Source organism: Vibrio sp. 1731 (genome assembly GCF_033339955.1).
GTDB classification, from domain to species: Bacteria; Pseudomonadota; Gammaproteobacteria; order Enterobacterales; family Vibrionaceae; genus Vibrio; species Vibrio alginolyticus.
In genome coordinates this window covers 1-102,868 of the sequence record NZ_JAWOVO010000018.1, presented here as the reverse complement: position 1 = coordinate 102,868, position 102,868 = coordinate 1, and the positions used below count along the sequence as shown (strand labels likewise).

General features: G+C 43.6%; 89 protein-coding genes and 2 pseudogenes. 56 read left to right on the top strand and 35 right to left on the bottom strand.

The window, feature by feature from the left end; translation table 11 throughout:
• Positions 1–180 precede the first annotated feature (180 nt).
• The gene (locus R7035_RS18810) at positions 181–4,749 is read left to right on the top strand and encodes a tandem-95 repeat protein (protein WP_318146229.1); all 4,569 of its coding nucleotides are present in this window, start codon (positions 181–183) and stop codon (positions 4,747–4,749) included.
• Between the two features lie 183 nt (positions 4,750–4,932).
• Here the strand turns inward: R7035_RS18810 and R7035_RS18805 are convergent, their stop codons facing one another.
• The 3 genes from R7035_RS18805 to yccS form a co-directional block, all read right to left on the bottom strand.
• A complete protein-coding gene (locus R7035_RS18805; protein ID WP_047101396.1) occupies positions 4,933–5,235 on the bottom strand; it encodes a hypothetical protein in 303 nt (100 codons plus the stop codon).
• 80 nt (positions 5,236–5,315) lie between these two features.
• Complete coding sequence (locus R7035_RS18800) at positions 5,316–5,546, bottom strand: hypothetical protein (protein WP_005376575.1); 231 nt, start codon at positions 5,544–5,546, stop codon at positions 5,316–5,318.
• A 189-nt stretch (positions 5,547–5,735) separates the two neighbouring features.
• On the bottom strand, positions 5,736–7,889 hold the full coding sequence (gene yccS, locus R7035_RS18795) for a YccS family putative transporter (protein WP_005376573.1): 2,154 nt from the start codon (positions 7,887–7,889) through the stop codon (positions 5,736–5,738).
• A gap of 324 nt (positions 7,890–8,213) precedes the next feature.
• Here yccS and helD point away from each other — a divergent pair, with 324 nt between their 5' ends.
• Entirely contained in the window at positions 8,214–10,283 is a 2,070-nt protein-coding gene (gene helD, locus R7035_RS18790; RefSeq protein ID WP_005376572.1) for a DNA helicase IV, read from the top strand.
• A 77-nt stretch (positions 10,284–10,360) separates the two neighbouring features.
• Here helD and R7035_RS18785 read toward each other — a convergent pair whose 3' ends face one another.
• Complete coding sequence (locus R7035_RS18785; protein WP_005376571.1) at positions 10,361–10,816, bottom strand: methylglyoxal synthase; 456 nt, start codon at positions 10,814–10,816, stop codon at positions 10,361–10,363.
• 64 nt (positions 10,817–10,880) lie between these two features.
• Entirely contained in the window at positions 10,881–11,930 is a 1,050-nt protein-coding gene (gene torT / locus R7035_RS18780) for a TMAO reductase system periplasmic protein TorT (protein WP_258514560.1), read from the bottom strand.
• Between the two features lie 43 nt (positions 11,931–11,973).
• Between torT and torS the strand changes: the two genes are divergently transcribed.
• Positions 11,974–14,937: a TMAO reductase system sensor histidine kinase/response regulator TorS gene (gene torS, locus R7035_RS18775; protein ID WP_136977175.1), complete on the top strand. Its 2,964-nt coding sequence runs from the start codon at positions 11,974–11,976 to the stop codon at positions 14,935–14,937.
• Positions 14,938–14,987: 50 nt separating this feature from the next.
• On the opposite strand, the gene R7035_RS18770 is transcribed toward torS, so the two are convergent.
• The 3 genes from R7035_RS18770 to R7035_RS18760 form a co-directional block, all read right to left on the bottom strand.
• Positions 14,988–15,179: a hypothetical protein gene (locus tag R7035_RS18770; RefSeq protein ID WP_005376565.1), complete on the bottom strand. Its 192-nt coding sequence runs from the start codon at positions 15,177–15,179 to the stop codon at positions 14,988–14,990.
• 18 nt (positions 15,180–15,197) lie between these two features.
• Positions 15,198–17,552, bottom strand: coding sequence for a fatty acid cis/trans isomerase (locus tag R7035_RS18765; protein WP_318146228.1), 2,355 nt, complete (start codon positions 17,550–17,552; stop codon positions 15,198–15,200).
• Positions 17,553–17,632: 80 nt separating this feature from the next.
• Positions 17,633–18,019 (bottom strand): winged helix-turn-helix domain-containing protein, encoded by a 387-nt coding sequence (locus tag R7035_RS18760; RefSeq protein WP_005376561.1) that lies wholly within the window; start codon positions 18,017–18,019, stop codon positions 17,633–17,635.
• Between the two features lie 306 nt (positions 18,020–18,325).
• On the opposite strand from R7035_RS18760, the gene R7035_RS18755 reads away from it, so the two are divergent.
• Positions 18,326–19,873, top strand: a complete 1,548-nt coding sequence (locus R7035_RS18755) for an arylsulfatase (RefSeq protein ID WP_005376560.1) — start codon at positions 18,326–18,328, stop codon at positions 19,871–19,873.
• 134 nt (positions 19,874–20,007) lie between these two features.
• On the opposite strand, the gene R7035_RS18750 is transcribed toward R7035_RS18755, so the two are convergent.
• Positions 20,008–20,865 (bottom strand): LysR family transcriptional regulator, encoded by an 858-nt coding sequence (locus tag R7035_RS18750; protein ID WP_318146227.1) that lies wholly within the window; start codon positions 20,863–20,865, stop codon positions 20,008–20,010.
• A gap of 141 nt (positions 20,866–21,006) precedes the next feature.
• Between R7035_RS18750 and R7035_RS18745 the strand changes: the two genes are divergently transcribed.
• The 11 genes from R7035_RS18745 (at position 21,007) to yegS (ending at position 33,135) form a co-directional block, all read left to right on the top strand.
• Positions 21,007–22,533 (top strand): arylsulfatase, encoded by a 1,527-nt coding sequence (locus tag R7035_RS18745; RefSeq protein ID WP_029792693.1) that lies wholly within the window; start codon positions 21,007–21,009, stop codon positions 22,531–22,533.
• 114 nt (positions 22,534–22,647) lie between these two features.
• Positions 22,648–23,949 (top strand): anaerobic sulfatase maturase, encoded by a 1,302-nt coding sequence (locus R7035_RS18740; protein ID WP_318146226.1) that lies wholly within the window; start codon positions 22,648–22,650, stop codon positions 23,947–23,949.
• Between the two features lie 85 nt (positions 23,950–24,034).
• Positions 24,035–25,018, top strand: a complete 984-nt coding sequence (locus tag R7035_RS18735; RefSeq protein ID WP_262651227.1) for an AAA family ATPase — start codon at positions 24,035–24,037, stop codon at positions 25,016–25,018.
• 12 nt (positions 25,019–25,030) lie between these two features.
• Positions 25,031–25,993 (top strand): DUF58 domain-containing protein, encoded by a 963-nt coding sequence (locus R7035_RS18730; RefSeq protein WP_318146225.1) that lies wholly within the window; start codon positions 25,031–25,033, stop codon positions 25,991–25,993.
• Entirely contained in the window at positions 25,994–26,572 is a 579-nt protein-coding gene (locus R7035_RS18725) for a DUF4381 domain-containing protein (RefSeq protein ID WP_262651230.1), read from the top strand.
• Positions 26,565–27,635, top strand: a complete 1,071-nt coding sequence (locus tag R7035_RS18720) for a vWA domain-containing protein (protein WP_250654660.1) — start codon at positions 26,565–26,567, stop codon at positions 27,633–27,635. The genes R7035_RS18725 and R7035_RS18720 overlap by 8 nt, the downstream gene beginning before the upstream one ends.
• Positions 27,628–29,358, top strand: a complete 1,731-nt coding sequence (locus tag R7035_RS18715) for a VWA domain-containing protein (RefSeq protein ID WP_250654659.1) — start codon at positions 27,628–27,630, stop codon at positions 29,356–29,358. Before R7035_RS18720 ends, R7035_RS18715 begins: the two co-directional genes overlap by 8 nt.
• Positions 29,355–30,671, top strand: a complete 1,317-nt coding sequence (locus tag R7035_RS18710) for a BatD family protein (protein ID WP_262651234.1) — start codon at positions 29,355–29,357, stop codon at positions 30,669–30,671. The genes R7035_RS18715 and R7035_RS18710 overlap by 4 nt, the downstream gene beginning before the upstream one ends.
• Before the next feature lie 49 nt (positions 30,672–30,720).
• Positions 30,721–31,146 (top strand): bifunctional diaminohydroxyphosphoribosylaminopyrimidine deaminase/5-amino-6-(5-phosphoribosylamino)uracil reductase RibD, encoded by a 426-nt coding sequence (locus R7035_RS18705; RefSeq protein ID WP_132937209.1) that lies wholly within the window; start codon positions 30,721–30,723, stop codon positions 31,144–31,146.
• A 172-nt stretch (positions 31,147–31,318) separates the two neighbouring features.
• Positions 31,319–32,224 (top strand): LysR family transcriptional regulator, encoded by a 906-nt coding sequence (locus R7035_RS18700; RefSeq protein WP_318146224.1) that lies wholly within the window; start codon positions 31,319–31,321, stop codon positions 32,222–32,224.
• A gap of 8 nt (positions 32,225–32,232) precedes the next feature.
• Positions 32,233–33,135 carry a lipid kinase YegS gene (gene yegS / locus R7035_RS18695; protein WP_250654656.1) on the top strand — a complete coding sequence of 301 codons (903 nt, stop codon included), beginning with the start codon at positions 32,233–32,235 and terminating at the stop codon, positions 33,133–33,135.
• Positions 33,136–33,216: 81 nt separating this feature from the next.
• Here the strand turns inward: yegS and R7035_RS18690 are convergent, their stop codons facing one another.
• The 4 genes from R7035_RS18690 to R7035_RS18675 all read right to left on the bottom strand — a co-directional run bounded on the left by R7035_RS18690 (position 33,217) and on the right by R7035_RS18675 (position 37,292).
• Positions 33,217–33,552, bottom strand: coding sequence for a YgiW/YdeI family stress tolerance OB fold protein (locus tag R7035_RS18690; RefSeq protein WP_203345389.1), 336 nt, complete (start codon positions 33,550–33,552; stop codon positions 33,217–33,219).
• A gap of 15 nt (positions 33,553–33,567) precedes the next feature.
• Complete coding sequence (locus R7035_RS18685; protein WP_250654655.1) at positions 33,568–34,215, bottom strand: AcfA family outer membrane beta-barrel protein; 648 nt, start codon at positions 34,213–34,215, stop codon at positions 33,568–33,570.
• Positions 34,216–34,378: 163 nt separating this feature from the next.
• Positions 34,379–35,992: a VRR-NUC domain-containing protein gene (locus R7035_RS18680; RefSeq protein WP_318146223.1), complete on the bottom strand. Its 1,614-nt coding sequence runs from the start codon at positions 35,990–35,992 to the stop codon at positions 34,379–34,381.
• A 67-nt stretch (positions 35,993–36,059) separates the two neighbouring features.
• Positions 36,060–37,292, bottom strand: a complete 1,233-nt coding sequence (locus R7035_RS18675) for an OFA family MFS transporter (protein ID WP_005388232.1) — start codon at positions 37,290–37,292, stop codon at positions 36,060–36,062.
• Positions 37,293–37,868: 576 nt separating this feature from the next.
• Here R7035_RS18675 and R7035_RS18670 point away from each other — a divergent pair.
• Positions 37,869–38,225, top strand: coding sequence for an NADH:ubiquinone oxidoreductase (locus R7035_RS18670; protein WP_171342908.1), 357 nt, complete (start codon positions 37,869–37,871; stop codon positions 38,223–38,225).
• A gap of 103 nt (positions 38,226–38,328) precedes the next feature.
• Here R7035_RS18670 and dcuC read toward each other — a convergent pair whose 3' ends face one another.
• Entirely contained in the window at positions 38,329–39,696 is a 1,368-nt protein-coding gene (dcuC, locus tag R7035_RS18665; protein ID WP_005376528.1) for an anaerobic C4-dicarboxylate transporter DcuC, read from the bottom strand.
• Between the two features lie 359 nt (positions 39,697–40,055).
• Positions 40,056–41,180: an acyl-CoA desaturase gene (locus tag R7035_RS18660; protein WP_005376527.1), complete on the bottom strand. Its 1,125-nt coding sequence runs from the start codon at positions 41,178–41,180 to the stop codon at positions 40,056–40,058.
• A gap of 271 nt (positions 41,181–41,451) precedes the next feature.
• Here R7035_RS18660 and R7035_RS18655 point away from each other — a divergent pair, with 271 nt between their 5' ends.
• Positions 41,452–42,000, top strand: coding sequence for a GNAT family N-acetyltransferase (locus R7035_RS18655; protein WP_005376525.1), 549 nt, complete (start codon positions 41,452–41,454; stop codon positions 41,998–42,000).
• A gap of 89 nt (positions 42,001–42,089) precedes the next feature.
• Here the strand turns inward: R7035_RS18655 and R7035_RS18650 are convergent, their stop codons facing one another.
• Positions 42,090–42,707 (bottom strand): HAD family hydrolase, encoded by a 618-nt coding sequence (locus tag R7035_RS18650; RefSeq protein ID WP_017635351.1) that lies wholly within the window; start codon positions 42,705–42,707, stop codon positions 42,090–42,092.
• Between the two features lie 363 nt (positions 42,708–43,070).
• On the opposite strand from R7035_RS18650, the gene R7035_RS18645 reads away from it, so the two are divergent.
• Positions 43,071–45,116 carry a response regulator gene (locus tag R7035_RS18645; RefSeq protein WP_137282685.1) on the top strand — a complete coding sequence of 682 codons (2,046 nt, stop codon included), beginning with the start codon at positions 43,071–43,073 and terminating at the stop codon, positions 45,114–45,116.
• A gap of 103 nt (positions 45,117–45,219) precedes the next feature.
• Here the strand turns inward: R7035_RS18645 and cqsA are convergent, their stop codons facing one another.
• Together cqsA and ylqF are read right to left on the bottom strand one after the other, a co-directional pair.
• Complete coding sequence (cqsA, locus tag R7035_RS18640) at positions 45,220–46,401, bottom strand: alpha-hydroxyketone-type quorum-sensing autoinducer synthase (RefSeq protein WP_017635350.1); 1,182 nt, start codon at positions 46,399–46,401, stop codon at positions 45,220–45,222.
• 336 nt (positions 46,402–46,737) lie between these two features.
• On the bottom strand, positions 46,738–47,682 hold the full coding sequence (gene ylqF, locus R7035_RS18635; protein WP_005376521.1) for a ribosome biogenesis GTPase YlqF: 945 nt from the start codon (positions 47,680–47,682) through the stop codon (positions 46,738–46,740).
• 447 nt (positions 47,683–48,129) lie between these two features.
• Here ylqF and R7035_RS18630 point away from each other — a divergent pair.
• The 5 genes and pseudogenes from R7035_RS18630 (at position 48,130) to R7035_RS18610 (ending at position 55,958) form a co-directional block, all read left to right on the top strand.
• Positions 48,130–51,794 (top strand): annotated as a pseudogene (locus R7035_RS18630) (ATP-binding protein).
• The gene (locus R7035_RS18625; protein ID WP_054577835.1) at positions 51,778–52,944 is read left to right on the top strand and encodes an EAL domain-containing protein; all 1,167 of its coding nucleotides are present in this window, start codon (positions 51,778–51,780) and stop codon (positions 52,942–52,944) included. The pseudogene R7035_RS18630 and the gene R7035_RS18625 overlap by 17 nt, the downstream one beginning before the upstream one ends.
• Complete coding sequence (locus tag R7035_RS18620; RefSeq protein ID WP_017635347.1) at positions 52,937–53,533, top strand: response regulator transcription factor; 597 nt, start codon at positions 52,937–52,939, stop codon at positions 53,531–53,533. The genes R7035_RS18625 and R7035_RS18620 overlap by 8 nt, the downstream gene beginning before the upstream one ends.
• A 9-nt stretch (positions 53,534–53,542) precedes the next feature.
• Entirely contained in the window at positions 53,543–54,913 is a 1,371-nt protein-coding gene (locus R7035_RS18615) for a GGDEF domain-containing protein (RefSeq protein WP_053307630.1), read from the top strand.
• A 157-nt stretch (positions 54,914–55,070) separates the two neighbouring features.
• The gene (locus R7035_RS18610) at positions 55,071–55,958 is read left to right on the top strand and encodes a LysR family transcriptional regulator (RefSeq protein ID WP_033906494.1); all 888 of its coding nucleotides are present in this window, start codon (positions 55,071–55,073) and stop codon (positions 55,956–55,958) included.
• Here R7035_RS18610 and R7035_RS18605 read toward each other — a convergent pair.
• Positions 55,955–56,563 (bottom strand): response regulator transcription factor, encoded by a 609-nt coding sequence (locus R7035_RS18605; protein WP_017821556.1) that lies wholly within the window; start codon positions 56,561–56,563, stop codon positions 55,955–55,957. The genes R7035_RS18610 and R7035_RS18605 overlap by 4 nt on opposite strands.
• Positions 56,564–57,247: 684 nt before the next feature.
• Here R7035_RS18605 and R7035_RS18600 point away from each other — a divergent pair.
• Positions 57,248–58,228 carry a chemotaxis protein gene (locus R7035_RS18600; protein WP_025998672.1) on the top strand — a complete coding sequence of 327 codons (981 nt, stop codon included), beginning with the start codon at positions 57,248–57,250 and terminating at the stop codon, positions 58,226–58,228.
• A 49-nt stretch (positions 58,229–58,277) separates the two neighbouring features.
• Here the strand turns inward: R7035_RS18600 and R7035_RS18595 are convergent, their stop codons facing one another.
• Positions 58,278–58,808: a prepilin-type N-terminal cleavage/methylation domain-containing protein gene (locus tag R7035_RS18595; RefSeq protein ID WP_005376513.1), complete on the bottom strand. Its 531-nt coding sequence runs from the start codon at positions 58,806–58,808 to the stop codon at positions 58,278–58,280.
• A 444-nt stretch (positions 58,809–59,252) separates the two neighbouring features.
• Here R7035_RS18595 and R7035_RS18590 point away from each other — a divergent pair, with 444 nt between their 5' ends.
• The 4 genes from R7035_RS18590 (at position 59,253) to R7035_RS18575 (ending at position 62,106) form a co-directional block, all read left to right on the top strand.
• Positions 59,253–59,975 (top strand): sulfite exporter TauE/SafE family protein, encoded by a 723-nt coding sequence (locus tag R7035_RS18590; protein ID WP_005390054.1) that lies wholly within the window; start codon positions 59,253–59,255, stop codon positions 59,973–59,975.
• 102 nt (positions 59,976–60,077) lie between these two features.
• Positions 60,078–60,983 carry an EamA family transporter RarD gene (gene rarD, locus R7035_RS18585; RefSeq protein ID WP_250654653.1) on the top strand — a complete coding sequence of 302 codons (906 nt, stop codon included), beginning with the start codon at positions 60,078–60,080 and terminating at the stop codon, positions 60,981–60,983.
• 209 nt (positions 60,984–61,192) lie between these two features.
• Positions 61,193–61,579 (top strand): MAPEG family protein, encoded by a 387-nt coding sequence (locus R7035_RS18580; protein WP_047101434.1) that lies wholly within the window; start codon positions 61,193–61,195, stop codon positions 61,577–61,579.
• A complete protein-coding gene (locus tag R7035_RS18575; protein ID WP_047101435.1) occupies positions 61,573–62,106 on the top strand; it encodes a hypothetical protein in 534 nt (177 codons plus the stop codon). The genes R7035_RS18580 and R7035_RS18575 overlap by 7 nt, the downstream gene beginning before the upstream one ends.
• Positions 62,107–62,390: 284 nt before the next feature.
• Here R7035_RS18575 and R7035_RS18570 read toward each other — a convergent pair whose 3' ends face one another.
• Complete coding sequence (locus R7035_RS18570) at positions 62,391–63,755, bottom strand: endonuclease/exonuclease/phosphatase family protein (protein WP_047101437.1); 1,365 nt, start codon at positions 63,753–63,755, stop codon at positions 62,391–62,393.
• A 394-nt stretch (positions 63,756–64,149) separates the two neighbouring features.
• On the opposite strand from R7035_RS18570, the gene R7035_RS18565 reads away from it, so the two are divergent.
• Positions 64,150–64,464, top strand: coding sequence for a DMT family transporter (locus R7035_RS18565; protein WP_005376506.1), 315 nt, complete (start codon positions 64,150–64,152; stop codon positions 64,462–64,464).
• Positions 64,465–64,543: 79 nt separating this feature from the next.
• Here R7035_RS18565 and R7035_RS18560 read toward each other — a convergent pair whose 3' ends face one another.
• Positions 64,544–65,449 (bottom strand): DMT family transporter, encoded by a 906-nt coding sequence (locus R7035_RS18560; protein ID WP_005376505.1) that lies wholly within the window; start codon positions 65,447–65,449, stop codon positions 64,544–64,546.
• A 168-nt stretch (positions 65,450–65,617) separates the two neighbouring features.
• On the opposite strand from R7035_RS18560, the gene R7035_RS18555 reads away from it, so the two are divergent.
• From R7035_RS18555 to R7035_RS18545, 3 genes are all read left to right on the top strand, one after another.
• A complete protein-coding gene (locus R7035_RS18555) occupies positions 65,618–66,076 on the top strand; it encodes an NUDIX hydrolase (protein ID WP_047101439.1) in 459 nt (152 codons plus the stop codon).
• Positions 66,077–66,180: 104 nt separating this feature from the next.
• Positions 66,181–66,753, top strand: coding sequence for a GNAT family N-acetyltransferase (locus tag R7035_RS18550; protein WP_047101443.1), 573 nt, complete (start codon positions 66,181–66,183; stop codon positions 66,751–66,753).
• A gap of 125 nt (positions 66,754–66,878) precedes the next feature.
• Complete coding sequence (locus tag R7035_RS18545) at positions 66,879–68,291, top strand: coniferyl aldehyde dehydrogenase (protein WP_132937213.1); 1,413 nt, start codon at positions 66,879–66,881, stop codon at positions 68,289–68,291.
• A gap of 175 nt (positions 68,292–68,466) precedes the next feature.
• Here R7035_RS18545 and R7035_RS18540 read toward each other — a convergent pair whose 3' ends face one another.
• Complete coding sequence (locus R7035_RS18540) at positions 68,467–68,946, bottom strand: aminoacyl-tRNA deacylase (RefSeq protein WP_206954160.1); 480 nt, start codon at positions 68,944–68,946, stop codon at positions 68,467–68,469.
• A 156-nt stretch (positions 68,947–69,102) separates the two neighbouring features.
• Between R7035_RS18540 and R7035_RS18535 the strand changes: the two genes are divergently transcribed.
• The 4 genes from R7035_RS18535 (at position 69,103) to R7035_RS18520 (ending at position 74,095) form a co-directional block, all read left to right on the top strand.
• Positions 69,103–70,644 (top strand): glutamate synthase-related protein, encoded by a 1,542-nt coding sequence (locus tag R7035_RS18535; RefSeq protein WP_206954159.1) that lies wholly within the window; start codon positions 69,103–69,105, stop codon positions 70,642–70,644.
• 186 nt (positions 70,645–70,830) lie between these two features.
• Complete coding sequence (gene katG, locus R7035_RS18530) at positions 70,831–73,005, top strand: catalase/peroxidase HPI (protein WP_318146222.1); 2,175 nt, start codon at positions 70,831–70,833, stop codon at positions 73,003–73,005.
• Between the two features lie 165 nt (positions 73,006–73,170).
• Entirely contained in the window at positions 73,171–73,623 is a 453-nt protein-coding gene (locus tag R7035_RS18525) for an antitoxin Xre/MbcA/ParS toxin-binding domain-containing protein (RefSeq protein ID WP_005376498.1), read from the top strand.
• A gap of 1 nt (position 73,624) precedes the next feature.
• Positions 73,625–74,095 carry an RES family NAD+ phosphorylase gene (locus R7035_RS18520; RefSeq protein ID WP_005376497.1) on the top strand — a complete coding sequence of 157 codons (471 nt, stop codon included), beginning with the start codon at positions 73,625–73,627 and terminating at the stop codon, positions 74,093–74,095.
• 79 nt (positions 74,096–74,174) lie between these two features.
• Here the strand turns inward: R7035_RS18520 and R7035_RS18515 are convergent, their stop codons facing one another.
• Positions 74,175–76,025, bottom strand: a complete 1,851-nt coding sequence (locus R7035_RS18515; RefSeq protein ID WP_318146221.1) for an acyltransferase family protein — start codon at positions 76,023–76,025, stop codon at positions 74,175–74,177.
• Positions 76,026–76,266: 241 nt separating this feature from the next.
• Between R7035_RS18515 and R7035_RS18510 the strand changes: the two genes are divergently transcribed.
• Positions 76,267–76,542 (top strand): nitrogenase-stabilizing/protective protein NifW, encoded by a 276-nt coding sequence (locus R7035_RS18510; RefSeq protein WP_053349151.1) that lies wholly within the window; start codon positions 76,267–76,269, stop codon positions 76,540–76,542.
• Positions 76,543–76,659: 117 nt separating this feature from the next.
• Here the strand turns inward: R7035_RS18510 and R7035_RS18505 are convergent, their stop codons facing one another.
• Complete coding sequence (locus R7035_RS18505) at positions 76,660–77,760, bottom strand: alkene reductase (RefSeq protein ID WP_318146220.1); 1,101 nt, start codon at positions 77,758–77,760, stop codon at positions 76,660–76,662.
• 11 nt (positions 77,761–77,771) lie between these two features.
• Positions 77,772–78,158 (bottom strand): lactoylglutathione lyase, encoded by a 387-nt coding sequence (gene gloA / locus R7035_RS18500; RefSeq protein ID WP_033906507.1) that lies wholly within the window; start codon positions 78,156–78,158, stop codon positions 77,772–77,774.
• 211 nt (positions 78,159–78,369) lie between these two features.
• Between gloA and R7035_RS18495 the strand changes: the two genes are divergently transcribed.
• A complete protein-coding gene (locus R7035_RS18495; RefSeq protein WP_031781242.1) occupies positions 78,370–78,798 on the top strand; it encodes a PaaI family thioesterase in 429 nt (142 codons plus the stop codon).
• A 26-nt stretch (positions 78,799–78,824) separates the two neighbouring features.
• A complete protein-coding gene (locus tag R7035_RS18490) occupies positions 78,825–79,214 on the top strand; it encodes a MazG nucleotide pyrophosphohydrolase domain-containing protein (protein WP_005376487.1) in 390 nt (129 codons plus the stop codon).
• Between the two features lie 43 nt (positions 79,215–79,257).
• Here R7035_RS18490 and R7035_RS18485 read toward each other — a convergent pair whose 3' ends face one another.
• A complete protein-coding gene (locus R7035_RS18485; protein ID WP_025767825.1) occupies positions 79,258–80,133 on the bottom strand; it encodes a universal stress protein in 876 nt (291 codons plus the stop codon).
• A gap of 215 nt (positions 80,134–80,348) precedes the next feature.
• Here R7035_RS18485 and R7035_RS18480 point away from each other — a divergent pair, with 215 nt between their 5' ends.
• The 7 genes and pseudogenes from R7035_RS18480 (at position 80,349) to def (ending at position 86,257) form a co-directional block, all read left to right on the top strand.
• Positions 80,349–81,692 (top strand): magnesium transporter, encoded by a 1,344-nt coding sequence (locus R7035_RS18480; protein ID WP_017635328.1) that lies wholly within the window; start codon positions 80,349–80,351, stop codon positions 81,690–81,692.
• Between the two features lie 295 nt (positions 81,693–81,987).
• Positions 81,988–82,530: an AAA family ATPase gene (locus R7035_RS18475; protein WP_206954152.1), complete on the top strand. Its 543-nt coding sequence runs from the start codon at positions 81,988–81,990 to the stop codon at positions 82,528–82,530.
• Between the two features lie 107 nt (positions 82,531–82,637).
• A pseudogene (locus R7035_RS18470) lies at positions 82,638–83,648 on the top strand (AGE family epimerase/isomerase); the annotation flags it as partial.
• 1 nt (position 83,649) lies between these two features.
• Complete coding sequence (locus tag R7035_RS18465) at positions 83,650–83,997, top strand: hypothetical protein (protein WP_064354737.1); 348 nt, start codon at positions 83,650–83,652, stop codon at positions 83,995–83,997.
• 1 nt (position 83,998) lies between these two features.
• On the top strand, positions 83,999–84,538 hold the full coding sequence (locus R7035_RS18460; protein WP_318146219.1) for a hypothetical protein: 540 nt from the start codon (positions 83,999–84,001) through the stop codon (positions 84,536–84,538).
• A 513-nt stretch (positions 84,539–85,051) separates the two neighbouring features.
• Positions 85,052–85,516, top strand: a complete 465-nt coding sequence (locus R7035_RS18455) for an ABZJ_00895 family protein (protein ID WP_206954150.1) — start codon at positions 85,052–85,054, stop codon at positions 85,514–85,516.
• Between the two features lie 234 nt (positions 85,517–85,750).
• A complete protein-coding gene (gene def, locus R7035_RS18450) occupies positions 85,751–86,257 on the top strand; it encodes a peptide deformylase (protein WP_017635324.1) in 507 nt (168 codons plus the stop codon).
• A gap of 72 nt (positions 86,258–86,329) precedes the next feature.
• Here def and R7035_RS18445 read toward each other — a convergent pair whose 3' ends face one another.
• Positions 86,330–86,737 carry a helix-turn-helix domain-containing protein gene (locus tag R7035_RS18445; protein ID WP_169644070.1) on the bottom strand — a complete coding sequence of 136 codons (408 nt, stop codon included), beginning with the start codon at positions 86,735–86,737 and terminating at the stop codon, positions 86,330–86,332.
• Between the two features lie 84 nt (positions 86,738–86,821).
• Between R7035_RS18445 and R7035_RS18440 the strand changes: the two genes are divergently transcribed.
• From R7035_RS18440 to R7035_RS18425, 4 genes are all read left to right on the top strand, one after another.
• A complete protein-coding gene (locus R7035_RS18440; protein WP_025767821.1) occupies positions 86,822–87,325 on the top strand; it encodes a DUF2938 domain-containing protein in 504 nt (167 codons plus the stop codon).
• A gap of 226 nt (positions 87,326–87,551) precedes the next feature.
• Positions 87,552–88,580, top strand: a complete 1,029-nt coding sequence (locus R7035_RS18435; protein ID WP_064354739.1) for a phospholipase A — start codon at positions 87,552–87,554, stop codon at positions 88,578–88,580.
• Between the two features lie 93 nt (positions 88,581–88,673).
• On the top strand, positions 88,674–89,132 hold the full coding sequence (locus R7035_RS18430) for a hypothetical protein (protein WP_005388759.1): 459 nt from the start codon (positions 88,674–88,676) through the stop codon (positions 89,130–89,132).
• 328 nt (positions 89,133–89,460) lie between these two features.
• Complete coding sequence (locus tag R7035_RS18425) at positions 89,461–90,465, top strand: metal-dependent hydrolase (RefSeq protein ID WP_154204330.1); 1,005 nt, start codon at positions 89,461–89,463, stop codon at positions 90,463–90,465.
• A 40-nt stretch (positions 90,466–90,505) separates the two neighbouring features.
• Here the strand turns inward: R7035_RS18425 and R7035_RS18420 are convergent, their stop codons facing one another.
• From R7035_RS18420 to R7035_RS18405, 4 genes are all read right to left on the bottom strand, one after another.
• Complete coding sequence (locus R7035_RS18420) at positions 90,506–90,898, bottom strand: hypothetical protein (RefSeq protein WP_064354741.1); 393 nt, start codon at positions 90,896–90,898, stop codon at positions 90,506–90,508.
• Positions 90,899–91,390: 492 nt separating this feature from the next.
• Positions 91,391–93,151 (bottom strand): ABC transporter ATP-binding protein/permease, encoded by a 1,761-nt coding sequence (locus R7035_RS18415; protein WP_115386621.1) that lies wholly within the window; start codon positions 93,149–93,151, stop codon positions 91,391–91,393.
• Positions 93,152–93,268: 117 nt separating this feature from the next.
• Positions 93,269–93,796: a DUF6795 domain-containing protein gene (locus R7035_RS18410; protein WP_104976122.1), complete on the bottom strand. Its 528-nt coding sequence runs from the start codon at positions 93,794–93,796 to the stop codon at positions 93,269–93,271.
• A 251-nt stretch (positions 93,797–94,047) separates the two neighbouring features.
• A complete protein-coding gene (locus tag R7035_RS18405) occupies positions 94,048–94,662 on the bottom strand; it encodes a PolC-type DNA polymerase III (RefSeq protein WP_169644072.1) in 615 nt (204 codons plus the stop codon).
• Positions 94,663–95,117: 455 nt separating this feature from the next.
• Between R7035_RS18405 and R7035_RS18400 the strand changes: the two genes are divergently transcribed.
• From R7035_RS18400 to R7035_RS18385, 4 genes are all read left to right on the top strand, one after another.
• Positions 95,118–95,879: an immunity 49 family protein gene (locus R7035_RS18400; protein ID WP_318146218.1), complete on the top strand. Its 762-nt coding sequence runs from the start codon at positions 95,118–95,120 to the stop codon at positions 95,877–95,879.
• 137 nt (positions 95,880–96,016) lie between these two features.
• Positions 96,017–97,093, top strand: coding sequence for a threonine aldolase family protein (locus tag R7035_RS18395; RefSeq protein WP_318146217.1), 1,077 nt, complete (start codon positions 96,017–96,019; stop codon positions 97,091–97,093).
• A gap of 82 nt (positions 97,094–97,175) precedes the next feature.
• Positions 97,176–97,436, top strand: coding sequence for a DUF5062 family protein (locus tag R7035_RS18390; protein ID WP_064354747.1), 261 nt, complete (start codon positions 97,176–97,178; stop codon positions 97,434–97,436).
• A gap of 223 nt (positions 97,437–97,659) precedes the next feature.
• Positions 97,660–98,154, top strand: a complete 495-nt coding sequence (locus R7035_RS18385) for a YcxB family protein (protein WP_186585346.1) — start codon at positions 97,660–97,662, stop codon at positions 98,152–98,154.
• A 119-nt stretch (positions 98,155–98,273) separates the two neighbouring features.
• On the opposite strand, the gene R7035_RS18380 is transcribed toward R7035_RS18385, so the two are convergent.
• The 3 genes from R7035_RS18380 to R7035_RS18370 form a co-directional block, all read right to left on the bottom strand.
• Entirely contained in the window at positions 98,274–99,014 is a 741-nt protein-coding gene (locus R7035_RS18380; RefSeq protein ID WP_172563782.1) for a helix-turn-helix domain-containing protein, read from the bottom strand.
• Positions 99,015–99,118: 104 nt separating this feature from the next.
• On the bottom strand, positions 99,119–99,580 hold the full coding sequence (locus tag R7035_RS18375; RefSeq protein WP_005376442.1) for a carboxymuconolactone decarboxylase family protein: 462 nt from the start codon (positions 99,578–99,580) through the stop codon (positions 99,119–99,121).
• Positions 99,581–99,777: 197 nt separating this feature from the next.
• The gene (locus R7035_RS18370; protein ID WP_025767810.1) at positions 99,778–100,689 is read right to left on the bottom strand and encodes a DMT family transporter; all 912 of its coding nucleotides are present in this window, start codon (positions 100,687–100,689) and stop codon (positions 99,778–99,780) included.
• Positions 100,690–100,782: 93 nt separating this feature from the next.
• Here R7035_RS18370 and R7035_RS18365 point away from each other — a divergent pair, with 93 nt between their 5' ends.
• Entirely contained in the window at positions 100,783–101,688 is a 906-nt protein-coding gene (locus R7035_RS18365; protein ID WP_025767809.1) for a LysR family transcriptional regulator, read from the top strand.
• A gap of 266 nt (positions 101,689–101,954) precedes the next feature.
• On the top strand, positions 101,955–102,782 hold the full coding sequence (locus R7035_RS18360; RefSeq protein ID WP_025767808.1) for an MBL fold metallo-hydrolase: 828 nt from the start codon (positions 101,955–101,957) through the stop codon (positions 102,780–102,782).
• Positions 102,783–102,868 lie beyond the last annotated feature (86 nt).

The window sequence follows — 102,868 nt, the reverse complement described above, 5'->3', positions numbered from 1 at the left end:
GTTACATGGAAGTTACTGAAGAACTTAATGAAAACAGGATGTTAAGTCTTCAGCAACAATTAAAGGGAACATAGCCTCTCAATTAAAGCGCCGTCTGGACTTGATTTAACACCAAACGATGACAGTGACGATGGCGATAACGGTGGTCTCTCTCAAATTGGCTTAACCATTTACGCAGAAGTGAATGATTTGGGCGAAGATTTGGGCAACGAAAAAGATGCGACGGTCGTGCGTCAAACGGATGTGACACTAGAGTTTCCAACCGTCCTCACACCGAAAATGAGTGTAGCGGCAGAGATTCAGGTGGCTGATGATGTCCAAATTCAAGCGTTGGAAGACAATTCTATTAACCTTGGTGCTCAGTTGACGTCGAAAGTCGATGCGATTAATGCAGATGGTGTGGAAGATGTCTTAACTATTATCGTCGACCCGACAGCTCCTGGCATTCCTCCTGGTTTGGTGATCACGGGGACGGATGTTGATTTTGTCAATGGTAAATACGTGTTCCAAGCCCATATCGATGCGAGTGGAAATATTACTGGCCTTGATGGCTTGACGATGCACTTGGCAGAAGATTACGCAGGTGATTTCGAATTACCAATTCGGTTTGTCACTAAAGACACTGAGTCCGGTGATGAAAAAGAAAATAATGTCCAGTTTCCAGTTCAGGTTTTACCGGTTGCAGACGTTCCGAGTTCAGCCGGGGATCAGCCGTTGGATAGCGATGTCACACCGAATGTAAAAGTAGATATCGTTGGTACTTTCGGCTTGGATGCAAACAAACAACCTGTAACTGATCTAAATAACGACGTTCCCACGGCGGATGGTGTTGGTTACGAAGATGGCTTAATCCAACTTAACTTGAGTGTTGATTTTGCCGATCAATTTAACAACACTCAAGGTGGTCGAGAAACACTAACGAACATCAAGTTAGAGCTTGATGACACAACATTAGGTGAGTTTGTTGATGCCAATGGTAACAGCTTAGGAACCAGTATTGAGTTTAATGAAGCTGAGATTTTAGCTGGTGCGCTTGACAATGTTCTGTTTAAGCCAAAAGAAAATTACCCCGTAGGTGGTGGCCAAAATACCGTCAAGATTAATATCGAGGGAGAAATTACTGATGAAGCTGTGTTTGATCAGTCTATCTTGAATAACTCTGGCGATAATATAGATGTGAGAACCTTCACTGACGATGTCACATTTGAAGTTACGCCAGTCGTTGATGACATTACCATTACAGGTGCCGATCCGACGCAGCCAATCACGGTGATTGGTGACGAAGATACTTTAATTTCGCTGAATCAATCGGGCTCTGGTGTTTCGATCAGCCTGAACGATAATGACGGTTCTGAGAGTTTCGTTTCACTCAAGTTAACGGGGCTTCCTGATGACTTTATCGTTAAATCCAATTCCTCTGATTATGTTGTTAAGAACAACGGTGGGGGCGAATGGAGTATTCAACTAAAAGATCTCACTCAGACGTCCATTGACCTGAGTGACATCCAAATTAAACCGCCAAAACACTTTAGTGGCGAGGCTGAGATAGGTATTACGGTCTTCATTCAAGAGGAGTTGCTACAAGTTCCAACGGAACGAAACAACAACTTTACGCTTATTGTCAATCCTATTGGTGATGATGTTGATGTGAATCCCGATACTTCGGCTGCAGGTAATGAGGGCGAAGACATTGTTATTAATGTAAATGCGTTAGTGGTTGATAACAAAGAGTCCATCGGAGATGGTGCAAACTACCAGGAAAATGATCCAGAGACGCTGAGAGTTGAGGTCTCCAATGTCCCTGATGGGGCGAGTGTTTCATTACCTGATGGGACAGTGTTTACTGACCCAGGCGGCGGCATTTTTGTCTTAGAAATCAATGCTCAAGACTTGGATCAAGTGGTGTTTAATTCTGGTGATCGCAACGATAACTCATGGGATGGTTCGCTGCGTTTCAAAGTGCAAGCCGTTGATACTGGGCTCGATGGTAGTCAAAGCTTGGGCTCCGCAGAGGAGTTTGATGTCACTGTTGATGTTGAGGCAGTGAACGATCGTCCAGAGTTCGTCAATACCGTGGATGTGGAAACACCAGAAGATACGCCAATGCTGCTTGATGGTTTCAGCATTACCGACATTGATGCCGTACTCGATGATCCGAATGCTGAATACGTACTCAATGTGAACGTCGACAGCGGTATCTTGGAGCTTAATCCAACGCTCATCGCTACTTACAACCTAACCGTGAGCGGTGATGGTACGGACTCCGTTGAACTGAAAGGCACAGTGGCCGATCTAAACAATGCCATTGCAGACGGTCTGATTGAGTTTAATCCAGACCTGAACTTCTTTGGTGACGTTCAGGTGGACGTGACAGTCGATGACCAAGGTAATGAAGGTATCGTAATTGGTGGGGTAGATGACACCCTAAATACCAACAGCAGCAGCTTCAATATTGAAGTGACAGCGGTGAATGATACCCCAGAAACTACGCCAGTGACGCTACCGGATATTGAAGAAGATAGTGGTGTGTTCTCCATCTCTGAAGCGGATCTTATTGCGAATGCGACAGACGTAGAGAACGATAACCTCACGGTCAGCAATGTTCAGTTAACGGATCCGAATTCGGGCAGCATTACTTTCAACAGTGGTACGGGAGAGTGGGAATTTACCCCAGCACCAGATTACAACGGTCCAGTTGAAATCACGTACACCATTACAGATGATGGCACGACAAATGGTACATCCGATCCTAAATCGGTTAACGGCAGCGCATCGTTCAACGTAACGGAAGTCAATGATGCTCCAACGACGTCTGAAGTGACACTTTCTGATATCGCAGAAGACAGTACGGCGGTTGATATTACCCAAGCTGATTTGTTGGCGAATGCGTCTGATATTGAAAACGACACCTTGATGGTGAGCAATGTCCAGTTGGTTGATCCAAGCAGCGGCACATTGGATTTCGACAACGTAACAGGTACATGGTCATTTACTCCTGCGCCTGGCTACAACGGCAAGGTCGATCTGACCTACGACATTACCGACAACGGTACAACGAACGGTGTTTCAGATCCTCAAACGGTGTCAGGAACGGCGACCTTCGAAGTCACTGAGGTGAACGATGCACCAGTAACATCAGAGGTAACGTTGAGTAGTACCGAAGAAGATGGTGGTTCGGTAACTATTACGGCTACTGAGTTGCTGAGCAACGCAAGTGATCCTGAGTCAGACAACTTGACCGTCGATAATGTTGTGTTAGTGGATCCAGCTTCCGGCACGCTGACTCAAGTGAGTGCGACAGAGTGGACGTTTGAACCCGCAGCAGATTTCTTTGGTGACGTTAATTTCACTTATGAAATCACAGATGACGGAACCACTAACGGCGCTCCAGACCCAATTACAATCGCGGGCACAGCAGTGTTGAATGTTGAAGCTACCAATGACGCACCTGAAATCACTGCAACGTCGGTAACGGATACGATCAATGAAGCTGATGGCCAGAAAGTAACGGGTATTAGTGTGAGTGACGTCGACTTTGCGGGCGCACAAGCAAATGAAAGCATGACCGTGACTCTTACAGTTACCGAGGGCGACCTTCGTGTCGAGCCGCCAGCAGGTAGTGGTGTGACTGTTGGGGCGGGGATGGCTGGTGAAATCACCCTAATGGGCACACCAGATAATATTAACTCCGTTCTTGGAGCAACAGACGCTTCTGAGGGGGTATTTGTGGATGCAGGAGATGTCAACGCAGCTTCAATCACTTTATCGGTGAAAGTCGAAGACAACGGCGTGTACTTCGAAAATGCATCGGGTACCGCATTGGAAGCGAATCAAGACTTCACTATCAATGTGACACCTGTAGCTGATGCACCTACATTGAGTATCAATCCTCAGTTTAATTACATTCGTCAAATTGCGGCTAGCCAAACCGCGAGCAGTCAAGGTTTAGCGATTGTCGGAATCATGGCGGCGCTTACTGATATTGACGAGGTGCTGTCTTTGGAGCTAACGGGCGTACCAGCTAGTGCTGAGGTAACAAGTGGCGTTTCTCCATCAGGCATTAGCTTCGATGGTACCACTTGGACAGTACCAAGCGATGAAATTGATACGCTAGAAATTGTCGCAACAGATACTAACAGTGGTATTGATGTCGGTTCTTACGATATTTCGCTTACGGCGATATCAACGGAATCTAATGGCGATGAAGCGCAGTCTTCACCTGTCCAAATTAGTTTGGATGTGAGTAGTGATAGCGACGATATTGACCAGTCAACCGCAGTGGACGACAGCTATTTAGTCGGCGGAGACACAGGTACCAACTTGATTGGTGGAGACGGTGACGACGTTATTCTGGGTGGTGATGGTGATGACGTGCTTATCGGTGGCTTAGGCTCAGATATCTTAACGGGTGGAGACGGCAGCGATATCTTCAAGTGGACGGTAGATTCCGTTGATGAAGGGGCAGTGGATACCATTACTGACTTCACTGTTAACGAAGACAGTATCGATTTACGTGAAGTTATCTCTGATCTCAATAACTCAATGATCGACATGGATGATCTGCTTGGTCACATTTCGGCAGACTACGATGCATCGACGGAAAGTGTTTCTCTGAACATTACGACGGATGCAAATGTTCAACAGACTATTGTCGTGGAAAACTTAGGTACTTCAATCGACTTCAACGGTCTTAGCTCCAACGAGATTGTAGAGTCATTGCTCAACAACGGTGTTATTGATAACGGATAAACCTGTATACAACACAAAAATGGGCGGCTCTGATAAGCCGCCCATTTTTTTCGGGAAAGCTTGATTTTAAACAGGAGTATTTGAATCGAAATAGAAATAAAGAGCGAAGCAAAGGGGTTATCTTGTTACGACGTTATAGTGATAGTTGGAAATTAAAATAGCGATAATTTGACGTTAAATCGCCTAAACGTGGATGTCTAGCAAGCTGCCAATGATTTCATTGTTTTTCTCTATGACAGACGCGCCAACTCGGTTATAACCAGCGGCTTGTGCGAGGTTGATGAGAGATTCAACTTTTTGAGAGGGAAGGCTAGGTGTTGAGGCTGTTATTGCGACATCCGCAACCGCAGCTAAATCGATGTTGTGATCAGAAAGCTCTTCTTTTACCTTACTTACATTATTGCTAATGCCATGTGCAGCTTTCTCGGCCATTTGTTGTGACATCTGAACGATGTGGTATCCAGATTGAATTCCCGATACAGGCATATCACTACTCCCAACATTATGATAGTGAGAGCATAGGTGGAGTTTATAAAACGTTCAAGTGTTTTATATCAATGACTTGATTAGGCAAACAGTTTGGCAAGCATTTCTCTTTCTTCACCAGATAGAACCGGTTTTTGCGCTTTATTTAGTTTCACGCTGATCTCACCTTGTAATGACTTTAACTGACTTGCCGTTAAATCACTGAGCTTTTGCTTAAGTTCATTAAATTGTTGTGCGTTCATCTCAATACCTTCGTCGTGATTCGGTTTATCCGTCGTTGCCCGAAATTCTTCATCCTTTGGATACAACATATTTATTCAACCAAAATAGATTAGAATTTGATCGATTGCTTTTTGTCCGAATATTGTCAAGGTGTGTTAAGTGATACGTCAGATTTTTCCTAAGAAGGTACATAATTACCCACTTTGGGGTAGATGGAAACGTAAAAAGAAAAAGGGAAGCGATATAGCGCTTCCCTCTTACATATGGTTTGAATGTTACTAACTTACCCTGACGGCAAACTTACTAGCAAGTGAATGAAGCTCTGGGAGCATGCGATAGATAAGATGAAGTTGCTGCAATACCATGCGGGCAGAGCTGTCGTCTTCATCGCGCCATTCGTTTAAGCGTTGCTCGAGTCCAGCATCATCAATATTAGATAGGTCACACTCCTCACAATGCTGGTGAAGCTGTTTATGAAGTACATCCAGATGCTGATGAATACAACGGTGAGCATCTAAAACGAGTTTATGAATTGACTCATCTTCGATGCGAGTTCTGTGCGCGCCTAATGCAGAAATATAGTTCAACATTGCGTGATTTAACGTTAGGAAGCGAAAACTTTCATCAACAGCTGCGCGATATTTGCCAGGCTCCGCCAGCATCGTACTAATCGCAGAAGAGAGTGAGGCATCATTATTGTGGGCCTGGCGGCGAGCGATACGGTAACTCAAATTGTCTTTCTTGCCGATTCTATACTGACCAATGATCTGATCGAGATACTGCTTGTTCGCCTCTATCGCATCCGACATAACTTTGTGAAGCCTTCTCGACTGCCAGTCGGGCAAAATAACTAATACAGCTCCTACTGCAAGCACACACCCGATGAGGGTATCTGCTAGTCGAGGAAGGACAACTGCGTAACCTTCACCTAGTTGATTAAATAAGAAGAGGACGAGCAGTGTAATAAAACCAGTCGCGTACCCATAGTTGTTCATCCGGAAGGCGAAAAACATCACACCAGAGATAACGATAAATACTAACTGGCTTTCTTGAGAAGGGAAAAAAGTCAGCAATGGTACACCAATCAACAAACCAGCTAATGTACCTATTACTCGCGCCGTCAATTTTTGGCGAGTGGCACTGTAGTTCGGTTGGCATACGAATAAAGTGGTTAAGAGTATCCAGTAACCTCGGTCGATGTTGAATATTTGAATGATTCCATAGCCAATCGTTAAGGCAATTGACATACGTAATGCATGCCGAAACAGCATCGAATCTTTGTGTAAATTTGCTGATATACGCTGCCACATCGCTTTTAGCGTGTGTGGGTTGGTATCGGCGAGGGTATCTTCTTCGAGGCCTTCAACATCTGGGTTGTTAATGTTATTAAGTTGTTTTTCTACCGTCGCTAAGTTATTGAATAAATATGTTAACTGCATCAGCAGACGTTTCCAGTGCCCTTGCTTTTGTTCTTCTAGATAAGCAAGAGAGTTTTGTACTTCAGCTAATGCCAGAATAGATTGATCGGTATGGGAGTATTCATTTCCTAGCTGAATGGCTAGTGCAATATCACGACACGCTTGGGCTTGAGACTCCAAAAGGTATTTAAAACGAAACAGCACATCAGAACGTTCAAATTCGGTCGCTAAATCCTGATAGCGATAATGGCTAGAACTGACGCGTTCGTGAATGTCTTGAGCGATGAAGTAAATATTTAAAAATCGGTCACTAGGCCCATCAATGTGACCCCGTTTCGATCGGTTAAGTAATGTGGTTTTACAAGCGTTTAGTGCCGTAACCGTGGCAGCATTGCATTTTGCAGCTTCAATCCGCAGCGGTTGTGGCGTCAAGTTGGTCACAGGGTGAAAAAGCTTGGCTTTCGCATCAAGATAATTCGCCATTTGGAAGAACACATTGGCTAGGCTTTGTTGCACCGGTTGAAGGGGCCAAAATATCTGCCAAATCATGGACATGAAGTAATACCAGGCGGCACCAGTTAAAAGCAGTAGTGGCTGAAACCAAATGTTGGTGCTTTCATGTGCGCCAAGCATAGTATAAATAGCGATCAGCAACGAACCAAAAGCAATACTCGCGTACTTAGGACCTATCGCCCCAAGAATGATGAAGCCGAAGGTTGAGATAAATAATCCCAACGCAAAAGCCCAAGGGGTATCGAACAAGATTTCAATTGAAAAAGCAGCAAGCGCAAAACAGAGAAAGGTGAGAATCAGAGCCTTGATGCGTCCAGTGAAACTGTCATCACTTTCAGCCAAAGCAGCAGCAATAACGCCTAATATTAATGGCGTTATCAGCGTGTTTTGCTCGAAGTACCAAGTTGGGATAACCACACCCAGTAAGGTAATGAGGATAAGAACGCTGTAATTTATCGTCTTGTTTGCCCAATATAGCCGAAATTTAGAAGTTGCTTGCACAATGCGCCTTATGTTTCCGATGAAGAACAGGGGGAATACTACCAGACCCACTATAGCGCGTTTATGATTTACTTTAAGAAAAATTCGTGGTTGCTGATAAAATCAGCAGGGATGTCATCGACTTATATTAAAACTGCCAGGTCATGTATTGAGGATTGTAAAGCCAGCTTCAAATAACCTCAGCTTTAGGTTATTAAATCGACAGTAATGTGAATTTTATTAAAGAATAGAAGAAGAAGCTTACTTAGGTGCTCGCCGTTGCTACAATTTAGCGCCTTAAAATGATATAAATCGACAACTTCTAAACTAAAAGGCGCACGTTTCATGCAGCTTACTGCCACTAGCAAAGCACAGTTTTTTATTCAAAATGAGTACCATCACGTCGAAATAAAAGAGAACAGTGTTTTATTAAGCTCGATAGGCAGTGAAGAACATATTCCTTTTACGATCTGGAATGGCAAAGTTAGCGTAAAGCGTGGGTTGTTATGGAGCTCTTTACAGTTTTTTGCTCATGAACACGAAGGCAAACAACAAAGCTGGCTAGTCCAAGGTTTACCGTGGCCACAATGCCGAAAGTTCGCGCTTGAGGCCGTTCGTCAATATCAAGAGTGGCACAACACTCAGTGCCGAAAACTGGCTGAGTATCTACCTAAGTGGGAAGAAGAGCTTTACAAACTAAAGCACTTGCCTGCTTACTTATCGCATTCTCAAGTGGTCTCCTGGGTTGAAAGCCTTAACCAAGAGTTAAGCGAGATGAAAACCACCCTAGAAGAAGCCAAAATGCGAATGCCGAATCGTATGTCGCAAATAGAGCCTTGGCTCATTGATACCTCTGAGGCGCTTGGTGAGCGTAATCGCGATTGGCTAGAAGCAGAACGTCCAAATTGGGAAGTGCTGTTTAATCAAATTGAATCCTCTCCTTTGAATTTATCCCAGCAATATGCGGTATTACTCAACGACGACCACAACTTAGTTCTTGCTGGTGCCGGCTCGGGCAAAACCAGCGTTTTAACCGCACGAGTTGCCTATTTGTTGCAAAGCCATCAAGCTCAAGCAGAAGAGCTTCTCATGTTAGCGTTCGGTCGTGATGCGGCGACTGAAATGAAAGAACGCTTAGTAGATAAAGTGGGCATGGCGGCAGACGGTGTGCGCGTCAACACATTCCATCAGTTGGGCTTGTATATTCTTAAACAAGTCGAACAGCAACCTGTCGAAATTAGTCCTTTAGCGTTGGACGAAAATCAACGAACAGCATGGTGTGTAGACTGGTTGAAAAAACATTGGATGACACCCACCAACTTTAAACGTTGGCAAAAACATTTAGACAAATGGCCGATTGCGTACCTAAAAGGGGATGATGAGTTAGGAAGCCATTCAGAAAATCCAAAACTGATCGCTTGGCTAGATTCGCAGCTGTCTCATTTAGCGGCGGTGGGGTTGACCAAAAAGCAAGTACAAGAAAAGCTCGTAAACCACCAAGACTATACGCGTTTAAATAGTGAACTCGCCTTATGCTGGCCATGTTTTACAGCGTGGCAAAAAATGCTTAAAGAAAGCAACCAAGTGGATTTCCCAACCATGATCAGTCGTGCGACAGATTATGTGAATAAAGGAAAGTTTGTCTCGCCATGGCGCTTTATTATGGTCGATGAGTATCAAGATATCTCTCCAGATCGTCTGGCATTGATTGAAGCACTGTGTGAATCCACTCAGAAACAAGCAGGTGCCACGTTATTTGCTGTTGGCGACGATTGGCAAGCGATCTATCAGTTTGCAGGAGCGGATGTCGATCTTATCACTGGCTTTAAAGAACGCTTTGCTCACTCTACCGTTCATCACTTAGATACAACTTATCGTTTCAACAATCAGATTGGTGATGTAGCGAATACATTCGTGCAGCAAAACCCATCGCAGTTGCCGAAAACACTAAACAGCCACAAACAACGCAAGCAGAAGAGCGTACATACCGCGCCGAGCAATCAAGTGGAAAAGATCTTGGATCACTTGAATCAACAAGCCAAGCAAACCAAGTCAGTTTTATTGCTAGGACGTAACCATTATCATAAGCCCGATTTGTTCGACGATTGGTTGCGACGTTTCCCTAATCTCGATATTCGCTTTATGACTTGCCATGCGAGTAAAGGACGCGAAGCTGACTTTGTGATTATTCTTTCTGTGGATGAGGGGCAATTCCCCGCTAAGAAGAAGCAAATTCACATTGATGGTGCGTTGACGGAGTCCAAAGACAAATTCCCTTACGCAGAAGAGCGCAGGCTATTTTACGTGGCGATTACACGTGCGAAAGAGAAGGTTTGGATCACGCATACTGGCGCGGGATCTGCATTCGTTCAAGAGCTAGTTAATGGTGACTATCCCATCGTGACTTCCCGTTAAATGCAACGTTTAGAATGTTAAAAACAGCAAGGGCGATACTTGGTATCGCCCTTGCTTTATTTGGTTGGCATCAAAGCTTACATGCGCTCAGCAAGATAGGCTTCGTAATCCGGTACTTCGATGTCTACTTCTTGCTCAAGAAGAGGGGAGTTAAACAGGAACTTAGCGGTGGCTCGGTTCGTTGCTACAGGAATATTCCAAACACTAGCAATACGAAGAAGCGCTTTAACATCTGGGTCGTGAGGTACGGCATTCAGTGGATCCCAAAAGAAAACGAGAACGTCGATTTTGCCTTCTGAAATGAGAGCGCCTAGTTGTTGATCACCGCCCATCGGACCACTGATCATGCTCTTGATCGCAAGTCCAGTTTCTTTACTCAGCATGTGTCCTGTCGTGCCAGTTGCGTAAAGGAAGTGACTCTGTAGCTTTTCTTTGTTTTCTTTTACCCAGCGAAGTAGCTCAGGTTTGCAGTTGTCGTGAGCAACCAAAGCCACATGTTTATGGGTTGGCATGGTACGAATGGTTTTTTGCATCAAGATGTTTCCGTTTGTATGATTTTAAAATTGTTGTGACTCAATAGAACACGTTTTTGGTCTTTCAATCAACAGCCTTAACACGGAATGTCGGCCTATATTCTGACGGAGATAACGATTCTTCGATCGTGTCGTCATGAAGCGTCTTCGGAGTCAGTGGTTTGATGGTTGGTGAGGCATGTTTGTCATAAGCTTCACCCCTTAAGTAATGCGTTGCTTGCATCACGGAAAGCCGACCTTGCTGCACCATTTTATCTGTTGGTGCGAAGAGCACTTTGTTACGTAACAGGCCTCGATATACACCATGACTTAAGTACACAGAAACTAAACCGATCTCCTCAGCTTTGCCGGCACTGCGCAGCTCACTGATGGCCGCTTCAATCGCCACTGCACTGCCAACAATGTAATCTATATTTCCCATATCGATCACATGTTGAACTAGGTTACGTTGTAACTCCTTGTCGTTGTCTGCCCAAAATGAGTCAACAATGTTGATATCACTTCCTTGTATCGCTTCATAAAATCCGGCAGTAACGGGTTTCGTACCACCACGAGTTCGCGGCCCCAAAAGTAAGGCAATGTTGGTTTTTCCTGACCCTTTTGGATGGCGAGCTGCCAAATATTGACCCGCTTCGTATCCCATCCAATGCCAGTCAACACCGACAGTCCCTTTTAGCAACTCACTTTGTTCTTCATCCAAGTCGAGTTGGTTCACAGTAGCAAAAACGGGAGTATTCCCTACCCAATTTTTAAGTGAATGCTCGTAAGCCTGTGGGTCCACGGTCCCAAGGATAACCGCATCTGCTCCCCATTGGTTACACAGTGCGAGTTGTTGTTCTTGACGGGTTTTGTTTGGGTAGCCGCCCGCTTCAAGGACTCGTAGCTCGACACCTTCTCTTTTCGCTTCGGACACCATTCCATAGTTTACTGACAACCAGTATGAATCCTTTAGGTGAGGGTATATTGCACATATTTTCTCTGCGGCAACCGCTGGCAAAGAAGCAACGAGGGTTAAAGTGGCTGCAGAATGTTTGAAAAATGTGCGAAATGCGTGTTGATTTTTAACCATGAAATGAAGTTCGTTGGCATAGATTAAGTAAACACTGCAAAATATAACGTAATATGTCGCTGAACACGAACATTAAGGTCATGAAAATATGCTGCTAGCAACTGCAAGCATCGGTCGTAAACTTTTGTTGTCTTTCATTGCGATGGCAATACTGGTCATGTTATCGGCACTTATTGGTGTGTCTGGATTTTCTTTGGTTGCCAAAACCGAAAGAAATGTCGTGGATTCTGCGATTCCCGCCATGATTGAGGCGAGACAAGTCTCTGAGTTGAGTACTCGTATTATTTCGTCTGTACAAATGTTGTCGAACGCAAGAAACGAGCAGGAAAGAAAGGAGTCAGGGCGAGTGCTGTTCGAACAGCTCGAGTCTTTACTCACTCACATCAAGGAGCTCGGGAGTGAGTCGTTCGATTCTCAATTGTTAGAAGCTTTAGAGAATAACGTCCAGAACGTTATCGACAATTTGGCAGAACTCGGTGTTTCGGTTGAAAAAAAGCTGTGGCTTGCAAAAGAGATAGATACTCGTGTTGAAGAAATGCGTCTGCTCAGTGAAGAGCTAGAACAACTAACTCGTACGCAAGTTCAGAATACAAGCACCATTGCTGTTGCTAACGTCACGCATATTTATGACTTATTAGAGTCGAATAAAAAATCGCAAGTTTATCAGGCGCTAGATGCACTGGTGGAGGTCGATCTTGATCTGACTGAGCGATTGCATGAACTGCACTTGTTGGCCTTTAAAATGTTGAATCAGATTGAAGAGGCTCGGACATTAACGAATATTGAGCGAATTCAACAGGTTCAAAGTGATTTCGATAGCAACCTCAAAATCATGCAACGCCGTGTACTCGCTGTGGAAGATCCTACGCGCTCTAAGCAAATGAGCCAACTGCTCATAGAGCTTGGTAAGCGTCAGGTCGTATTTTCTATACTGATGCAGCAATACGAGAATAACGAACAGTCACAACAACTGATGCAAAAGACATTAGAGTTGTTCTCAGAGCTTAATGGCACGGTCAACAAATTGGTTGATGATTCAAACAAAACCACTACCGTCGCTGTAGACCAATTGACCAGCACATTGAAATTCGCTCAATGGTCTCTAACCGTTATTTCAATTGTTGGTTTGATTGTATTGGTGCTGATTTTATGGCGTGTGGTGTACCTTTCTGTTGTGAAGCGGTTAGCGGAATATTCCGCTGCGTTACTGTCTGTGGCACAGGGTAACTTAGCGGTTGAGTTGGAAGTGAAAGGCAAAGATGAGTTGGCGCATATGGGGCAGGCCATCATCACGGCTCGTAATACCGCGCAAGCACTAAAAGTGGTAGCAGAGGGTGAAGCTCAAGCCAAGCGAGAGCTTGAGGAGCATAAAGAGCATTTAGAAGAGCTCGTTGAGCAGCGCACTTCGCAGTTAAAACAAGCAAACCGCCGTTTGAATGAAGAGGTTTTGAATCACGCTAAAGCTCGCAAGCAAGCAGAGCAAGCGAGCCGAGCAAAATCGGCTTTCTTGGCGACGATGAGCCATGAGATAAGAACGCCAATGAACGGAGTGTTGGGGACAGCACGCTTGCTGATTGACTCAGGCCTCAACCCAATTCAAAAGCGTTATGCGGAAATCATTAATCGTAGTGGTAAAACGTTGCTCGCGATCCTTAATGATGTACTGGATTACTCCAAGATTGAAGCGGGGCATTTAGAAATTCGTCACATGGGCTTCGATTTACACCAAATGGTGGAGGACACTTTCCAGTTAATGAACAGTCGAGCACAAGAGAAGAAGCTGCTGTTCTCCTACCATATTGAAAGTGATGTTAGTCGCTACTGGAAAGGGGATGTCACCAGAATCAGTCAGGTGCTGAACAATCTTGTTGGTAACGCGATTAAGTTCACTGACGAAGGAGAAATTGATATCTACGTTAGCCTGAACCCTGAGGACGAGTCGCAAGTCCTGTTTGAAGTATCAGACACTGGAATAGGAATTGCCAAAAAATACCAGAGAACGTTGTTTGATGCCTTCACGCAAGCTGAAGGTGGGATGAGCCAAACTGGAGGTACGGGGCTTGGACTTGCCATCAGTAAGCGAATCATTGAAGCGATGGGCGGTGTTTTAGAAGTCGATTCCGAAGAGGGAAATGGTAGCCGATTCTGGTTCTCTATTCCGTTAGAGGAAAGCGAACCTGTTGAAACAGGAACCGTGGCAACCGCACGTTGCAAAGTGAAAGCAAAGGTCTTGCTGGTAGAAGATAATGAAGTCAACCGAGTGGTCGCGGAAGGTTTTCTAGAAAGCATGGGTCATCAAGTCGTGATGGCGGAAAACGGCTCACAAGCAGAGCAACTGATCAGCACACAGGATTTTGATATCGCTTTAGTCGACATCAACCTCCCTGATTGTGATGGAACTGAGTTGATCCAACGCTTAAAGCGGATTGAGTGTGATAAGCCGGCCAATAAAGCGCTTGCCGTCACGCCAATGATTGCAGTGTCTGCGCACGTTTTTGCGGAAGAAGTTGAGCGCTATCTAGCCGCTGGTTTTGACGGATACTTGCCTAAGCCATTGGCAAAAGAGGCACTCGCGGCATTGATTCAGGATGCGCTAGACGGAAAGCCGTTGTTGTTGCCACAAAATGCCGACTGTACCCCGTTTGATCAAATTTCGCCTCAAGAACAAGAGCTACAATCAAAGGTCGTTCAAGCGCCCCAAAAAAAGGAACCCGATGTGGTTATCATTAATCCGAGCGTGATTGAGTCCGATATGAAAATCTTGGGCAGAGATAAGATGTTGCACATTATTAATCTGTTTAGAGCCACCAGCACTGATGTATTAAGCAAACTGCAAGCGTCTGCTGAGGACAATGATAGTAAAGAAGTAAAGAACCTTGCCCATAAATTAAAGGGCAGCGCGGGAAGTTTAGGACTAACTGCATTAATGAACGCTTGCCAAGCAATTGAAGCCGCGGCTCAACCTTTAGATACCTATAATGCGACTAAAGATGATTTAGTTTCTCAAGTGTCTGCATCAATTCAAGCTCTGGATGAGTTAATGGCGAAGTAATCCATCGAGCATTGAAAATAAAAAAACCTCCGGCTTTCCGGAGGTTTTTTCTATTCGGTCATGTCATCTTCCCACTCGAATCGAGTGTCTAGGGCATAAGGGTCATCATCAAAAGGATGTTCCACTTTGCCACGCAAGTATTCGAGTTGATGCTCAAGCATATTGACCGTTTCGTAGTCTCCCTCAGAACAAGCAACGTAAATCTGTTGTTCAAGAGCGGCAATGTTATCTCGGATACCCATGAGAACCCCCTTAAATCATCATCGATTCTCAAAACGATTATAGTCAAGTAATCCAAATTCGATCGGTTGTTTTGTACGGTACCAATTGTGTAAACGATCGCTAAATGACCAGAATTTTTCTGAGCTTCTACGAATCGCAAAATTATCCAATAACTTAACGTAATCGGATTCGTTTTGGATGGCACTAAATTGATCGACAAAATCTTTTACTTGGTTTTCGTTGATCGAGAAAAATGCCGCAGGGTAGCTTCCCACAACGCCGCGTACAATGGTCATATCATCGTTAGCAAAGTCACGGTTACTTTCTTCATCAAACAAGCTAGAGATGTTTGTGTGTGCATTGTTGTGAAGTAAGGTGAACAGTTCATCTTCCCCTGATTGACTTCTCACCATAAGCATAGTGATTTGCGGAACGGTTTTTAGGCCTTCACCACGAACGTGGTCAATACGTTTTAGTTGCTTTTCACTACTCGCAGAAAGAGCCGTGCCTTGAATTTTGTAGCGAGGCAGAAGCACATCTGAAACATGTTCGCTCAACAACTCCACCAACTCCGTTTTTGGATCGTCACTCTTATACTGAACGCTGGTTGGTTGGTTAAACGGCTTCACATTTCGTTGTAAAAAGTCACTCAACTGCGGGCTTTGATCTTTATACCAGCTAGATTGAAGTTCATGGCGCATATCGGCGGGTAACAACGAGATAAAGTTACTTTCGCCTTCTAGACGCAAGAAGTCCATAAACATTCGTGTCATGAGCTGATGGCCGAAGTTACCGTAAACGTCAAACCCAGCAACAAGCAAATAGTGGATACGCTCTAGTAGCGCGTAGTCAAGAATCCACACTGTTTTAGGCTGCTCACCAACTAACCCTTGAACAACAGAAGCACTATCAAAATGGCGGAATATCGTTAATGCCGCATTATGGTTGGTGCCATTACCATCCCAAATTACATCGGTGGATAGGTTTTCACCTTCTTTAAACCAGTTATTAGTGAACTCAGATTTAGCCTCTAGGTAGCGAGCTTGTTGACGCGCGTACTTGACCCAGTTGGTAACAGGTAGCGTGTTACTTTCTTGCTCTGCCGGTAGTTTTAGATTATCAGCCTGAGATCGGTAAAACTCATTTACTTCTGGGATGTCTGCTTTATCTGGATCAAGGAAAAACACCCAAAAGCGATCATTGATAACATTCAATGCCAGTTGGCCACGACAAACTGGGCCTTTTATGTATGCCATTATTGTATTTTGTGCATTATCTAGCATGAACTTAAAGCGCGACTTCACTGGAAGGTCGATGAATGATGTCATCGGGTTTGCAGCAACTTCTGGTTCATAACTCGGTAGCTGACTAACCATGTAATCAGCATCAATAAACCAAGTTTTCCAGTTCTCTATGCGTTGCTTGTTTAACGCGAATGGCATGTGAGTTTTATCTACTATGGTCCCTTGCTCTGGAATAATTCGATAAAACACACGTTCAACCCCTGGATCATCGTACGGGCGACGCGTTGAAATACGTTTGACGGGCTGTCCTGGTGGTGTCGCAGAGCGGACGAGCGTGAAGAATCGGGGATCTTCATCGAGTTCCGAAAAGTAGAGATGAGATAAAAACAAATGCTCATATATATACCTAGCCATCAGCTGATTTTTCAAATCAGAGTGGTTAAGTAATGTTTCGTACTTATCTATTTGCGCTTGCTCATTCTCACTAACAGGTTGGTGAACGTTCATTATTGCGCCGTTTTCCAACCAAGTCATGAGAGTGTGGTATTCACTGTTTGATAGATTTGGCATACCAAAAGGCATGCCCCAGGTTGGGTTATCCTTTTCGTATTGCTCGTATTCTTCAATCGTTGGACAGGTTTGCTCTCGGTCTATCGAAAAGTCAAAGCCTTCTAACTGGACTTGGTCAGGCAATGGGTGGCGCTCTTTTTGTTGTAGCAAACGTGCGATAAGGCCTGCATCAATGTTGGCTGCCATGCTTTGATCACGTTCGTTGAGAACCGGATGAAAACCCGCATCGCGCCACTCTTGGGTTGTTTCTGCATCTTCGAATAAGCGTGTTGGTGCTGCGGCTGTGAGTCTTGTTCCTTCATATACCAGTGCTTTACTCGCACCACGATCAATGCCCTCAACAGAAGAGAGCTTAAGTTGACATGGTGCATCGTAGCACGCGTGGCAGACGACACAGCGGTTATCCATAATGGGTTTAACTTCGCTTTGGAAGAAGTTTGCTTGAGGGGTTTCCACGTCAACTGTGCGTTCACGCACGAGCTGTGGACCAAACAGTTGGTCATAGTTAAGACCAGCATAGGTTGCACAGCCGGCAAACAAAGTAGCAATGCAAAGTGTAAAAATTAAGCGCAAATTCATTGAGTTATTTTACGTGATTAGAATTTGCATTAATTAAAGCAAAATAAGCGGTCAATTACCAAAAGTTGGGTCAATTAGCGTTAATTTTTCTGTTGATTGTCTGAGCGCTTGAAAATGTAACCCTGGCGGTGGACTGTCTGAATTCTGTCTGTTGGAACGCCTTCGTGAACTAGACGCTTTCTCATTCTGCTCATGTGCATATCGAGTGCTCGATCATGTTCAGTAAATTCACGTTTTAGTACTGTTTCGTAAAGAAAATGCTTACTAAGTACTTGATCTTGATGGTGAGTGAGAGTTTGCAGCAGCTTAAATTGAATGCTTGTTAACTGAACAGATTTCTTGTTTGGCAAGTAATTGAGTACCACAGAGTGAGTGCGCTTATCTAGTAATAGCTCCTCATCATTATGGTGAACGCCGTTGTGTTGGCATTGGGAAGTTTTTCCATTTGAAACCTTGGAGTCAAGCACACGGGTACCTTAATTATTAATAGTAGTAAAACGTATTATCATTAATATTTATATAAAAGCAATCAGGTACTTTATGAGCACTGTGATATGCGTAGACAATCTTAATACTTGAGATTACCAGTAGTGATGAATGGTGCGATGGCGCTCTGAACTAAAGTGCTATTGGAGTGCGTATTAGCGACAAATAACGGTGTAATGTTAGGCAAAGATAGAAAGAATTCTCATTTAGTAAATTCGCTTATCCGCTATTTGTGAACTATACATTCTGTTGCAGGAAGCACTTTTCTAATACACACAGAGGTTTATATGACAGCGAAATATGGCGTTAAACGCCGATTAGCGATTCTTGCCGCCGCTTTAATCGGTGCGACAAGTAGCAGTATCGCAGCAGAGAAACCAAATATTCTCGTCATTTGGGGTGATGATATTGGCCAGTCCAATCTCAGTGCTTACACGTTTGGCTTGATGGGGTACAAAACACCAAATATAGACAGTATCGCCAAAGAAGGCATGATGTTCACTGACTATTACGGTGAGCAATCTTGTACAGCGGGCCGTTCTACTTTCATTACGGGCCAAACCGTTCTTAGAACAGGTTTGAGTAAAGTGGGGCTTCCAGGTGCTGATCTTGGCTTGAAGGAAGAGGACGCAACCATTGCCGAAATGCTGAAGCCGATGGGCTATATGACAGGGCAATTTGGTAAAAACCACTTAGGTGATAAAGATGAGCACCTTCCTACTAATCACGGCTTCGATGAATTTTTTGGCAACCTTTATCACTTGAACGCCGAGGAGGAGCCAGAAAACGTCGATTATCCTAAAGATCCTGAGTTTCGTAAAAAGTTCGGTCCGCGCGGCGTTATCCGTTCGTACGCTGATGGCAAAATTGAAGATACAGGGCCTCTAACTCGCAAGCGCATGGAAACCGTGGATGAAGAGACGTTAGATGCGGCACTCGACTTTATGGATCGTGCAGTCAAGGCTGAAAAACCTTTCTTTGTCTGGTGGAATGCAACTCGTATGCACTTCCGTACTCATGTGAAAGAAGAGAACTCTGGAAAAACAGGTATCAGCGAGTATGCAGATGGTATGGTCGAGCATGATAACCATGTAGGTCAGCTACTGAAAAAAGTGGATGATTTGGGTATTAAAGACAACACAATCGTCTTTTACTCCACCGATAATGGCCCACACATGAACTCGTGGCCAGATGCAGGTACAACGCCATTCCGTGGAGAGAAAAATACCAACTGGGAAGGTGCGTACCGAGTTCCTGCGATGGTACGTTGGCCGGGTAAAATTAAAGCTGGCTCTGTTTCGAATGATATCATGCATCACATGGACTGGATGCCAACGTTTGTTGCTGCCGCGGGTGATGACAATATCAAAGAGAAATTGCTCAAAGGTTATAGTGCGAATGGTAAGAAATTCAAAGTTCACCTAGACGGCTATAACTTCCTACCATATTTGACTGGTAAAGAGGATAAGGCCCCACGAGAAGAAATTTTTTACTTCTCAGATGATGGAGACTTAACTGCACTTCGCTATAACAAATGGAAGCTGGTCTTTATGGAGCAACGAGCAAAAGGCACGTTGCGTATTTGGGCTGAACCATTCACCACACTTCGTGTTCCTAAGATCTTCAACTTGCGTATGGATCCTTACGAAGTGGCTGATATCACTTCTAACACTTACTACGATTGGATGCTAGACCGTGCTTACATGCTTGTTCCTGCGCAAGCTTACGTAGGCAGATTCCTTGAAACGTTTAAAGAGTTCCCACCAAGGCAAAAAGCAGCAAGCTTCTCGCTAGATCAAGTGATGGAGAAACTAAAAGAGAACCCAAATAAGTAAGAAAAACTAAGTGAAGTTCCACATCTAGAAAGAGGCTCATTAACGTGAGCCTCTTTTTTATCTGTAAAATTCTATCTATTCAGGTTTGTAGAAAGCTTGATGACGAAAACGCCTAACGCTTCAATTGACAAGATTTATAAACAAATTGGTTCGTAGTGGGCTGCCGTTAAGTTGGCTTTGATTCTCTCTCGCAATGCAATATGAGCAGGGTTGTTTAACTCACGTTTATGGTAGACGAACTTGTAAGGGATAGTGCATATAGAAATGGGGCAAGGCAGAACTTGAAGCTTAAGGGCTTTGCTCCATTTGTTCGCAAAAGATTGAGACACTAGACCTAAACAATCGCGTTGTGCGACGTACAACGCCATACCAGCAAGCGAAGATGTGACGAGATCCACTTTTCTTTCTAAAATGGTTTCTTGAGCGAGTTGCTCAAAACCCGACATGTTGTTCCATTTGCCTGAAAACAAACAGTGAGTTTCATCATAAAATTGTTCTTTGCTCAAAGTGCCTTGGATTCGAGAGTGTTGCTCTCGACAAATAATGACGGCCTTTTCTTCGTACGCCTCCTCCATAACAAACGCCGCATCTTTTGTGACCACTGTATCAATTACAAGATCTACTTTTTGTTGTCTTAAAAGCTCAAATAAGATGTATTTTTCGGGAGGTGACTCGTAAAAAATGGCATTTTTTATCGGGCTCATAATGTGCAGCAGAATCTCTGAACAGCACACCTCAAAGTGCTTCTTCTCCGTGATAGCATTATCAATAATACTCACCGCTTGCTCAAACTGAGGCAATAGTTGATACGCCGCGGATGTCAGCGTAATTCCCCGTCCTTTTTTCACAAATAATTGCTTATCTACGACTTGCTCTAAACGCTTTATTGCAGCGCTCACAGCAGGTTGCGTAAGCCCCAATTGTTCCGCGGATTTTGTATAAGATTGAAACTCCGCAACAACAAGAAAAGTTTGGATCAAATTCAAGTCCATAACGTCACTCATAAATTTAATTTATAGGTTAACTAATTTTGACTGCATTTATCGCCTGAAATTAGTGCTTTATCTTATATCAGCAATGGTATTGAAAAGCGAATACCATTTTTTACGCACTAGCGAACTCTTGGAGATAATATGAAAAATGCGACCAAAACGAGCAGTAAAAAACTCGTACTTAACGCATGTACGTTAGCTTTGGGCGCTGCATCTGCAGTTGCACATGCAGCGGACAAACCCAACATTCTTGTCATCTTTGGTGATGATGTTGGTTACTGGAACCTTAGTACCTACAACCAAGGCATGATGGCGTACAACACGCCAAACATCGATAGCATTGCTAAAGAGGGTGCGAAGTTCACTAACTTCTACGCACAGCAAAGCTCGACAGCAGGCCGTTCTGCATTCATCACTGGTCAAATGCCAAAACGTACAGGTCTATCAAAAGTGGGCTTACCAGGCGCTCCGGAAGGTATCTCGGAAAAAGATCCGACGATTGCAACCGTGCTTAAGCAAATGGGTTACGCAACCGGACAATTTGGTAAGAACCATTTAGGTGACCGAGACGAGCATCTTCCTACCAACCACGGTTTTGATGAGTTCTTCGGCAACCTATACCACTTGAACGCGGAAGAAGAGCCAGAGAACGTGGATTACCCTAAAGATCCAGAGTTCAAGAAAAAATTTGGCCCTCGCGGCGTTATCCATTCTTACGCTGACGGCAAAATTGAAGATACCGGCCCTCTAACTCGCAAACGTATGGAAACAGTAGACGGTGAGTTCCTAGAAGCGGCTGAAACGTTTATCGATAAGCAAGTTAAGGCAGACAAGCCATTCTTCGTTTGGTTTAACACCACTCGCATGCACAACTTCACGCACGTTCCTGAAGAGTACCAAGGTAAAACCGGTGCTGGTTTCTACGCTGACGGTGTGAAACAGCACGATGACCAAATCGGCGAACTACTGAAAAAAGTGAAAGATCTTGGTGTTGATGACAACACTATCATCGTTTACACCACAGATAACGGCCCGATGGTTGACCTATGGCCAGACGCAGGTATGACACCATTCCGTAGTGAGAAGAATACAGGTTGGGAAGGCAGCTTCCGTGTTCCTGCTCTTATCAAATGGCCTGGTCACATCAAAGCTGGCGAAACCTTTAATGGCATGATGTCTCTTGAAGACTTTTTCCCAACATTGGTTGCAGCAGCAGGTGACACTAAAGTTAAAGACGAGCTACTGAAAGGTAAGAAAGTTGGCAAGATGAACTACAAAGTTCACCTAGATGGTTACAACCAATTGCCATACATCACAGGTAAGTCAGACAAGTCTGCTCGTAACGAATTCGTTTACTGGAGTGATGACGGTGACTTGGTTGCACTACGTTACGGTAAGTACAAATACCACTTCATGATCCAAGAAAATGAAACGGGTATGGATGTATGGCGTAAACCATTCACTAAACTTCGTGTTCCATTGATCTTCGATTTGAGCATCGACCCATTCGAACGTGGTGACCAAGGTATGGGTTACTCTCGTTGGATGTACGAGCGTTCATTCCTAATGATGCCAGCGGTAGAGAAAGTGAAAGAGGTAATGGGTACGTTTAAAGAGTTCCCACCTCGCATGGAAGCAGGTTCATTCGTACCTAAGTCTTCTAAGTAATAAAGAACATCGATAATCCATAGCGCTCTTCGGAGCGCTATATACCCAAATAGCTTCCCGTTTACTGCACTACGCTTACGAGGTTATTTGGGTATATTTAATAGTGAGAAACGTATGAGTAAGATTTCCCCTCGCCATTCTACTACCATGTCTATTGTTCCTCTCAAAACGGCTTCTAAAGCACCAGTTTCGGGCGCGTATGACCGTCGATTCCATGTGATGGCAAAGCCGGGCGGAGCAAAATGCAACATCGATTGTCAGTACTGCTTTTATCTGCATAAAGAAAATCTACTGCACCAAGAAAAGCAGCCAAAAATGGACGACGCAACATTGGAAGCGTTCGTGAAAAGCTACATCGAAAGTCAGGATGGCGAAGAAATTGTGTTCTCATGGCAGGGGGGGGAGCCAACGCTGCTTGGGTTGGACTATTTCCGCAATGTCGTAGCTCTGCAAAAGAAACATCAGCCGAAAGGCGTTCGCATTGAAAACGACCTTCAGACCAACGGCATTTTGCTAAACGATGAGTGGTGTGCGTTTTTAAAAGAGCACAACTTCCTAGTTGGCTTGTCGATTGATGGGCCACGAGAGCTGCACGATAAATATCGCAAAACCCGCAGCGGTAAGCCGACGTTTGATCTGGTGATGAAAGCGGCAGATAAGCTCCAAGCGCATGGCGTGAAATTCAACGCGTTGGTGACGGTGAATCGACACAATGCGAAATACCCGCTCGAAGTGTATCGATTTTTAACCCAAGAATTGGGTGTGACATACATTCAGTTTGCACCGGTGGTTGAAGCGAACGACTTCCAAACAACCGCACCGCAGTTTTGGAACGAACAGATGATCCCAACCAAAGGCAGTGATCTGGCGAAACCGGGTCATCCAATGTCTGTTGTGACGGATTGGTCGGTTGATCCTGAAGACTGGGGACGCTTTTTAATGGCGACCTTTGAAGAATGGGTGAATAACAATCTTGGCCGTGTACTGGTTAACCTGTTTGAAACCGCGGTAGCGCAAGTAATGGGGAAACCGTCTCAGCTTTGCGTGACAGCTGAGTTTTGTGGCAAAGGCTTGGCGATTGAGCACAATGGCGACGTGTTCAGTTGTGACCACTATGTGTACCCAGAATACAAACTCGCCAACATTCATGAACACTCATTGAATGACATGGCCTTCTCTACACGACAATACACCTTTGGCATGGCAAAACGCGAATCTTTGCCGACGTATTGTAAGCAGTGTCCCTACTTGTCTTATTGCTGGGGCGAGTGTCCGAAAAACCGTCTGATCAAAACGCTGAATGGTGAGAGTGGTCTAAACTATTTGTGTTCGGGAATCAAAATGTTCTTTGATTATGCGTTACCGATGTTGGTTGGTCTTGCACAACTTCTCCAATCTCAAGAACCGCAAAGATAACATAGTGAATATAACCTTAAGTTATTTCATTTGTTCTTATACTTAACTATCGAAAAGACGGCTTAAACCATTGAAAAGGTATCCTATGAACCACGCACAACAAGCGATAAAAGAACTCATCGAACAAACAGAAAAAAGCGTCATTGGACAAAGCCACGTGGTTCGAGCTTTAGTCATCGGGTTATTAACAAATGGGCATATTCTACTAGAAGGTTTACCGGGAACGGCAAAAACACGTTCCGTAAAATCGTTGGCGAACTTGTTAAACACCAGTTTTGGTCGAATCCAGTTTACGCCAGATCTTTTGCCATCGGACGTGACGGGAACCGAGGTTTATCAAGAGTTGGATGGCAAGCCGCAGCTCCATTTTCAACCAGGGCCAATTTTTAACAGCATAGTGCTTGCCGATGAGGTCAACCGTGCGCCAGCCAAAGTACAAGCAGCACTGCTTGAAGCTATGGCCGAAGGCACAATCACGGTAGGCGATAAAACTCACGTATTGCCAGACTTGTTTATGGTGCTTGCAACGCAAAACCCAGTAGAACAGGAGGGCACGTACCCACTGCCAGAAGCGCAAATGGACCGTTTTATCATGAAGGTTACCGTCGATTATCCAGAAGATGACGCAGAACGTGACATCATTCGTTTGGTGCGCAGTGAAGAATTGGGTGCAGAAACCAGCAGCGAAATTATTACGCCAAAACACATCGAGCCAGACGTGGTGCTAGAAGCGCGTTGTCAGTTACCAAACATCGTGGTATCAGACCTAGTGGAAAACTACATCGTTGCGTTAGTGATGGCGACTCGTAAGCCAGAGCGTTATGCCGATTCAAACTTAGCAAAATGGATTGAGATTGGCTCTAGTCCTCGTGCTTCTATCGCACTCGACAAATGCGCTCGTGCGTATGCGTGGATGCAAGGACGTGACCACGTTACTCTTGACGATGTGCGTGCCATGGTTCCGTCTGTATTGGGCCACCGTTTTTCTTTGACCTACGATGCACTGGCAGATGGGGTCGATCATCAACGAGTCGTACAAGAGCTGCTAGATTGTGTAGAAATTGGGTAAGTGGGAGGCATTATGGCTAAGCCAACTCTTGCGCCAAAATCACAGGGGATGGATCCCCGTTTGTACTGCGATTATGCTCGTTTAGTACGTCTGCAAGTACAAGCAGAATCATTCAGTTTACTTCCTCATCTAAAAGCGGGTAGCGTACTCTCTGGCCGACACAATTCGTTGTTTCGCGGTCGTGGATTGAACTTCGAAGAGCTGCGCCATTACCAATTGGGTGACGATATTCGTAACCTTGATTGGAAAGTTACGATGCGTACAGGTAAGCCGCACGTGCGCAGCTATACAGAAGAAAAAGATCGCAACGTAATCGTGTGTGTCGACCAGAGAAGCACAATGTTTTTTGCTTCGACGCAAGTAATGAAATCAGTTGTCGCGGCAGAGATCGCAGCGATGTGTGGGTGGCGAGTATTAAAAGATGGCGACCGAGTCGGTTTTGTCATCGCATCCCCGCAGGCGTTGTTTCACAGCAAGGCACAGCGTTCGCAAAACGATCTTCTGGCGCAACTTAAACGTCTCGCTAAAGCCAATCAATCGCTCAATGTGGACTCCTGCAATTCCGAAAAAGTAACGTTCAGTCAATGGATTGAGCTTATTAAACGCATGAAGCTCAAGCAATCCACTTTGATTTTTATCAGCGACTGGAGCGACTGCGAGGAGCACCACCTTGATCACCTTAAACAGCTACAACAGCACAACGATGTTCTTGCAGTGATGGTCAGTGACCCATTAGAACAAGCGCTACCAGACGATTTGGCAAAATCGAAATGGGTGGTTGGTGATGGGCAGTATCAACTCAATTTAGACAGCAAAGCAAAGGTAGAAGCTGCGAGCGCAAAGCTTGAGGCTCGAACTAGCTTACAGCGTCAATCACTCTCTCAACTTATGGCGATGAAACACCTTCCGCACATCGAACTCGATACGACAGGTGAGCACATTAAACAATTTCAAAAACTGGTAGGAGGGCGTTAAATGAGTGATCTTCCTACGCCTCCAAGTACCTACATACTCAGAGAGCTGCATGATGTGGCCGTACCATCTAGCGTGAGTTGGTACCCGCAAACTATTGGCTGGAAAATTTTAGCGGCGGTTGCGTTCATTGCATTGGTATATTTCGCATATCGCTTGGCTCGGCAATGGTGGCATAATCGTTACCGAAAAGAAGCTCTACTGGCGATTTCGCAAATCAAATCGAGCGACAAAGACATGCCAAAAGTATTGTTCTCTGTGCTTAAAGTAGTGCTGATTCATATTGATAGCCGCAACGCGAAATTGTTTGATACCGCCTTTCTGCGCAAGCTCGATGCGCTGTATCCGCAAACCGAAGATTCTCAAGCAAACTCGCAAATGGTTTTTAACGATGAGCTTTCAAAGTGCTGGCTACAAAGTATTGTTGACCCAAGCGTTACGCTAACCAACGAAGAGCGAGTAACGCTTATTGCTCGTGCGAAAAACTGGGTGAGTGAGCACCGTTGTGATGCTCAAAAAAGCGCGGCAAATAAATCACCACGATTGAAACGCAAAGCACATCAGGGAGGTCAACATGAATGATCTTCTTGCATCGATAACTGGTTTGTCTGGTTTTGAATTTGCTCACCCAATGTGGTTTCTGGTTTTGCCCTTGCCGTTGGTGGTGTACTACTTGGTGCCCGCATATCGCACTAAGCAAATGGCGATCAAAGTGCCGTTTTTTAGTCAGCTGGTGGAAGCGATTGGCGAGACGCCATCAGAAGGTGCAAGCCAGTTGACCCCGAGTTGGTGGCAGCGAGCAACGTTAATTCTTTCATGGCTTTTGGTGGTGTGTGCGATGGCAAAACCCACCGTGTTAGGCGAGCCTCAAGTTCGCGCGAGTTTAGGCCGCGATGTGATGGTGGTGGTGGATCTTTCGGGCTCCATGGCCGAGCCAGATTTCACCTCACGTACAGGCGAAAAAATTTCTCGTCTTGATGCGGCAAAAGAAGTGCTGTCGGAGTTTGTTCAGTCTCGTAAAGGTGACCGATTAGGCTTGGTGCTTTTTGGTGATGCTGCTTTCGTGCAAACGCCATTTACCGCAGACCAAAAAGTGTGGCTCGAACTGCTTAACCAAACCGATGTGGCAATGGCAGGGCAGAGTACCCATCTTGGTGATGCGATTGGCTTAGCGATTAAAGTTTTTGAGCAAAGCGATAAGTCGCGTGGTGCTTTAGAACAAGATCAAAACCGTGAAAAAGTCGCGATTGTATTAACCGATGGTAACGACACGGGCAGTTTTGTTGAACCGATTGATGCGGCGAAAGTTGCGAAAGCCAAAGGCGTGAGAGTACACGTCATTGCGATGGGCGATCCGGAAACGATAGGTGAAACCGCGTTGGATATGGACACGATTCATCGCATTGCGAAAGAATCCGGCGGTGAAGCGTTTGAAGCACTCAACCGTGATGAACTATCGGCTGCCTACGACGAAATTGGCAAACTGGAACCTCAACTTTACGAAAGCACCACATACCGCCCAAAACAAAGCCTTCATCATTACTTGATGGCGTTAGTGGTCATCATGCATTTGCTCGCGTTCAGCGTCGCAACACTCAAAAGAAGGGCTGCAACACGATCATCATTAGGAGAGAGCGATGTTTGATTCTCTTAGTTGGACGCAATTCTTTACGCAGTTTCATTTTATTCGACCACTGTGGTTACTGGCTTTGGTCCCCATGTTTTTCTTGGTGTGGTTACGCTGGCGAGAAGAAAGCAAGCCAAGCTGGAAGGATATTCTGCCCGAACATTTACGCAATGCTTTGACGATAGGTGAGCGAGGCTGGCGTAAGCAACTGCCGCTTAAGCTCTTGATGCTGATTGTGTTCATCGCCATTGTGATTTGTGCAGGCCCAACGTGGCAACGAGAATCTTCTCCCTTTGGCGAAGATAAAGCCTCTATGCTTGTGGTGCTTGATAACAGCGACTCGATGCTGCAAAAAGATCTCCCACCAAGCCGCCTTGAGCGTTCCAAACAGAAAATACGCGATTTGCTAGTCGCGCGAAAAGGCGGAAAAACGGGTTTAGTCGTGTTCGCGGGCAGTGCTCATGTCGCGATGCCTATAACTCAAGACAGCAAAGTATTTGACCCGTTTTTGGCGGCCATTACGCCAGAAATTATGCCCGTGCAAGGTAAGCTTGCCGAAAAAGCATTGCCGTTAATTGACCAACAATTGCAAGGTCAACCAGGCTCCACTGTTCTGTTGGTGAGTGATGGCGTTAATCCAGCCACGATTGAGCAATACCAAGCGTATTTCTCGGGCAAACCTTATCAACTGTTAATTCTTGCGGCAGGGAATGCTGACATTGTGAGTAACAACCCAATGGATTTGGATTCTCTACAAAAACTGGCTAGTCAGACTAACGGTCGATTGGTGGAAGTGACCGTCGATAATAGTGATATCGAGCAACTGAACCGATACGTTGAGCGCAATATGCAGCTTAATGGCGAATCTTCAATGCCTTGGAAAGACATGGGATATCAGCTTCTGTTCCCAATCGCGCTGATCATGATGCTGTGGTTTAGAAAAGGGTGGTTAGTGCAGTGGTGCGTGATTGTAATGGTGAGCGGCACGTTATTGATGCCAACCAGTGCGTTGGCGGAGAACATTTCTGTTAAAGCCGAGCAGCCACAAGTTGTGCAAAAAGTGACGGCTTTCGACAAGGTAGCGCAATGGTGGTGGGATTTGTGGCTAACGCCAGACCAACAAGGACAGCGTTTGTTTAACAAACAAGCGTATTTAGAAGCCGCGAAACACTTTGTCAATCCATTACGCAAAGGCACGGCGTACTACTACGCTAGCGAGTTTGAACTCGCCCACAGTGCTTTTTTGGAAATGCAAAACGACCCGTCCGAAGAGGTTCGAGATTACGGTCTTTATAATGCGGCGAGTGCATTGGCGCGTCAGCGTGAATATTTGGCTGCACGTGACTTGTTAAAATCCCTAGCCAACAAGCCAACGTTGAGCGAGAGGTTAAGACCGGATGTTGAGCATAACTTGAAAGTGATTGGTGGTATTGTAGAGGACATCAACCGGATGAGTGAGAGTCAGGCAGGAACAGAGCAAGAAGCATCAACCGAGCTAGGCGATAACCCTCAAACCGCAGAAGGGGCGGATGAAAAAACGTCAGCGGAGTTGATGATTAAAGAGACGTTAAATGCAGACGACATCATAGGTAGCCAAGAATTAGCCGACAAATGGTTAAAGCGAGTCGAAGCGGATCCGAAGTATTTCTTACGCGCTAAATTCCAAATTCAATTACGCTCGCCAACAACGGGTAGATCAACTACGACAACGGAACACAATACAGAGGAGGCTGCCCAATGATGATGAATGTCCATCGCGTTACCTCTTTTGCACTTCCTGTACGGATAGTGGCATGGTTAGTGGTTTGTTTGAGTCTGTTCGTAAGTCGTCACGTTTTCGCTCAGGACATTTACGATCTTCAACGCAATCATGGTGTTGAGTTGCAAGCGTGGGTTGGTCAACAACCAACGGCTGGAGAAAAGCGTAAAACGCCAAGTTTTAGTGTCAACGAGCAAGTCATTTTAACCATCGAAGTGGCAACGCCGCGCTGGTTTACGGGTGGGACGCGAATTGGCAGTATTGAAATGCCCAATGTTATCGCCAAACAGCGTAATCAGTTAGCCACTAACTTCACGGAGCACAAGGGCGGACAAACTTGGTCGCGTCAACGCTGGGAAGTGACTTTGTATCCACAAGCATCTGGTGATTTTGTGGTTCCACCTGTCGCAGTGGGCGTTCAGGTGTCTGCGCCGGACGGCGAGAAGGTATCAGGCACACTTTACACGCAGCCGATTAAGTTCAAAACCGTCTTGCCATCGGGCCTGCTGAGTGGTGAGACACCTTGGTTTGCTGCAACAGATGTAGAGGTAAAGCAAGAGTGGGATACCTCCACTGAGTCACTCAAAGTTGGGGATGCAATCACGCGTAAAATCACCATTTCGGCTCAAGATTCACTATCTGTGTTGCTACCAGACTTGTTGAAAGGAGAATCAACAACCCGTTACCAAGCGTACCCTCAACCACATCGTCTTACAGATACGCAAACACGTGGTGATTACCAGTCAACACGCACAGAACAGAGCGTGTACGTGATTCAACAAGGTGGTGAATTAACCCTGCCGGATTATGAGTTCCGTTGGTGGAACAGTAAGACTCAGCAAGTGGAAACGGTGATGTTAGAGGGCAAAACTTTTGCCGCGAAGCACACGTTGAAGTCCTTCATCAGAACGTACTTTGAATGGATTGTTTCCACGCTTGTGTTGCTGGGTTTTGTGATTATTTCATTGGTAGCCATTAAACGTTACTACCGCAACAGACCGACACCAGCATGGCTGACGTTCCACCGTTTGTTAAAGGCTAAACGTTGGTCTGAAGCAAGGACCATATTGTACAAACAATTGCGTTTAAATACGGCCGAGCTAGAAATGACCAAAGCCGATACGAGTGAATCGTGGCAAAAAAGTGCGTCGCGAATGCAAAATGGTGAAAATAGCGCTCATTTACTGAAGTCGATGTGGCGCAAAATCCAGACCAAACAAAAACGCTTTAAATTCCGTATTCCGCGAGCGTTACCAGAACTGGACAAAGTCATTGGAAGAGATGGCAATGAATAAAACGGGGCGCTAATATAGCGCCTCGTTTTTATTAGAGAATAGAGTTCAAATGAGCCAAGAGTTTATGCGCCGCGCATTGGAAGTGTCCAAAAATGCGCTTCCTGAATGTCAACCCAACCCGCCGGTTGGCTGCGTGTTAGTGAGAGACAATCAAATCGTTTCTGAAGGTCATACTCAAGCGATTGGTGGCAATCACGCGGAAGTGGAAGCGCTGAATGCGTATCAAGGCTCGTTAGAATCGGTGACGGCATACGTTACGCTAGAACCGTGTTCGTTTGTTGGTCGCACGCCAGCTTGCGCGGTGACATTAGTCAAATCCGGCATAAGCAAAGTCGTCGTAGCCATATTGGACCCCGACCCACGCAACAGTGGTCGAGGTATCGAGATTCTAAAACAAGCAGGTATAGAGGTAGAAACTGGTTTATGCGGCGAGGAAGTCAGCGAGTTTCTTACCCCTTACCTAGGCAAAGCCTAAGTCAAGCTTTACGTTGCACTACGGTGCCAGTTTATGTAGTGAATGAAGTGCGTCAAAATTGAGTTAAAACTCATTAAAACAAGCGATACCGCTCATTTATTGCACTTGGCTACGTGAAGGATCATGCTGTTAGATTAAAATAGAGAAAGTGACTTTTGAAAAATTTAATAGCATGAAACCGACCGACCTTAATCTTATCCCCATTTTCACTGCCATCTATGAAGAGCGTAACTTGTCTCGGGCGGCGGCGCGCTTAAACATCACCCAGCCTGCGGTGAGTAAAGCGCTAGCAAGGCTACGTGATATCTACGATGATCCATTGTTTCATCGTTGCGTTAAAGGTGTCGAGCCTACCTCGTTTGCGATGGATATTTATCCTGCTCTTCTAGCTTCAGTACAAAATTTCACTTCGACATTATCGGCCTCTAATGAGTTTGACCCTAAAGTGTCGAATAGAGTGTTTTCTATTGCCTGTGTGTCCGTTGCGAGCTTTGAGTTGCTACCTCAAGTCATGAAACAAATCCGTGTGTCGACGCCAAATGTTGCATTAGAAGTACATCCGCTTTTTACGGAAGATTTTGAAAGTGATCTGCGGTTACAACGATACGATTTGATCATTGATATCACACCAAGAGCAAGAACGGTGCTAAAACTGGAAACTGTACTTACAGAGCGTTTGGTGGTGGTATGTAGCGAAACGCATCCACGCCTGAATGACGAGATTACGGCTGAACAATTTTTTGAAGAAGAACACGTAGTGGTTTCGCAGTGGCAGAGTCGTAAGAGCTTGTTAAACGCCGATGACATTGCCGACTTGGATAAGAGAAAGATTAAGTATCGAGCCTCAGGCGTACTAGAAATGCTCCCAATTATTTGTGGTAGTGAACACATTGGTTTAATGCCAGAGTCGATGATCAACTTGTTCAATAACACCTATCATGTTAAATCTTTATCAATGCCATTTGATGAACAAATGTATGAGCTTTGCACAATCTGGCATCCTAGTCGCACAAACGACAGCGCCCATCAATGGTTGCGTTCACAGATTAAGCAAGCAGGAAAAGTCATCAACCAATAGGAAGTGCAATGAAAAAGACAATACGTGCCATCCTTAACGGAAAAAAAGCTGGGAATCCAGAGTTAAGAGATGCAATCATGAAAATGAGAGAAAAAGGCATCGACGTACAGGTGCGTGTGACGTGGGAATCTCAAGACATGCCGCGGCTAGTGAAAGAAGCGGTTGATGAAGGCATTGAACGTATTGTTGTCGCTGGTGGCGATGGGACCGTCAATGAGGCGGCTTCTGCGATTATTCAAATTGACGAAGAAAAACGCCCTGAGTTAGCCATTATTCCCCTTGGTACCGCCAATGACTTTGCTACCGCTATTCAAGTACCTAATTCCATTAAGGCGTCTTTATCTCTTGCTGTTGAGGGGCAGTCCGCTTTGGTCGATTGCGTCAAAGCGAACGATCGCTGCTTTATTAACGTGGCAACAGCAGGGTTTGGCGCAGAAGTTACAGCAGAAACGCCTGTTGAACTCAAAAACTTTCTTGGCGGCGGAGCTTACACGCTAACTGGTGTTGTAAAAGCACTTGGCTTTAAACCATATGACGGAACAATAACGATTGAAGGTGGTGCGTATCAGGGAGAAATGTTGCTCGGCGCGTTTTGTAATGGGCGCCTTGCTGGAGGTGGGCAAGAGTTAGCTCCAAAAGCGATGATTAATGATGGGCTGATGGATCTAACATTGGTGTGCCCATTTTTACCTCATGAGCTGCCTAAAGTAATCGACGAGATCAATAACCCGAGTGAGAAAGGAGAGTTTGTGAAGTACACAAGAGCAAGCTGGTTGGAGATAGACTTCCCGAATCCATTGCCTCTTAATTTAGATGGAGAACCTTATCATTCGAGAACCATTAGATTTGATGTTCAGCCTAAGAGTATACGATTAGTCGTACCGCAAGATTGTCCTTGCTTGACTAGCTAAACGAGCGTTTTCCATGATTATTGCTTAACACAGCCACTAAAATGTGGCTGTGTTGTTTTTGTTGAGGTATTAGTCAACTTCTTAACGTTTTTGAATGGTCTCAACGTCTATCTGCGTAGCTGTCCAATCTGAATCAACCTCTCCTCGAATCATTACGGTATCTTTTGGTGTCACTTCTTGACCCATCCAATCTTCGTTGTCGATCTCTACTTCGATCTCACCAGTGTTGTCTTTGAACAAGTAAGTCTCGTTACCAAATGATTGAACAATATGCCCGGTTAGCACTACAGCGCTGTCGTCGGTTGCGTTGCGCGCCTCTTTCACCGTATTGATTGCACTGACTTCTGGACCATTAAACGCGGCGAAAGCCGAGCTTGAAAGTAGAGCAAGCATGGATGTTAACAATACTCTTTTCATTATCATCTCCTTATATTAGAAGTAATAAGTTGTGCCTACGTTAAAGGATGCAGTGTTTGCGTAGCTGTCTAGTTGGTATTTAGCGTTTGCGCCAATCGTGAGCTTTGGCAACACTTGGTATTCCGCGCCCACAGAGAACATTGCGCCTAACTCGTTGCTTTTCTCCGAGCTATGGAAAAGCGTGTTGCTTATTTCCACATCGTTATTCGCGACAAGCTCATATTCTTGATGTTGAGCAACCTTGGCGTCGTATTGTGTGTAAGTTAAACCCGCTTTGAATTTTGTTGTCCATTTATCACTTAATGCATAGCTAAACACTGGTGCTAGCGAGACTTGTTTGGCTGTGATAGAGGAATCCCAATCCATTTCATGATTGTAATCTTTGCCATCAATTGTCTTGATACCAAGGTCCTTAGAACGGCCGTCATCAAGGTCAAACTGGCTGTAACCTAGCTCAATTGCCCAATTGTCATTAAACGAGTAACCGATAAATCCTGAGAAAATACCATCCTCAAGTTCTGGGTTAAGTGTTACATTTTCAGCTGAAAAGTGAGGTTCCAAGTCATGGTCAGTGGTGCCTAGTCCATATTCCAGACCTACATAAGGAGCCGCAGATACCGAAACTGAGCAGGTAACGAGTAACGCAAGAATGGTTTTGTTCATTTTATTTTGCCTCTTCAAATCAACTTAATGAGTAGAAGCGCATTGTGTGTGATGAAGCGTGAAGTGATCGTGAAGAAACGAAAATATTTCAGAAAAAGAGCAAGGTGCGGTAAAGAAAAAATTGTTTTAATGAACATGCGCCAAGCTCTTTATATAAAGTGTGTTAACTTGCGGCGACGTAACACACCGCAAATGGCACATTAAGGCGGGTAAACTCTTTAATCCAACGCCATTGGTTGTCTTGGAGTTTATCGCCTGGCCCTTTTACTTCAATCCATTCGAACTCGTTTCCTTTAAAAGCAATCAGATCAGGCATCCCATTGCGGTAAAGCTTTAGGTCACTCAATTGTATTTTAAATAGCGCCATCAACATGTTAGTTGGGATTGTATCGAGTGCTGTTTCGAGTAGTTCTTTACTTATTAAGCTCCAATGCACAAATGGATTGCTGATACCAAACTTCTCATCGTAATTTGTCAATAACGTATGAGTGTTACCCGTTTCCAATTCGTCAAACGCCGCATCTATCAAAGCTTGGCGCTTGGTAACAAAATCCGAGTGATATAAATCTAAAGGACGGTGTTGATAAGCGTTAATGAATGCCCCTTCAATAGGAGCAAAAATCGCATCCCAAAAAGTGAGACCAAGTAATGCATTAAGCAGTGCATTTTCGGCGTAAAATACAGTCCAGCCTAAGGACTCAAAATACGCTTTGCTGGCGAGTTCGACTCTCTGTTGAGATAAATCCAGTTCAAGGCGGTATTCCGTACAGGTTGGCTTCGTCACTCTTGGCACTTTCTCGCCTTGTTTTCGTTTTAACCGTTGCTCAAGTTTTTGTGCAACTTCGAGCTCAGACACATCGATCGGTGAGTTAAGCATATCTGTGACAATGTCACCAAATAAATCATCATGGTTTAATTTGTCATAGATACGTGCGCGTCGTTCTCGGCTCGGTGTGAGTTGAGTTTGGCCAAATAGAGACAGGGCGGTCTCTAGATCATTAAGCCGTTCGTAATCACGTGCTATGGCATTCAACATGTGCTCGCGTTTACGATCTACGCAACGGTGTTTAACGGGCTGAGGCATTGCCTCAATTAATAAGTCGAGATTGGCTTTGTCTTTTCGGTCAAATTGCCAGTACAGGTTGGCCAACTGGCTCAGTTCAATTAAACGGTCTATTTGCTCACGTGAATCAAAGAAACGGCGCACTTTACTCAATTGATATTGCTCGAACTGATGCAAACCTAAGTCATCAAGCACAAACTGACTTAAGTCTTGATGGGTGTTGGCAAAAAACAGAGTGAGCAACACGTCGATCATATGAGCTGAATTGAGTTTGACGATCGTAAACTCAAGCTTCTCTATACGATCAAATTCCGCATTACTCAAACGTTCGACAAGGGCGTCTTTCTTGAGTGATTTCGGCAGTTCGGGATAAAGCGCAGAGATTTCTGGTTTGGTCAGTAAATTGGCCGCTAACTCTTGATGAGAAAGGTGTGGGGAAAGGGCTACAAACTCATGCTGACTCAATTCTACCAGTGCTTCATTGATAGAAGGTATTTCTTGATAACTCAGCTTATCGCTTCGAAACCAACACCCCTTTCGGCTGTATAAACGCACCAAAAGGCACTGGGCGTGTTTGCTCAAAGAATCAAACGAGCAAAGCCATGCGTGTTCTTCCTTGGTCAGTAAATCGCTGTACCAAGTTACTGCGTGATGAGTCAGCTTGAAGAAGTTCTCTAGATAGTAGTCTGGTGCAAGTTCGATAGGGCTTTCCATAAACGACCGATAACAAAAAAGGCTTAACCCATAGGTTAAGCCTTTTTGCTATCAAATCAATTCGCAATTATGCGTTTTTTAGCTGTGCTACTTTCGCTTCAGACAATGGCTTAGTGATGAACGCAAGTACGATACATACTGCCATCATTGCAGAAGAAATTGTGTAAGCCAAGGTGTAGCCGTCGCCATTTGTCATCGAGAAACCAACAACCGCTGCGCCGATTGCACCACCAATACCCCATGCAGTGTAAAGTACGCCGTAGTTAGTTCCGTAGTTTTTCAGACCGTAGAACTCAGCCGTTAGAGTAGGGAATACCGCTAGAAGTGTACCGTAACCTACCGCTGCGATTGCTGTACCGATGATCAGTGTAAACTCAGAGTCGAACGTCGCGAACAGCACCATGTTTACGCCTTGTAGAACGAACGCGAGTAGAAGCGTACGAACACCGCCGATTTTATCTGCAAGCATACCCGCGGCAACACGACCGCCAGAGTTGAATACAGCAAGAATAGACGCTAGGTAAACCGCGTTTGGCAAGTTTGCTTGAACGCTTGCGATTGTCGTGATGTTACCAATGATCATTAGACCAACAGAAGCTGCAAACGCGTACATGATCCATAGAGAGTAGAACTGTGGCGTTTTCAACATTGCTTTCCAAGTTAAGTCATCTGACTTTTTCACCGCTTTAGGTGCTTGGCCTTCTTTTACTTTAGGCTCAGCAGGTGTGTAGTCTGCTGGTGGGTTGTTGATGGTTGCTGCAAGAGGAACTGCAATCGCTAGGATACCAACACCAAGAACCATAAAGCTAGTTTGAATGCCCATGCTGTCTATTAGCGCAGAAGTTACTGGCGCAAGGTAAATAGCCGCTAGACCGAAACCTGCCGCAATAATGCCGTTAACCATACCTTTCTTCGAAGCGTGGAACCACTTCATCGCAGAAGGTGATAGGCATGCGTAACCAAAACCGATACCTGCACCTGTGATCACACCGAATGTAATGTTCAACATTAGTGGAGAGTTCACAAAGCCAGACGCGATCATGCCCAGACCTGTAAGAACAGTACCTAGGATAAGGATCATTCGAGGGCCCATGCGGTCTTGAAGAATGCCTGCAATAAGAAGACAGATAGAGAAAGTGATGGTTGCAGTTGCGTAAGGTGCAGAAGCTTCTGCAGCACTCCAGCCTGATTCAGTTACCAGTGCCTTGTTGAATACACTCCAAGCATACAGGATGCCAAGACAAAGGTTGATACAGAACCCTGCTAACAGGATGCGCATAGCTTTATCAATCTTGCTCATTTTTATTCTCAGTTTTTCCTCTTATTGGCAATGCCGCAAAGAAGGTTGGTTTAAAGATGTTTTTTCTCAAAATTAGTTTGCGTTTTTCAACGTTTAACGCAATGAGCGCGGATTATAACCAATAAATATGTGATTGGAATCTCTTTTTACGGTTACTGATAAAATAATTTGCAACATTAAAAGTGGATGTGAATTCATGGTTTTGTATGTAGTAAGAACGTTGTAAAAAAGTGATATTTTTTGTTCGCTAATAACGAATGATGAGTCAAGACAGAGAGGTTTTACGCTGTTGAGTGCACAGTTCACATTTCAAATAAAAAATTTCAAAATGTTTCCATGTTAACCATCTGTAACAAAAATGGCGAATTTATCATCTAACTGTCGTAAGTATCAGATGCAAAGGGTTTCTTAATTTTTAATTGTTAACCTTTTGTAATAATTGAAGCTGATTAGCTTTTATGTTCATTAAGTGAGCAAAAAAGTAACTTGTAATTGCTGATTTTAGGCGCAGAATATAGTGAAAAATGAGTTTTCATTTATGAAGGGATGCTTTTTAGATTTGTTGTGAGGTGACTTATGAAACTGTTCCTATTACTCATGGCCTCGGTATCCGCTGGTATCGCATCAGCAGACCACATCCATTCATTTATGTTGGGCTTATCTATTGCTTCTTTAGCGGTAGGTAGCTGTTATTTCCTCGCATTTCGCAGCTCGCGCTTTCCACAGCTTGCTTTATTCCTACTCATTTGCGGTATGCTTTCTAAGTTGACGATAACCGTAGTCGGTGTGATGTGGGGAATGTCCGCGGAATTAATCACGTCTCCAATCGTATTCGCACTTTCATATTTATTCTTTTCGCTTGCCGTTACCTACTTATGGTTTAGCTACAGAGAGAGCATCACTAAGATTCCTGACCGATTTAAGTCAGCGTAAATCAACACATTAGAATAAAAAAAACGCCAGCACATTTGCTGGCGTTTTTAATTAAACGTAATTTTGTTCGGATATTGCTTTTAGTTTGATCGTGGCAATACCGTTAGGCACTCATTGGAACAAGCACCATAGTACCAATAATCACCGTGATAAGGCCTGCTAGAACTGGAACGGATGTGCGTTTTACAACCTCAAACGGGCTGATGTTTGCCATACCTGATGTCGCAACGATTACGCCAGATACTGGTGAGATAGTACGGCCTAGGTTTGATGCTTGAAGCATCGGGATAATTAGGAAAGCAGGGTTTAATCCCATTTTCGCAGCCAAAGATGGTGCTAACTCCACGAACGCATAAAAAGGCGCGTTACCCGAACCCGTTGCAATTGCTGCTGCAACTGTCAATGCAGTTAGAATAAGCATTAAAGCAACGCCGCCTGCACCAGCATTATCTGCTAGATGAAGTAGGTTATCGATAGCTCCGATAGACATCAGACCTTGTGCAAAAACCCCTGCGGCAACCAAAAGCATCACAACGCCTTTGAACGCGTCAGCCATGCCTGCGTAACAAGAATCTAAATCTTCTAGTGATTTCTTACCATCGAACTTATTTACAACATAATGGATCAGAGCTCCAAGGAAAATCGAACCAACCACAATAGTGTAGATGTCTAGACTAAGTCCTGGAATGGTACGACCGTTGAATAGGAAAACGCCGATGATAGGTAGAAAAGGAAGAGCTGCATAAAACGCTGGTGCGTCAGCTTTGATCTCTGATACATCAATTTTTTCCATTGGTGTATTTTCTTTCTTATCTAAGTATTTGTTCCAGAAGAACGCTGCCGCTGCCATGACGATGATTGCGCAAATAGAAACAGGCAACACAGTTTGTACCGCAAACACATCAAGCTCTAAACCAGACTTTTCTGCTGCGATAACAACATCACCAGAAGTAGGAGAAAGGATGATTGCCGCTGGAGAGGCACACACTGCAACGGCTGCTGGACGAGAAATGCCCATCGCGACCATCATTGGGAATAATGTCGCCATTAATAGTACGCCAAGGCCTGTTGCAGAACTTACCGCAAGAGACATTAAACACGCCACAATGTAAGCCGCTACCAAAAGGACGTAAGGAGACTTGATGACAGAAAGCGGTTTAGAGAACTGTTTCACTACCACGTTGTTCGCGCCGATATGAGTCATGTATGACGCAAAACCACAAAGCAGCATGATTTGCATACCAAGACCGCCACCGCGGTATTGAAGCATGTATTTCACGTATTCAAGCGCATCTGTCACCATGTTACCAGTTGAGGTGATTTTTGACGGCAGCACGTCGTGCCCCAAAACGCCAGTCATAAGAAGTAAAGCAATACCAGCTGTCAGTAACACGCCCGCAGCTTTATAGCCTTTGACAATAAAGTAACCCACCGCAATGGTAACCACTAAGCCAATTAAGAGCTCTAACATAGGGATCTCCGAATGTTATGTAAAAAAGAAAGAAACTGTTTCAGTTTATGACAAGGAATTTACAGAATTCTTAGCTGTGGCACGAGACAAATATGGGGCTTGCATGATCTGAGACAAATAATAATTTAATAAATAATTTCGTTAGATTGTATTGTTGGAATTTGGTTTTCTAAGTGTTATGTGCTGGTTTGAAGCTATTTATAGGAAGGAAAATATGACTAGGAAAGTGAATGAATAATGAGTGAATTGATTCACAATAGGAAAAAGACTTTACTCAATAAGCAATTGTTGGAAAACACTCTTCACAACAAAAAAGCTTCGCCGAAGCGAAGCTAAGTAATCGTAAGAATGAGGATAAACTATGCGTATCGACGAACCATAAGGTTCCAACTACGTTGCTGCCGTTCGAACTCTGCTTTAATTTGCTGGTATTTCATTTTCGTTACAGAACATTCGTATTTTTTTACCACACTGGCAGTTTTAGCACCGAGTACTTCTTTGCGCATCTCGTAGTATTCCTGCATGTGATGAACTAGAGTATCAAACTCGTGCTGTAGCTGATCGAGGATTGTTTGCGTGTTCGGTTTCGATTCTAGCTTTTCTCTTGCTTTCTTCAAAAGTTGACTCGCACGGGCTTTTTCAATTCTAAATGTAGGCGTTGTGCGCAACTTAGATGTAAGTCCTAGCCAAGAACATGACTTTATCAACCACTTCGTTGGGTCGTAATGCCACCAATACACGCCATTGCGATAGTCATTCTCGAAAATATGATGGAAATTATGGTAACCCTCTCCAAATGTGAAAAAGGCGAGTACACCATTATCGCGAGCAGTGTTTTTGTCTGTGAAAGTTTGCTTACCCCAAATATGTGCGAGGGAGTTAATGAAAAAAGTTGTATGGTGACTCATAAATAGTCGAGCCGCACCAACGACCAATAACATCCCCCAGATATCACCGTAGATCAGTCCTAGTATGACTGGGAAACCAATATTAGTCAGTAGGGCAAGTGGAACATAATACTTATGCTGCCACATGACGATTTTATCGCGCTTTAGGTCACGGCAGTTTGTATATTCGTTTTCCTTTGATTTATTGTAATCACGTAACATCCACCCAATGTGAGAATACCAAAAACCCCGCTTGGCTGAGTACGGATCTTTATCGTTATTGTCGACATGTTTGTGATGCACACGATGATCAGAAGACCAATGTAATGCACTATTTTGCAAAGAAAATGCTCCTCCAATCGCAAAAATGGCGCGCAAAATAGGATGAGCTTCGTATGTTTTGTGGCTCCAGAGACGATGATAGCCTGCTGTAATAGAAAGGTTAGTGAAACTAAATGCAATCACTCCCCAAATTAGATGTTCCCAACCTAGTCCAAAATGATATGCATACCAAGGCATTACAATAAAAGTCAGAACAAAACTGGCAGAAAATATTAATGTATTCAACCAGATAACAGGTGGTTTGTTTTGAGTCACAGGTGTATCCCTAACTTTGAGCTAACAACTGTTCGCCAGAATATCAGCGTACACATGTAAGTCAAATTAAAGTTAGACAAATGTGACTATTCCTTTGGGTGTAGATTAAGGAACTTGATGGGATATTTTGCTTTTAATTGAATAATGAGTAGTATTAAAAAATGAGCTCTGGCTTAAGGTGTATAAAATCTGCCAAGAAACAAGTGTTATAAAGGTGGAATATACCGAGACTCTATAAAGAAGCAAAAATGTAAGAAAATAGGAATACGTAATGGATTTACGATTAGCGGAATATAAGGACTACGAGCGCATTGCGCATCTTCATGCGGATAGCTGGAAGCGTCATTACCGTGGCATTCTTAGTGATAACTATCTTGAGAAAGAAGCGATTGACGACAAACTACTGATTTGGCAAACCCGTTTGACCAACCCACCATTCAATCAGCACATTGTCTTGGCGGAGGAGGGAGGTTTGCTACTTGGCTTTGTTTGTGTGTTCGGCAACCATGATTTCGAGCGTGGAACCTTTATTGACGCATTGCATGTTGATGACAGTTACCGTGGTCGTGGGATTGGTAAGCAGCTATTACTTGCTGTCGCAGAATGGCAACAGCAGTACTTTAAAGACACAGGTCTTTATTTAGAAGTTGTGTCGCAAAACATTTCTGCGATTGAATTCTATCGCCACATTGGTGGTCAAGAGGATCAAGAGCGAACTTGGCGCGCACCTGATGGCAAAGAGGTGTTAGAAAAAGTATTCCGTTGGAAGAACGCCCAGTCATTAGTTAGTGGGATTGAGGAAAACGTGATTTACTCCTAACCTAGCGTTCTAAAACATTAGATAAGAGCAGTCTCAACACTGCTCTTTTTTGTTTATGCACCCTAACGTTATGTTTTATTGAAAGCTTTCTAGAAGTTAACCCCCATGGCTTTTAGTTCGAGCTCACATTGCTGAGCATTTTCAAACTGAATAGCAGCCATGCCAACTGCTCGGGCACCTTCAACATTGTAAGGCATGTCATCAAGAAATACTGTCTCTTCGGGGTTAAGCTGATACTTTGAAAGTAGAGTTTGGTAGATCTCCGCTTGTGGTTTTAGTAATTGAACTTCAGAAGAGATGATTGCTCCATCAAACAGTGGCCAAAACTCATAGGTAGTACGAAGATGTTCCACAATTTCGTTGATGTTGTCTGTGAGCGCATATACGCCATATCCGGCTCTTTTTACTCGTTTTAACAGCTCTATACTGCCGTAAAGTAATATTTGAGTGTGTTTTACATAATAAAAGAAGCGGTCCATTTCTTCCGTCGTTACTTGGTGTTCACGTTGATAACGCTGTTTTGCTTCCCTTTCGGAGATCGTCCCTTTATTTAAATCTTTCCAGATTTGTGATGAAAATAGCATCTGAGCCATTTTCTCTGATTCTACGGAACCACCAAATGTTAAGCGAACGATTTCTACTGGAGACCAGCGTACCAACACATTACCTACATCAAAAATGACATTTTTTATCTGGACAGAATTCATAACACACCCCAAGCCAATTGTTCTTCACCACGCTATATGCGGTGAGTGCTGTTTTTGAATCGTTGGAAAGTCGTGCCAAAGGCGCGACTTAAGTTTCTTACACAAAATGAGATTAACATCCAATTGGATACAGAGCGATTATCGCAAAATTGCACTAAACTATATGCAACTTTGTTTATTTGGTTGTAAATCAAGTGTAGCTGTCTTAAAAGATTGAAACTAAAGATAAGTATTGCGAGCTGTTTACGTCATTTCGCGCTGCTTATAAATGATGATTAATATATAATTAGTTAATAATAAAACGATAAAAGTGAATAAAAATCACACTATTGTGCGTCAGGCGGAGTAAGCAAAACAGATTATATGGACTCGATACGTAAGGTTTATCAATATGCAGAACCAAACCTAACTCTCGTTGGCTGGATGGGGTTTCTTGGCTTTCCGCTGTACTACTTTGTCTGGGAGTTTGCCTTTCCACAGGCTTATGAAAATTTACCCCTTAGATTGTTTTGTTCGTTATTGTTTTTCGGAATCATTTTTAGAAACCGCTTATCATCGACTTGGAGAGATTATGTTCCTATTTATTACCAAGTGACGATAACGCTGTGTTTACCGTTTTTCTTTTTTTATATGTTACTGATGAATGACTGGTCCAATGTATGGGTTATGTCGTTTATGTCTGCAATTTTCTTACACATTTTACTGGTTCATGTTACTAGGGTCATGTTTGCTCAAACCTTTGCTGGGATAGGCTTGGCCACATTCTTCGCTTGGGTTGCAAAAGGGTTCCATCTGGACCTGACCATGGATTGGACTCATGTGCCAATCTTTCTGTTTATTTATGTCTTCGGTAATTTGTTCTATTTTCGTAACCAAGTTGAACATGAAGCAAAAGTCTCGCTGGCAAAATCATTCGGGGCAGGGATTGCACATGAAATGCGTAACCCGTTGAGTGGGCTTTGCACTTCAATAGATGTTATCCAGTCGATCTTGCCCAACATGAAAGAGGCAGGAAAAGAGCAGTACGTCATGAGTGTAGAAGATGTCACCTTATTACGTGAAGTGAGTCAGGATGCAATGAACATTATCCAATCGGGTAATGAAACCATCGATTTATTGCTGACTTCGATTGATGAAAATCGAGTTTCTCGTTCTAGCTTCAAAAAATATTCAGCTCACTCGGTCGTTGAACAGGCAATTGAAAGCTTCAGTTATAAACGTGCCACTGATCGATTTGCCATATCGTTGGATGCGAGAAGTGAGTTTGAGTTTCTAGGTAGTGATACGCTGCTTAAATACGTTATGTATAATCTTTTCAAGAATGCCTTCCATCACCGTAAATCTGAAGATTTTCACATACATGTATCCATGATAAGTTCAGAACGCTTTAATCAAATTGTTGTAACCGATAATGGTGCTGGTATTGCTCCTGATGTTCTACGCAATATCTTTCAAGACTTTTACACCACCGGCAAATCAGGAAGTTATGGTTTGGGCCTACCGTTTTGTAAAAAAGTCATGCGTTCATTTGGGGGGAACATTGAGTGTCAATCTCAGTTAGGAGAGTGGTCTCAATTTACGTTAACTTTCCCACTAACGACATCTGATACCGTTACTGAAATCAAAAACGATCTGACTAAACTCAAAACCATTCTAACGGTGACTAGCCAAGATATCTTGGTGTCTAAAGTAACTGATATTAGCCGTTTTATGGGCTTTGACTCGACGATTTTAGATGCCAACCAAGTACTCAAAAAGAAAGAGTACGAGTTCGAATTCGATCTGATTTTTATCGATCTTGAGAGCTTAGATCCAAGAGCAAACCAATTGGATAGATTAGAATCTCTCTTGTCTTTCACTGAAGCACGCATAGTTTATCTTTTTGAGCATCATCCGACTCAGAGAGCACGTAAGGCTGCATATGAACCTATTTGGATCGAAACGCAAGCCTGGTTATTGAATACTAAACCAACTATTGAGCGTCTCTTATATGATTCAAGCTATGTATCGACACCAACGGCCTCGGTGACGTTAGATAATTCAAATAAGCGCACAATTATGGTCGTGGATGATAATGAATCTTTGCGTAAATTCACGGCAATGTTACTTGAAAAGCAAGGCTTTGAAGTGATTCAGAAAGAAGACGGGCAGCAGGCTCTGGATACACTAGAGCAAGAAGATGTTGATCTCATTCTGATGGATATCGAAATGCCAATTATGGATGGTGTAGAAGCGTCTAGGCGAATTCGAAGCTCGGATAAAAACTATGCGTCGGTACCTATTATTGCGCATACAGGGGATAGTTCACCTGTCACGTTGGACAAAATTGGGTCTTCGGGTATGTCTGACTTCATCGTAAAACCGGCGGATAAAAATCGTTTGTTCGATAAAATCGCAAACTGGATCTAATCATTCGCGACTTGTTTTCTTGAGGCGAGTTGCTCACAACGAATAACACGAATAAAGAGCTCAGCAAAACTGTTGAGCTCTTTAGTTTTATCTACACACTAACTTACACAAACTCTAAGTCAGGGTGTGCAAATGCTTGTTGGCAGACAGTGAGTACATGATCAACTTCAGCAGCTGTCATGTCTGCATTGACTGAAAAACGGATGATGTTTTTGTTCCTTCCAGTTGCAGGGCGGCAAAACACTGCGCCGTAAACATTTCGCTCTTCGAGAAAGTCGCGGACTCGCTCAGTGTTTCTCTCGTTACCACATTCTAATGCGATAATTTGTGATTCACTGCGAATAGTAAATCCAATGCGTTTTAAACCAACGGCTAAAGACTTGGCTCTTTCAAACAGAATATCTCGCTTATCATCTGATTTTCTTATGACGTCCAGTGTTTTCTCTAGCCGAATGATCTCTTGCGGTAATACGGTAGAACTAAATATTGCAGGGTACGCCACAAATGGAAGCGTCTTCGCCAGTTTTTCTGGGCCTAAAATCGCGCCAGCACGATAAGCAAATGTCTTGGCAAGACTAACGGTAATAAAATCTACCTTATGAGTTAAGCCAAGACCCTGCAGTATCCCCGCACCTTGTGGACCGTGTGTACCTAAAGAGTGTGATTCATCTACAACCAGGCCGCAGTCAAACTCCTGTGCTATTTCGTAGATATCACGTAGAGGAGCGATGGTCCCGATAGTGCTGTAAACCGAATCCACAACAATGATCCCTGAACCGTGACGTGAAATCTGTTTTCTTAGGTGACTGGTGTTGTTATGCATGAACGGATGAATTTGTGCTCCGGCAATACGTGCGCCTTCCCACAAAGACATATGTGCAAAGAAATCAATGTACACAGGTATGTTCGGTGCACAAATAGTCTGCAATAAACCGACATTCGCAGCCCAACCAGATTGAGAAAGTAGACAACTAGGCATACCAACGAAACTGGCTAGTTGCGTTTCAAATACAGGTTTCGATTCATCGTCTTGTAAGAAAATCGCGGACATCACGACGTTGTCATCGTGCTGGGAAATCGCATCACGATGCGCGTTTTGAATCTCCTTATTATGAGACAGTGCAAGGTAATCATTGCTTTGCAGGACAACGGCATTACACGGTGGGCGTTTACCAAGAACAAGGTGTTTTTTGTTCTCATTCGGTTCGATTAGATCTTGAATATAAAAATCTAGGCGTTCCTCGATAAAGGAGGGAAGTGGTTTGCTTTGTATAGTTTCACTCATAATAAATCTCTTCTTCATATGGAAAAACGCCAGCGCTGACACTTATTCATATTGCGGATTTTGGGGAGAGTGTCACTAACCAGGTTGCATAAGTTTGCAGACCCTTGCAAACTCGACATTTGAGGGTTGGATGGTGGCTGTAACTCTATAGGGGCCCGGGGTCTAAACTAGTTTGTGCTTAAAGTTTATACGGCGATTTTGCGGTGTTTTTTCGTGCTTCATATCTGGGATTTTGGATGAGGAATATAAAGTTTGAAAAGTGAAAAAATGGGCGCATTAGATAACAAAAAAGGCGCGAAAATCGCGCCTTGAAACATGAGTAGATAAGAGACAAGCTTATCGCTTATTACGTAAATAGCGCTTACGACGCTCTTCTTTACGCTTCGCTTTCTCTTCTTCTTTACGGGCGGTTTCAATCTCGACTTCAATCAGCTCTTGAGTGATCATTTCTGGGCGTTCTAATGTAATTTGGCCCAAAGTGCCTTGACGAAGTTCGTGCAATAAGATCTCTGATACTTTGTGCAAGTCAACACGTCCACCTGCACGTAGTGCACCGCGGCGACGACCAATTTCTTCCATGATCTCGATATCTGATTCTGGAAGCTCTTCAATTTGATAACGCTCTTTAAGCTTGTCTGCATAATGAGCTGCTAGGTATTCAATGGTATAGAATGCGACTTCGTCATATTCCATCGCTGTATCTTTTACCGCGCCAGTAGCCGCAAGGCGGAAGCCACTGTGTGGATTTTCCACTTTTGGCCATAAAATCCCTGGAGTATCAGATAATACGATGCCATTTTGCAGGTTGATACGTTGTTGACGACGTGTAACCGCGGGTTGGTTACCTGTTACAGCGATTGTTCGGCCTGCGAGGGTGTTAATGATCGTCGACTTTCCAACGTTTGGGATACCCATGATCATGGTGCGAATGTTTTTACCAATTTCTTCTCGGTGTGGGGCAAGTTTGCGGCAAAGCTCCATGATTCGATGTACTTCTTGTGGTTCAGAAGTCGTGATCGCCATTGCTTTTACATGTTGCTCTTGCTCCAAGTGCTCAATCCACAGTTGAGTTAACTCTGGATCGGCCAAATCACGTTTGTTCAAAACTTTAACGACAGGTTTGTCACCACGGATTTGAGAAATCAAAGGGTTTTCACTACTGAAAGGAATACGAGCATCCAGTACTTCGATGATCACATCCACTTGAGGGATTGCTTCTTCGATCTCTTTACGTGCTTTGTGCATGTGGCCAGGAAACCACTGGATTGAGTTATTAACCATTTGAATTTAATACCTTAATTTTTCTAATGCTCCAGCGGTTGTAAAAGTAGCAATGTGAATCTTGAGTGACACAATACTAGAACGCATTTTCTAAAACTGTGTTTACTTCAAGCTGCTCGAAACCGCGGAGTTGAGCTTTCTTTCATGTTAATGCGTCAGTTTATCATGGAATGATGATGAATCATTCAAGATGAAAGTAAAAAGCTATGGCGTGCAAACCTAAAAGCACACATCCCTTATGTATACCGACTCGCAGTGAATATCCGTCTGGGTGAGAGACCGAACGCAAACGCTGTGTAGTCAAAGGTGGATTGTGTTGTCAGATTGTTCTGACGAATTTTGGTTTTCTGCTTTTATATCAAAATTTTATTTTTATTTCGCTATTGAGCGAAGTTTGACTTTTATCTGACAAAAACTAGTCTGAGCTTCCATTCAGAGGAAGCAGTCATGCTCAGTATTCTTAGAAGTATTACGGTATCGTCCGTCGCCTTAATTTTTTTAGCGAGTTCTTTTTGCTCAACTGCCAAACCGAGTCCTAAACCGAAGGTCATCGTTGGTGTTATTGCGCAAGACGAAGCTAAAGACTCGTTTGACGGTAGCGTTGGTCCTTCGTACGGAATTAGTCTTGAGTATTTGTCTAACATTACTAAAGCTCTGGATTATGAGTTAGAACTTCGGACTTACAAGCATATTCCGTCTTTACTTGCGGATGTCGAAAGCAAGAGGATTGATGGTGCGGTTGGATTTAGTAAAACAGCAGCAAGAGAAAAGCGTTTCTTGTTTTCGATGCCTTTTTTTCGAGCACTATCGCTGTTTGGTATCGGAATGCCACTTACCGAGATAGTGATGCGCGTGATCTTAAATGGGTGTGTGTTGAGGGCAGTGTGTATTGTGACAACCTCACTGAACGCGGTATCGATAAGATACATTACGTTAAAACACGTTTAGAGGCGTTTAATGAAGTTAAGCGAGGTAAAGCGAACGCGCTGATTTACACTTATGTTGGTATTACCCAATATTTGGATTTGAATGACATTGTAAAAGGGGTTGTCGATATTCCCAGTTGGTTGAAAAACGAAGAGGTGAGTTTTATCGCTTCGTTGGACAAACAGAGTCTGATCGATGACATCAACAAAATCCTTCAGTGGGAGCAAAATGGAAAAAACATTCGCTCCGTCGCCTCGAAAAATCCTTACCATATCAGTGATAAGTTATTGGTAGATTACCGACGTAATCATCAAAACAAACTAGTGATAACTTACAGCAGCAGTGACGAAGCTTATCCGTTTCTCTACCGAGATTCGCAAACGGGTGAGTTAGACGGTTTCTTTCCAGACTTCATCGACTTATTGCAGTCTCGTACTGGCTTGAGCTTTAAGTATGTGAAACCGACGTCGAGCCTTTCCAATGGATTAACGGCATTTGATGCCGATATAGTCCCCATCTCTTATGTGGGTGAGCTACCTAAGTCAGATTGGTTGTTCACTAAACCATTCATGCACAGTAATTACGTGGCTATCCAAGCGGAGCAGAGCAAGCGCGATAAATCTGCACTGAAAGAAGCGGGTATTCTGCTCACTTTGAAAAAGCAAGGGTTAGTTCATTTGGGCACTTGGCAGCAAGGCCAAGTTGATCATTATGATGATTTGAAGAAGCTGCTTACCGATTTGAAATCGGGCGTTTTGGATGTGGCTTACATTCCTGACGACATCGTTCACAACATGATTGCACAAGATCAAGTCAATGGCTTGGTGATCAATGCGGAGGACGTTTTGACGTTCTCTAATGCATTTGCGGTTGCAAACCACAATACACAACTGCAACACATGTTGAACAGCATCATCGAAACCATTGATTCTAACGAGATCGAAAAACTGCTGCGTTCTCACCGAAGCTTCAAACTGACTTATGGCTATGACGCGGAGCAGATCGCTACATTTGTTGTTGCTGGTTCATTCATATTCTGTCTCATGTTAATTGCGGCGTATTTCATCTTATCTCACATGCGACTTAAAGTGAGGTTAGCCGAATTTAATGCTGACAATGAGGAAGCGGAAAAGCAATGGCTGATGGACATCATCAAAGAGATCAATAGCTTGGTTTTTATCCATAGTGAAAATAACCATATGGAGATGAGCAATTGTGCCAACTACAACAGTAAACAGTGCCAACAATGTAAGTTGAAAAGTGATTCTGCGCACGCTCCTCTGGTGAATAATTTTGATGAACTAACCACTGTTATCGCTGGAAAGCGTATTTCAGAAGAGGTTGCCTCGTCGGGCTGTGAACTTGATATTAAACATGTATATCGAGAACGCAAAGTCATCGCTTCTCCTAGCGGTAAGAACAAGTTTGTACTGACTGTTATTCAAGATATTACCCAGCAAAAAGAACGTGAGCAGGCGTTAATCGATGCGCAAAAAGAAGCGCAAACCGCGGTACGTGCGCGCGAAAACTTTTTGGCAACCATGAGTCACGAATTAAGAACGCCATTGTCGGCAGCACACGGCATCCTCGATTTGCTAAATCGCCAAGTGACGGCAGATTCAAATCGCGAGTTAATTGCCCAAGCCATACGCTCGCTCAATCATTTGAATACGCTAGTAGACGAAGTACTGGATTATTCAAAGTTAGAGGCAGGGCACTTAACCGTCGCCCCAGTTAAGACCGACTTGCTTAAAACCTTGTGCGATGTGTTTCGAAGCTTTGAACCACGAGCGCTTGCGAAAGGTTTGGATTACAAAGTGACAATCAAACCATTTTCGAATGCTTTCATTGAAATCGACGCGCTGCGATTGGTGCAAATTACCACCAATCTACTCTCCAATGCGGTGAAATTCACTGCCGAAGGAGAGGTTGGAATCAGTGTCATTCTTCATGAAAAGCAGCTTATTTTGAAAGTGGCGGATTCAGGTATCGGCATGACGGATGACCAACTCGAAGGCATTCTCAATCCTTTTGTTCAAGCGGATGACACTATTACGCGTAAATATGGCGGTACTGGATTGGGGCTAAGCATTGTTGACCGATTGATCGACTGCATGGGCGGCGTGCTCTACATCGATTCACAATTTGGCTTGGGCACGACGATTACTGTCAGACTGCCAATTGAGCATTGCGACTCTGAGCCAGACGTTTGTTTGAACTGGACGTATAGCGAGAGCTTACCACTTAATATTCGCCAGTGGTGTGACGCGTGGAAAATGCGTCCAGCGACGTTAAAAACAATGGTGGCGAACCTTCACCCTATACACGACAGCGATGCCAGTTTTAATGGCCTAATGCTGCGTGACGAACAAAGGGTACTTGGCAGTCTTACGCTAAGAGAGATTCAATATCCAGATACATTGTTCAATTTGCTCAGCCAAACGCAGCAAGAAACCAAGCTTAGTGACGTAAATCAAGAAGTGGTTTCTTGGGTTCTCGGCACGGTACTGGTCGCAGAAGATAATCCCATTAACCAAAGTGTGATAGCAATGCAGCTTCATGAACTTGGAATCGAACCTGTCATTGTGAATAACGGCCGCGAAGCATGGGAATACATCAACCAAGATGAAAACGTTGTGTTGCTGCTGACCGATTTTCATATGCCAGAAATGGATGGCTATGAGCTTGTTAGGCACGTGAAAAACTCCGAATTTAAAGCAATTCCAATCATCGGTGTGACAGCAGAAGATGCTCGTCTTGCCATTGAGCGCACACAGGATATCGGCATTGATGATGTGCTCTACAAGCCCTATGACCTTAATCAATTAAAAACCGTTTTGATTCCATTTATTGGCGAAAAAGAGAGGGGTAGGCTGCCCGGCTGGATTAAACGGTTCAAAGCACAGGACGCAAAAGAGATTGCGCGCGTGTTTAGTCAATCAATGTCTACAGATATAAAAAACTTAAACGCCGCATCGACTGAGCGAGACAAAAAACGGGTCATTCATGGCATCAAAGGAGCGGTTGGGGCGATAGGGGTAAGCATGCTGACTGAGCTTTGCATTGAGGCAGAACGAGTTACTGCTGCGGAGTTTGACAGGCGAACAGCGGAGCTAATTTTACGAATCGAGCAGGAGATCGAAAACATAAACTATTGGGTAGAGACAAATGAATACACAATTTAATGTGATGGTGATTGATGACCATCCGCTACAAACCACAATACTTACGCAAATATTGGATCGCTATTGCGCGCAAGTCATCCCTTTTAACTGTGTGGATGCCGCTATTCAGAGTGTGCAGGAACAACATTTTGACGTAATTTTTTGTGATATCCAAATGCCCGGAAAAGACGGCATCGATATGATGGAAATGCTCGATAAAGTCCAGTACCAGGGGCAAGTTGTACTGGTCAGTGCAATGGAATTGACCATTATTTCTGCGGTAAGAGCCATGTGCGAGGGATTTAGCTTTGAAGTATTAGGGAAGCTGCCTAAGCCATACGATGAAAATGAAGTCGTTGATTTGTTGGGTAAAATAAAAGATGAAAAAGCGAAACAAGTCAGCTTTGCTCAACCTATTGAAGTGGAAGATCAAGAATTCCTGTTTGCTCTGGCTGAAGGGCGAGTGAAAAATTATTACCAGCCTTTAGTCGATGTGCAAAGTGGGGAAGTGCTTGGGTATGAAGCGCTCGCGCGTTGGAATCATCCTATTTATGGTGTGTTACCCCCTCATTATTTTTTGCCAATTGTAGAGCGTTGCCGCCTTTCTGGAGAGTTGTTTCAAGCTGTATTGAGTAATGTTATCTATGACATGAAACACCGCGGATTGACGCAAAACGTATCCATCAATGTAGACCATGAAAACATAGAAGATACGGCGTTCTCTCATTACTTTTTACAGCAATGTTTAGAGAGCGAGATTGACCCATCACAAATCACCATTGAAATTACAGAGCGAGATACATTTCAGACTAGCGCGTCCCTGTACAAGAATTTACTCAAGTTGAGGATGAACGGTGTCACTGTCTCAATAGATGATTTTGGCACGGGGTCATCGACGTTTGAAAAACTGGCTCAACTGCCATTCAACGAGTTAAAAATCGATCGTTCGTTTGTACAAGGTGTCGAATGCGACATCAAAAAACGCAACATCGTTGTTGCTATTTGCGCGTTAGCGAAAAGTTTGAATATACGACTGGTCGCGGAAGGTATTGAAGACGAAGTCACACTGCAAGCGATACGTGAGTATGGGATTGATCTTTGCCAAGGCTTCTACATTGATAAACCCATGCCACTAGAAGCCATAACCATACTAAATGAAAGATATGAATAAATTGAATTACTTGATCTTTGACGATCATCCTCTCGTTTGTGTTGCAATCAAGTCATTGTTGGAAGAGTTAGGGAAAACAAATGGGGTATTTACTGCAACATCAGCGAAGATGGCATTACAAATATTGAAAAAGGAAGAAATTCAACTGTTGATCTTAGATGTGAACTTGGCAGATTGCGATGGGTTTGATTTCTACAAACGTATCAAATCCCATGGTTATGAAGGCAAAGTCATTTTCTTCTCCGCTGAAACTAGCCAAATGTACAGCCAAATGGCTTTTCGTTCTGGCGCTGATGGCTATGTGTGTAAATCGGAAAATCACGACATTCTTAAAGACGCGATAGAAGCGGTAGAGAAGGGGTATACCTTCTTCAAATTTAAGCAAGTTGTTAACAGCGTTCGAGAAATGCCACAACTTTCAAGCAGAGAAAGTGCAGTAATGAAGTATTTATTACAAGGAAAGTCCAATAGAGAAATCGCTTCAGTGCTATCAATAAGTGATAAAACAGTCAGCACATACAAACGCCGTCTATTGGATAAATTTAACGTAAAGAACATTGTTGAGCTAACAAGAGTGGCGGGGGCGTAAGACCGCATCATGACACTTAAAAGTATCGCGTTGTCTCTTTTCATCGCAACATTACTATTCGTCACTTCTGTCACAATGATTGGTGCGGTGTTAATTTCTTATGAAGTAAAGCAGTTCAACACTTACGCGAATAATTTAGCCAAAATAAAACAAAAAGTAATTCTCATGGGGCTATTGACGGAAGCGCAGCTCGAGCAATACAAAGGCATGAGCGTGAGTGAAGTAGAAGCGCAAACAGAGCTGAGCTTTCAAGATGCGATTTACTCCCTGTCACGTTATGAAAAACTTAATTACGTTGAAGCTGTTGCACGGAAATCGCTTCATCAGGCTGAAGCGTATTTATCAAATGCGTTCAATCGACAAAATGCCGTTATGTATTTTCGTTCTTATACTGGAAACAAACTCATCTTAGAGAGACCGATTGAAGCGCTAGAGGGAGTGAAAGCCACATTTGATGTTGATTGGTGTAAAAGTAACTATTCTTGTGTGTTAGCCGCGTGGAAAGAGCAACTAACGGACCGGGTATTGTTTTCCCTACCATTTAAAACGACATACTCCGATGACATGGCGATAAGCATCATGAGTCCGGTTTACTTTCAAGGTGAGTTAGTGGGAGAGTTCTCGGAACAATTATACCTCTCGCCGCTTTATAATGATGGGAAAGCGGTGGATGTTCAAATAGCGAATGGGAACAAACAAATGGTGATTTATTTCGCTGGCTACCCCTTTCCATCATTCGCGTACACCCAATCATATGTCGCAGACAACAACAATCTTATCGTTTACATGTACCCATTCAGCAAAATTGTATTGGATTACGTGTTCTTGTTTATCATCTTCTTTTTCGTAACCTTAGCGTATTACAACAAAGCTTATGAATCTAAAGAGAGCCAACTTCGCCTCGCGAAAGCACTGACGAACGTGACGAAAGATGATTTAACGGGATTGTTTAACCGCAGAGTCTTTCAAGATAGCGAATTCAAACGTCGTTTGGAAACCGCGCCATATTCCGTCATTGCAATAGATGGCGATAGGATCAAGCGAATCAATGACCATTACGGTCACCATGTAGGGGACGAAGTTATTGGGATTATTGCTGATGCTATGTCTAAAGTGTTTCGAAATAGTGATTATCTAGTTCGAACTGGTGGTGATGAGTTTGTTGCGATTCTGCCGGGTTGCAGTATCAGCCAATCTTCAATATTGGCGAAGAAGCTTCGTAGTGTCGTTAAAGATAACCGACTAAAAACCTTGGATATCGAAGTTAGTGTGAGTACTGGTATCGCGGCGAATGAATTACACGAAACGCTTCAGGACGTTATTGTACGTGCAGATGAAGATCTCTATGAGATGAAAAAACACAGACAAAAGTCCCATTAAGCAGGTCTAGTATTGACTAAATGTTAAGTTACGGAACATAACCATGACATAACTGTTTGATTAATTTGACCAAACAGAATGAGTGGTCTTTTATATTAGAGCAGTCAACAAATAGTGATTGCTCTATTTATTCTCGACCTTACATCTGGTGTCGCACGTGAACAAAGATCTCGACTTAAACTTACTTAAAATACTTGTCTTACTGGATAAGCACCGTCAGCTCAAGCCCGTTGCGAAAGCGATGGGGAAGAGTGAAGCGTCAATTAGCAAATACCTTGCCCGATTGCGACTCCAGCTAAACGATGAATTGTTTATTCGGCATCCTCATCACATGGAACCGACGGACTATTTAAAACGTCAATTACCTAAAATTTCCGATGCACTCGAGAAGCTTGAAACTTGTCTAATTAGAGATGAGTTTGAACCGGAAAATTACGAAAAAGACATCACCATTTGTTTACCGCAAACCGCTCAATACTCATTTGGGCATTTACTTGCAATGGATTTAATGGTGCTGTTTCCCAAGGCGCACATTTCGATAGCAACGATTACAGAGTATACGATAGAAGAGATAATCCTAGGCAAAGTGGATGCGCAGTTACATTACTTCAACGAGGATGTTCCGAAATCTGTTTATCAGAAGTTCATCGGCTATGCGCCTGCTGTGGTAGTTGTCCCTGAAGAGCTGGGAATTACCACCCTGGAAGAAGCGGCCAAACTTCCCTTTATCATGTTAGAGATTATCGGTTGGAAAGAGAAAGAGCAGCTCGTTAAGCGTGCAATGGAAAGCCACGGTATGGTCATCAACCGTATTGCGGCTCTAGACAACGTAAGCAGCGTATTGAAGCTAATTAAGCAAAAAAGCGCCGCAACCGTGTTACTTGAATATCAGGCGCCAATTGATGGATATAAATTTATAAGAGTGCCAGAGCATTTTTACCCAGATGGCTGGCCAAAAGTGGTTGTACAGGTGAAGCAAAGCTTAAGACATGATGCAATGCACCAGTTGTTAATCGGTGCTATTGCAAAATACATGAGCGCTTAGCGGCAAAACTCAATGTTTTCTGACTGAGGGATAGTATGCAGAAGTTCAATCAACGTGTCCGCATGGTACTTTTTCAGAATACGCGTTTTGTAGGTGCTGATTGTTTTAGCGCTGAGTGAAAGTTGTTCAGAAATCTTCTTATTTGAGTAGCCTTGTACAAGATAATGGAACACCATGGCTTCGCGATTTGAAAGTGTTACGTTACCCGACGATGGTGTGTGAGTCGACTTAAACATTGAGTAACCGCGTGAAACACTCACAATTGCGTCAATAATGGTCTCTCTTGTTTCATGTTTGCTTAAGAAGCCGTTTGCGCCCATTTCGTACGCGGCTTTAGAAAGACTCGAGTAGTCACGTGAAGAAACAAATAACAGTCGGCCACGATATCCCGTCGCTAAAATGTTTTTGGCTAAACGCATACCATCGCGGTCGCCAAGCACTACGTCTAAAATAATCAAATCAATCTTTTGGCCTCGAACAAGATCCATCACTTCCGCACTGTCAGTGGTTTGAATCACTTCAGCTGCGTTGATTACAGATTCAACTAGAGAAGCAAGTGCTTCGCTATACAATGGTTGAGCGTCGATAATAAGAACATTATTCAAAGTGAACCTCACCTAATACATCAACTAGTGTGCTGTCAGGCGACAGCGCAATTGGATGAATAGGATTGTAGGAAAAACCTTGCTAAGAGGAAGGAAAATGACTCTTTCCAAAAGTGAAAATCAGTGTCTTGATTATGGGAATAGCGATGTCAGGTATTGAAATACCTAGTGATAGGATAATTGCTTAAAACTTACGCTGACAAAAAATTAACAAACTGAAAGTGCTCTTTCAGTGTTCTACGCCTTCAGATTTTCTTGTGATGTTTCTAGCGCTTCGATTTAAACCCGTGTGTTAGCAAGCGCAGTTTTATACCAAGCCACTTGAAGAGAGCGTGTTCTACACCAGGCATGAGCACGCTAGCCAACTTTGTAATGATATCTGTTAGATAGGTTTGGCTATTGACGCTGAACATTACTTCAAATTATTTCTAAACTTTTCATTGACTCTGCCGCTAAAAGTGGAGGTGTTAATTCGCACTTTGGCCACTCATAATGTCGTGTTCAAAAATGAGACAATTTTACATGGTTTGGTATGGAAATGTGCGTTAGCCGTCCTTTTGATGGTTTACAAATTTTGTTGTAACGACTACAAAGGACTTTTGGATTTTTAGCCAGAGAACGGCTTCTCATGGCGTTTGCATCAAACTTTTTCTGATGCGTATTTTTGGTTGGATAATTGGCTTTATGAGTAACGTAACCAGCACCATTTTGACAGAAAGTGGTACCAATGAGCTTGAAATCATCGAATTTCATTTAGAAAAAACATTGCCAGATGGCAGCACAAAAACTTGTTATTACGGCATTAACGTTGCGAAAGTACGAGAAGTGATTCGCGTGCCAGAAACAACCGATTATCCAAACGCACAACCTCATATGATTGGTGTGTTCTCATCCAGAGATGTACTGACGCCTTTAGTGGATTTAGCTGGTTGGTTAGGTGTACCAACACGCCAGGACCTAGAGCGTAAGTTTGTTATCGTTACTGATTTCAACAAAATGACCAATGGCTTTCTGATTGATAGTATTTCACGTATTCATCGTATCTCTTGGAATGATGTGGAATCACCAAGTCAGTTTTTGGAAGCGGGCGAACAAGATTGTGTAGTAGCAGTTGTTCGCAAAGAAGGCAACCTGATCATGATTCTCGACTTTGAAAAAATCATCGCGGATATTAACCCAGAGCTGAGTATGGAAAAATACGATGTGAAAGGGGATAAGTCGGTGGATCTAAACCAGAGAATGGTGGGTAAGCGTAATGCTAAAACGATCATGGTGGTGGATGACTCAGCATTTATTCGCTCTTTGATTCAAGATACATTAGCTTCTTCAGGTTACAATGTGATCACATGTAAAGACGGTGGTGAGGCTCATGAGAAATTAATGAGCTTAATCGAGGTCGCGAAAGAAGAAAACTTGCCAGTTAAAGAGCTATTAGATGCGGTGGTTACGGACGTAGAAATGCCTCGAATGGATGGTATGCACTTAGTGAAGAGACTACGAGATACCGAAGCGTTTCATGAAATGCCGATCATTATGTTCTCGTCATTGATGAGTGAGGATAACCGAGCGAAAGCACTCTCTCTTGGCGCAAATGATACGATTACCAAGCCAGAGATTGGCCGCATGGTGAATATGATGGATAAATACGTGTTTAACTTTGCGTAAAAAACCGATCAGATGAAACAAATAAGGCTGCTGATTGGCAGCCTTATTTTTATTGAGGGCAGGGAAGAATATCTAAGGTGTAACTCTCGTTTGGAGTCTGCGGTGGCCCATATAAAATTCCGCATTGTGTAAGGCTAGCTCTTTTTTCGTCGGCTGCAGCAATGACCATTTCGCGAGTTGTTGAACCAGCCGGGTGATGAAATGTTTTCCAATCCGAGTCTTCTTCGTTCAGTCCTTGCACGAGTAACTTCATCGATTCGCTATCAGAATCAGGATATCCATATAAAAAAACACAGCGCTTTGAACCACCAATATTACAGCCGTCAAATGGTAAATCTGCCATTAAAGCACTGTCTACGAAGTTTGAAACGTAAGGCTTGCTTTCCAATCCCGCAATCGCCATTTTCCCATAACCGACGCCTAATGCTGACGCAATAGCGCCTTTCATTCCTTCCAAACGAGCTTCACGTGCATCACTTTGAAGGTTTAAAAAGCGTGGCGCGGCAGTGACAGCAAGAATACCGAGCACGACAATAACTACGACTAACTCTATTAGAGTAAATCCCGTTTGTTTTTTCATATTATTTTCACAGCAAGTTAAAGGTAGAAAAACGCTGACCGTACACTTGTTTATTGTGTAAATAAGTACGGTAATGATAAATCGATCAATAGTATAAAGAGGTGAGTTGTAAAGTGCTATACCGACGCCGCACTAATTGACTGAATCCATTAAATGCTACGGAGAATTCACGGGTCTAATTCGGCTAGATTTTAAGAGGTCATTAATTCCGCTGAAGAAATGCTGCGTGAACAGGCGAGCATGAATCCTCTTCGATGTAAGCAAACATGTACATCAGCGGAATGAAATACAAAATGCAAATGAGGGCGAACCGCACAAATGGATTGTCTTTTTATTCACTTTGATGAATGCTACGCGGAATTCATATCGCAGTATGCCTGAGGTATTCATCATGCGAATGTGCTTTGGTTTTGTGTTTATTTTTCAAATATAAGAATAATCTAAATGGAATTCGATTCGATAAACTTCCTTGCAATAGGTTTGATATTTCTTGGCTCTTATGTCCAGACCGCAATCGGTTTTGGCTTGGCTATTGTTGCCGCACCTTTACTGATTCTTTGGGCACCAGAATATGTTCCTGCGCCAATCTGTTTAGTCGCGTTGTTTATCTCGTTGATGAATGCGATGAAGCACCGCAGTAGTGTTGAAATCGGCGGTTTAAAGATGGCGCTGATTGGGCGAGTGCCGGGATCAATTGCTGGTGGCTTGCTACTCTTTTTTGTATCTACACAAACTCTCACGCTTTGGATTGGTTTGTTGGTGCTGTTTGCAGTCTTGGTGAGTGTTTTACCGTTTCGGGTTGAGCCTACGCCTTCGCGTATGACATGTGCTGGCTTCTTTTCTGGGTTGTTTGGTACCAGTTCTGCGATTGGAGGCCCTCCGATGGCGTTATTGTTGCAGCATCAAGAAGCAAATCAGTTACGCGGCAACTTATCGGCTTTTTTTGTTTTCAGTTCGATTATTTCACTAATAGTACAAATCCCAGTGGGCTTCTTCACATTGCATCATTTGGTCATTACTATTCCTCTATTACCTGCTGCGGCGCTTGGTTACTGGCTAGCAATGAAAACTACCCAGTCGTTACCAAAAGAAAAGATTCGGTTTGGGGCACTTATGTTGTGTTTTGTGAGTGGCTTTACCGCCGTCGTACAAGCGTTGAGCCAATAATGCCATCTGCATCATAAAGTCACTGCGGGATTGCATTCCTTTTTATGTATGGCGGACTTGTTTACTTACGCCAAATTGGTCGTTTAGATGGGCGATAGTTTTATGAATAACACTCGTTATGGCACTTTTATGGCAGCATTCTCCTTTGTGATCTGGGGATTGCTACCAATTTATTATCGTTATTTACCGAATGCTTCTATGGATGAGTTGCTAGCATGGCGAATCATTGGGTCTGTACCTGTCGGGTTTCTAATTGTACTTGGGATAACCCGTCGAGGGCTGAATTGGAAAGAAATCTGGCTTGATAAAAAATCCTTGTGGTACACGTTTGTGGCGAGCAGTTTGATGTGTATTTCTTGGAGTGCGTTCACTTGGGCTTTGACCCATCATCGGGTCATCGATGCCAGCTTAGGCTTCTTTATTGGACCATTAGTATCTGTTGCGCTGGGCGTATTTATTCTTGGGGATAGGCTCTCAAAAGGCAAACTTATTGCAATCGTGCTGGCAACAATTGGTGTTATGTATCAAGTGATTCACTATGGTCAGCTACCCGTTATCGCACTAACGATGGGGTTGTTCTTTGCTTTGTATGGGCTGTACAAGAAGAAGATAAATTATGACTGGAGTACAACCTTGTTTGTTGAGGCGTTGTTACTGACTCCAGTTGCACTCGCATATTTGCTCTATAAACAATGGGCAACTGGTGAACTGGCTTCGGGCACAGATACCAAAACATTGCTTTTGTATTTTGGCAGTGCACCTATCACACTTTTACCACTTGTATTTTATTCTATCGCAATACGTATAACTAATTTATCAACCGTCGGTCTAATGCAATACATCGAGCCAAGCTTGCAGTTTGTGTTGGCAGTTATGTTTTTTGGCGAGTTGTTTGACGAAGTGAAAGCGGTGACCTTTGCATTTATTTGGGTAGGGCTGTTGTTCACCATTTTTGAAAGTATTATCAAAGGGCATCGGCGCAAAAAGCTGGTCAAACACCCCTTATAGTGGTTTCAATATTCTCACATATTAGCTTCTTTATTCTTATGCCCTCCATTCGAGGGCATTTTTAATGTCATGAAGCATTGGCTTTCGTTTTTTGCCTGAATAGAAATCATAACTTGAGATTATTTTACGCATTATCATAATGATACCGCTATAGTTATAGCCAAGTGACACGCTTATATAAGTGAAAACCAGATCAAGAAGGACGACATATGATCACTGCTCTGTATGCCAACATTCTCGCAATACTCATTATTTGGTTGGCTGTTCAAGTAATTAAGCAACGTCGCTTAAATCAAATTGCTTATGCCGATGGTGGGGTAGAGGCTCTACAAATTGCTCGTAGTGCCCAGAGTAATGCGACAGAATATATCCCCATCACCCTGATTTTAATGGCACTTTTAGAATTCAATAGTGCTTACCCAACATGGATACATCTCATCGGTGTTATTTTTGTAATTGGTCGAGTTATTCATGCTAAAGGCATATTGAAAAAAGACTTGAAAAAGCGCATTAGAGGGATGCAGGTGACATTTCTGGTGATACTTTCATTGGTTGTGTTAAATATGATTTACCTGCCATACGATAAGTTATGGTAAGTCTGCGACGTTATATTCCATCGCCTTGGGTACTCGTTCTGATTGGATTAGTACTGAATATTGGCGCGATCATCGTTACTAGCTTAGTCCTTGATAAGTTGGGTAAACAGCACTCGCAGCTCGCAGAGCAAACAGCAGAAAACTTGTATTCCATCCAACTCGCATGGAACAGTGTGGAAACCCTAGAAAGAAAAAGAGAAGCTTTACTGCTGCATGTGCACATAAGTCAGAGCGTAGCGATACCTTTAGAGCTAGAAGAGGTATTAGCAGGGCATTTATCTTCCTGGGTTCTCAACGAGTCGGATGAAATAAAAATTGATCAACTTCCTCAACTGATGTCAAAGATAAATCAGGCACAAGCTTCGTATAGAGACCGCATCGATAATTACTACATTGAGAATGTAGAGCTCAATGAGGTAATGGCAAAGCAGGATGAAAAGATCGCTTGGTACAAGAATATCGGACTCTTCTTGCAAGTATTCGGACTTGCGTTAATCCTTGCACGCGACTTAGCTAGGAAGCAATAAAAGCAAGAGCTAAAGATCAGGTTTATTGCGAAATGCCAATGGTAGTTTGCAAATTGCAATTTATTCTGTGAGCAAACAGTAGCTATTGGTTAAGTTTTAATGAAAGTGATTAAATAACAACCTGTTTTTGTGCACTGAAAAGTTGGCACGCCTCATGCTTTAGTATGAGTGACCCTTTCTAAGCCGAGGGTCACCTAGCCAACTGACGTTGTTAGTGAACCATCTTGTTCACAAATATATACAGCCAATCACGACTCCTTGTGGTTGGCTTTTTTTTATGCAGTCTAGAACTGTGCTTTAATCCAGATCATGCGATGGTCGGAAGATACATCCTTACCATCACCATACTTACCGATACGTGCATCGTTAAATAGTTTACGGCCTTCTTCATAAGACGCTGACCAGTACACACCAGAGTCTATTACATTCAAATTTGCTGAAGGCAAGGCATAGTCTACCCCTAAGCCAAACGTTGAAGTGATGCGATTCGGATATGGGTGAGTTGAACTGCGGTCAACAGCGTGTTCAGCTGCACCAAAGCTTGTTGGGTAAAGCTCACCATTCATCACGGTTTGATTAACCAATGGATCGTTGTGCAGCTCTTGCATTACAGAGCTAATACCGTCACCAGCCACTGGATCAAGGTTTTGATCACCCATCATTACGAATTTAGTGCCGTTCGTTAAGCCACCTGTTTTACCCGCATCGTCGTAAAAATAGTCTTTGCCTTGAATGTAATGATGCCAAAACTCCACTTCTGCTGCGTTTTGCGCTTTGTTTTTACCGGTGTCGAATACTGGTGGAGTAGGATGAGACATCAACAAGTGTACAACTTCTTCGCCATTGCGAGTTGGAATGATGATTGGCGCGTCGACGTGATTTTTCGAAGATAGACGCACTTGATCCCATTCTTCCGCTGAGTACCATTCATCACCACACTTCATGCCGTCTGGAATCTTTTGCGAACCGTCACAGATAGTAATGGTTGGAATTTTCGCACCTTCCATATCTTTCCATTTAAATGCTTGGAATGTACGTGTGTTTGCCGTGTCAATTTTATACTTAGACATAAGGGCAAATGCATATTGACCATGGTACATGCCAAAGCCCCATGCATCACCTGGCATTTGACCTGCGGTTCCGTTGTTGTCGAGATCAAACTCACTCAATAACCCTGTATTGGTTGAATAAGACTCAGCATAAGGGTATTCAATAGGCTCAAGGTTTGCTTCACCGCCCGCGCCATCGATACTTTGCGCGACAGACAAGTAGTTCTTCTGGAATCCTTCAATGGCTGCTTTGCTTTCACCTGTTCCATCGTTGTTGTATTCCGCCATCATGAGAACATCAGGACGATTCTTTTGAATGATTGCTGCAACGTTACGAATTTGAATGACTTTTTCCGCAGTGGTTTTGTCTTCGGCTGCGATTGAACCGTCTAAATAAGAGGTGACCAACGCAGCTTGCTGCGTTGGTTCAATTTGCATTTCATCTACCAAAGTTTCGAAGGTAGCGCGGTCAAAAGAGAGGTTGTAAGTCGCTATTTTTACTTCTTTAGGCTGGACATTGACGTATTCAGTATCGTCATTACATCCAGATAGTAGAGCGGCGCCAACAAGGACAGCGATAGAGGTTTTGATTGCTTTCATGGGTACGTCATACCTTATAATTAATTCGGCTGAATATTAAAGTCATCAGTCATTGTTTTAAGCGATATTAGTCACACAAACGTTTTCATATTTACATGTTCAATTAGTTTTTGTGTGATTTGTGCAATAAATGCAACACTTTCAACACCAGAAGGTTATATGTAAATTGTTAAAAAACGGTGTCGTTATTGATGCGAAATAGAGAGTCCGCCACCGTTAAAAAGAAAAGCGTAGAATTTAAGCGTGCATGAGATGTTTGAGTTGTATGCTTATCGACGTGTTTTATTTTTTATGTTTAGATTTCCGTATATAATAAGCAGTCAATCAGAAGTGAGGACGACCTCACCGCTCTATCTTTTCTCGGGGACGACCCCATCTCGTTGGGAAATGTGACATGGCTTGGGGAATTCTCTTCATTGCGGGCTTGTGTGAAATCGCATGGGCTGTCGGTCTTAAATATTCACAAGGGTTTACCAAATTCGGTGCTTCGGCATTCACTATTGTCTTTATGTTATTGAGCTTTTGGTTGCTTGGCATTGCGTTAAGAACCTTGCCTTTAGGCATTGCTTATGGAGTATGGGTAGGGATTGGCGCAATAGGCACGGCAGTCGTGAGTATTTATCTGTTCAATGAGCCAGCAACACTTATCAAAGCCTTAAGCTTGCTAATGATTGTCGCTGGTATCGCAGGGTTAAAAATATCAGCTTAACGTTAGGCTAAACACAAAACAGCCAGAGTCACTCTGGCTGTTTTTCTAAATGTCGTGTTTACGGTTCTGGCGAGGTATATCAAGCGTTGCGCTTAATAAAAGGTAACCGTAAGTGATGACCAAACGCATTAATTAATGCGCCTGTAACAATCAGACCGCCACCGACGTACGTCCAAATGATCGGAACCTCGCCAAAGAAAATGATGCCCAACAACACAGAAAATACGATCTGGATATACGAATAAGCGGAGGCTTTACCCGCTTGTTGAGTTTGCATCGCTTTGGTTAACCCCAATTGTCCAATTTGGGTAAAGACACCAACTAGAACCAACATGAAAGTCAGATATAAATCGGGCATTACAAAATCGTCGCCAATCAGTAAGAGTGAAGCGGGGAGAGCAACCAACGGGAAATAGAAAATGATCACTGAGCTGTCTTCTGTCTGACTCAGTTTTCTGACAATGACGTAGGCAATTGAGCTACCAAATGCGCCTAAGATCGCAATCATGACGCTAAACATTGGTAAAGCGCTATCTGAGCCTTGCCCAGTTTCTGGGCTTACCATGATATAGATGCCGAGTAAGCACAACGCAATACAAAGGAAAGTTGACGGCTGGATGCGCTCTTTCAAGAAAAATACGGCGAGTAGTGCAGTAAATACCGGATGAATATATTGGAATATCGTCGCTTCTGCCAAAGGTAAGGTGGTCACTGAATAATATACACACATCAGAGCCATCGTACCCACAGCACCGCGTGCAAATAGTAATGGCTTATTATTGCCCCATACAGAAATTCGTTTTCGCTTTACATCGAAATAACTAATGATAAGTGAAACGAGCGCTCTTGCTGCAACGATTTCAAAAACGGGGATACCGTAGTTGCCGACGTGCTTTACTGTAGCCGACATCAGAGCAAAGCCGAACGCGGAAAGCACCATAAAGCGCACACCGATGGGAATCATAGTGTTGAATGAATTGGACATTTTACTGCTCATTTGTTGCGACAGATCTCACTTTAGCATACTTAGTTAGCGATTAAATCCTCTAAACTCAAACACTTCTGTCGGCAAGATGAATAAACAGTAGAATACGTAGCAATTAATCTGCCTCTCTCAGCGTAACAATAAAAACTCGATATTTAAGGAGCTTACATGATCCCGATAAAAGCAACGCATGTTTCAGGCGTTGTCATTTCAAAAATTGATGGCATAGAAAAAATGTTGTTACTCAAACGCGTAAAAGGTGGCTATTGGTGCCATGTTGCAGGTGGTATCGAAGCGGGTGAAGCCGGGTGGCAAACCATTTTAAGAGAGTTAAAAGAAGAGACACTAATTGACCAAGTTGAGTTACATACAGCAGACTTTCTAGAGCAGTTCTACGAAGCAAAAAATAACCGTATCATGGTTATCCCATGTTTTGTGCTACTTTGTCCGCCTAACCAATCAGTTGTTCTTAACGAAGAGCATACAGAGTATCGCTGGTGTACGCTTGAAGAAGCTAAGCAGCTGGCTCCGTTTGCCAATCAGCATCACCTATATGAACATGTATGGAAACATTATGTAGATGTGGCATCACTAACGCCATTTACGCTGATCGATCAAAAGGGCTAAATGAACGGCAACGGCTTTGATTAGTTTTTATAGAGAGGTTTGTTCTCATAAAATGAAGCGTTAGGATTTGCGCTGAGCGTTCACAATAAAAAGGAATAACATCTATGGATGAAGTCACATGCCAAGAGACGTATCAAGGAAATCACTTACAGAAGCGTTTTTCCGTCTCGCAAAGGGTCTCAATTGAGCCCCTCAACACGAAACACGCGTCCGCTTTACTAGAGGTTGTGAACACTCACCGAGAGAGCCTTGAGGGCTATCTACCTTGGACGGATTCTGTCACGAATCATAGAGAGGCCGTTAACTACATTTCCCAGCGAGTGAACAGTAACGCGCTGGATTCCCACTGGTGTGCAATTTATTTTGATGAGCAGCTTACGGGTGTTATTGGCATTAAAGGTGTGGATTCACATACGCGTGTTACTGAAATTGGCTACTGGCTTGCCAACAATGGGCGAGGCCATCGTGTGATTGATCAAGTGCTCGCAGTATTGATCCCTTTTTTGAAGCAGAAAGGGCACGCACAATTCATTCAGTTCCATTGTATGGAAGATAACATCGCTAGCATCAATATTGCTGAGCGTGCAGGCGCCACATTAAAAGAATACGTTGATCATGAGTTCGATATGCTTGACCGCTCTCAACGACTAGGCATTTATGAACTACGTTTGATGTAGTATCCACCCCAGAAATATTTTAATCAGAGTTCGAACTCTAACTTCACGAGCGCTATAATAGTAACATTGTTGCGCTCGTGTTAACTTGGGGCGTCATTGGCAGAAACTAGGCTAGGAGAAGCATCATGAACGCAATCACAGAGGTTGAAGTAGATAACTTGTTACAGCAAAGCCTCGGACGCTTAAAAGCGGCATATGCAGCCGAGCCTTATCCTAGTTTGGATGAACGTAAACAGCGCCTCGTTTTGTTAAAAAAATCTCTGCTTGAGAACAAACAAGCGCTGGTTGAAGCGTTAAGTGACGATTTTGGCTATCGCTCAGAATTTGATACCGCAATGACCGACGTTTTGCCAACGGTCTCGCATATTAATTATACCCTCAAGCGACTAAAAAAATGGTGCAAACCCAGCAAGCGCGAATCCGGCTTATTGCTCGCACCTTCTAAAGTAACCGTTCAGTATCAACCGTTAGGTGTCGTCGGGATCATTTCACCGTGGAACTTTCCTGTGATTTTGAGCCTTGCGCCTTTAGTGACAGCATTGGCTGCTGGCAACCGCGTGATGATGAAGCTCAGCGAATTTACGCCAAAAACCAATAAAGTCATCGTCGATATTTGCCGTGGGTTGTCTGAGTATGTCGAAGTTTTTGAGGGTGAAGCAGACGTCGCACAAGCATTCAGCCAACTGCCATTCGATCACCTTTTGTTCACGGGTTCTACGAGTGTTGGCCGCGCAGTGGCAAAAGCGGCAGCGGAAAACCTTACCCCGGTGACGTTAGAGTTGGGTGGAAAGTCCCCGGTGATCATTGCAAAAGATGCAGACATGAAGAAAGCCGTTGATGCTATCTTGTTTGGTAAATGCATTAATGCAGGCCAGATTTGTGTCGCGCCTGACTACGCGTTTGTACCGCAAGAACGTGTCGAAGAGTTCATTTCGCTATTCTTAAAACGTTTTGAAAAGCTCTATTTAAAATCCAACAAGAATCAAAAGCTGACCCATATTGTCAACCAACGACAATATGATCGTTTGACTGCGCTACTTGAGGATGCAAAAGCGCAAGGTGCTAACCTTCACACTGTTGAAGCGTCGCCCCAAGAGGAACGACTTCTGTATCCTCATTTGGTCACGGATGTGTCGCCGAATATGCGAATCATGCAAGAGGAGATCTTCGGGCCATTTCTACCTGTTAAGCCCTACAATGCCGTTGATGAAGCGATTGACTACATTAATCAGCACCAAAGACCACTTGCGCTGTATGTTATGTCGGACGACAAATCGACCATCAAACATATTGTACGCAACACCCACAGTGGTGGCGTCGGCGTTAATGATACGGTTTTACATGTTGGCGCTGAAGATGCGCCTTTTGGTGGCGTTGGTGAATCGGGTATTGGGCATTATCACGGAGAGGAAGGATTCAGAACTTTTAGTCATGCGAAAACCATTCTTCACACACCGAAATGGTTGCCAAGAACGAGCGTATTAATGCGCCGTAGGGCTATGGCGATAAAAGCGATCCAAAAGATCTTTGTTCGATAATAATTATGATTTGATTGATAAAAAACCGCCCGAATAGGCGGTTTTTTGTTTCTATGTGCTCTGAAACGCTGAACACCACAGTCCGAGAAACTTCCATCGCGTGCTACCAACAAAACAAAGAAAGGCTCTTGTTGAAAGAGCCTTGTTCAGGAAGTGTCGAGAGATCTTGGCAAGTTTAATGCAGAACTTCACTGCTGAATCTTAGATATCTACAGTCGTTCATCAGTTCTTTAAACGCCTTTCGGTCCAGCTTAATCAGAGTTTCATGATCGCCAGCTTCAAGGTAGACATATTCCAAGTTTGCTAGTCTTTCATCGCAAACTGTCGACATGTGGTAAGGGCTACCAATCGGTGGAATAGCGCCGTGTTCACAATCGGTGAAGAGTCGGTAAACCATACGCTCTTTCACCAAGTGGAAGGTGGCATTAAATTCGTCGTTTAATCTCGACAAACTGATTTTGTTGTTGGCAGGTAAGACCGCCATCATATGACGCCCTTCATGATCCTCTAGAATCACACCTTTTGCGATATTCATTAAAGGCACACCTGCTGCAACACCACTTTGTAGCGAGCTATGACTGTGGCTGTGATTCACGGTTTGAAAGTGAATGTTATGCTCAGTCAAATATTCATCTAATCGGGTTGCAATCGTCATATAGCCTCCACGTGTATGAGACCCATAAAAAGTATAGGTTAGTCGGGCGACAATCGCGCATTTTACTCGGCGACACTGACGCTCTTTACGCTCCTGTTCTACGCTTATTGCAAGCCAGCGAGAAAGCATGGTTAACAATAATAAATAGGGGGCAACATGAGCAAGCCAATCATCGCTGATAACAAGCCGATCAAAGTAGAGTTGAAAGCTGGGCAAGAATATTACTTCTGCCGATGTGGGCGTTCTAAAAATCAACCTTACTGCGATGGGTCTCATTCGGGAACCGGCTTAAAGCCAATGAGCTTTAGTGCGGAAAAAGACGAAGATGCCTATCTCTGCCAATGTAAGCATACCGCCAATGCTCCTTTTTGTGATGGTACACACAAGCGATTTACCGCAGAGCAAGTCGGTAAAGAGGGACCGGAACAAAAGCGAGAGAAAAGAGACAAACCAACGGCGTCTGCTACTCAAGAAGAACCAACCCTCGAGTTTATCCACCAATTAGCGAGAGAAGGACTCTCTAAACTCGGTCATCATGGTCCGATGGCTGCAATGGGGGTTCCTAGGCATTTGCTACCACATTGGGATGCTATACAAATCATGGTGGCGCAAATGGCGACACAACCGTTGTTGGAAGACGTTCCTGTGTCTACCGAGTTGATTGTGGGACCAAACGCGCGTAAGCCGCTCAGACTCGCCATTCCTTTGTTGGTGTCGGACATGAGTTTTGGCGCACTTTCTGAAGAGGCGAAAATTGCACTAGCAAAAGGTGCAGAGTTGGCAGGGACTGGGATTTGCTCTGGTGAGGGTGGCATGTTACCGGAAGAGCAAGCCGCCAATTCACGGTATTTCTATGAGCTTGCTAGTGCTCAATTTGGCTACGACGAATCTAAGCTTCTTAATGTTCAGGCGTTTCACTTCAAAGGCGGGCAAGGAGCAAAAACGGGCACGGGTGGTCATCTGCCTGCAAATAAAAATGTAGGTAAGATCTCTCAGGTGAGAGGCATCCCCGAGGGACAACCAGCGATATCACCACCAACGTTCAAAGATCTTCACACTACTCACGATTTCAGAAAGTTTGCTGACAGAGTTCGTGGCATCACAGGCGGTATTCCAATTGGATTTAAACTCAGTGCCAACCATATTGAGCAAGACATTCAGTTTGCGCTTGATGCTGGGGCTGATTACATCATCTTAGACGGTCGCGGTGGTGGCACGGGTGCGGCGCCAACTATGTTCCGTGATCATATTAGTGTGCCCACCATCCCTGCATTAGCTCGTGCACGTAAGTACTTAGATGAAAAAGGTGTAAGTGACAGCGTCACATTAATCGTCACTGGTGGGTTGCGAGTTCCTACGGATTTTGTCAAAGCGTTGGCACTTGGAGCAGACGGAGTAGCGATAGCAAACAGTGCGATGCAATCGATCGGTTGTGTCGCGGCTCGCATCTGCAACACCAATAATTGCCCTGCAGGCATTGCGACACAAAATGCCGATTTGAGGCAGCGTCTCGACGTTGAAAAGTCATCCCAGCAACTGAAAAATTTCTTCGAATCCTCGGTCGAGCTCATGAAAGTCATGGCGAGGGCGTGTGGTCATCACGCTCTGAGTGAATTTAGTCATCATGATTTAGCGACCTGGGATCACAACATGGCGAGGCTGTCTGGGATTAAGTATTCAGGTATGGACTTAAACTGATCTCTATCCATATTTTCTGCATATAGGTACATGTTTGATAACAATTATTTATTCGCTGAAATGTTTGAAATTTTGACTTGGCGTTAACTAAAAAAACAGTGTATGAACTACGCTGTTTGAGGTGGATATTCGATTTATTGAATAACAAAGAGTGGTTACCACAACCACGACACGAAGGAGCATTATATGAGCAAAGCAAACGGCGGTTCGGTAGGTAAATGTCCAGTTATGCATGGTGGGCAAACATCTACAGATAAGTCGGTGATGGATTGGTGGCCGAATGCCTTGAACTTAGACATCCTGCATCAACACGACTCCAAAACCAACCCATTTGGTCAGGACTTTAATTACAAAGAAGAACTGGAAAAGCTAGATGTCGAAGCACTTAAAAAAGATTTAAAAGATTTAATGACTGATAGCCAAGACTGGTGGCCTGCCGACTGGGGACACTACGGTGGTTTAATGATCCGAATGGCATGGCATGCAGCGGGCAGTTATCGTATTGCGGATGGCCGTGGCGGTGCTGCTACAGGCAACCAACGCTTTGCTCCTCTCAACTCTTGGCCAGATAACGCCAACCTCGATAAGGCTCGACGCCTTTTATGGCCAATCAAGAAAAAATATGGCAACAAACTAAGTTGGGCAGACCTGATTGTCCTTGCCGGTAACATGGCGTACGAATCCATGGGTTTTAAGACCTTTGGCTTTGCGTTTGGACGAGAGGACATTTGGCACCCAGAAAAAGACACTTACTGGGGCTCTGAGCAAGAATGGTTAGCCACAAGTGACGCTGATAACAGCCGCTACTCTGGTGAGCGAGATTTAGAAAACCCGCTTGCTGCGGTAATGATGGGTCTTATCTATGTGAACCCTGAAGGGGTAGACGGTAACCCAGATCCTCTCAAAACAGCACATGACATGCGAGTGACCTTTGCGCGAATGGCAATGAACGATGAAGAAACCGTCGCGCTCACAGCTGGTGGTCACACGGTGGGTAAGTGTCATGGTAATGGTGATGCCGCAAACCTTGGCCCAGAGCCCGAAGCAGCAGACGTTCATGAGCAAGGTCTTGGCTGGATTAACCACAAAACACGTGGTATTGGCCGTGACACGGTAACGAGTGGCATTGAAGGTGCTTGGACAACGCACCCTACACAATGGGACTACGGATACTTCCACCTACTATTTAAGTATGACTGGGAACTGAAAAAGAGCCCAGCTGGCGCATGGCAATGGGAGCCAATCGACATTGAAGAACAAGACAAGCCTGTCGATGTTGAAGACGGTTCTAAGCGCTACAATCCAATCATGACCGACGCCGATATGGCGCTCAAAATGGACCCTGAATATCGTAAGATTGCAGAAAAGTTCCAAAATGACCCTGCGTACTTTGATGACGTTTTTGCTCGTGCCTGGTTTAAGTTGACACACCGCGATCTAGGACCAAAATCATGTTATTTCGGCCCTGATGTGCCAAGCGAAGATCTTATTTGGCAAGACCCAACGCCCGCAGGTAAGACAGACTGCGATGTTGATTTAGTAAAAACAAAAATCGAAGCAAGTGGCCTATCCATTAGTGAGTTAGTAAGTACGGCGTGGGATAGTGCGCGTACTTACCGTGGCTCTGACCGCCGAGGCGGTGCAAATGGCGCGAGAATTCGCTTGGCTCCGCAAAAAGATTGGCAAGGGAACGAACCTGAACGTCTAAGACGTGTTCTTGCGGTGTTAGAAAAAATAGCAGCAGAAGAGGGCTGTAGTGTTGCAGACGCTATCGTGCTTGCTGGGAACGTAGGTATTGAACTGGCTGCGCGTGCCGCAGGTCATGATGTATGTGTGCCATTCGCGCCAGGCCGAGGTGATGCCACCCAAGAGATGACGGATGTTGAATCATTCGAAGTTCTTGAGCCTGTCGCTGACGGTTTCCGAAATTGGTTGAAGAAAGACTACGCGGTTAAGCCAGAAGAGCTTTTATTAGATCGTGCTCAGCTTATGGGGCTAACGGCGCCAGAAATGACGGTACTTATCGGTGGTATGCGCGTTCTAGGCAGTAACTACGGCGGTGGAAAAGAGGGCGTATTTACTGAGCGAGTCGGCACTTTGTCGAATGATTTCTTCGTGAACCTTACTGACATGGCATATACGTGGAAACCAGTGAGTGCTAATCAATATGAAATCCGTGATCGTAAAACCGACGCTGTGAAGTGGACGGCTACTCGAGTGGATCTTGTCTTTGGTTCAAACTCGATCCTGCGTTCGTATGCGGAAGTGTATGCGCAAGATGATAATCAGGAAAAATTCATCCATGACTTCATCGCCGCATGGACGAAAGTCATGAACGCGGATCGTTTTGACTTGCAATAAGTGAAACGATGCCCGTCGGTAAATGGGTTGATGAATAAGTAAGAGAGGCGGGCGAAAAGCTCGCCTTTTTCTTTACCTATCTTTTTACTTTGATTGTTACTTTGATTGAAAGTTAAGCTCATTTGAACCATAATAACTGGACCATATGAACCATAGGAGCTTGATATGGCAACTGCAGCATTAAAAAGCTTCAAACCGAAACAACCTCATAAAGCCAATTTCTGGTTTATGTTGGGTATTGAAGACGCTGAAACAGGTCGCACTGATGCGGTTCACAAAGGCTTTGAGCCAAAGGTGTATCGCAATATTGTTGAGCGTGTGAAGCTTTCTCAGAGTGAGTTTCAAAACGTCACATTGATACCTGTCAGCACGGTCAAGCGTCGTCTAAAAAACGATGAACGCTTCAATACGCAAGAAAGTGATGCAATCTATCGATTAGCGATGTTATTGAAACTCGCGACAGAACTGTTTGACGACGAAGAGCGCGCGTTAAAATGGATGAGAGAGAATGTGTATGGCTTAGGTGGAAAACGTCCACTTGATATGGTCTCGACCACGGTGGATTTTGAAATCGTAAAAGATTTGATCGGCCGTTTAGAGCACGGGGTATTCTCGTAATATGAAGCTCTATCGTCTCACACAAAAGAAATTCGCTGACACGCCATTCAGCCCCGTTGGCGCAAAGTTGTTTGGAGGGCGATGGAATTCAAAAGGAACCGAAGCCCTCTACTTCTCTGAATCGGAATCCCTTTGCTCGTTGGAAGTATTTGTTCACGTAAACAACGATCCTGCTATCACCAAACTTTACGATTTATATCGTATTGAAATGCCAGAATACCTCATCGCCACCTTAGATGAAGAAGATCTCCCTGTGACGTGGCGAGCAATACCGGCGAGCGAGTCTACGCAGTACATTGGTGATCAGTTTCTCAATGATCCTCATCCAGAGTTTGCCGCGCTGCAAGTGCCTTCAACGATTTCACCTCGTGATAAAAACTACGTGGTGAATCCAAATCATCCCAAAATGAAAGAGATCATCAAGAAAGCCGAAAAGCTCGATTTCGCGTTTGATCCGCGCATTTTCAAATAGACGCCTAGCTTTGTCTTGCTTTAAAGCATTCAGCGCTTACCTGAGATAAGCGCTGAAGCATAAAAGTTTATTCCCTTGGTTATTGTCGGTCGTAAGTGAACTGTTGCGCTTCATTTGTACTGTTGTGGTAATGCCCAAGCACCAACTCAGCACCTTTGTAAGATAAATGGCTGTCATCCGTATACATCGCATTGTTTGCTCCAACTCTCATTCGACATACGCCATTTCTGCAAATGGCATCGGTCAAGTCGACAAACTCAACGTGCTCAAATTGCTCAAAGTAGTTCACTAACTTCGCCACGTTTTGAGGGTGATGTTGTTTGGGAGAAAAGTCGCAGGCAGACTCTTCTGTCTCGCCAAACAAACGCGCTTTCCAAAGGCATTCTCCTACCGCAAACGGTGCAGAAGGGGTTGGACCGAAAACGACCACTTCCTTTCCTTTCAGTTCATTCAATAATTTGGTTAATGATGCTTCATAATCGGCTTGTGAAAGCTCTTTATTGAAATTAGAAGAGATAACAACGCGACGAATGGAAGGGGTACTTAGAATGGTATCGACAGCCTCATTGAAGAACTGTCGGCAAGAAATTGAGCCAGCAGCTTCTAGGATGTCGACATAACCGACCGCACAGGAATCTTGAGTAAGTTGCACCACGCCAGTTGGTGTTACTTCAGATAGACGCTTCACGTAAACCATGCTGTGACTATTGCCTAACACAGCGATGGCGGGCTGCGGCGCAGACGAGCACACATCGTTAACGTTGGTGTTGCCGTTGCAATCTAAACCATAACCGTTGTTAACGCGCATGGCCTCGAAAAATGCGCTTCTTTCTGGAAAACCACCGTTTTGATGACCGATAACGCCGAGCGTTAGCAAGGGCAACGTCAACAACACAATAACCGCGGACACAGTGCGCATGCTCATGGCTTTTCGGCTACGGAACGGCTTTTCAATAAAGCGCCAAGTGAAGTAAGACAGTACAAAAAGAGCGATAACGTAAAGCGGGATATTGACGTCTTGTGTTGTGTCCAACATGTAGCGGTAAAAGACAAATAATGGAATGTGCCACAAGTATAAGCTGTAGCTGATTAAGCCGACGAACACGACCCACTTTAGGCTCAGTAATCTACCGCAGACATTGCCTTTAGAGGCAAACAAAATCACCAACGCGCTACCGATGACCGGCACCAGCAGCGTAATGCCCGCGCCATCTTGCGATTTTTCAAACAAAAGCGCGGAAGCCAATATCAAAACGATGCCAATGGTTGCTAGAGTATCGTTAGATTGAACTTGGACTTTTCTCATCACTAATGCGAGTAATGAACCGGTTGCCAGCTCCCAAGCGCGAGAGAAGATCATGTAAAAAGCGAAATCAGGATCGTTGCTCGCGTAGACAATAGTCATCAAACTCAGCACAAATACCGTGATAAAAAAAGTCAGGTAAAACGCGTTTTTGCCACGAGCGAGTAGCATGAGTAGCAAAGGAATGACAATGTAGTATTGTTCTTCAACGCCCAAGCTCCAAGTGTGAAACAGCGGATTGGCTTGATCTTCTAAACCGAAGTAATTGTGGCCTTTCAAATACAGAAGAATGTTGGATGAAGAGAGAATGGAAGACACTGCGAACTGACCAACGTCTTTGTGTGCTTGCGGCAAAAATAGCCACCAAGACATCAAATAGCTGACGGCGATCACCACCAGTAAGAGGGGGAGTATGCGACGAATGCGTCGCTCATAAAAATCACCAAGGCTGAACTTCTGGTTTTCTAAGTCGTTAATCACGATGGTGGTGATCAAATAGCCGCTGATCACAAAAAACACGTCGACGCCAATAAAGCCACCAGCGAATTGCTCAACTCCTGCATGAAACAAAATCACCAACGTGACAGCAATAGCCCTTAATCCGTCTACTTCTGCTCTGTAAGTCATATCGTGTTGCTCCAACATTCCGTTTAATGAAGTAGAGCAAAATATGAACCAGAAATAATGTTTATTTAAATCAGTGCCTTAAAGTGATTTTCAAAATGAAAATGCTAGGTGGGTTAACGAATTCCCAAATTGAATTTCAATATGGAAACCCCATAAAGAATGATCTTAAGAAGCGCTAAATCAAAGAACGTAAAGCGCGAGGCACTTAGACTTCATTGAAAATGATTACGCTAAAGAAACGATGACAGAGAATACGATTCAGGAAAAAATTGCCAGCTTTACTTGTATCGAAGAGGCTTTGAATTACTTCGACATCGAGTTTGATAGCCGATTTATCGAAAACAATCGAACCGAGTTGGTTAAGAGGTTTAACGGCTACTTAATCCTCACTAAACCGGATGATTGGTTTTCAGGTCGTCGTGCTTTAAAGAATGCTTACTGTAAAGTACAACGCAGTTTGCTCAGTAAAACGACGCGCTCTGCGTGTCGAGGTTGTACATCTTGTCAAAGACGTTAATTCTGGTGGCTTGCCTAAAAAGAACCCTGCATCTTGGCGTTACAGGGGGAAGAGCAAGGTTCTTTTGGTTTCGCTATTGGTTTGTCGCGAGTTGCGAATCAGCTTTACGTAGATGAATTAACCCGCGTGGTACGCAGGGTAGTCCACTAAGCCTTTTTCACCGCCGCCGAACAATGTGGCAGGGTCATGTTCTGCCAGTGGATAGCCATGCTTGATGCGGCTTGGTAAGTCTGGGTTTGCAACAAACGGACGGCCAAAACCAATCATGTCGGCTAAACCACTTTCAATCGCGTGTTGCGCCTTTTCATCGTTGTAACGACCGGCATAAATCAGTGTACCTTTGTACGCCTCACGAACTGCGGTTTTAAAGTTGTGCGGAGTGTCTGGCGCGTCGTCCCAATCTACTTCTGCAATGTGAATGTAAACCACATTGAGTTTATCAAGCAGCACAGCAGCAGCGGTGTAGGTTTCGACTGGCGTACTATCAACGGTGCCATTTAACGAAGTGAATGGTGCAAGACGAACACCAACACGCTCAGCGCCAATAGCTTGCGTCATCGCTTCTATCACTTCACCAAGAAAACGCAGACGGTTTTCAATAGAGCCACCGTATTCATCGGTGCGGTTATTCGCTTCAGAATCGATAAACTGGTTAACCAAGTAGCCATTCGCTGCATGAAGCTCGATACCATCGAATCCGGCTTCTATCGCGTTTAGTGCGGCTTGGCGGTACTCTTCAATAACGTTCTTGATGTCTTGTTTGGTCATTTCACGTGGCACAACCACGTCGACAAAACCCGGTTCGTCTGTGCCGTTATCGACAAATACTTTCACGTTTTCTGCTTTTAGCGCAGAAGAAGAAATAGGTTGCTCACCGCCAATGTTATCAGGGTGAGTCACACGACCAACGTGCCACAATTGCGCGAAGATAGTGCCGCCTTTCTCGTGCACTGCATCAGTTACTTTTTTCCAGCCAGCAATTTGCTCTGGGCTGTAAATGCCTGGTGTCCATGCATAGCCTTGACCCATTGGCGAAATTTGTGTGCCTTCAGCAACGATTAGGCCCGCTTCAGCACGTTGAGCATAGTAGGTCGCCATCATGTCGTTAGCGATATTACCTGGTTGAGAAGCACGAGAGCGCGTCATCGGAGGCATAACGATACGGTTTTTTAATGAGAGAGAGCCAAGTTGAATGGGTTGAAATAATGCGTCTGTCATAGGAAACCTCGTTATTTGTGAGTTTGGATGAGTTCGATTTGGTAACCATCGGGATCTTTAATGAACGCGATGTGAGTTTCTCCGCCTTTCATTGGACCTGGCTCGCGAGTAACGTTGCCACCAAGCGCTTTAATTTTTTCGCAAGCGGCGTAAATATCTTCAGACCCCAGTGCCATGTGTCCGAATGCGTTACCCAAGTCGTAACTGTCGGTATCCCAGTTATAAGTTAGCTCGATGGTCGCGCCATCTGGTTGATCAGGGTTACCAACAAACACCAGTGAGTAACGGTATTCTTGGTTTTCAAAACGATCCAAAACACTCATTCCCAGAACTTTTGTATAAAATTCGATAGATTTGTCTAGGTCAGCTACACGGATCATCGTGTGGAGAAGCTTCATAAGTCGCCTTTTCATAACGTTGCGTAATCACTATGCAAACCATATCGCCACTCTAAATAAACTGGAAATTATCGTTAATTATTAAAATGATTATTTAGTGTTATGAAAAGCGAGGTTGCTGGCCCTGCAACATGCAAACAAAGATTACTCGCCGTTTCTTTTTAATTGTTGGCATATGCTAATTTCTCTTTTGAGAAACCGAGTAACTATCATGTCTACAAACAGCTATTGTCATTACACTCACGAATCTCATCATCAATGTGCGGTTTGTTCTTCAATTAATGTGAATCCGAACTCTTTGGCCGTGAACTACCAATACCTAGCCGATGGTTCTGTTGTCGGAGAGTTTCACGTTTTACCGCGTCATCAAGGTTACACAGACCTGTTGCATGGTGGTATTGCCAGTTCGCTTCTCGATGGTGCAATGACGCATTGTTTGTTATCTAGAGACATTCAAGCCCTTACGGCGCAGTTGGATGTGCGCTACCATGCACCTATTCAGTTAGATGATCGAGTCACGATTACTGCACACTGTGAAGGTGAACGACGCGGTATATATCAACTGGTGGCTCAATTGCGGGTCGAAAGCGAAGTTAGAGTGACGGCTAAAGGGAAGTTTATTCGTCCTAAAAAGGCATAAATAAAAACGTGTTCTACGGAGAGGCAATGAAGAAATTTGATGAGCTGTATGCAATTGCGACGAGAAAATCTCAATATGACCAAACCAACACTTGGTTTAAAGGCGTAGAGACTTATCTGGAGGCCATTGGCAAAGAAGTTGATGAAGTCCGCGAAGAGATTCGTGAGGATCGCCTTTGTCATTTGGAAGACGAGTTAGGCGATGTGTTGTGGAACTATCTTAACGTATTAAAAGCGCTGGAAAGAGAAAAGGGCATAGATCCTGAGAAAGTACTCGAAAGAGCCTGCAACAAATACGATCAGCGTGTATCTGCGATTGAGTCGGGACGCAGTTGGGATGAGATAAAACAGCAGCAGAAACAAGCCTTGAACGCAGAGCATGAAGCCGCGCAGTTAGAAGATGTAAAGAGCCAATAACTGCGCTTGGTATTGAAAGGGTTGGTTAATAGGGAATACCTAGTCAGCCCTTGGAACTGTTGACCAACAGTAGGTCACAAGGTGGTTGATCAAGTAACGTGTCTACAGTGCTGCCAGACCAAAATTGAGATGACATGCTTCGTTTACATGCCCCCATAATCAAAATCGCTGCTTGTGATTGCTTAACTGCTTTTGGTAACGCCGTTTCAGGGTTTCCTTCCGGTAATAGTAATGGAACTCGCGTTAACTTTTGCGCACTAATAAAATCTGTAATGCCTGCTTTTTGATTGCTTAATATCTCTGCACGATAGCGAGAGAGGTATGGTGCGACGTATCGGCAGTAAACGAGCGTCATTTTCCCGCTTAAGGTTTGTTCTAATTTTGAGCCTCGCGAGACGATGGCTTTATCTACTATCGACTTTTCATCCCCTCGATGAAGTGGGTCGATTGCACAAAGCATGTTGGCGTGAGAAGGCCATGACCGCTCACTCAGTAGCAACAAGTCGCAATCTTGTTGTGCTAGTTCTGTGAGCATCGTTTGAATCTCGTGTTTGTTAAAGTGTCCCACGAGCAGTAAGTCAGTGTGGTCAACAAGTCGTTTCGCAACTTGCTCAACCCAATGGCTCCCTTTGAAATGCTCGTAAGAGAGCGTTGGTGTTTCAAGCTCTTCTTCTTCACAAAGTTCGACAATTAATGCGTTGAACTTTAAGGTCCAAGCTTCAAACTCAGCTTGTCTTTTTTCTATATGGTCAGAGTTGAAACTGAGAAAATGAGCGAATGCGTGATCTTCACTTCGGCGATGGTCTTCCACTAAAACCACAATAGGCTGAGCCAACGCTGTCGAAAATTGAATCACTTTACGAAGCACCTTACGACTTGGTAAGGCGGCCTGCTGAGTCAGAAAAAATACAGGTGCCATTGATTACTCCATTATCAAACAAGGCGAATGAGCCTGACACACATTCAAGTCTATACCATGAACTGATGCAGAGGCGTTTTGTTTCTGCGAGCGAAATATAAATTCCGCAATTAAGTCAACTATCGCCTAGAATTTTAACATCAAGAATTCATGCCTTCGGATAGCACATATCGTCAATGCGGCGAATGTGGTAGTGAAAGCTATAGGTAAAAGTAATGATAGATTCCAACCAATTGCAAATTAACCGCAAAGTGCCACATTTGCTTGCTGAGATCATTAAAGCGATAGAATCGACCGAAGACTTGAGCTTTTTGAAAGACTATCAAGAAGCACAGATTGCGAACATTTTGGAATCGGTCAACATTGCTTACCGTAAGCGTGTCATAGAAGCAGTGCCGCCTGAGAAGTATTGGACGGTACTAAATTTGCTCCGATACGACACCGCCAAGCACATTCATCAATCACTCAATAAAGACTTACAACATGAACGCTTGGCGTACATAACGGATTCTGAACTGATCATCTTTGCGGACTTTCTACCGACCGAATTTGTAGATGAATACCTTATTGATCAAAGTGAAGAGTCTGTCGCGCATATCCAACAAGCATTGTCGTATGAAGACAACAAAGTTGGACGTTATGCCGAGCCTCACTTTCTGGTCGCAAACCCTAAAAACAGCGTAGGAGGCATCAAAACCGAGCTGCTAAAACGTGGGCAAAGTCCAGTGCGGTTGATTATTGTGCGTGATGCAAGTGGTGTGATTGGTACGATAGAGCCGCAAACCCTGTTGCTGCACGAAAATCATATCAAACTTACCGACTTGACCGTAGTTACGCCAATTCTAGAAGATATTCAAACGATTCAAAGCGTCAGCAAACAAGTCTCGATTGATGGTGGAGCACATTGGTTTCCTATCATGGCTGGTGGCAAAATTATGGGCGTCTTGTCGATGGCGACCATCGCGATTACGTTGCGCGAACTCAGCCTACAAGCTGTAGTGGCAGAAAACGTACGAAGCGAAGAAGATTTGTTCACACCATTAAGCGTGGCGACAAGGTTAAGAGCACTTTGGCTAGTGATTAACTTGCTGACCGCTTTCGTAGCCTCCGCCATCATTGGGCTTTTTGATAATGTGGTCGAGCAAGTCGTTGCGCTTGCGATCTTAATGCCTGTCGTGGCGAGCATGGGCGGCATCGCGGGTAGCCAAACCTTAGCGGTGGCCATTCGAGGTATCGCACTAAACCACTTGCACCAAAGTAACTTGAAGCTATTGGTGAATAAGGAATTAAAAATCGCCACCATTAATGGTTTAATTATGGGATTGGTGATCGCGGGTGTCGTTTACATGGTGTTTGACTCTTTGCCATTGGCGCTTATTATTTGCTGTGCCATTTTCCTCAATAGTTTGGCGGCCGCGGCATCGGGTACGTTGATACCATTCACGTTGAAAAAGTTTAACATTGACCCCGCCGTGGCTGGCTCGGTAGTATTGACAACCGTTACCGATGTCGTCGGTTTCTTTGCGTTCTTAGGCTTAGGTGCCATTTTCTTGATATAGAAAGCTAATTGACGCGCTAACCCGCTGATCCAATCTCTCCATTTCCCAACCCAATATTTTGGGCAAGTTTGCTTCGCTCAAAATTCCTCCGTTTTTCATAAACGCTGAACACGCCGTTTAAGCTTTCATTTCATCAATATTTTTCACTGCTCATTTCTATCCCAAAACTTTCCATTGCCGATCTCGCTTAACGCTGGTGTGCCAAATGCCATGCCAATTTCAAACGCCAAATGATGCCAATTTTCTTGGCTGTACACGCATTACTTCGCTCAAACAAAAAAATAAGGAAAAGATTTTGAACAAACTCATCTTATTCACTGGTGGTCCCGGTGCAGGAAAAACCTCGGTTATCGAACAACTAAAAATACAAGGCTTTATCTGCGCGCCAGAAACCGGCCGTCAAATAATACAAACGCAGGTTGCCAATCACGGTTCAGCATTACCTTGGAATGACAAACAAGCTTTTCGAGACGAAATGATGAAGGCAGAAGTGAGTAATTACCGAGCTTTCAATGCCCACCAAGGGGACGTGTTTTTTGATCGCAGTATTGTGGACGTATATGGCTACAGTAAGTTGGAACAACTTCCAATCTCGCATGAGCTCATCACGCATTGCCAGATGCTTCGTTATCATTCTCAAGTATTCATTTTTCCACCGTGGACGTCGATATTCAGCAACGACGAAGAGCGAAAGCAAGATTTTTCTGAAACGGTGGCTACGTATCAACAGATGGTCAACGCTTATCACAAATTTGGTTATCAATTGATCGAAGTGCCCAAAATGTCAGTCGAAGACAGAGTAGCGTTTATTCTCGGCTCAGTCATCGAACAAGGCTGAAAGATGATTGATGCAAACAAATGCGTAAGGCTATTGTGAGCACGACAACAATATGCGTAAAGGGAGTTATTTATACTGGATAAAATTCAATAACTTAATTGAGTGTTATGTCTTTTAAATATCTTACCTTATTGCTCGCAACGACGAGCATGAGCAGCTTTGCTGATGTAGGCCTGCCTTCGGGGGATGATTGGTTAAACCATGTGACGAATGGCCTAGCCCCATATTGGATGATGGAAAGCGCGCATGGACAACCTGCGGGGAATTTTCCGACTTTTCGTTGTGATAACGGTGTCATTCTCGACCCACAAAAGCCGTGTGAAGAATTAAACAAAGGGTGGATTAGCCCGCACTTCGATCGCGAATACACCCGCATGAAATCGCGCCAAACTTACGCTTATGGCGTGCTTTTTCATCTTACGGGTGACAAGCAAGCATTAGAGCTGGCAAAGAAAGGGGCTTATTACCTGATTGATCATCTACAAGATGAGAAAAACGGCGGCTTTGTGAGCTTTACGCGTAGTGGGAAACCGGGGATGGAGTGGCAACAACGAACTTCTCAAGACCAAGCATACGCCTTAGTGGGTTTGGCGATGTACTACTACTTGACTCAAGATCCAAAGGTCGAACAAGCGCTTATCGACCAGCAAGCGTTTATATTTAAACAATACCGACGAAGCGATGATCGCGGTCTGGCGTGGGTTTTGAAAGACGGTGATGGGGAAAGTGCGAAGCAGCAAGAGCTAGTCGCTCAACTTGACCAGATCAATGGCTATCTGTTGTTAACGGCGCCACTTTTACCACCGCCAGCGCAAGCCAAGTGGAAACAAGATCTGCAATGGCTGACGAAAGTGATGCTAGATAACTACCATTCCGTCAAAGAGCAGCGCTTTTATGGCGCGATACACCACAAAGCGGTAATGATGCCAGATGCGAAACACAATGATTTTGGACACACCATCAAAGCGTATTGGATGACGTATCTGACAGGTCAGTTGTTGGAAAATTCAAAGTGGACAGAGTTTGGTTTCAAAGGAATGAAACACACACTTAAACAAGCGCAATACCAGCAAAACTTTGAGCAAGTCAAAGCGCGCTTCTCACCAGAAAGGCAGAGCTATGCTTCTCTTTGATATTATCCGACAAAACGTTAGAGTACTAGCTAATCGAGTACACAATGCAAATCTAGAATCATCTGGCTGCATTTTGATTGTTAATGTGAAGTATTTGAAAGTCGAAAGGGAATATGGGAAAGCTCCTCAACTATCTAGAGTTTCATTAGCAAGTATAATTTCTCAAGAAGACAAGTATAACTTTGATTCGAGTGCTTATGTTCGTGGTCAAATTGCCAATATGTGTGAAGCTAGTGCTAAAGCTCCGATCAATACAAAGTTTCAAATTGTAAGCGGTCAGTATGACGATTCATACTCGACAGCAGTCTTGTTTATCAAATGTACATGGGAATAACATGAGAATTGTTAACGTTTTATTCGTAGTGCTCCTTGTTACGGCATGTAACGATACTACGTCAAAGTTTGAGGTAACTAAAACGACAGAAAGCCTCCTAACTAAGAACCGAGAAGCTCCAGAGCAGTTGTACAGCGAAGCAAATAAATTTTATGAACAAGGTGATGTGCAAGGAGCAAAGTCTTTATTGATCAAAGCTATCGAAGTGGATGATGTTCATAGTAAAGAGCTTTTAGGGGTAATCCTTCTGAAAGAGCCAAAAGTCATGGATGTTAAGCGGGGCTTTTCTTTAATCTCAGAGGCTGCTGATGATGGGTTGGCTAGTGCACAATTTTATTTAGGATCATGTTTGTATGATGATGGCTGTGGTTTACCTGAAAATAAGGTGCTTTCAGCCTATTACTTGACGCAAGCGTTAAATAATGGTGAAGGTGGTGCACAAATGCTACTTGGATTTCTAGATGAAGAAATAGGTGACACTGCGATTGATCAAAAAACATATGCGGTAGAGCTGAATCGCTATATAGAACAACTCAATTAATATTGCGGCTTAATGTTTTATAGGGTTTTAATCGAACCTCAAACAGAGAGTGCTGGACTTCTACAAAGCAGTAGAAGCCACAGCGAATCTGCAACAATAATCGAGTGTGTAATAGAAAATAAAAAGCCGTCAGAACCAACTGGTTTTGACGGCTTTTTATTCTATGACAGGTAGAGGATTCAATTTTCAGCGCGATAGGTCCATGAAAACTTAAGTGAGATTCCAATCACGTCGCATAATCTCACTAGTGTCATTGGAAATAAATGAATTGTTTCTGATACATAGAACGTATTAACATGGTTGCACTGGGCCCATATGAGTAAACTTATTGAATATACAATTTGAGAGAGAGGGTTTAGTTTTAAAAAATAACAGTTAGTTGGAATCTAGGTTAAATGAAAATAAAACTATTTAAAAAGCTACAAGTTGTATTTCTTGTGGTGTTGTTTCTCTAGGTTGTCCAAGCGGAAGCATGATCTAAAACGCTTATTTTATTCAAATAAATGGAAAGAAATGAAAGTGGAATTAAAAAATAACTATTCAGAATCAGAAATAAACCAGCCACCATCGGTACTTCTTGTTACGTCTCTGTTGTGTCTGGCGTCCGTTTGTTGGGCTGCATTGCTGTTGGCCATTGAATATATTGTTGGGATAGAAATGAGTGGTACAGGCTTTCTTAGCACGTTAATCCCAGCCATGATTGTTGGTTATTACTTCGGCTACAAGACTGGAGATGTAATGCCATCAAAAACAAGATGGTATGCTGTTTTACTGTGGACTTTAGCAAGTTTGGTAGTGTTCTCTCTTATCTTAATGTCGTTAGATATTTCTCCGTTTTATTTATTATCTGAGCTCGGTGGGGTAAGTATTTTTATTGCTATCATAATGCTAATAACGATTGGCATCGCCTACTTAATTTTAAAAAGTGGTGAGAAAATGGCGATTAGAGTATTACTCAAAGCCAAGGAAAGTCAGTAGATAAAATACAACAAACGATTCAATTAGGATCATGACAAGACGCCAGCCATAATGTGCTGGCGTTTTAGTTTCCTGTTTGTAGGATTTTTTGTCTAAAAGGCAAACCCATTTATTGTGTTGTCGTTTGAGTTAATGGTTTATGCCTTGTACGCAAGATAGCTTAGCAGGTTTATGTATCGAGAAACGTGTGTATAATTCGCCACGAATTACGATTTATAGATATGAAAGGTAAGTATGGCAGTCCTCGAAATTCTCTCCATTCCAGACCCAAGGCTTAAAGTAAAAGCAGAAAAAGTCACTGATGTATCGACAGTACAAACGCTGATAGACGATATGCTAGAAACACTTTACGCAACGGGCAATGGTATCGGTTTAGCTTCAACCCAAGTAGGCAGAAAAGAGGCGGTTGTTGTCATCGATATCTCTGACGAACGCAATGATCCTTTAATCTTGGTTAACCCAGAAGTGGTGAGCGGAGAAAACAAAGCACTTGGTCAAGAGGGATGCCTCTCTGTTCCTGAGTACTACGCAGATGTAGAGCGTTACACGTCAGTTGTTGTTTCTGCACTAGACCGTGATGGCAACCCGATTACAATCGAGAGCGATGAGTTCTTGGCGATTGTGATGCAGCACGAAATTGATCACCTATCTGGTAACTTGTTCATTGATTACCTTTCACCGTTAAAGCAAAAAATGGCGATGAAAAAAGTGAAGAAGTACGTAAAAGCGAAAGCTAAGTAATATGAAAGGAAGTAACTCACAACCGCGAGTTACTTCCTTTTAAATCAAGAATAGGAAGGTAGTGAGAGCGGTTTATCTCTGTTTTTGGGGGACATAACGCTTTACGACCTTCATAAGCTTCTGAAATGAAGAACAGTCCATATGTGACTCATGAGGGCAGGTGGCAACATGGTTTAGGCTGTCTCGCACCGCTTTCAAACGTTTTATTTGCTCATCAATCTCAAGTGCCTTTTTCGTTAGTAAGTCACGATCGATATATGGCTTTGAAACTTCTGATTGATTCAACATTTCTGCCATTTCGTTAAGCGATATTCCAGCGATACGCCCCAAACTAATTAAATTGAGTGTATTGAGTACCTCTGATGAATATTGGCGTCTCAATCCATTCCTTCCTATCGAGCGAATTAACCCCAGCTGTTCGTAATACCTGAGCGTTGAAGTCGGCAATCCTGATTTTCTAACCACTTCTGCAATATCCATATTATTCCCCATTGACTTCAAGTTGGCTTTAAGTTGTAGCATGCAACTAAGACCTTAACAAATCAAAAACTTGAGGAGAGAAAAATGCTGCTTTTAATGGGATTGCAAGCTGTGCTAATAGGGATTGGTGCCACTTTGATAATGGATTTATGGGCATGGTTACAAAGGAGAGTGTTTGGTATTCCTTCATTAAACTATGCGTTGGTTGCGCGCTGGGTTTTGTACATGCCCCAAGGAAAGTTTATGCATGCGCCAATTATGGCGTCAGAGGCGATGCCGGGAGAAAAGTCACTTGGCTGGTTTTTGCATTATGCCATCGGCGTTACTTTCGCTTTGGCTCACGTTACTGTTTTTGGTCATCATTGGTTGGTAGAGCCCAGTCTAATGCCCAGCTTAATTACAGGCGTGGTAACGTTGATCTTCCCATTTTTGGTCATTCAACCTTGTCTAGGATTTGGTTTTGCTGCGAGTAAAACCCCAACACCTTGGAAAGCCCGTTTTCTTAGCACATTGGCGCATTTGGGTTATGGTTTGGGTTTATTCATAGCCGGGTTTGCAATCAAAGTTACGAGCCAGTATTTTGCATAGAGAACATGAGCATCATGCAAACGAGTGGTTTTTATCTATGATGCTCAACTCTTGGTTGTTTTTTGCGCTTTGATCATAGTTGACCGATATGTCTAAAGTCTGTTGCATTTATCCAAGACGTAAAGTCGGCGGACATTTAACATTGCCTTAACGTCAGAATGGCAAGCGGTTTACCAAGAAAAACTAAAATTATCTGGTTTGACATAAAGAATATTAAGGGTTTCAGATGGCTTCAAAAGTGGCAGGGATATCAATACTGAGTTTATTGGCAGCGCCAGTTGCGATGGGAGAAACAGCCAGTGCTTATGATTTATGTTTGCTAGACAAAATAAAGCAAAGCAAAGGTGAGGAAACCATAAAGAGCATTCGCGTGCAGTGTGAGCTTGACACAGTAACCAGCACAGTGCCCGCAGATCCAGAAATTGAAGAGCCTGAAGAACTTCAGGAAAGCTTGGTCGACAAGCGTTTGGAATCAGAACGAGAAAACGCGTTCGAACCGTTTAGCCTAGTCGCGCATCGCGTTAACTATATTCTTCCGTTTACGTACAGTGATCGAGTAAATAAACGCGCGTATGCCGACACCAAATACGGCGATGAACTGCGTAAGGAAGAGGCGGAGTTCCAAATCAGTTTTAAAGTACCAATGAACTATGATGACTTGTTGTTTGATGGCGATGGTCTGTTTTTTGGAATGACTCTTAAATCATTTTGGCAGGTATACACGGGTGCAGCATCTCGTCCATTCCGTGAAACCAATTATCGTCCAGAGCTTTTTTACTACACCCCAACTGACTGGATACCACTTGATGGTTCGACTTGGTTAGGTTTTGGTATTGAACATGAGTCTAACGGTCAGAGACAGGAGCTATCGCGCAGTTGGAACCGTGTCTATGCCAACGTAACCTTTGCAAAAGACAATTTTGCGGTTTCTATCCAGCCTTGGTGGCGTATACCTGAAGATGAAAAGACATCGCCTAATGATCCCAAAGGTGATGATAACCCGGATATCGAAGACTATATGGGACACTTTGAGCTATCGAGTGCTTACAAGTGGAATGGTTACGAGTTTACCTTTTTAGGTCGCCAGAACTTTCAAACACATAAGGGTTTTGCAGAACTGGGTGTGTCATTTCCGATTTGGGGCAAAGTTCAGGGGTACGCACAATACTCAGCGGGTTATGGTAAGAGCTTGATCGACTATGATCATAATCAGCAGCGGATTGGTGTTGGTATTGCAATCAACGGTGTTTTGTAGTTTTTCGTAGATGGATAGAAATTAACACTGGCAATTGAAATTTCAATATTTAGAATGCGAGGCTGAAATTGATTTCTAACCTAGAGTGATTTTATGCTTCGTGATTACACCTTCGATTGTCTTGTAACTATGCCTCGCCATGAGCTGGAAGAGTTTAGTGCTCGTATGATCAGTAAAATGGTGCCAGAAGACGTGATGAATGAGCTGTTCACTTTTGATCAAGAAGAAGTGGATAGTGAAGACCGCATGTTGTCTGCACGTCTTGATGCAATGCTACGCATGACAGCAATCGCACTGAGTGAAATTCAACAAGCGTTTGATGACTCAGACAACGCAAAGCAAAATAGCGAGCGAATGACGCGATTGGTGCTTTGGCATTTCTACGCGATCTCATTCCGTTTGGAAGAGGCCATCACGCTAGAAACACACTGTGCTCTAGTGGAAAAACTAATCGAAAATGCACCTTCGGATGTTTTTGCGTGGGTAAAAACATTGACGGAGCTGCTGCACACTTACGCTGAAATCAACGCGAAAGAGAATCCTCAAGACTAAACACCTGTCGTTTATCGTTCAGTAAATTAGAAACAAGGCGAGCCATTTGGTTCGCCTTGTTTTTTCGCGTCAGATAAACCTTCGGGTTTGAAATACCAAACAAGCCTAGACTCAGATTTGTTCGTTCACTAGCGAACGGCGTGATTCCTTCTTACACTAAATCAAGGTGTTTGTTGCTAAACAAGCAAATGCATGACTAAGTCGTGTATTGTTTTCCACTTAAATGCGGATAATTTATGTCGAAGAACCTTCTGGTTTTTAAATTGGAACCGACTATTGAGCGTTCACGCTTTCCAGCTGAGCTTCATCTATCTAAAGGAAGTGAACGATGGATCCGTTAACGCAAGGTTTATTGGGTGCAGCTTTGCCACTGGCAGTGAGCAACAAGCGAAACCTTGCAGTTGTTGGCGTGTTGGGCGTGGTCTCTGGGATGGCTCCGGATTTAGATGTGCTCATCCGTTCTTCAACTGATCCTTTGCTGTATTTGGAATACCATCGCCAATTTACTCACTCGCTCTTGTTTATCCCGTTTGGTAGTTTCATTTGTGCTTTGGTGTTGTATCCATTGTTCGCAAAAAAGCGAGGACTAAGCTTCCGGCAGAGTTGGTTTTACTGCGCGCTTGGTTATAGTACCCATGCGTTATTAGACGCATGCACCAGTTATGGAACACAGCTTCTATGGCCGATAAGCAACACGCGTTATGCTTGGAACACTATTTCGGTAATCGACCCCGCGTTCACACTCCCTATTTTAATATTGCTTTTGTTTGTTGCACTGAAGCGAAGCCCAAACTATGCCCGCATTGCATTTTTATGGTGCCTGGCTTACCTAAGTCTTGGAATGATCCAGCGAGATAGAGCAGAAGTAGCTGGTTGGGAAATCGTCAAAGAGCGACAACACAACGCTATACAATTAAAAGCCAAACCAAGTTTCAGCAATCTTTTGGTTTGGAAACTAATTTATGAAACGGAAGAGAGCTACTATGTAGATGCCGTAAGGGTGGGGCGTTCAATAAAAATTTACCCTGGCGAATCAACTCCAAAGTTAAATATAAAAGAGCAATTTCCGTGGCTAAACCCGCAATCGCAACAAGCAAGAGACATCGAACGTTTCCGTTGGTTTTCAAACGGTTTTGTAGCGACGGATCCGAATAATGAAATGCGAATTGTTGATATGCGTTATTCCATCGTACCAAACCAAATTAATGCGTTATGGGGCATCAATCTATCCCCAAAAGCCAGCGCAGACGCGCACGTTGAATACACTGCTCATCGAGGAAGTACTGCAGAAGATCGCCAAGTTTTCTTCAACATGCTTACGGATTTTGAGTGATGGCTTTACTTTGGATACCGATGCGGTGTCGTAGTAACCATTACGTAGACTGAAAGTCCTTTACTAGGGTCGGCTTGCTAGCGAAGAAAATCTTGCCAAACAGGGACTTGTACTTCCAGCCAAGAGACAAAAGCCGTTTAGCTAAGTTCTTGTTTTCAATGATTGCAACCTCAACACCTTGGTAGTGGTAAGGATTGCTTTTGATATAGTCGATAAATGCAGTAAGCACGCCTTGCCCGCGAACGGAGGGTGCAAAGTTGACTGCTACAATAGAAAAGCGTTGGCTACCTGCTGGGCAACGGACTAAACAGTGCCCAAGAGGATGAGTAATAGTCTCAGAAAATTCAGGAAAAGGGCGAGACTCAAGCTCTTGAGAAAGCGCATCGTATCGCTGACATAGATAAGAAAATAGTTGTTTCGCTTCGCTGTTCATATCGGTGCCGCTTTTGTGTTGCTTGGTTTGAAGGCATTGATGTCTCAAACATTGTAACCATAGATAGCAACACAAAACGCGGTAAACTTTTTCAGTAATGATTTCCTATTTTTGAAACCTGAATTGTTACAAATGAAGTTGATTGGGTTTTATATGGTAGTTGTGAACGAGTATTTCTAGTTGAAGGGAGAATACGCTGGTTACTGGGTTCTTACTGGAATTCCTTTGTTAAAAGGCGAGCTGCTTGGTTTAATGCCGCTCGTTTAACTGCGAGTGGCATCTTTTGTATTTCGTCACCTTGTACAGCGACGATGGGACATGATGTGGGATCTTCTATCCTAGCTCTTCATGGTCTAAATTATCTCATTAACCACTCAGAGCTAGATTCTTAGTCTCGCCAAGGCTCGCTGGACTGACACAAAAACATCGTTAAACTCCTGTTATTAAATTATTTGGTCCGCCTTTGCTTACTTTTGAACGCTTAACTAGGCGTTACTCCAAGTGCTTAAATTGCAATGCCACAAGTCGCTGATACAACTCACAGCTTTGCATTAATGATTGGTGGTTACCGACATCGACTAACTCGCCATTGTCGAGCACCGCAATTTTATCCGCATGTTGGATAGTCGAAAGACGATGAGCAATAATCAGCGTTGTGCGTCCTTTCATTAGAGCTTCAAGTGCTTGTTGAACGTGATGTTCACTTTCACTATCAAGGGCGCTGGTAGCTTCGTCTAGCAGTAAGATTTTTGGATCTTTTAGAATCGCGCGAGCAATCGCAATACGCTGCTTTTGTCCGCCCGATAGCCTAACGCCGCGCTCCCCTAAAAAGCTGTGATAGCCCTCGGGAAGCTTCTCAATAAACTCATGGGCATGGGCTTTTTTCGCGGCTTCGATAACTTGTTCATCCGTGGCTTCTGGATTGCCGTAACGAATATTGTGAAACACATCATGGCTAAACAGCGCTGGTTGTTGAGGTACGAGTGCCATTTGGCGTCGAAGCTCGTTTGGATCGAACTGTCGAATGTCTTCGCCACCAAACAACACTTGCCCCTGTTGTGGGTCATAAAAGCGTTGCAGCAGTTCGAATAGCGTTGTTTTACCTGCACCAGAAGGGCCGACCAACGCCAACACTTTTCCTTGTTCAGCAGTTAGATTTAACTCTTTGATAGCTGGTTGATTTGGGCGAGAAGGGTAGTTGAAACTCACCGAATTAAAGTTAACCTCAGCAGGCATGTCGGCACGGACAGGCAAATGGTTGCTTGGCGCTTTAATATCACTGGCTACTTGAAGGATCTCAATCAGCCGTTCGGTAGCACCTGCGGCTCTTTGCAATTCACCCATGACTTCGGAAATGGTTGCAGTCGATGAGGCAACCATAATGGCATAAAACACAAATGCGGCTAGGTCACCCGCAGACATTTTTCCGTGAATCACATCGCTGCCGCCTACCCAAAGCATGCCTGCAATCGCGCTGAACACAATCACAATAACGCCTGATATCAGGATCGCTCGCTGCTTTACTCTCTGTCTACCTATTTCATAAGCTTTTTCCACCTCGACAGCGAAAGCCGCTCGTTCATGCGACTCTGAGCTAAAACTTTGCACGGTTTTAATATGTTCTATCGCTTCTCCAGCGTAGCTGCCGACATCGGCCATTGAATCCTGACTTTTGCGAGAGAGCGCACGCACGCGTCGTCCATAAAACAAAATTGGTACCAAAACCAAAGGCACAGAAGCAAGCACAATCAGCGTGAGCTTAACGTTGGTAGCGAATAACATAATGATGGCACCAAAACACATCAAAGCGCTACGCATCGCCATCGAGAACGATGAACCAATAATGCTTTGCAGCAATGTGGTATCGGTAGTCAGGCGCGACATTATGTCGCCACTACTGTTAGTCTCAAAATAGCTCGGATGCAGCGTAATCACATGGTTAAACACTGCAAGGCGAATATCCGCACTAACGCGCTCACCTACGGCAGAGACAAGGTAAAAGCGAAAGAAAGTCCCAATGGCAATACACAATGTGACACCGACAATAAACTGAATCGCATTGGTGAGCTCTTGCAATGATTGCTGAGCAAAGCCTTGGTCGATAAGAATGCGCACTCCATAGCCAACGGATAACGTCAAACTTGCTGTCGCGACAAGGGCAACCAAGGCTGCCGCAACCCGCCATTTATAAGGTGCAATAAAGGTGCTGAGTTTAAGAAGAATGCTGAGGTTTTTGTTATTTTTTCTGCTCATGAGTGACTCACAAAGCGTTTTAGGTACCTGGCATAGTAAGCCAGTTTGGTTGGTGAGACCAGCGATCTACCGCGTTCGGATTAGGAAGTTGAGGAGTTTGATAGAGTAAACATTACTCTATCTGTTTACTTTTAAGTAATCACTTAAGTCACATTGACTACTTACGGAATCCCCATAGGATTGAAATTCAAACTTTCTGATGGGGTTGGTGGCTTCGCAGTTTAAATTAGACATATTTACTCTTTCCTTCATACCGATGACATGATGCCTGAAAATTCCTTTCCAAATAACAACCTTTTGATTGGCAACGGTTGTGGTCACTTCTACACTGCATATTGTTTGAAATAGGCCATCGAAAATACTTAGAACTTTGTTCCTTTTTCTGAAAACAGGATCAAACTTGAATTCCCCATTTGTATTCGTGGTGAAGCTACGTTCGAAAGAACGATTTGCTGACCGAATGTTAAGTACTACATTTGCATTCTTTATGGGAGTATCGTTCTTCGTAATACGTCCTTTTATGCTTGGTGTAAACTCTTGAGCTTCCTTACCAAAAAATAAAAAGCCAACAGCAAAAACAGAAATCAGTACGAGTATGAGTAAAGCTGCAAACTGTTCTAAGAACAGAAAAACATTGTTGATCATCGCTTACAAATCAGTAGTCAGTGAATACACCTCGAATTGTTGCGTATTGTCTCGAATGACTATAGCGAGTATCTAAATCGGTGAGACATAATTCACGATTTTTTAGAAGTTTTGGAGGATAGAGTGACCCAGGCGATCTTTGTTTTGAAAAAGAAGCACTGCGATAGTGACAGATATAACCAATATCGCATGTATATCGAAAATCACTTAAACGTCGAAGAGACTAGAATCAGCTTTTAGTTCGGAGGGTGTTACGCACGGCTTTTGGCGAGTAGCAGGTCGACTTTTCCTTTGGCTGTTTTACTGACCGTTTGCATCAACTGAAAACTTGGTTTTTCGACGCCTGAGTTTTCTATCCCTTCGACCATTAAGAGCCAAAGCTTGGCTGTCATTTGCGCATCGGCTAGTGCACGGTGGAAAACACCGTCGTTGTCGATATTTTTATAGCGAACAAGTTCACCTAGCTTATGTGATGGGGCTTCTTGAATGAGCCGTCTTGCTACCAGTAAGGAGCAAGCAAACTCACCCGAATAACCACAGTTGATTCGTTCAAGCTCTGCATCTAAAAATCGTTTATCGAAGGACGCGTTGTGAGCGACAAGGTTCTCGCCAGCAATGAACTCACTAAATGACGCCATTACCTCTTCGCAGCTTGGTGCCGATCGCAACATATTGTTGGTAATGCCGGTGTAGTTCTCAATGAAAGAACTCACTCTGAAACCGGGATTCATGAGTTGCTGAAAACTATCGACAACCTCGCCATTGACTAACTTTACTGCACCAATTTCTATTGCGCGATCACCTAAAGTAGGAGAGAGACCTGTGGTTTCAAAGTCGAGTACGACCACAGAGTTTGCTTGAGGCATAAAATTTTCCAGCTGAGTAATATTGCGCAAGAGTATTATTGAAAGCGACAGAAAAAGAAAGGCGAACACAATGGTGAATATCTGTCTATCTTTACTCCACAAAGTCAGTGTTCGTCGTCCACTGTTTATGGACAGGCACGTTCTGGCTTACCCATCGCGGCTTGTGCGGTAGCCTTATATTTCAAATGTTTTTCGGCTTTTCGATTCATTTCAATTAAGCATTAACTTTCGATATAAAATACTGATTATAAATTGATTTTATAAATCCACTTCGGCATCATTCACGGCTTGATTTTAAAGATGAATGTCATCACGGCAAAAAATTAGAACAACTTATAATGCGAGGCTAGGGAACGATGGAACAAATGAAAAATCACTATTTAGAGATACCTGAAGAAAGAAAATTGCGTATTTTTCGTGAATAAGACGAACGTTTCTACAGCTTTTGGGAAAAAATGCTTGATGAAAAGCAGTCCTTTTATCAACAACCTCTCAAAAGAATGAAAGGCGACGCTTGGTATTCGCTTGATGCATTCTTCACTGCTTCAAAATACGGACAACATCAGGCCTCACCAGCTTATATAAAAAGAGCGCTTGAGTTACTGAATAACGTGTACTTGCTGGCCAATCATTCAGACAAAGTGGTTGAATTCTCCGTTGGGCAACGACATTTTTCGGAAGTAGGTAACCGTTCTATTGCAGGGGGAACGATGGATGCTTGGTTGGATGAAATCTGTTTAGCGATGGCCGCGAGAGATTGGCGCTGCGTAGAGCTGATGACCATCATGGATGAGTCGTTAGTGCGTTTAAAAGATCCATTCGATGTTGCGCTAGTCGAGTTCGTTAACGGTGTATTTAGCAATTCATCAGCGTTACCAGAGTTATTGCAAACTGTGATGGAGAAATCCTCCCCGCAATACTTAGAATCAACCAGAGTGCCATATGTACACTCTTTGTTTATTCCATTTGTGAATGTGTTTGTTGCCATTATCGATGGCGATGAGGCACATTATCAAGAGGCACTGAGGGATGCGTTAGAGGCGCATTACCAGTTCTACATGAATGAAGATGTTCGCTATTCGCCAAAAGGAAATGTTTCTCTGAAACTGACTGGTCTTGCTGCATTAGCATACGATAAGTATGGCTGGACGATTCCAGAAGCCGCATATTTACCGAAATGGCTTGTTTACGGTGAGCATGATCTTCGTTCTGCGTAAATCACTCTTAAGTTAAATCTATGTCCAATCGGAGGTTCAGCATGGAAGCATAAGCAGAAAATGCATCGCGAAAATGCAGTTTACGCCTCTGTTTTAACAAGTTACATTGTTGAAACTTTGATTCAAAGGACAGAACAATGAGTGCCCACCTAAAACAGCTTTGTCATACCCATCTCCCTGGTAATAAAGAAGATTCTCCAGCCGAACACTTTGTGAAAATGGCAAAGTGGTGCGAAGAAAACAACGTCAATCACGATGTCTACGGCGAGGGCGAAACGGTTCAGGCCTTCGAGAAAAAGGTTGCCGATCTGCTGGGTTACGAGGCAGGGCTTTTTGTTGTAACAGGGACGATGACGCAGCCAACAGTGCTCGAAATTGTCACAAGACAAAAGCGTAATCCTATTGTCGCTATGCACGCATCTAGCCATATTCCTGTGTATGAAAAACAAGGCTACCAGCTTCAACATCGTTTTAGTATTTTGCCAGTAGGGAACCCTTATCAAACATGGAAGCTTGAGGATCTCACTGCGTGGCCGGATGAAATCGCAGCCGTTCTTTATGAACTCCCGATGAGAGAAATTGGTGGTCAGCTACCTTCATGGTCAGAACTGGAAGAAATCAAAGCGTACTGCGCCGAAAACAAAATTCATCTCCATATGGATGGCGCAAGACTTTGGGAAACCGCAGCTTACTATCAGAAAGAATACCGCGAGATCGCCGCTGGTTTTGATACGACCTATGTTTCACTTTACAAAGGCATCAACGGCATGGGTGGATCTATGTTGCTTGGCTCAAAGTCGTTCATTGAACTGGCTTCATTGTGGATGAAGCGGCAAGGTGGCAACCTGTATCACAGAACACCTTATGTGGTGTCTGCGGCAATGCAGTTTGATGAAAGGTTGTCACAAATGCCGGTTCTATTTGAGCGAACAAAACAGATCTACAGGATCATTGAAGAGTTCCCACCTTTGGCGGTAAGACCAACCCAGCCTCAAGCAAACATGTTGCACCTTATCCTGCCATTTAGCTGTGAAGAGTTGAAAGAACTCCAATACACGTTTGCCACGGAAAAGGGCATTTGGTTTGGTAACCCGCAAGTCACGGCACATCCAAATCAATCGATTGTTGAATGGTATGTTGGTGACTACCTGCTCAATCTTGGTGATGACGAATTAAGGTCGTTTTTCAATCAGTTACTCGGTAAGAAGGCATAAACTTATCAATATGCGAGCTTACTAACACGCCATACGTGACACTTCATGTATTCTTAATTGAAGCGAAGAAGAGGATTTATCAATGTCAAAAAGCTCCAAACTTCACAATGAAGACAAACTGGTTAAGAAGGCACTAGATATTGGTGGGAAGATGGCGAAGCTACAAGGCTTTGACCTTCCTCAGTCACCACAACCTCTAAGAGTAAAAGCGATTTACCTATTCTTGGTTGATGCCAAACAGATCACCCCATTACCGGAAAGCAAGCTAGACGGCGCAAGCATCAAACACCGACTGGCAGTCTGGATACACAGTGCATTGCCAGACAACGACCCTCTAAAGTAGAAAACCTCATAAGTCATATAGGTCATTAATTAACTAGGCGAGCCAAATGGTTCGCCTTGTTTGATCTTGGCGAGTGCACCGAGGTCTTTTGGCGTGGCGGTATCATTGATTTACAAAACAAAATCAAAAGGACTAAAGATAAATCCCGAGAAGCGCTACAATGCAGGTGTTGCGAGAGTGCAACCAAGATTACTCATTTACAGAAGCCTTGAAGTAACCATACATGTCTAAAGATTTCGAATTCACTACAGAATACATACTCGACAAACCTTTCTTTGCTGAGTGTTATGATCAAACTAGCCAGCCAACGAAGTTCCCACAAGCGTACCTAAAAGGGATGCTGTTTCTTATCTTTGGTGTGGTTTTATTGGAGTTTGAACTGCTACCTAACGGTTACGTCGGTTGGTTCTTTATCGTATTGAGTGTGATTGAAGCGTGCAGCGTTTACTTCAAAAGAACCTGGTGGCTATGGCGTCAAACCATCAGTTCAAGCCGTGGCAGCAAAGTAGTGTTTGAAGTTAATGCAGATGGCGTGCGCTATAAAAGCGGTAAAATCGATCGCAGCCTCGCTTGGAGTGAAATCGACCAACTCGAACAAACCGATTTGGGCTTTATCCTTCACCTTGGTAAACAACGCCAATACATCAGCAAATCTTGCTTAAATGAAGAAGCGATCGCGTTTATGGTAGAGCGGCACGCGGCATCAAAAGCGAGCTAACCAACTCACATCAAGCTTGAATGAGCGATCGAAAAAGTAGGTGATATATGATCGAACATTGTAACAAGTATATGGTCGATTCTGAATCAATTGGGTTTGATGTAGAAAGCTAATAAGGTTTAGAGGTTTCTCTTTCGGACATACTGCTTCGGTGTCATGCGCGCAATCTGCTTACACTCTCTAGTCATGTGTGCTTGATCGGAAAAACCTTGCTCTAGCGCCAACTCCGATAAAGTAAGATCGGGTTGCGCTCGGAGTTGCTCTAAAGTGTGCTTAACTCGTTTAATGCGTTGGTAATGTTTAGGAGTAATCCCCAACCATTTCTGAAAATTGCGCTCTCTCTGGCGCTGACTGATGGTCCCTGTAGGTTGGTCAATAATGTGGCCGACATACCGCGGTTCATATTCGTCAATCAGTGTTTGAACCCAGCGATATAACGTAGAAATCCTTGCATATGGCGAACGCGCTGTTTGCAGAGACTCAAATGTTGCTAGCGCAGAAGAAGCCAAAGGGTGGTCGTCTTGAATCCGCAATAGCTGTTCTAGACGTTTACCAAATAGTTGATAACTAACAGCAGGATGAAAGCGTACGCCAGTCATCACCGCACCTGGCGGTAGGCAGACCTGATGTGCCAGAATGCTTATAGGTAGTAGGACAACCCCTGGCGTTTGCCACTCACCATCCATTTGTACTTCATTCTGTAAAATGAATACCACACCTGTACCAGCATCACTGAGTAATTGTTTACGTACGGTTTGCGTCGTATCAGGTTTGACGGATGCTGACCAAATGGCTTGAACATAGCCAGCTAAAGCCTTTTGAGGTTTTAAAATATCAAATTCTAAGTTCAAATGAATCATCCTATTTAACCTCAACTTAAATGAGAAAGTGATACACATGTACTTTTCATCCTATTAAGTTGAGGTATAAGCAGTGGCTTACAAGTAAGAACCGTCAAATAGAATTATCGAGGTTTATAGACTCCAACCTTTGGCTTAAATGCCTTAACTATTCGGTTCCAACTATTGATCGCGTTGATTGCAATTGTTAGGTTGACCATAGCTTCTTCTCCGAAGGTATTCAAGGTCAGCTGATAGGTATCATCATCTACTGGTAGGCCAGCAGTTAGTAATTCAGCCCAACCTAGTGCAACGTGTTCTGCATCGCTGTAGAATGGCATATCTTTCCATGCACTAAGCCCCCATATGCGTTCCGGCTTTTCACCTAACTTAAGCGCATCTTTACTATGCATGTCGATACAAAATGCACATTGATTGATTTGCGATATGCGTAACTTAACCAGTTCCCATATGATCATGTTCATAGTTTCTGATTGGCTAAATTGTTCATGGAAGTAAGCTTCCTGAGCGTATAGGATTTCTATTGCTTTTGGCGCTACTTCAATATAGTTGAGTCGTTTTTTCATGGTCATTCTCCTTTGTTTTTTACATAGTAAAAAACGCTCTTAGCAAAAGATTGAAGATTTTCGACATGCACTCAATAAAGTTGGATAAAAGAGTGAACGACGAAAGCGAAAAAATGTACCTATTGGAAACCAAGAAAACTTATGCCAATTAACAAAGTATTGCTCTAAATAATGCGACTTAAGGTTGGCGTCTATTTTTACTCCACCACCTTCCGTAAACGAGCAAAAGGTGCTGAGTTACCTATATACACACCAGCCGCAACGATAAAGACGCCTAAAACATTTTCCCATTGAGCCTGCTCACCAGAAATGAACGAAATCAGTAGAGTGAATACCGGCATAATATTAAATAATGGAGACATCTTATCTGGACCAAGAACGATAGCGCCTTTCATCCAAAAGTAATAAGCAATCAAAGTTCCAAACAGGCTCATGTAAGCTATTAATGCTAGGTCTTTAAATGTTATGGCATTTAAGCTACGGCTAAAGTCGCCGTGGTACATCGCTATAGCGACCATTTGAATGGCACCAATACTTAACACCCAACGTAACTGCTGAGTTACTGGGATATGAGATGTTAAACGCTTCGCTAGAATTGTGTATAAACACCCACTAATTAAAGCAAATAACATGTATAGATCACCAATATTACTATTGCTGCTAATAGAATGAATATTTCCCCCTGTAATGACGATTACCACTCCACAAAAACTGATTAGTGCACCTAAAATAGTTTTAACCGAAATGGAAGTCTTGAGAATAACGCCCGACAACAAGATAGTGACAAGTGGTAGGTTTGCCTGAACAACAGCTGCGTTAACTGGGGTAGTAAATCTCATTGCAGAGAAAATAGAGAAGTTTTGGATAGTTACACCCACGGTTGCTATAACAAACAACGACAACATACTTTTTCGTGTGAGTTTGGCTCCATATGGAGAGCGTTTAGTACCTCTTATCAGTAAGAGTATTAAAGCTGCAACGGAAAATCGTAACGTCGCTGAATCCAAAGGAGAGACATCGCTATTAATAGCCTTTATTACGTTAAAGTTACTAGACCAAAAAAAGATAGCGACAACAACACCGCACCAAATTGATAAATGCTTAGACATAGATCTTCCTGATAAAAATTAACTTGACGCGATAATGCTATATATTTCATATTTGATTTTTAATAGCCAAATTTAAGAGGGTTAATCCCAAATATGGAACGTCACTCTTTGGATGACCTTTTGTTATTCGTTTCTGTTGCTCGCTATCAAAGCCTAACACAAGGATCTGAGCGTCTTAATGTCCCGTTAGCCACGCTAAGCCGGAAGTTAAAAAGGCTGGAAACAAACTTAAATTGCAGACTATTTAACCGCAGTGCACACCACTTTGCGTTAACAACTGATGGCGAAAAATATTATCAACTCTGTGAGCCGTTACTTCTTAGCTTAAATAATGTGACATCGAGAATTGCGACTGAGCGTCAGTCTTTAAGCGGAACGATCAAAATATCAGCGCCAATTAACATGACACAGATGTGGTTAAAGCGGTGCGTTTATGAATTTGCAGAGCAACATCCGAAGATATGTATCGATTTAGATGTACAGAATGAAAAAATCAATCTTGTATCTAACCGTGTCGATGTTAGTTTTCGTCTTGGTGATCTTATTGAACAAGACTGGATTGCTCAGAAATTATGGTCGATTCCATTTGCGCTTTGTGCATCACGAAGCTATTTAGAACAACACCAACCGATTACCCATCCAGAACAACTTGTTCATCATCGCCTAATTACGGTAAACAACGACAGCCAATGGAAATTAGTTAATCAAATCACCAATGAAACATTTGATCGTCCGCTAAAGTTTCAATTCACTTCAAATGATGTACTACTAGTTAGAGACGCCGTCATCCATGGTTTAGGAATTGCTTGGATTCCAACCTATTACTTTCATGAGCTAAATCATGATCAACATAACCTGCTGCCTTTGTTGCCAGAATGGCAATGCTCGGGTAAAGAAGTATTCATTATGTATCGAGACCGCGATAAAAGGCCTGCAAGAGTTGATGCATTTATTGAACATGTCTTAAATTGGAAAAATCGCATTCAAATGTTTGCTTGAAAGAGGTTTATCACATTGTGCTGTGCCGCTAACCTCAAGTGAAGCTTCATGACTCTGCTTCAATTGAGTTCATTTATTTAACCTCTAAAAGAATCATGAATACATAGGCAGTTAATAGGATTCGAGTTTACAAGTGATTCGGTCAGCTAAAACTCAAGCTAAGTAGAAAGTATTTGCAGTTGTATTTGCCTCTGAAAATCGTTTAGAGCTTTCTCATCCGCGAGGTTCTATAAGAAATTATTAAGGATATATTTGTGTGTGATTTCGTGAAAAAAATTATTGTAGGTTTACTTTTCAGTGCTTCGTCTTTTGCTTCCTTAAGTCAATATGTTCCAGCAATGAATGATAAGAACGGTTATGTAGAACCATTTCAAATGTTTGATAATGTCTATTATGTAGGAGACAAGTGGGTCTCATCATATGCCATTGCTACAGACGACGGACTCGTTATCATTGATACGCTTGACTTCCCTTACTCTGAGTGGATACCTATCAACCTAGAGAAGCTAGGGCTAAAAGATAAGCCAATAACGCACATATTGGTAACTCATGGGCATTCTGACCACGTTGGAGGCGCCCAGTTACTTCAAGAGAAGTATGGTTCCAAAGTCGTGATGACCAAAAGCGCTCATGAACTAGCTATACAGCAATCAAACAAAAGCGAAGGTGAGAACAAGTTCCTTCCTCCAAATTTAGACATAGAGATAAAAAGCGATAGCTCTATGGCTATTGGTGGACATGAGTTTAAGTTCTATCTCACACCTGGCCACACGGAAGGTGATTATTCCTTAGACTTCACTGTTGAAGATAATGGCGAACAATATCGTGCTTTTATCGTTGGTGGGCATAGCGTAAGTAGCAATGATCCAGAAGTTATTGGCCAGTTCCTGACTAGCATGGAGAAAATTAGAAAAATTTCACTACAGGCACCTATTGTGAACGTTAACCTTTCGAACCATCCACATAAAAATTTCCTTTTTGAAAATAGGAAGAAGCTCGGCACAAGCGGTAACCCGTTTATCAGTGAGGCAAACTTCTTCATGTTCCTTAAGCAACAAGAAGATTTAGCTAAGGGAAAACTAGAAGAACTATAATACCGTGGTTGTAGTGGCACACTGAATTTGGTCACTTAGTTAGAGGTGATATCATCACCTCATAAGTTAACAGGTGACATAATGAC

Excerpts from the sequence above, each read along its gene's own strand:
- R7035_RS18805 (WP_047101396.1), bottom strand. The coding sequence starts at position 5,235 with ATGCCTGTATCGGGAATTCAATCTGGATACCACATCGTTCAGATGTCA.
- R7035_RS18800 (WP_005376575.1), bottom strand. The coding sequence starts at position 5,546 with ATGTTGTATCCAAAGGATGAAGAATTTCGGGCAACGACGGATAAACCG.
- helD (WP_005376572.1), top strand. The coding sequence starts at position 8,214 with ATGCAGCTTACTGCCACTAGCAAAGCACAGTTTTTTATTCAAAATGAG.
- R7035_RS18785 (WP_005376571.1), bottom strand. The coding sequence starts at position 10,816 with ATGCAAAAAACCATTCGTACCATGCCAACCCATAAACATGTGGCTTTG.
- torS (WP_136977175.1), top strand. The coding sequence starts at position 11,974 with ATGCTGCTAGCAACTGCAAGCATCGGTCGTAAACTTTTGTTGTCTTTC.
- R7035_RS18770 (WP_005376565.1), bottom strand. The coding sequence starts at position 15,179 with ATGGGTATCCGAGATAACATTGCCGCTCTTGAACAACAGATTTACGTT.
- R7035_RS18765 (WP_318146228.1), bottom strand. The coding sequence starts at position 17,552 with ATGAATTTGCGCTTAATTTTTACACTTTGCATTGCTACTTTGTTTGCC.
- R7035_RS18755 (WP_005376560.1), top strand. The coding sequence starts at position 18,326 with ATGACAGCGAAATATGGCGTTAAACGCCGATTAGCGATTCTTGCCGCC.
- R7035_RS18750 (WP_318146227.1), bottom strand. The coding sequence starts at position 20,865 with ATGGACTTGAATTTGATCCAAACTTTTCTTGTTGTTGCGGAGTTTCAA.
- R7035_RS18745 (WP_029792693.1), top strand. The coding sequence starts at position 21,007 with ATGAAAAATGCGACCAAAACGAGCAGTAAAAAACTCGTACTTAACGCA.
- R7035_RS18740 (WP_318146226.1), top strand. The coding sequence starts at position 22,648 with ATGAGTAAGATTTCCCCTCGCCATTCTACTACCATGTCTATTGTTCCT.
- R7035_RS18735 (WP_262651227.1), top strand. The coding sequence starts at position 24,035 with ATGAACCACGCACAACAAGCGATAAAAGAACTCATCGAACAAACAGAA.
- R7035_RS18730 (WP_318146225.1), top strand. The coding sequence starts at position 25,031 with ATGGCTAAGCCAACTCTTGCGCCAAAATCACAGGGGATGGATCCCCGT.
- R7035_RS18725 (WP_262651230.1), top strand. The coding sequence starts at position 25,994 with ATGAGTGATCTTCCTACGCCTCCAAGTACCTACATACTCAGAGAGCTG.
- R7035_RS18720 (WP_250654660.1), top strand. The coding sequence starts at position 26,565 with ATGAATGATCTTCTTGCATCGATAACTGGTTTGTCTGGTTTTGAATTT.
- R7035_RS18715 (WP_250654659.1), top strand. The coding sequence starts at position 27,628 with ATGTTTGATTCTCTTAGTTGGACGCAATTCTTTACGCAGTTTCATTTT.
- R7035_RS18710 (WP_262651234.1), top strand. The coding sequence starts at position 29,355 with ATGATGATGAATGTCCATCGCGTTACCTCTTTTGCACTTCCTGTACGG.
- R7035_RS18705 (WP_132937209.1), top strand. The coding sequence starts at position 30,721 with ATGAGCCAAGAGTTTATGCGCCGCGCATTGGAAGTGTCCAAAAATGCG.
- R7035_RS18700 (WP_318146224.1), top strand. The coding sequence starts at position 31,319 with ATGAAACCGACCGACCTTAATCTTATCCCCATTTTCACTGCCATCTAT.
- yegS (WP_250654656.1), top strand. The coding sequence starts at position 32,233 with ATGAAAAAGACAATACGTGCCATCCTTAACGGAAAAAAAGCTGGGAAT.
- R7035_RS18690 (WP_203345389.1), bottom strand. The coding sequence starts at position 33,552 with ATGAAAAGAGTATTGTTAACATCCATGCTTGCTCTACTTTCAAGCTCG.
- R7035_RS18685 (WP_250654655.1), bottom strand. The coding sequence starts at position 34,215 with ATGAACAAAACCATTCTTGCGTTACTCGTTACCTGCTCAGTTTCGGTA.
- R7035_RS18680 (WP_318146223.1), bottom strand. The coding sequence starts at position 35,992 with ATGGAAAGCCCTATCGAACTTGCACCAGACTACTATCTAGAGAACTTC.
- R7035_RS18675 (WP_005388232.1), bottom strand. The coding sequence starts at position 37,292 with ATGAGCAAGATTGATAAAGCTATGCGCATCCTGTTAGCAGGGTTCTGT.
- R7035_RS18670 (WP_171342908.1), top strand. The coding sequence starts at position 37,869 with ATGAAACTGTTCCTATTACTCATGGCCTCGGTATCCGCTGGTATCGCA.
- dcuC (WP_005376528.1), bottom strand. The coding sequence starts at position 39,696 with ATGTTAGAGCTCTTAATTGGCTTAGTGGTTACCATTGCGGTGGGTTAC.
- R7035_RS18655 (WP_005376525.1), top strand. The coding sequence starts at position 41,452 with ATGGATTTACGATTAGCGGAATATAAGGACTACGAGCGCATTGCGCAT.
- R7035_RS18650 (WP_017635351.1), bottom strand. The coding sequence starts at position 42,707 with ATGAATTCTGTCCAGATAAAAAATGTCATTTTTGATGTAGGTAATGTG.
- R7035_RS18645 (WP_137282685.1), top strand. The coding sequence starts at position 43,071 with ATGGACTCGATACGTAAGGTTTATCAATATGCAGAACCAAACCTAACT.
- cqsA (WP_017635350.1), bottom strand. The coding sequence starts at position 46,401 with ATGAGTGAAACTATACAAAGCAAACCACTTCCCTCCTTTATCGAGGAA.
- ylqF (WP_005376521.1), bottom strand. The coding sequence starts at position 47,682 with ATGGTTAATAACTCAATCCAGTGGTTTCCTGGCCACATGCACAAAGCA.
- R7035_RS18625 (WP_054577835.1), top strand. The coding sequence starts at position 51,778 with ATGAATACACAATTTAATGTGATGGTGATTGATGACCATCCGCTACAA.
- R7035_RS18620 (WP_017635347.1), top strand. The coding sequence starts at position 52,937 with ATGAATAAATTGAATTACTTGATCTTTGACGATCATCCTCTCGTTTGT.
- R7035_RS18615 (WP_053307630.1), top strand. The coding sequence starts at position 53,543 with ATGACACTTAAAAGTATCGCGTTGTCTCTTTTCATCGCAACATTACTA.
- R7035_RS18600 (WP_025998672.1), top strand. The coding sequence starts at position 57,248 with ATGAGTAACGTAACCAGCACCATTTTGACAGAAAGTGGTACCAATGAG.
- R7035_RS18595 (WP_005376513.1), bottom strand. The coding sequence starts at position 58,808 with ATGAAAAAACAAACGGGATTTACTCTAATAGAGTTAGTCGTAGTTATT.
- R7035_RS18590 (WP_005390054.1), top strand. The coding sequence starts at position 59,253 with ATGGAATTCGATTCGATAAACTTCCTTGCAATAGGTTTGATATTTCTT.
- rarD (WP_250654653.1), top strand. The coding sequence starts at position 60,078 with ATGAATAACACTCGTTATGGCACTTTTATGGCAGCATTCTCCTTTGTG.
- R7035_RS18580 (WP_047101434.1), top strand. The coding sequence starts at position 61,193 with ATGATCACTGCTCTGTATGCCAACATTCTCGCAATACTCATTATTTGG.
- R7035_RS18575 (WP_047101435.1), top strand. The coding sequence starts at position 61,573 with ATGGTAAGTCTGCGACGTTATATTCCATCGCCTTGGGTACTCGTTCTG.
- R7035_RS18570 (WP_047101437.1), bottom strand. The coding sequence starts at position 63,755 with ATGAAAGCAATCAAAACCTCTATCGCTGTCCTTGTTGGCGCCGCTCTA.
- R7035_RS18565 (WP_005376506.1), top strand. The coding sequence starts at position 64,150 with ATGGCTTGGGGAATTCTCTTCATTGCGGGCTTGTGTGAAATCGCATGG.
- R7035_RS18560 (WP_005376505.1), bottom strand. The coding sequence starts at position 65,449 with ATGTCCAATTCATTCAACACTATGATTCCCATCGGTGTGCGCTTTATG.
- R7035_RS18555 (WP_047101439.1), top strand. The coding sequence starts at position 65,618 with ATGATCCCGATAAAAGCAACGCATGTTTCAGGCGTTGTCATTTCAAAA.
- R7035_RS18550 (WP_047101443.1), top strand. The coding sequence starts at position 66,181 with ATGGATGAAGTCACATGCCAAGAGACGTATCAAGGAAATCACTTACAG.
- R7035_RS18545 (WP_132937213.1), top strand. The coding sequence starts at position 66,879 with ATGAACGCAATCACAGAGGTTGAAGTAGATAACTTGTTACAGCAAAGC.
- R7035_RS18540 (WP_206954160.1), bottom strand. The coding sequence starts at position 68,946 with ATGACGATTGCAACCCGATTAGATGAATATTTGACTGAGCATAACATT.
- R7035_RS18535 (WP_206954159.1), top strand. The coding sequence starts at position 69,103 with ATGAGCAAGCCAATCATCGCTGATAACAAGCCGATCAAAGTAGAGTTG.
- katG (WP_318146222.1), top strand. The coding sequence starts at position 70,831 with ATGAGCAAAGCAAACGGCGGTTCGGTAGGTAAATGTCCAGTTATGCAT.
- R7035_RS18525 (WP_005376498.1), top strand. The coding sequence starts at position 73,171 with ATGGCAACTGCAGCATTAAAAAGCTTCAAACCGAAACAACCTCATAAA.
- R7035_RS18520 (WP_005376497.1), top strand. The coding sequence starts at position 73,625 with ATGAAGCTCTATCGTCTCACACAAAAGAAATTCGCTGACACGCCATTC.
- R7035_RS18515 (WP_318146221.1), bottom strand. The coding sequence starts at position 76,025 with ATGACTTACAGAGCAGAAGTAGACGGATTAAGGGCTATTGCTGTCACG.
- R7035_RS18510 (WP_053349151.1), top strand. The coding sequence starts at position 76,267 with ATGACAGAGAATACGATTCAGGAAAAAATTGCCAGCTTTACTTGTATC.
- R7035_RS18505 (WP_318146220.1), bottom strand. The coding sequence starts at position 77,760 with ATGACAGACGCATTATTTCAACCCATTCAACTTGGCTCTCTCTCATTA.
- gloA (WP_033906507.1), bottom strand. The coding sequence starts at position 78,158 with ATGAAGCTTCTCCACACGATGATCCGTGTAGCTGACCTAGACAAATCT.
- R7035_RS18495 (WP_031781242.1), top strand. The coding sequence starts at position 78,370 with ATGTCTACAAACAGCTATTGTCATTACACTCACGAATCTCATCATCAA.
- R7035_RS18490 (WP_005376487.1), top strand. The coding sequence starts at position 78,825 with ATGAAGAAATTTGATGAGCTGTATGCAATTGCGACGAGAAAATCTCAA.
- R7035_RS18485 (WP_025767825.1), bottom strand. The coding sequence starts at position 80,133 with ATGGCACCTGTATTTTTTCTGACTCAGCAGGCCGCCTTACCAAGTCGT.
- R7035_RS18480 (WP_017635328.1), top strand. The coding sequence starts at position 80,349 with ATGATAGATTCCAACCAATTGCAAATTAACCGCAAAGTGCCACATTTG.
- R7035_RS18465 (WP_064354737.1), top strand. The coding sequence starts at position 83,650 with ATGCTTCTCTTTGATATTATCCGACAAAACGTTAGAGTACTAGCTAAT.
- R7035_RS18460 (WP_318146219.1), top strand. The coding sequence starts at position 83,999 with ATGAGAATTGTTAACGTTTTATTCGTAGTGCTCCTTGTTACGGCATGT.
- R7035_RS18455 (WP_206954150.1), top strand. The coding sequence starts at position 85,052 with ATGAAAGTGGAATTAAAAAATAACTATTCAGAATCAGAAATAAACCAG.
- def (WP_017635324.1), top strand. The coding sequence starts at position 85,751 with ATGGCAGTCCTCGAAATTCTCTCCATTCCAGACCCAAGGCTTAAAGTA.
- R7035_RS18445 (WP_169644070.1), bottom strand. The coding sequence starts at position 86,737 with ATGGATATTGCAGAAGTGGTTAGAAAATCAGGATTGCCGACTTCAACG.
- R7035_RS18440 (WP_025767821.1), top strand. The coding sequence starts at position 86,822 with ATGCTGCTTTTAATGGGATTGCAAGCTGTGCTAATAGGGATTGGTGCC.
- R7035_RS18435 (WP_064354739.1), top strand. The coding sequence starts at position 87,552 with ATGGCTTCAAAAGTGGCAGGGATATCAATACTGAGTTTATTGGCAGCG.
- R7035_RS18430 (WP_005388759.1), top strand. The coding sequence starts at position 88,674 with ATGCTTCGTGATTACACCTTCGATTGTCTTGTAACTATGCCTCGCCAT.
- R7035_RS18425 (WP_154204330.1), top strand. The coding sequence starts at position 89,461 with ATGGATCCGTTAACGCAAGGTTTATTGGGTGCAGCTTTGCCACTGGCA.
- R7035_RS18420 (WP_064354741.1), bottom strand. The coding sequence starts at position 90,898 with ATGAACAGCGAAGCGAAACAACTATTTTCTTATCTATGTCAGCGATAC.
- R7035_RS18415 (WP_115386621.1), bottom strand. The coding sequence starts at position 93,151 with ATGAGCAGAAAAAATAACAAAAACCTCAGCATTCTTCTTAAACTCAGC.
- R7035_RS18410 (WP_104976122.1), bottom strand. The coding sequence starts at position 93,796 with ATGATCAACAATGTTTTTCTGTTCTTAGAACAGTTTGCAGCTTTACTC.
- R7035_RS18405 (WP_169644072.1), bottom strand. The coding sequence starts at position 94,662 with ATGCCTCAAGCAAACTCTGTGGTCGTACTCGACTTTGAAACCACAGGT.
- R7035_RS18400 (WP_318146218.1), top strand. The coding sequence starts at position 95,118 with ATGCTTGATGAAAAGCAGTCCTTTTATCAACAACCTCTCAAAAGAATG.
- R7035_RS18395 (WP_318146217.1), top strand. The coding sequence starts at position 96,017 with ATGAGTGCCCACCTAAAACAGCTTTGTCATACCCATCTCCCTGGTAAT.
- R7035_RS18390 (WP_064354747.1), top strand. The coding sequence starts at position 97,176 with ATGTCAAAAAGCTCCAAACTTCACAATGAAGACAAACTGGTTAAGAAG.
- R7035_RS18385 (WP_186585346.1), top strand. The coding sequence starts at position 97,660 with ATGTCTAAAGATTTCGAATTCACTACAGAATACATACTCGACAAACCT.
- R7035_RS18380 (WP_172563782.1), bottom strand. The coding sequence starts at position 99,014 with ATGATTCATTTGAACTTAGAATTTGATATTTTAAAACCTCAAAAGGCT.
- R7035_RS18375 (WP_005376442.1), bottom strand. The coding sequence starts at position 99,580 with ATGAAAAAACGACTCAACTATATTGAAGTAGCGCCAAAAGCAATAGAA.
- R7035_RS18370 (WP_025767810.1), bottom strand. The coding sequence starts at position 100,689 with ATGTCTAAGCATTTATCAATTTGGTGCGGTGTTGTTGTCGCTATCTTT.
- R7035_RS18365 (WP_025767809.1), top strand. The coding sequence starts at position 100,783 with ATGGAACGTCACTCTTTGGATGACCTTTTGTTATTCGTTTCTGTTGCT.